106 protein-coding genes and 3 tRNA genes (1 of these 109 running past the window's edge) are annotated in these 115343 nt (G+C 36.5%); 57 read left to right on the top strand and 52 right to left on the bottom strand.

All coding sequences use genetic code 11. The annotated features are described in order from the left end of the window. The first annotated feature begins 201 nt into the window (after positions 1-201). From RNZ47_RS14175 to RNZ47_RS14235, 13 genes are all read left to right on the top strand, one after another. Positions 202-274, top strand: a tRNA-Gly gene (locus RNZ47_RS14175). A 93-nt stretch (positions 275-367) separates the two neighbouring features. Continuing rightward, a tRNA-Thr gene (locus RNZ47_RS14180) sits at positions 368-439 on the top strand. A 74-nt stretch (positions 440-513) separates the two neighbouring features. After that, positions 514-1701 (top strand): elongation factor Tu, encoded by a 1188-nt coding sequence (gene tuf / locus RNZ47_RS14185; protein ID WP_311941558.1) that lies wholly within the window; start codon positions 514-516, stop codon positions 1699-1701. A gap of 66 nt (positions 1702-1767) precedes the next feature. Beyond that, positions 1768-1840, top strand: a tRNA-Trp gene (locus tag RNZ47_RS14190). An 89-nt stretch (positions 1841-1929) separates the two neighbouring features. Next, positions 1930-2124 (top strand): preprotein translocase subunit SecE, encoded by a 195-nt coding sequence (secE, locus tag RNZ47_RS14195; protein ID WP_311941562.1) that lies wholly within the window; start codon positions 1930-1932, stop codon positions 2122-2124. Positions 2125-2146: 22 nt separating this feature from the next. Next, positions 2147-2701: a transcription termination/antitermination protein NusG gene (gene nusG, locus RNZ47_RS14200; RefSeq protein WP_311941566.1), complete on the top strand. Its 555-nt coding sequence runs from the start codon at positions 2147-2149 to the stop codon at positions 2699-2701. 72 nt (positions 2702-2773) lie between these two features. Beyond that, positions 2774-3211, top strand: a complete 438-nt coding sequence (rplK, locus tag RNZ47_RS14205; protein WP_034040671.1) for a 50S ribosomal protein L11 — start codon at positions 2774-2776, stop codon at positions 3209-3211. Between the two features lie 20 nt (positions 3212-3231). Continuing rightward, the gene (rplA, locus tag RNZ47_RS14210) at positions 3232-3921 is read left to right on the top strand and encodes a 50S ribosomal protein L1 (protein WP_311941569.1); all 690 of its coding nucleotides are present in this window, start codon (positions 3232-3234) and stop codon (positions 3919-3921) included. Positions 3922-3941: 20 nt separating this feature from the next. Beyond that, positions 3942-4463: a 50S ribosomal protein L10 gene (gene rplJ, locus RNZ47_RS14215; RefSeq protein WP_311941573.1), complete on the top strand. Its 522-nt coding sequence runs from the start codon at positions 3942-3944 to the stop codon at positions 4461-4463. Between the two features lie 64 nt (positions 4464-4527). Further along, positions 4528-4902, top strand: coding sequence for a 50S ribosomal protein L7/L12 (gene rplL / locus RNZ47_RS14220; protein ID WP_311941576.1), 375 nt, complete (start codon positions 4528-4530; stop codon positions 4900-4902). Between the two features lie 191 nt (positions 4903-5093). Beyond that, on the top strand, positions 5094-8906 hold the full coding sequence (gene rpoB / locus RNZ47_RS14225; protein ID WP_311941580.1) for a DNA-directed RNA polymerase subunit beta: 3813 nt from the start codon (positions 5094-5096) through the stop codon (positions 8904-8906). Positions 8907-8938: 32 nt separating this feature from the next. Beyond that, a complete protein-coding gene (rpoC, locus tag RNZ47_RS14230; protein ID WP_311941585.1) occupies positions 8939-13240 on the top strand; it encodes a DNA-directed RNA polymerase subunit beta' in 4302 nt (1433 codons plus the stop codon). Between the two features lie 121 nt (positions 13241-13361). Then, on the top strand, positions 13362-13679 hold the full coding sequence (locus RNZ47_RS14235) for a DUF3467 domain-containing protein (RefSeq protein ID WP_311941588.1): 318 nt from the start codon (positions 13362-13364) through the stop codon (positions 13677-13679). Positions 13680-13751: 72 nt separating this feature from the next. On the opposite strand, the gene RNZ47_RS14240 is transcribed toward RNZ47_RS14235, so the two are convergent. The 9 genes from RNZ47_RS14240 to RNZ47_RS14280 form a co-directional block, all read right to left on the bottom strand. Further along, entirely contained in the window at positions 13752-15206 is a 1455-nt protein-coding gene (locus tag RNZ47_RS14240; RefSeq protein WP_311941592.1) for a geranylgeranyl reductase family protein, read from the bottom strand. Between the two features lie 2 nt (positions 15207-15208). Next, positions 15209-16237 carry a polyprenyl synthetase family protein gene (locus RNZ47_RS14245; RefSeq protein ID WP_311941596.1) on the bottom strand — a complete coding sequence of 343 codons (1029 nt, stop codon included), beginning with the start codon at positions 16235-16237 and terminating at the stop codon, positions 15209-15211. Between the two features lie 41 nt (positions 16238-16278). Further along, the gene (locus tag RNZ47_RS14250; protein WP_311941600.1) at positions 16279-17004 is read right to left on the bottom strand and encodes a hypothetical protein; all 726 of its coding nucleotides are present in this window, start codon (positions 17002-17004) and stop codon (positions 16279-16281) included. Then, on the bottom strand, positions 16973-17623 hold the full coding sequence (locus RNZ47_RS14255) for a COG1470 family protein (protein ID WP_311941604.1): 651 nt from the start codon (positions 17621-17623) through the stop codon (positions 16973-16975). The genes RNZ47_RS14250 and RNZ47_RS14255 overlap by 32 nt, the downstream gene beginning before the upstream one ends. Before the next feature lie 13 nt (positions 17624-17636). Further along, positions 17637-18296, bottom strand: a complete 660-nt coding sequence (locus tag RNZ47_RS14260; protein ID WP_311941606.1) for a hypothetical protein — start codon at positions 18294-18296, stop codon at positions 17637-17639. 5 nt (positions 18297-18301) lie between these two features. Further along, the gene (locus RNZ47_RS14265) at positions 18302-19084 is read right to left on the bottom strand and encodes a COG1470 family protein (protein WP_311941610.1); all 783 of its coding nucleotides are present in this window, start codon (positions 19082-19084) and stop codon (positions 18302-18304) included. A 3-nt stretch (positions 19085-19087) separates the two neighbouring features. After that, on the bottom strand, positions 19088-19582 hold the full coding sequence (locus RNZ47_RS14270; protein ID WP_311941615.1) for a hypothetical protein: 495 nt from the start codon (positions 19580-19582) through the stop codon (positions 19088-19090). A gap of 285 nt (positions 19583-19867) precedes the next feature. After that, entirely contained in the window at positions 19868-20095 is a 228-nt protein-coding gene (locus RNZ47_RS14275) for a (4Fe-4S)-binding protein (RefSeq protein ID WP_311941617.1), read from the bottom strand. Positions 20096-20230: 135 nt separating this feature from the next. Next, the gene (locus RNZ47_RS14280; RefSeq protein ID WP_311941621.1) at positions 20231-21817 is read right to left on the bottom strand and encodes a peptide chain release factor 3; all 1587 of its coding nucleotides are present in this window, start codon (positions 21815-21817) and stop codon (positions 20231-20233) included. Positions 21818-22039: 222 nt separating this feature from the next. Between RNZ47_RS14280 and idi the strand changes: the two genes are divergently transcribed. From idi to RNZ47_RS14295, 3 genes are all read left to right on the top strand, one after another. Then, on the top strand, positions 22040-22579 hold the full coding sequence (gene idi, locus RNZ47_RS14285) for an isopentenyl-diphosphate Delta-isomerase (RefSeq protein WP_311941926.1): 540 nt from the start codon (positions 22040-22042) through the stop codon (positions 22577-22579). Further along, the gene (locus tag RNZ47_RS14290; RefSeq protein ID WP_311941624.1) at positions 22563-22973 is read left to right on the top strand and encodes a 6-pyruvoyl trahydropterin synthase family protein; all 411 of its coding nucleotides are present in this window, start codon (positions 22563-22565) and stop codon (positions 22971-22973) included. Before idi ends, RNZ47_RS14290 begins: the two co-directional genes overlap by 17 nt. 133 nt (positions 22974-23106) lie before the next feature. Beyond that, positions 23107-23376 (top strand): hypothetical protein, encoded by a 270-nt coding sequence (locus tag RNZ47_RS14295; protein WP_311941627.1) that lies wholly within the window; start codon positions 23107-23109, stop codon positions 23374-23376. Between the two features lie 154 nt (positions 23377-23530). Here RNZ47_RS14295 and RNZ47_RS14300 read toward each other — a convergent pair whose 3' ends face one another. Beyond that, entirely contained in the window at positions 23531-24232 is a 702-nt protein-coding gene (locus RNZ47_RS14300) for a DUF4369 domain-containing protein (protein WP_311941630.1), read from the bottom strand. Positions 24233-24828: 596 nt separating this feature from the next. Between RNZ47_RS14300 and RNZ47_RS14305 the strand changes: the two genes are divergently transcribed. Then, positions 24829-25494 (top strand): M15 family metallopeptidase, encoded by a 666-nt coding sequence (locus RNZ47_RS14305; protein ID WP_311941633.1) that lies wholly within the window; start codon positions 24829-24831, stop codon positions 25492-25494. Positions 25495-25550: 56 nt separating this feature from the next. Here the strand turns inward: RNZ47_RS14305 and RNZ47_RS14310 are convergent, their stop codons facing one another. Next, positions 25551-25895, bottom strand: coding sequence for a DUF6249 domain-containing protein (locus RNZ47_RS14310; RefSeq protein WP_311941636.1), 345 nt, complete (start codon positions 25893-25895; stop codon positions 25551-25553). A 139-nt stretch (positions 25896-26034) separates the two neighbouring features. Here RNZ47_RS14310 and RNZ47_RS14315 point away from each other — a divergent pair, with 139 nt between their 5' ends. Together RNZ47_RS14315 and RNZ47_RS14320 are read left to right on the top strand one after the other, a co-directional pair. Next, complete coding sequence (locus RNZ47_RS14315; RefSeq protein WP_311941639.1) at positions 26035-26622, top strand: RNA polymerase sigma factor; 588 nt, start codon at positions 26035-26037, stop codon at positions 26620-26622. Beyond that, a complete protein-coding gene (locus RNZ47_RS14320) occupies positions 26603-27016 on the top strand; it encodes a hypothetical protein (protein ID WP_311941641.1) in 414 nt (137 codons plus the stop codon). Before RNZ47_RS14315 ends, RNZ47_RS14320 begins: the two co-directional genes overlap by 20 nt. A gap of 32 nt (positions 27017-27048) precedes the next feature. Here the strand turns inward: RNZ47_RS14320 and RNZ47_RS14325 are convergent, their stop codons facing one another. The 7 genes from RNZ47_RS14325 to RNZ47_RS14355 all read right to left on the bottom strand — a co-directional run bounded on the left by RNZ47_RS14325 (position 27049) and on the right by RNZ47_RS14355 (position 32447). Continuing rightward, positions 27049-28290, bottom strand: coding sequence for a DEAD/DEAH box helicase (locus tag RNZ47_RS14325; RefSeq protein WP_311941644.1), 1242 nt, complete (start codon positions 28288-28290; stop codon positions 27049-27051). Positions 28291-28322: 32 nt separating this feature from the next. Then, on the bottom strand, positions 28323-28703 hold the full coding sequence (locus RNZ47_RS14330; RefSeq protein WP_311941647.1) for a hypothetical protein: 381 nt from the start codon (positions 28701-28703) through the stop codon (positions 28323-28325). A gap of 94 nt (positions 28704-28797) precedes the next feature. Further along, on the bottom strand, positions 28798-29451 hold the full coding sequence (locus tag RNZ47_RS14335) for an MOSC domain-containing protein (RefSeq protein ID WP_311941650.1): 654 nt from the start codon (positions 29449-29451) through the stop codon (positions 28798-28800). A gap of 94 nt (positions 29452-29545) precedes the next feature. After that, positions 29546-30127, bottom strand: coding sequence for a phosphatase PAP2 family protein (locus tag RNZ47_RS14340; RefSeq protein ID WP_311941653.1), 582 nt, complete (start codon positions 30125-30127; stop codon positions 29546-29548). 99 nt (positions 30128-30226) lie between these two features. Beyond that, on the bottom strand, positions 30227-31378 hold the full coding sequence (locus RNZ47_RS14345) for an NAD-dependent epimerase/dehydratase family protein (RefSeq protein WP_311941656.1): 1152 nt from the start codon (positions 31376-31378) through the stop codon (positions 30227-30229). Between the two features lie 39 nt (positions 31379-31417). Further along, positions 31418-32206: a class I SAM-dependent methyltransferase gene (locus RNZ47_RS14350; protein WP_311941659.1), complete on the bottom strand. Its 789-nt coding sequence runs from the start codon at positions 32204-32206 to the stop codon at positions 31418-31420. A 1-nt stretch (position 32207) separates the two neighbouring features. Beyond that, positions 32208-32447 carry a hypothetical protein gene (locus RNZ47_RS14355; RefSeq protein ID WP_311941662.1) on the bottom strand — a complete coding sequence of 80 codons (240 nt, stop codon included), beginning with the start codon at positions 32445-32447 and terminating at the stop codon, positions 32208-32210. A 145-nt stretch (positions 32448-32592) separates the two neighbouring features. On the opposite strand from RNZ47_RS14355, the gene RNZ47_RS14360 reads away from it, so the two are divergent. The 4 genes from RNZ47_RS14360 to RNZ47_RS14375 are packed head-to-tail and all read left to right on the top strand — an operon-like array spanning position 32593 to position 37777. Next, positions 32593-34545 (top strand): peptidylprolyl isomerase, encoded by a 1953-nt coding sequence (locus tag RNZ47_RS14360; protein ID WP_311941666.1) that lies wholly within the window; start codon positions 32593-32595, stop codon positions 34543-34545. Positions 34546-34548: 3 nt separating this feature from the next. Then, complete coding sequence (locus RNZ47_RS14365) at positions 34549-35403, top strand: peptidyl-prolyl cis-trans isomerase (protein ID WP_311941669.1); 855 nt, start codon at positions 34549-34551, stop codon at positions 35401-35403. Next, entirely contained in the window at positions 35366-36820 is a 1455-nt protein-coding gene (locus tag RNZ47_RS14370) for a peptidylprolyl isomerase (protein WP_311941672.1), read from the top strand. Before RNZ47_RS14365 ends, RNZ47_RS14370 begins: the two co-directional genes overlap by 38 nt. A gap of 3 nt (positions 36821-36823) precedes the next feature. After that, entirely contained in the window at positions 36824-37777 is a 954-nt protein-coding gene (locus tag RNZ47_RS14375; RefSeq protein WP_311941675.1) for an AAA family ATPase, read from the top strand. A gap of 81 nt (positions 37778-37858) precedes the next feature. Here RNZ47_RS14375 and RNZ47_RS14380 read toward each other — a convergent pair whose 3' ends face one another. Further along, positions 37859-39553 (bottom strand): DUF8201 family protein, encoded by a 1695-nt coding sequence (locus tag RNZ47_RS14380; protein ID WP_311941677.1) that lies wholly within the window; start codon positions 39551-39553, stop codon positions 37859-37861. 292 nt (positions 39554-39845) lie between these two features. On the opposite strand from RNZ47_RS14380, the gene RNZ47_RS14385 reads away from it, so the two are divergent. Continuing rightward, the gene (locus RNZ47_RS14385; RefSeq protein WP_311941680.1) at positions 39846-42113 is read left to right on the top strand and encodes an aconitate hydratase; all 2268 of its coding nucleotides are present in this window, start codon (positions 39846-39848) and stop codon (positions 42111-42113) included. 427 nt (positions 42114-42540) lie between these two features. Here RNZ47_RS14385 and RNZ47_RS14390 read toward each other — a convergent pair whose 3' ends face one another. The 6 genes from RNZ47_RS14390 to rsfS form a co-directional block, all read right to left on the bottom strand. After that, positions 42541-42807 (bottom strand): acyl-CoA-binding protein, encoded by a 267-nt coding sequence (locus RNZ47_RS14390; RefSeq protein WP_311941683.1) that lies wholly within the window; start codon positions 42805-42807, stop codon positions 42541-42543. Beyond that, positions 42800-43456: a phosphatidylserine decarboxylase family protein gene (locus RNZ47_RS14395; RefSeq protein WP_311941686.1), complete on the bottom strand. Its 657-nt coding sequence runs from the start codon at positions 43454-43456 to the stop codon at positions 42800-42802. Before RNZ47_RS14395 ends, RNZ47_RS14390 begins: the two co-directional genes overlap by 8 nt. Further along, positions 43446-44267 carry a phosphatidate cytidylyltransferase gene (locus RNZ47_RS14400; RefSeq protein ID WP_311941688.1) on the bottom strand — a complete coding sequence of 274 codons (822 nt, stop codon included), beginning with the start codon at positions 44265-44267 and terminating at the stop codon, positions 43446-43448. Before RNZ47_RS14400 ends, RNZ47_RS14395 begins: the two co-directional genes overlap by 11 nt. A gap of 4 nt (positions 44268-44271) precedes the next feature. Next, positions 44272-44880, bottom strand: a complete 609-nt coding sequence (locus RNZ47_RS14405; RefSeq protein WP_311941691.1) for an LUD domain-containing protein — start codon at positions 44878-44880, stop codon at positions 44272-44274. Between the two features lie 117 nt (positions 44881-44997). Further along, on the bottom strand, positions 44998-46965 hold the full coding sequence (ftsH, locus tag RNZ47_RS14410) for an ATP-dependent zinc metalloprotease FtsH (protein ID WP_311941694.1): 1968 nt from the start codon (positions 46963-46965) through the stop codon (positions 44998-45000). Between the two features lie 8 nt (positions 46966-46973). Beyond that, positions 46974-47345, bottom strand: a complete 372-nt coding sequence (gene rsfS / locus RNZ47_RS14415) for a ribosome silencing factor (RefSeq protein ID WP_311941697.1) — start codon at positions 47343-47345, stop codon at positions 46974-46976. Positions 47346-47438: 93 nt separating this feature from the next. Between rsfS and RNZ47_RS14420 the strand changes: the two genes are divergently transcribed. Further along, on the top strand, positions 47439-48167 hold the full coding sequence (locus RNZ47_RS14420) for a biotin--[acetyl-CoA-carboxylase] ligase (protein ID WP_311941701.1): 729 nt from the start codon (positions 47439-47441) through the stop codon (positions 48165-48167). Here RNZ47_RS14420 and RNZ47_RS14425 read toward each other — a convergent pair. Both RNZ47_RS14425 and pyrE read right to left on the bottom strand, forming a co-directional pair. Next, positions 48164-48559, bottom strand: a complete 396-nt coding sequence (locus tag RNZ47_RS14425; protein ID WP_311941706.1) for an SRPBCC family protein — start codon at positions 48557-48559, stop codon at positions 48164-48166. The genes RNZ47_RS14420 and RNZ47_RS14425 overlap by 4 nt on opposite strands. Positions 48560-48654: 95 nt before the next feature. Next, entirely contained in the window at positions 48655-49299 is a 645-nt protein-coding gene (gene pyrE, locus RNZ47_RS14430) for an orotate phosphoribosyltransferase (protein ID WP_311941709.1), read from the bottom strand. A gap of 130 nt (positions 49300-49429) precedes the next feature. Between pyrE and RNZ47_RS14435 the strand changes: the two genes are divergently transcribed. After that, entirely contained in the window at positions 49430-50011 is a 582-nt protein-coding gene (locus RNZ47_RS14435; RefSeq protein WP_311941713.1) for an NUDIX hydrolase, read from the top strand. Here RNZ47_RS14435 and RNZ47_RS14440 read toward each other — a convergent pair whose 3' ends face one another. Next, positions 50012-50443: a hypothetical protein gene (locus RNZ47_RS14440; protein WP_311941716.1), complete on the bottom strand. Its 432-nt coding sequence runs from the start codon at positions 50441-50443 to the stop codon at positions 50012-50014. It lies immediately after the preceding gene. Between the two features lie 26 nt (positions 50444-50469). After that, positions 50470-52200, bottom strand: a complete 1731-nt coding sequence (locus RNZ47_RS14445) for a M14 family metallopeptidase (protein WP_311941720.1) — start codon at positions 52198-52200, stop codon at positions 50470-50472. Between the two features lie 289 nt (positions 52201-52489). Here RNZ47_RS14445 and RNZ47_RS14450 point away from each other — a divergent pair, with 289 nt between their 5' ends. Both RNZ47_RS14450 and RNZ47_RS14455 read left to right on the top strand, forming a co-directional pair. Continuing rightward, complete coding sequence (locus RNZ47_RS14450) at positions 52490-52768, top strand: hypothetical protein (protein ID WP_311941723.1); 279 nt, start codon at positions 52490-52492, stop codon at positions 52766-52768. Between the two features lie 99 nt (positions 52769-52867). Beyond that, a complete protein-coding gene (locus RNZ47_RS14455; RefSeq protein ID WP_311941727.1) occupies positions 52868-54481 on the top strand; it encodes a SulP family inorganic anion transporter in 1614 nt (537 codons plus the stop codon). A 79-nt stretch (positions 54482-54560) separates the two neighbouring features. Here RNZ47_RS14455 and RNZ47_RS14460 read toward each other — a convergent pair whose 3' ends face one another. The 4 genes from RNZ47_RS14460 to RNZ47_RS14475 form a co-directional block, all read right to left on the bottom strand. Next, entirely contained in the window at positions 54561-54986 is a 426-nt protein-coding gene (locus tag RNZ47_RS14460; protein ID WP_311941731.1) for a HEAT repeat domain-containing protein, read from the bottom strand. A gap of 92 nt (positions 54987-55078) precedes the next feature. Further along, complete coding sequence (locus RNZ47_RS14465; RefSeq protein ID WP_311941733.1) at positions 55079-55483, bottom strand: VOC family protein; 405 nt, start codon at positions 55481-55483, stop codon at positions 55079-55081. Then, complete coding sequence (gene coaD / locus RNZ47_RS14470; RefSeq protein WP_311941737.1) at positions 55483-55938, bottom strand: pantetheine-phosphate adenylyltransferase; 456 nt, start codon at positions 55936-55938, stop codon at positions 55483-55485. The genes RNZ47_RS14465 and coaD overlap by 1 nt, the downstream gene beginning before the upstream one ends. Positions 55939-56036: 98 nt before the next feature. Beyond that, positions 56037-57017: a D-alanine--D-alanine ligase gene (locus RNZ47_RS14475; RefSeq protein ID WP_311941740.1), complete on the bottom strand. Its 981-nt coding sequence runs from the start codon at positions 57015-57017 to the stop codon at positions 56037-56039. A 426-nt stretch (positions 57018-57443) separates the two neighbouring features. On the opposite strand from RNZ47_RS14475, the gene RNZ47_RS14480 reads away from it, so the two are divergent. The 4 genes from RNZ47_RS14480 to RNZ47_RS14495 all read left to right on the top strand — a co-directional run bounded on the left by RNZ47_RS14480 (position 57444) and on the right by RNZ47_RS14495 (position 61289). Continuing rightward, on the top strand, positions 57444-58004 hold the full coding sequence (locus tag RNZ47_RS14480; protein WP_311941743.1) for a PASTA domain-containing protein: 561 nt from the start codon (positions 57444-57446) through the stop codon (positions 58002-58004). A gap of 38 nt (positions 58005-58042) precedes the next feature. Beyond that, positions 58043-59080: an RluA family pseudouridine synthase gene (locus RNZ47_RS14485; RefSeq protein WP_311941747.1), complete on the top strand. Its 1038-nt coding sequence runs from the start codon at positions 58043-58045 to the stop codon at positions 59078-59080. 580 nt (positions 59081-59660) lie between these two features. Next, on the top strand, positions 59661-60419 hold the full coding sequence (gene yaaA / locus RNZ47_RS14490; protein WP_311941750.1) for a peroxide stress protein YaaA: 759 nt from the start codon (positions 59661-59663) through the stop codon (positions 60417-60419). A gap of 138 nt (positions 60420-60557) precedes the next feature. Next, entirely contained in the window at positions 60558-61289 is a 732-nt protein-coding gene (locus RNZ47_RS14495; protein ID WP_311941753.1) for a hypothetical protein, read from the top strand. Here RNZ47_RS14495 and RNZ47_RS14500 read toward each other — a convergent pair whose 3' ends face one another. Continuing rightward, the gene (locus RNZ47_RS14500; RefSeq protein WP_311941756.1) at positions 61290-61427 is read right to left on the bottom strand and encodes a 30S ribosomal protein THX; all 138 of its coding nucleotides are present in this window, start codon (positions 61425-61427) and stop codon (positions 61290-61292) included. Between the two features lie 96 nt (positions 61428-61523). Between RNZ47_RS14500 and RNZ47_RS14505 the strand changes: the two genes are divergently transcribed. From RNZ47_RS14505 to RNZ47_RS14560, 12 genes are all read left to right on the top strand, one after another. Further along, positions 61524-62207 carry a uracil-DNA glycosylase family protein gene (locus RNZ47_RS14505; protein WP_311941759.1) on the top strand — a complete coding sequence of 228 codons (684 nt, stop codon included), beginning with the start codon at positions 61524-61526 and terminating at the stop codon, positions 62205-62207. A gap of 352 nt (positions 62208-62559) precedes the next feature. Beyond that, positions 62560-62835, top strand: coding sequence for a hypothetical protein (locus tag RNZ47_RS14510; RefSeq protein ID WP_311941762.1), 276 nt, complete (start codon positions 62560-62562; stop codon positions 62833-62835). Positions 62836-62859: 24 nt separating this feature from the next. After that, complete coding sequence (locus RNZ47_RS14515) at positions 62860-63546, top strand: hypothetical protein (RefSeq protein ID WP_311941765.1); 687 nt, start codon at positions 62860-62862, stop codon at positions 63544-63546. Positions 63547-63981: 435 nt separating this feature from the next. Further along, positions 63982-65268: a DEAD/DEAH box helicase gene (locus RNZ47_RS14520; protein ID WP_311941767.1), complete on the top strand. Its 1287-nt coding sequence runs from the start codon at positions 63982-63984 to the stop codon at positions 65266-65268. Positions 65269-65273: 5 nt separating this feature from the next. Further along, the gene (locus RNZ47_RS14525; RefSeq protein ID WP_311941770.1) at positions 65274-65489 is read left to right on the top strand and encodes a DUF6500 family protein; all 216 of its coding nucleotides are present in this window, start codon (positions 65274-65276) and stop codon (positions 65487-65489) included. Position 65490: 1 nt separating this feature from the next. Beyond that, positions 65491-65715 carry a VF530 family protein gene (locus tag RNZ47_RS14530; RefSeq protein ID WP_311941775.1) on the top strand — a complete coding sequence of 75 codons (225 nt, stop codon included), beginning with the start codon at positions 65491-65493 and terminating at the stop codon, positions 65713-65715. An 81-nt stretch (positions 65716-65796) separates the two neighbouring features. Next, on the top strand, positions 65797-66570 hold the full coding sequence (gene mazG, locus RNZ47_RS14535; RefSeq protein WP_311941777.1) for a nucleoside triphosphate pyrophosphohydrolase: 774 nt from the start codon (positions 65797-65799) through the stop codon (positions 66568-66570). 333 nt (positions 66571-66903) lie between these two features. Beyond that, complete coding sequence (locus RNZ47_RS14540) at positions 66904-67341, top strand: GNAT family N-acetyltransferase (protein ID WP_311941781.1); 438 nt, start codon at positions 66904-66906, stop codon at positions 67339-67341. Positions 67342-67377: 36 nt separating this feature from the next. After that, positions 67378-67569: a hypothetical protein gene (locus tag RNZ47_RS14545; protein WP_311941784.1), complete on the top strand. Its 192-nt coding sequence runs from the start codon at positions 67378-67380 to the stop codon at positions 67567-67569. Between the two features lie 37 nt (positions 67570-67606). Then, complete coding sequence (gene proC / locus RNZ47_RS14550) at positions 67607-68413, top strand: pyrroline-5-carboxylate reductase (protein WP_311941787.1); 807 nt, start codon at positions 67607-67609, stop codon at positions 68411-68413. A 1-nt stretch (position 68414) separates the two neighbouring features. Further along, positions 68415-69185: a glutamate 5-kinase gene (gene proB / locus RNZ47_RS14555; protein WP_311941792.1), complete on the top strand. Its 771-nt coding sequence runs from the start codon at positions 68415-68417 to the stop codon at positions 69183-69185. Positions 69186-69198: 13 nt separating this feature from the next. Further along, the gene (locus RNZ47_RS14560) at positions 69199-70398 is read left to right on the top strand and encodes a glutamate-5-semialdehyde dehydrogenase (protein WP_376717827.1); all 1200 of its coding nucleotides are present in this window, start codon (positions 69199-69201) and stop codon (positions 70396-70398) included. 101 nt (positions 70399-70499) lie between these two features. On the opposite strand, the gene RNZ47_RS14565 is transcribed toward RNZ47_RS14560, so the two are convergent. The 11 genes from RNZ47_RS14565 to RNZ47_RS14615 all read right to left on the bottom strand — a co-directional run bounded on the left by RNZ47_RS14565 (position 70500) and on the right by RNZ47_RS14615 (position 84693). Beyond that, complete coding sequence (locus tag RNZ47_RS14565) at positions 70500-72542, bottom strand: DUF349 domain-containing protein (protein WP_311941798.1); 2043 nt, start codon at positions 72540-72542, stop codon at positions 70500-70502. 108 nt (positions 72543-72650) lie between these two features. Then, the gene (locus RNZ47_RS14570) at positions 72651-73388 is read right to left on the bottom strand and encodes a shikimate dehydrogenase family protein (protein ID WP_311941801.1); all 738 of its coding nucleotides are present in this window, start codon (positions 73386-73388) and stop codon (positions 72651-72653) included. Continuing rightward, positions 73385-74401 (bottom strand): DUF368 domain-containing protein, encoded by a 1017-nt coding sequence (locus RNZ47_RS14575; protein ID WP_311941804.1) that lies wholly within the window; start codon positions 74399-74401, stop codon positions 73385-73387. The genes RNZ47_RS14570 and RNZ47_RS14575 overlap by 4 nt, the downstream gene beginning before the upstream one ends. Continuing rightward, a complete protein-coding gene (locus RNZ47_RS14580) occupies positions 74401-75321 on the bottom strand; it encodes a polyprenyl-phosphate transporter (RefSeq protein WP_311941807.1) in 921 nt (306 codons plus the stop codon). Before RNZ47_RS14580 ends, RNZ47_RS14575 begins: the two co-directional genes overlap by 1 nt. Before the next feature lie 52 nt (positions 75322-75373). After that, positions 75374-76762, bottom strand: a complete 1389-nt coding sequence (locus RNZ47_RS14585; RefSeq protein ID WP_311941810.1) for a tetratricopeptide repeat protein — start codon at positions 76760-76762, stop codon at positions 75374-75376. Between the two features lie 151 nt (positions 76763-76913). Continuing rightward, positions 76914-78101 carry an aspartate aminotransferase family protein gene (locus tag RNZ47_RS14590; RefSeq protein WP_311941813.1) on the bottom strand — a complete coding sequence of 396 codons (1188 nt, stop codon included), beginning with the start codon at positions 78099-78101 and terminating at the stop codon, positions 76914-76916. A gap of 3 nt (positions 78102-78104) precedes the next feature. Further along, the gene (locus RNZ47_RS14595) at positions 78105-79889 is read right to left on the bottom strand and encodes an OstA-like protein (protein WP_311941816.1); all 1785 of its coding nucleotides are present in this window, start codon (positions 79887-79889) and stop codon (positions 78105-78107) included. Between the two features lie 145 nt (positions 79890-80034). Then, entirely contained in the window at positions 80035-81321 is a 1287-nt protein-coding gene (locus RNZ47_RS14600) for an adenylosuccinate synthase (RefSeq protein WP_311941819.1), read from the bottom strand. Positions 81322-81341: 20 nt separating this feature from the next. Further along, positions 81342-81809 carry a Fur family transcriptional regulator gene (locus RNZ47_RS14605; protein WP_311941822.1) on the bottom strand — a complete coding sequence of 156 codons (468 nt, stop codon included), beginning with the start codon at positions 81807-81809 and terminating at the stop codon, positions 81342-81344. A gap of 26 nt (positions 81810-81835) precedes the next feature. Continuing rightward, the gene (locus RNZ47_RS14610; protein ID WP_311941825.1) at positions 81836-84049 is read right to left on the bottom strand and encodes a RelA/SpoT family protein; all 2214 of its coding nucleotides are present in this window, start codon (positions 84047-84049) and stop codon (positions 81836-81838) included. Between the two features lie 71 nt (positions 84050-84120). Next, positions 84121-84693: a non-canonical purine NTP diphosphatase gene (locus RNZ47_RS14615; RefSeq protein ID WP_311941828.1), complete on the bottom strand. Its 573-nt coding sequence runs from the start codon at positions 84691-84693 to the stop codon at positions 84121-84123. A gap of 96 nt (positions 84694-84789) precedes the next feature. Between RNZ47_RS14615 and RNZ47_RS14620 the strand changes: the two genes are divergently transcribed. From RNZ47_RS14620 to hpf, 4 genes are all read left to right on the top strand, one after another. Next, positions 84790-85326, top strand: a complete 537-nt coding sequence (locus RNZ47_RS14620; RefSeq protein ID WP_311941832.1) for an acyl-CoA thioesterase — start codon at positions 84790-84792, stop codon at positions 85324-85326. A gap of 62 nt (positions 85327-85388) precedes the next feature. Beyond that, a complete protein-coding gene (locus tag RNZ47_RS14625; RefSeq protein ID WP_311941837.1) occupies positions 85389-87035 on the top strand; it encodes an AMP-binding protein in 1647 nt (548 codons plus the stop codon). Continuing rightward, the gene (locus RNZ47_RS14630) at positions 87035-87877 is read left to right on the top strand and encodes an alpha/beta fold hydrolase (protein ID WP_311941840.1); all 843 of its coding nucleotides are present in this window, start codon (positions 87035-87037) and stop codon (positions 87875-87877) included. Before RNZ47_RS14625 ends, RNZ47_RS14630 begins: the two co-directional genes overlap by 1 nt. An 85-nt stretch (positions 87878-87962) precedes the next feature. Beyond that, the gene (gene hpf / locus RNZ47_RS14635) at positions 87963-88262 is read left to right on the top strand and encodes a ribosome hibernation-promoting factor, HPF/YfiA family (protein WP_311941843.1); all 300 of its coding nucleotides are present in this window, start codon (positions 87963-87965) and stop codon (positions 88260-88262) included. A gap of 24 nt (positions 88263-88286) precedes the next feature. On the opposite strand, the gene RNZ47_RS14640 is transcribed toward hpf, so the two are convergent. Beyond that, positions 88287-89243, bottom strand: a complete 957-nt coding sequence (locus RNZ47_RS14640; RefSeq protein ID WP_311941846.1) for a hypothetical protein — start codon at positions 89241-89243, stop codon at positions 88287-88289. 19 nt (positions 89244-89262) lie between these two features. Next, entirely contained in the window at positions 89263-89547 is a 285-nt protein-coding gene (locus RNZ47_RS14645; protein ID WP_311941849.1) for a hypothetical protein, read from the bottom strand. A 115-nt stretch (positions 89548-89662) separates the two neighbouring features. Here RNZ47_RS14645 and RNZ47_RS14650 point away from each other — a divergent pair, with 115 nt between their 5' ends. Then, a complete protein-coding gene (locus RNZ47_RS14650) occupies positions 89663-90763 on the top strand; it encodes a hypothetical protein (protein ID WP_311941853.1) in 1101 nt (366 codons plus the stop codon). Between the two features lie 9 nt (positions 90764-90772). Here the strand turns inward: RNZ47_RS14650 and rlmH are convergent, their stop codons facing one another. After that, positions 90773-91246 (bottom strand): 23S rRNA (pseudouridine(1915)-N(3))-methyltransferase RlmH, encoded by a 474-nt coding sequence (gene rlmH, locus RNZ47_RS14655; protein WP_311941856.1) that lies wholly within the window; start codon positions 91244-91246, stop codon positions 90773-90775. Positions 91247-91377: 131 nt separating this feature from the next. Between rlmH and nadC the strand changes: the two genes are divergently transcribed. The 3 genes from nadC to priA are packed head-to-tail and all read left to right on the top strand — an operon-like array spanning position 91378 to position 95673. Continuing rightward, positions 91378-92238, top strand: a complete 861-nt coding sequence (gene nadC / locus RNZ47_RS14660; protein ID WP_311941860.1) for a carboxylating nicotinate-nucleotide diphosphorylase — start codon at positions 91378-91380, stop codon at positions 92236-92238. A gap of 39 nt (positions 92239-92277) precedes the next feature. Further along, positions 92278-93219: a YihY/virulence factor BrkB family protein gene (locus RNZ47_RS14665; RefSeq protein WP_311941864.1), complete on the top strand. Its 942-nt coding sequence runs from the start codon at positions 92278-92280 to the stop codon at positions 93217-93219. A gap of 3 nt (positions 93220-93222) precedes the next feature. After that, positions 93223-95673: a replication restart helicase PriA gene (priA, locus tag RNZ47_RS14670; RefSeq protein ID WP_311941869.1), complete on the top strand. Its 2451-nt coding sequence runs from the start codon at positions 93223-93225 to the stop codon at positions 95671-95673. Between the two features lie 128 nt (positions 95674-95801). On the opposite strand, the gene RNZ47_RS14675 is transcribed toward priA, so the two are convergent. Continuing rightward, a complete protein-coding gene (locus tag RNZ47_RS14675) occupies positions 95802-96497 on the bottom strand; it encodes a LytR/AlgR family response regulator transcription factor (protein ID WP_034040566.1) in 696 nt (231 codons plus the stop codon). A 211-nt stretch (positions 96498-96708) separates the two neighbouring features. Between RNZ47_RS14675 and rpsF the strand changes: the two genes are divergently transcribed. The 5 genes from rpsF to hisS all read left to right on the top strand — a co-directional run bounded on the left by rpsF (position 96709) and on the right by hisS (position 100298). Beyond that, a complete protein-coding gene (gene rpsF, locus RNZ47_RS14680) occupies positions 96709-97047 on the top strand; it encodes a 30S ribosomal protein S6 (protein ID WP_311941876.1) in 339 nt (112 codons plus the stop codon). Continuing rightward, positions 97047-97346, top strand: a complete 300-nt coding sequence (rpsR, locus tag RNZ47_RS14685) for a 30S ribosomal protein S18 (RefSeq protein WP_181364065.1) — start codon at positions 97047-97049, stop codon at positions 97344-97346. The genes rpsF and rpsR overlap by 1 nt, the downstream gene beginning before the upstream one ends. Before the next feature lie 13 nt (positions 97347-97359). Further along, positions 97360-97803: a 50S ribosomal protein L9 gene (gene rplI, locus RNZ47_RS14690; protein WP_311941880.1), complete on the top strand. Its 444-nt coding sequence runs from the start codon at positions 97360-97362 to the stop codon at positions 97801-97803. Positions 97804-97895: 92 nt separating this feature from the next. After that, positions 97896-98363: a DUF6495 family protein gene (locus RNZ47_RS14695; protein WP_311941883.1), complete on the top strand. Its 468-nt coding sequence runs from the start codon at positions 97896-97898 to the stop codon at positions 98361-98363. 273 nt (positions 98364-98636) lie between these two features. After that, a complete protein-coding gene (gene hisS, locus RNZ47_RS14700) occupies positions 98637-100298 on the top strand; it encodes a histidine--tRNA ligase (RefSeq protein ID WP_311941886.1) in 1662 nt (553 codons plus the stop codon). A 251-nt stretch (positions 100299-100549) separates the two neighbouring features. On the opposite strand, the gene RNZ47_RS14705 is transcribed toward hisS, so the two are convergent. The 3 genes from RNZ47_RS14705 to RNZ47_RS14715 form a co-directional block, all read right to left on the bottom strand. Continuing rightward, a complete protein-coding gene (locus RNZ47_RS14705; protein ID WP_311941889.1) occupies positions 100550-105175 on the bottom strand; it encodes a RemA C-terminal-like gliding motility protein in 4626 nt (1541 codons plus the stop codon). Between the two features lie 454 nt (positions 105176-105629). After that, positions 105630-109832 carry a RemA C-terminal-like gliding motility protein gene (locus RNZ47_RS14710; protein ID WP_311941893.1) on the bottom strand — a complete coding sequence of 1401 codons (4203 nt, stop codon included), beginning with the start codon at positions 109830-109832 and terminating at the stop codon, positions 105630-105632. A 503-nt stretch (positions 109833-110335) separates the two neighbouring features. Beyond that, on the bottom strand, positions 110336-115343 hold the 3' portion of the coding sequence (locus RNZ47_RS14715; protein WP_311941897.1) for a RemA C-terminal-like gliding motility protein. The gene runs 440 nt beyond the window's last position; the window shows 5008 of its 5448 coding nt (coding positions 441-5448); its start codon lies off the right edge, out of view; it ends in the stop codon at positions 110336-110338.

The raw sequence follows: 115343 nt of genomic DNA on the forward strand, positions 1-115343 counted from the left end.
GCTCTCCCCACAAAAATTTTTGCTTCGGCAGAAATTGAAAATTCCAATAGCAAAAAACAAACTTCAAAAAAAAGTTTTGTTTCAAGCTTTGGAATCGTTCATATAGGTATTGAACACCAGTTGACTGAATTCTTCAATCAATTTCGGCTTCTTCCGGGGGTTGTAATTTGATTTTTTTTATTGGAACTCATTCAAAAAAATGCGGGAGTAGCTCAGTTGGTAGAGCGTCAGCCTTCCAAGCTGAATGTCGCCAGTTCGAACCTGGTCTCCCGCTCAAAAATTCCTGCGAAGGCAGGAATCTCTTCTTTCATTATAATACAATCAAAAAAAGATTGTTTTTGAGAGAATAGGAAATTAAAAACTTTACGCCGGTGTAGCTCAGGGGTAGAGCGTTTCCTTGGTAAGGAAGAGGTCACGAGTTCAAATCTCGTCATTGGCTCTATATTTTAAAGAGTATAAAAACAGAATACACTAATATTATTATATAACTAAGATTAAAATTATTTAAAAAACATGGCAAAGGCAACTTTCGATCGTTCAAAACCACACTTAAATATTGGTACAATTGGACACGTAGATCACGGTAAAACAACTTTAACTGCTGCTATTACTAAAGTATTAGCTGATGCAGGTTTCTCAGAAGCGAGATCATTTGACCAAATTGATAACGCACCAGAAGAAAAAGAAAGAGGTATTACAATTAATACTTCACACGTAGAATATCAAACAGCAAATCGTCACTATGCACACGTTGACTGTCCAGGTCACGCGGATTACGTAAAAAACATGGTAACTGGTGCTGCACAAATGGATGGCGCTATTTTAGTAGTTGCTGCTACTGATGGACCTATGCCACAAACTCGTGAGCATATCTTATTGGGCCGTCAGGTAGGAATTCCTCGTATTGTTGTATTCATGAACAAAGTGGATATGGTTGATGACGAAGAATTACTTGAATTGGTAGATATGGAAATCAGAGACTTATTATCTTTCTATGAGTACGATGGAGATAATGGTCCGGTAATTTCTGGTTCTGCTTTAGGTGCACTTAACGGTGAGCAAAAATGGGTAGATACGGTATTGGAATTAATGAAAGCTTGTGATGAGTGGATTGAAGAGCCTGTGCGTGATATGGACAAGCCTTTCTTAATGCCTATTGAAGATGTATTCTCAATTACAGGTCGTGGTACTGTTGCAACAGGTCGTATTGAGACTGGTGTAGCTAACACAGGAGATCCAGTAGAGATTATTGGTATGGGTGCTGAGAAATTAACTTCTACCATTACAGGTATCGAAATGTTCCGTCAAATATTAGATAGAGGTGAAGCAGGAGATAACGCTGGTATCTTATTAAGAGGTATTGAGAAAACTCAAATCTCAAGAGGTATGGTAATTACTAAACCTGGTTCGGTAACTCCTCACGCTAAATTTAAAGCTGAGGTTTATATCCTTAAAAAAGAAGAGGGTGGACGTCACACACCATTCCACAACAACTACCGTCCACAGTTCTACGTACGTACAACTGACGTAACAGGAAACATTGCGCTTCCTGATGGAGTTGAAATGGTTATGCCTGGAGATAACTTAACTATTACTGTTGAATTAATTCAGCCTATCGCAATGAACGTAGGTTTGCGTTTCGCAATCCGTGAAGGTGGTAGAACAGTAGGTGCAGGTCAAGTAACTGAAATTTTAGACTAAATTAAAGTTTAATAAATATAGAGTCAAGGTATCACGCGTTAGCGTGATGCCTTTTGACTTATATTTACGGGTTTAGCTCAGTTGGTAGAGCACTGGTCTCCAAAACCAGGTGTCGGGAGTTCGAGTCTCTCAACCCGTGCAAAAGTAAACAAGACATGAGACGAGAAGTTTATCCTGAGCACAGTCGAAGGAAGTCTCTCAACCCGTGCAAATAAAGAATAAAAATAAATGGCTGGAATTGTAAATTATATAAAGGAATCATTTGGAGAGCTAAAAAACAATGTGACATGGCCTACTTGGGCAGAAGCACAGAGTTTAACCGTTTTGGTTGCTGTATTTTCAATTATATTCTCTCTTGCAATATGGGGGGTTGATACAGTTTTCAGCAAAGTCATAACATTTTACTTTGATTGGATTAAATAACGTAACGTTAAAAGAAAAATTTATGTCTGAAGTAAGTGAGAAAAAATGGTACGTTGTTAGGGCTGTAAGTGGTCAGGAAAACAAAATCAAAACCTATATCGAAAACGAAATTGCTCGATTGGGGTTACAAGATTATGTGGATCAAGTATTGGTGCCTACCGAAAGAGTTGTTCAAATACGGAACGGAAAGAAAATTCATAAAGAAAAAGTTTTTTTTCCAGGATATATTATGATTCAAGCAAATTTAACGGGAGAAGTACCACATATAATTAGATCGGTTACTAACGTAATTGGTTTTTTAGGTGAAACCAAAGGAGGAGACCCTGTGCCGTTAAGACAATCTGAAGTAAACAGGATGTTGGGTAGAGTTGATGAATTGGCCGTAGAAGAAAGCGCCAATGTAGCCATACCTTTTACAAAAGGGGAAACGGTTAAAGTTATCGACGGACCTTTCAATGGATTTGATGGAACGATTGAGAAGATAAATGAAGAAAAGCGCAAACTTGAAGTTATGGTTAAAATTTTCGGAAGAAAAACGCCATTGGAGTTAAGTTATATGCAAGTTGAAAAAGTATAATTAGTGTTACATTAAGATAGATGGGTCTTTCGCTTCCAAAAGAGAGATAACATCAAAATTAAATTATTAAAAATGGCAAAAGAATTAGGTAAAGTAGTTAAGTTACAAGTTCGGGGAGGTGCTGCGAATCCATCGCCACCGGTTGGACCCGCTTTAGGAGCTGCAGGTGTTAACATCATGGAGTTCTGTAAGCAATTCAATGCCAGAACCCAAGATAAGCCAGGTAAAGTATTACCGGTGGTTATATCTGTTTACAAAGACAAATCATTCGACTTTGTAATTAAAACTCCACCAGCAGCCGTCCAGTTAATGGAAGCGGCAAAGGTGAAGAAGGGGTCTGGAGAGCCAAACCGAAAAAAAGTAGCTAAAGTATCTTGGGATCAGGTTAAAACCATCGCAGAAGACAAAATGGTAGATTTAAACGCATTTACAACAGAGTCGGCTATGAAAATGGTTGCTGGAACAGCAAGATCGATGGGAATAACCGTAACAGGAAAATTTCCTTCTTAATCTATTAAAGACATTAGAAAATGGCAAGATTAACAAAAAAGCAAAAAGAGGCTTTAGCAAAAATTGAAAAAGGAAAACTTTATTCTGTTGATGAAGCATCAGCATTGATTAAAGATATTACCAATACAAAATTTGACGCATCAGTTGATTTGGCAGTACGTTTAGGAGTAGATCCTCGTAAAGCCAACCAAATGGTTCGTGGTGTGGTTTCGTTACCGCACGGTACTGGTAAAGACATGAAAGTATTAGCATTAGTAACACCAGACAAAGAAGCCGAAGCTAAAGAAGCTGGAGCAGATTACGTAGGTTTAGACGAGTATCTTGATAAAATCAAGAGCGGTTGGACAGACGTTGATGTTATTATAACTATGCCAAGTGTTATGGGTAAATTGGGTCCTTTAGGACGTGTATTAGGTCCTCGTGGTTTAATGCCCAACCCAAAAACAGGTACGGTAACCATGGATGTTGCAAAGGCAGTTAGCGAAGTAAAAGCTGGTAAAATTGACTTTAAAGTTGATAAAACCGGTATTGTACACGCCGCTATTGGCAAAGCATCATTTAGTGCTGATAAAATTGCGGGTAACGCAAATGAATTATTAACAACATTAATAAAACTAAAACCGACAACCGCTAAAGGCGTTTACGTAAAAAGCATATTTATGTCTTCTACAATGAGCCCAAGTTTAGCGATTGATCCTAAAATTGGTTAATTAAGTTAAAACTTTAAATTATGACAAGAGAAGAAAAATCACAAGTAATTGAGGAATTAACTGCAGAATTAGCTAACAATACAAATATCTATTTAACAGATATTTCAGGATTAAATGCTGGGGCTACCTCAAATTTGCGTCGTGCTGCTTATAAGGCAAACGTGCAAATGGCAGTTGTTAAAAATACATTACTTGAAAAAGCAATGCAAGCTTCAGAAAAAGACTTTGGAGACCTTGCAACGGTTTTAAAAGGAAATACATCGGTGATGTATTCTGAAACAGGTAATGCACCAGCTAAGTTAATTAAAAACTTCCGTAAAAAATCAGAAAAACCTTTATTAAAAGGCGCATTTATTGAAGAAGCAGTTTATTTGGGTGACGATCAACTGGATATGTTGGTTGATATTAAATCTAAAGAAGAATTAATTGGAGAAATTGTAGGTTTATTACAATCTCCTGCTAAAAATGTTATTTCTGCACTTAAATCGGGTGGAGGAACCATTGCTGGTATTATTAAAACACTATCTGAAAAAGAAGGATAGTATTAACAAGTACGCACTTATTACAAATATATTATTATCACAAAATTATTAAAACGATAGAAAAATGGCAGATTTAAAAGAATTCGCAGAACAATTAGTTAACCTTACTGTAAAAGAAGTAAACGAGTTAGCAACTATATTAAAAGATGAGTATGGTATCGAGCCTGCTGCTGCTGCTGCAGTTGCTGTTGCCGGTCCTGCTGCAGGTGGTGAAGCTGAAGAAGCTCAAACTGAATTTGATGTAATCCTTAAAGCCGCTGGTGGTTCTAAATTAGCAGTTGTAAAATTAGTTAAAGAATTAACTGGTTTAGGATTAAAAGAAGCTAAAGGTTTAGTTGACGATGCTCCATCTCCAATTAAAGAGGCAGTTACCAAAGACGAAGCTGAAGCATTAAAAGCACAGTTAGAAGAAGCAGGAGCTGAGGTTGAGCTTAAGTAAGCCTACCATCCCAAAAACACAAAGGTTTAGGTCTGAAGCATGCGCTATCAGACCTAGACCATTTTGCGTATAATGGCATTATACCAAATAAAACTCAAAACAACATACAAATAATCGAATTGTTTATTGTTGTTTAATCAGCGTTTTAACACGCTTTCACTATTTATTTTTAATCATAATTCCGTCCATTGATGTTATCAACACAAGCTGAAAGATTAAATTTCTCGTCTATTGTAAATAGAACAGAATACCCAGATTTCTTGGATATTCAGATAAAATCCTTCCAGGATTTTTTCCAATTAGAAACTAAATCAGAAGAAAGAGGTGATGAAGGTCTTTACAACACCTTTATGGAAAACTTTCCAATCACAGATTCACGTAATCAATTTGTTTTAGAGTTTTTAGATTACTTTGTAGATCCACCAAGATATGCTATAGAAGAGTGTATTGAAAGAGGTCTTACATACAGCGTTCCACTAAAGGCAAGGTTAAAATTATATTGTACAGATCCTGAACATGAGGATTTCGAGACCATTGTTCAAGATGTGTATTTAGGAACCATACCTTACATGACACCTTCCGGTACGTTTTGTATTAATGGTGCCGAACGTGTGGTAGTATCTCAACTGCATAGATCTCCGGGGGTATTCTTTGGACAATCATTCCATGCCAATGGAACAAAATTATATTCTGCAAGGGTTATTCCTTTTAAAGGCTCTTGGATAGAATTTGCTACAGATATCAATCAAGTGATGTACGCTTACATTGATAGAAAGAAAAAATTACCGGTAACAACGCTTTTTAGAGCTATTGGCTTTGAGCGCGATAAAGACATTTTAGAGATTTTCGATCTTGCTGAAGAAGTTAAAGTATCAAAATCCGGATTAAAAAAATATTTAGGACGAAAGCTTGCGGCACGTGTTCTTAACACATGGCATGAGGATTTTGTTGATGAAGACACAGGAGAAGTAGTATCTATCGAGCGTAACGAAATTGTGCTAGATCGTGATACGGTACTTGATAAAGAAAATATTGAAGAAATTCTTGAAGCTGAAGTAAAAACGATTCTTTTACACAAAGAAACTTCAGAGCAAGGTGATTATGCCATTATTCATAACACGCTTCAAAAAGATCCAACAAACTCTGAGAAGGAGGCTGTTGAGCATATCTATAGACAATTGCGTAATGCGGAGCCGCCAGATGAGGAAACCGCAAGAGGCATTATTGATAAATTATTCTTCTCAGACCAACGTTACTCTTTAGGTGAGGTTGGCCGTTACAGAATGAACAAAAAATTAGGTCTTGATATTGGCATGGATAAGCAAGTGCTTACCAAAGAAGATATCATCACCATTATAAAATATTTAATCGAGCTTATCAACTCTAAAGCAGAGATTGATGATATTGATCACTTATCAAACCGTCGTGTACGTACGGTTGGTGAGCAATTATCTCAACAATTTGGTGTTGGTTTAGCACGTATGGCACGTACTATTCGTGAGCGAATGAACGTTCGTGATAACGAGGTGTTTACACCAATAGATTTGATTAATGCCAAGACTTTATCGTCTGTAATTAACTCTTTCTTTGGTACCAATCAGCTTTCGCAATTCATGGACCAAACCAATCCTCTTGCAGAAATTACGCATAAGCGTCGTTTATCTGCCTTAGGACCTGGAGGTTTATCTCGTGAAAGAGCAGGATTCGAGGTTCGTGATGTACACTATACACACTACGGAAGACTTTGTCCGATTGAAACACCAGAGGGACCAAACATTGGTTTAATCTCTTCACTTTCAGTGTATGCTAAAGTGAATTCTATGGGGTTCATTGAAACGCCTTACAGAAAAGTTACAGATGGTGTTGTAGATATCAAAAACGAGCCAAGGTATTTAAGTGCTGAAGAAGAAGAAGAAAAATTAATCGCTCAGGCAACTGTTGAAGTTGATGATAACGGTAAAATTTTACACGAGAAGGTTATTGCCAGAATGGAAGGCGATTTCCCAGTAATTGATCCGGCAGCTTTACATTATACCGATGTAGCACCAAATCAAATATCCTCTATTTCGGCGTCTTTGATTCCGTTCTTAGAGCATGATGATGCGAACAGAGCCTTGATGGGATCAAACATGATGCGTCAAGCAGTGCCACTTTTACGAGTAGATGCACCAATTGTAGGTACCGGTTTAGAGCGTCAAGTTGCTTCAGATTCTCGTGTATTAATTAATGCAGAAGGCAATGGCGTAGTACTTTATGTTGATGCCAACGAGATTAAAATTCAGTACGAGCGTACCGAAGATGAGGCTAAAGTAAGTTTTGATAGCGATATTAAAACCTACGAATTGGTAAAATTCAGAAAAACAAACCAAGGAACGTCTATCAACTTAAAACCAATCGTGGTTAAGGGCGATAAAGTTACCAAAGGTCAGGTTTTATGTGAAGGTTATGCGACTCAAAAAGGAGAATTAGCTTTAGGTAGAAATATGAAAGTGGCCTTTATGCCATGGAAAGGATACAACTTTGAGGATGCGATTGTAATTTCTGAAAAAGTGGTTCGTGAAGATATTTTCACATCTATTCATATCGATGAGTATTCATTAGAGGTTAGAGATACCAAATTAGGTAACGAAGAATTGACTAACGATATTCCTAACGTTTCGGAAGAAGCGACAAAAGATTTGGATGAACACGGAATGATTCGCGTTGGCGCCGAGGTTAAACCTGGCGATATCCTTATTGGTAAAATTACACCAAAAGGAGAATCAGACCCAACACCTGAAGAAAAATTATTACGTGCCATTTTTGGAGATAAAGCCGGGGATGTTAAAGATGCTTCTTTAAAAGCTTCACCATCATTAAACGGTGTTGTTATTGAAAAGAAATTGTTTGCAAGAGCCGTAAAAGATAAGCGTAAAAGAGCGCAGGATAAAGATGATATCTTACAATTGGAAGGTATTTACGATGCAAAATTCGATGCTTTAAAAGATGTATTGGTCGAAAAACTTTTCTCTATTGTAAATGGTAAAACGGCTCAAGGTATTTTTAACGATTTAGGTGAAGAGGTATTGCCAAAAGGTAAAAAATTCACACTTAAAATGTTAAATGCTGTTGATGATTATGCGCATTTAGTGTCAGGTAAATGGACCACGGATGAGCATACAAACAAACTTGTAGCAGATTTAATCCATAATTACAAAATAAAGGAAAACGATTTACAAGGTGCATTACGCCGCGAGAAGTTTACAATCTCTGTTGGTGATGAGTTACCTGCGGGAATCATTAAACTTGCTAAGGTTTATATTGCCAAAAAACGTAAGCTTAAAGTAGGTGATAAAATGGCGGGACGTCACGGTAACAAAGGTATCGTTGCACGTATCGTTCGTCAGGAAGATATGCCATTCTTAGAAGATGGAACGCCGGTTGATATTGTATTAAATCCACTTGGTGTACCGTCTCGTATGAATATCGGTCAGATTTATGAAACCGTTCTCGGATGGGCTGGCCAAAAACTAGGGCGTACTTTCGCAACACCAATTTTTGATGGAGCAACTATAGATCAAATTAACGAATTCACAGATGAAGCTGGAATTCCAAGATACGGGCATACCTATTTATACGATGGTGGAACAGGACAACGTTTCGATCAGCCAGCAACGGTTGGGGTGATTTATATGTTGAAACTTGGCCATATGGTTGACGATAAAATGCACGCGCGTTCTATCGGGCCTTACTCATTAATTACGCAACAGCCGCTTGGTGGTAAAGCACAATTTGGTGGTCAGCGTTTTGGTGAGATGGAAGTTTGGGCACTTGAAGCTTATGGCGCATCAAGTACCTTACGTGAAATTTTAACTGTAAAATCTGATGATGTTATTGGAAGAGCCAAAACTTACGAAGCTATTGTAAAAGGCGAACCCATGCCAGATCCAGGGTTACCGGAATCCTTCAACGTGCTTATGCATGAGCTGAAAGGTCTAGGTTTGGATATCAGATTAGAGGAGTAGTTAATTAATTAAAATCATTTCAACCATATATTATGGCAAGAAAACAAGATAAACATACAGTAAAGAGATTTAATAAAATCTCCATTGGTTTAGCATCACCAGAATCTATTTTAGCAGAATCTAGAGGTGAGGTTTTAAAACCAGAAACTATCAATTATCGAACTCACAAACCAGAACGTGATGGTTTGTTCTGTGAGCGTATTTTTGGCCCTGTAAAGGATTACGAATGTGCTTGTGGTAAATATAAAAGAATCCGTTATAAAGGTATTGTTTGCGACCGTTGTGGTGTAGAAGTTACAGAAAAGAAAGTGCGTAGAGATCGCGTAGGACACATCAACCTTGTTGTGCCTGTTGCCCATATCTGGTACTTCCGTTCGTTACCAAACAAAATAGGTTACTTACTTGGTTTGCCGTCTAAGAAATTAGATATGATTATTTACTACGAACGTTATGTAGTAATTCAACCAGGTAATGCTAAAAATGAAGAAGGTGAGCCATTGCAAAAATTGGATTTCCTTACTGAAGAAGAATACCTAAACATTTTAGAAACACTTCCTCAAGATAATCAATATTTAGATGACGACGACCCAAATAAGTTTTTGGCTAAAATGGGAGCGGAGTGTTTAATTGAATTATTAGCAAGAATCGATTTACAAGCGCTGTCTTACGAATTGCGTCATAAAGCCAATACAGAAACGTCTAAACAACGTAAAACTGAAGCTTTAAAACGTTTACAAGTGGTTGAAGCCTTACGTGAATCTAACAATAACAGGGAAAATCGTCCGGAGTGGATGATTATGAAGGTTGTGCCAATCATACCGCCAGAATTACGTCCTTTAGTGCCGTTAGATGGTGGTCGTTTCGCAACGTCCGATTTAAATGATTTATACCGTCGTGTGATTATCCGTAACAACCGTCTTAAAAGATTGGTTGAGATAAAAGCACCAGAGGTGATTTTACGTAACGAAAAACGTATGTTACAAGAATCTGTCGATTCATTGTTTGATAACACACGTAAATCGTCTGCAGTAAAAACGGATTCCAACAGACCATTAAAATCGTTATCCGATTCACTTAAAGGTAAGCAAGGGCGTTTCCGTCAAAACTTACTTGGTAAGCGTGTTGATTATTCGGCGCGTTCGGTAATTGTTGTTGGACCGGAATTGAGGTTGTTCGAATGTGGTATTCCAAAAAATATGGCAGCCGAATTATACAAACCTTTCGTAATTAGAAAATTAATTGAAAGAGGTATTGTAAAAACCGTAAAATCTGCAAAGAAAATTATAGATAAAAGAGAGCCTGTGGTTTGGGATATTTTAGAGAATGTTTTAAAAGGACATCCAGTACTTTTAAATCGTGCTCCTACCTTACACAGACTTGGTATACAAGCATTTCAACCTAAGCTTATTGAAGGTAAAGCGATTCAGTTACACCCATTAGTGTGTACGGCGTTTAATGCCGATTTTGATGGTGACCAGATGGCGGTGCATTTACCACTTGGGCCAGAAGCTATTTTAGAGTGCCAGTTATTAATGTTGGCATCTCACAATATCTTAAACCCAGCAAATGGTTCGCCAGTAACGGTACCTTCTCAAGATATGGTACTTGGTCTTTATTATATGACCAAGTTGCGTGAGTCTACGCCAGAAATGCCAGTAAAAGGTGAAGGATTGACTTTTTATTCTCCAGAAGAAGTGGTAATAGCTTTTAACGAGAAAAGAGTGGATTTAAATGCAGGTATTAAAGTAAGAACAATCGATCTTAATGAAGACGGCAAACTTGATAAAATGATTGTTGAAACCACGGTGGGTCGTGTGTTGTTTAATCAACACGTACCACAAGCGGCTGGATACATCAATCAGGTATTGACTAAAAAATCGTTAAGGGATATAATTGGAAAAATTCTTAAAGTAACCTCCGTTCCTGAAACGGCTGATTTCTTAGATGCAATTAGAACTTTAGGATTCAAATTTGCATTCCAAGGTGGATTATCATTCAGTTTAGGTGATATTATCATTCCGCCGGAAAAGCAAGGTATGATTGATAAAGCCAATGGTTTAGTTGATGGTATTACGGGTAACTATAACATGGGGCTTATTACCAATAACGAACGTTACAACCAAGTTATTGATATTTGGACGTCAACAAATGCGGAATTGACCGAGTTGTCGATGAAGCGTATCCGAGAAGACCAACAAGGGTTTAACTCGGTATTTATGATGCTTGATTCTGGAGCTCGTGGATCTAAAGAACAGATTCGTCAGCTTACCGGTATGCGTGGATTAATGGCGAAACCTAAAAAATCGAATGCTGGTGGAGGTGAAATTATCGAAAACCCGATTCTTTCTAACTTTAAAGAAGGACTTTCAATTTTAGAATACTTTATCTCAACCCACGGTGCACGTAAAGGTCTTGCAGATACGGCTCTTAAAACGGCCGATGCTGGATACTTAACACGTCGTTTGGTAGATGTTTCACAAGATGTGATTATCAATACTGAAGATTGTGGTACGTTAAGAGGTGTTGAAGTTGAGCCATTAAAGAAGAATGATGAGGTTGTTGAAACTTTAGAAGAAAGAATTGTTGGCCGTGTATCTTTAAACGATGTATATAATCCTTTAACAGATGAGTTGTTGGTTGCTGCCGGCGAACTTATTGATGACGATATCGCAAAAGCTATTGAAGCCTCACCAATTGATGCTGTCGAAGTACGTTCGGCATTAAGCTGTGAAGCCTTAAAAGGAATTTGTGCCAAATGTTACGGTCGTAATTTAGCGACAGGTAAAATGGTACAACGTGGCGAAGCTGTTGGTGTTGTTGCTGCACAATCTATTGGAGAACCTGGAACCCAGTTAACATTGCGTACGTTCCACGTGGGTGGTATTGCCGGTAACATTTCAGAGGATAATAAATTGGCTGTTAAGTTTAACGGTATTGCCGAAATAGAAGATTTAAAAACCGTAAAAGGTAAAGATAGCGAAGGTAATGATGTAGATATTGTAATCTCGCGTACATCCGAACTTAAATTAACAGATAAGAAAACGGGTATTGTTTTAAGTACCAACAACATCCCTTATGGTTCTACCATTTATGTTAAAAATGGTCAAGAGCTAAGTAAAGGCGATGTGGTTTGTCAATGGGATCCATACAACGGTGTTATTATTTCAGAATTTGCTGGTAAAGTAAAATATGAAAACATCGAGCAAGGGGTAACCTATCAGGTAGAAATTGATGAACAAACCGGTTTCCAAGAAAAAGTAATTTCAGAATCTAGAAACAAAAAACTAATACCAACGCTTCATATTGAAGATGGTAAAGGTGAAATTATTCGTTCTTATAACTTACCTGTTGGAGCGCATTTAATGATTGACGACGGAGAAAAGATTATTATCGGTAAGGTATTGGTTAAAATTCCTCGTAAATCTGCAAAAGCGGGTGATATTACAGGAGGTTTACCACGTGTAACCGAGTTGTTCGAAGCACGTAACCCTTCAAATCCAGCAGTAGTTAGTGCTATTGATGGTGTGGTATCTTTCGGAAAAATTAAGCGTGGTAATCGTGAGATTATTGTAGAATCGAAATCGGGCGATATTAAGAAATACTTAGTAAAATTATCTAATCAAATCCTTGTACAGGAAAACGATTATGTAAAAGCGGGTATGCCTTTATCTGATGGTTCTATTACACCAAACGATATTTTAAATATCAAAGGACCATCGGCCGTACAACAATACTTAGTAAACGAAGTACAGGAAGTATATCGTTTGCAAGGTGTGAAAATTAACGATAAGCACTTCGAGGTTGTTGTTCGTCAAATGATGCGTAAAGTACGTATTATTGATTCTGGAGATACTATTTTCTTAGAAGATCAATTGGCTCATAAAGCAGATTTCATTCAAGAAAACGATGAAATTTTCGGAATGAAAGTGATTGAAGACGCAGGTGATTCAACAAACTTAAAAGCGGGACAAATTATTTCGCCTCGCGAATTAAGAGATGAAAACTCCATTTTACGTCGAGAAGATAAAAATCTTGTAGTTGCAAGAGATGCGCAGCCAGCAACGGCTACGCCAATATTGCAAGGTATTACAAGAGCATCGCTTCAAACAAAATCATTTATTTCTGCGGCATCCTTCCAAGAAACCACAAAGGTTCTTAACGAAGCAGCCGTAGCAGGTAAAGTTGATACTTTAGAAGGACTTAAAGAAAATGTAATTGTTGGACATAGAATTCCAGCAGGTACAGGTATGCGTAACTATACGGATATTATTGTAGGTTCTAAAGAAGAATTTGATGAAATGATGCAAGTAAAAAAAGAATTGAATTACAACTAATATTTGTCATTCCCGCGAAGGCGGGAATCTCATAAATAAGAGTTCTATGATAAATAGAAACTAACAAAAAGCCTTCATGTAAATAAACTTGGAGGCTTTTTATATTCTAAATACTAATATTATGGCAGAAGAAAAAGATAAACAAAAACAGGGGCAGATAAATATTGAATTGGATGAAACGGTTGCCGAAGGGATTTATTCCAACTTGGCAATCATCAATCACTCCGTATCAGAGTTTGTAATAGACTTTGTAAAAATCATGCCCGGGGTGCCTAAAAGTAAGGTGAAATCCAGAATTATTTTAACGCCTCAGCACGCCAAACGTCTGCTAAAAGCTTTAAATGATAATGTTTCTAGGTTTGAAAATGCACACGGCGAAATTAAAGATTATGAGCAACCACCCATACCATTAAATTTTGGGCCTACGGGTCAAGCGTAAACAAGAAGAGCCTTTGTTCCATTGATGGAGTTCAAAGGCTTTTTTTATAGCATATAACTTTAATGATTTCTTTCATTTACCATTTAGGGTATGCTTAGCCACTTTAAAGGTTTTTCCAGCAACATCTGCCAACCAGCCCAAATGGGCTTTGGGGTCCTTGCTCAATTCTATTAAAATATCTTTCGATGTTTTGGCAAATTGGCTTCCGTCTTTAACAAACTGTGCGGGCTGGTTAGCCCTATTTAAAATGTATGAATTGGCATCGATACCAGCTTGCATGGCAATTTTTAATATAAATTCGGCACGTAAAGCTTTGTACGATGGGTAGGTGCCTTCAAAAATACCGGCAATGGTACCCGCAAATTTAGGGTCTTCTTTACACCGTGCTATAAGAATTTTTAGAAAAGACATCCACAAAGGGCTCAAGGTTTTGTTTCTTCCAAATTGCACCAGTAAATTAGACAAGGCAAAATCGTATTCCAATTCACTTTCAATTTTTGTTTGATAACCCGCCATCGCAGCATAAGAAAAGTCGTTTTGTTCTGAGCATTTTTTAATTTCTACTGAGGCCCATCGAGCACTTAAAACCGCATATTGAATACCATCGCCACTAAGCGGATTAATTAATCCGGCAGCCTCACCGATAAGCATCGCTCTATGTGAAATAATTGGGTTTTGCGAGTTGTAAAAAGTAATGGGCCACCCCTGGATTTTTTCAATGGCTTTTCCTTTTCCTAAGCGTTTTTTTAAGTCTGGATTACTTTCAATGAAGTTTGAAAAACACTTTCGAACTTCCGAAGCTTGTTGCGGGCATGTTTTAAAAACCATGGCCATTCCAACATTGGCGCCATTCTCTCCCTTTGGGAAAAGCCAATAAATCCCTGGGAAATTTTCTTTGCTAAAGTAAACGTCTACGCGGTTTTTTGGGCCGTTTACATTTTTGAAATACGAGCGTAATCCCAATAATTGATAAGCCGGGTCTGGCATGTTGCCTCGCAGTTTTCGTCCGACTAACGATCGACTCCCATCGGCACCGACAATTAGTTTTGATATGATTTCCTTTTCAGAAGCTCCTTTTTTATAGGTGGTAACCACTTTGTGGGCACTAACCTTGAAATCGACAACACGGGCGTTTTCTATAAATTGGGCACCAGCAGATTTTGCCGCTTTATAAACCATATAATCCAGTTCAATTCGAGGGATAATACGCGCATGAAAGGGCAATGTTTCGGGTTTTTCCAACTGAATAAAGGTTTGGTCTTTATTCAAAAAGAGACCCACTTTTTCAATAGAATTGGCCTTTTTGAAAGCCTCGGTTTGGGTAATTCCAATATCATGAAGCTCTTTTAACGCAATAGGGCTTACGCCATCACCACAAACCTTGTCTCTTGGAAAACGCTCAGCTTCAACCACAATGGTTTTAATATTCATTTTTGATAAGTGATGTGCTAAAGCACTTCCGGCAGGTCCACCGCCTACAATAAGCACGTCACAATCAAAATCTATTTTTGGTCGAATTTGTATCATCCTTAATAATCTCTATTTATCATATACATAATGATGGTTTCTAAAAAAGCTTTATCCTCTGAATCTTTCAAGTGCGAAAAATGGGTGTAAAACTCCTTTAGAGCCGCTCCTGCCAAATATTGACTGGTTTTTTTTGCATGGTCAATGGATTTATATTGATGCATGAGATCAAGAATTTGTTTAGCATCGGCCAGATCTCTGCCCAACATAGGCGTACCCAAATAACCTTTGATAAAATGGCGTTCTTCGGAAGTACATTCCGAAAGTAAATGTATCAGCATCAAGGTGCGTTTTCCTTCAATAATATCCCCGCCAATTTCTTTACCATAAGCGCTTTCTTCCCCGATCAAGTTGAGAATATCGTCTTGGATTTGAAATGCAGCGCCCATAAAATATCCCAATCTATTAAAGGAATCGGGGTTTAATACACCATTACTGCCAATTAGCGCACCAATGCGAATGGGTTGAATACAAGTGTACCAACAAGTTTTTTTAAGTATCATACGCAGATAATCCTTCTCGGTGAGATCGCAGCGATTGTCTTGTCGCCAACCGAGTTCCAAGGCTTGACCTTCAGCCGATTCAGTAATGAGATGATACACCTCTAAAAAAATGCGTTGCGCAAGTTTATCACCCAAAAGTTCTTTGTTTCGCCAAAGCGGATAAAGGCTCAACGCATTCATCATGTCGCCAACGTTAATGGCTATTGCCCGACTATGAGCGCTGTGCATGGTGGGTTTATTGCGCCGATAGGCACTTTCATCTTCCACATCGTCATGGATAAGAAAAGCGTTGTGAAGCATTTCTAAAGTCACTGCTGTAAATTTTGCTTGGTGTAATTGACCACCATGAGCCTTACAGCTTGCAATGCACAACCCGGGTCTGAACCCTTTGCCTCCTCGGTTGGGATAGTCTAAAATAAGGTTGTATAAATAATACTTGGGTTCTTTTTCGGGCACAAATGCATGAATACCACGAAGCGTTTCAGCGCCGTAGTATTTCAATTTTGATTTCATTTGTGGCACATCCATACGGTGATATTTTAGCGGTTAGTTGGTTATGTTTTAATACGTCATTCGATGACTTTTATAGCAATAAGAACACGAATTTGCGGGTTGTTAATGCAGGTAATAAAAGCATTGTAATCACCCGGAACGGCATTTTTAGGAAGTTTTATGGTTATACTTATATCCTTTTCCTCTTTGGGTTTGAGTTGTGTTTTTTTAGGTTGTATGATTATAGAACGAAGACTGATTTTTTGATTTCCGCTACCAATAAAATCGGATTTTCTAAATGCGATGGTCTTGGGGTCACTAGCGGTATCTTCATACATAATTAGGTTGAGAGTAACGGATTCTCCCGGTTTCATCGGGTTTTCAGGTTCTAGTACGATAACGTCTGGACTTGGTTTTTTTGATGCTGCTTTTGGTTTTGTTTTTTGCTTGCTTTGATTTTCCTTTTCGTTCTTCAGCGTTTCAATAACCTCATTCATTTGGGCGGTAATGGCGGCAAATCCGTCTATGACCAAATCCAGCACTTCATGGGAATCACGCCGGATTCGATTCATTAAGGCATCAGGGTCGCTCCTAATTTCATCTACGTCAATGAGTTTTTTTTCAATTTTTTTAGCCGCTAAAATACCCGCAGCTATTTCTTCTTCTAAAACATTTACTGCGGAATTCACAATACTTTGTGCTTTGTTCATCACGCGGTCAGAATCAATCCAAGGTTCACCTTCGCGATTTTTACCTTTGCTGGAACCTTGCTTATTTTTTGGATTGTCTTTTTGTTTTGGCATGGGCTGATTTTGTTAAAAAAGGTTCTACGGTAAGCTGGATTCTAAAAAAAGAAGGTTCAAATCCTATTACGGTTACATCACTAAAATAGGTATCGGGAGGCGTGTTTTTAGGAACTTGAACACTAATTTTAACCGTGCTTGATTCATCGGGCTCCTGGGTAAATTTTTGTGGTTTGAACGTGGTTTTTATCGAAGGGAATTCGGCATCATTTTCATTGACGAAGTTAGAGTTTACCAATTCGCAATGGGCCACTTCGGTTTTCGTATTTTCTAAAATAAACTCCAACGCAGCTTTAGAACCGGCATTCACATGGGCCGTGAGCACAAACGCAGGTTCGGCTTCGGGTGTCGTTTCTGGTGCTGTTTTTTTCAACATCGTGTCCAGCATTCCAAATCCAAGTGCCATGGCGTTGTTGTAGTATTCTAAATTTAGTTTTGCAAATGCATTAAAAGCTTTGCTGTACTGCTCGGGTTTAAAAACAAAAAGATTATTGGGCTTGTTTGGTTGTTTGCTCCACTCGTTAAATACCCTGAACCCTTGTTCGATATACTTTTTATTGAGCTCCAGAGTATGTTTGAACAATTTCTCTAAAAGTTGCTTGTCATTTGTTTCAGCCATGCCTTTTTAGATTTTAACTTCGGGTCGTTGCGCGTTCTTTTGGTTCGCAGTAGAAATGCGATTTCCAACTCTGCCATTTTAATTTGAATTTTTTCTCTTCGTATGGCGTAACAATAGGCGCGCTGTGGTCTCCAACGGAAACGGTTAAACAAATATTTTGATTGTACTCCTTTTCACGAAGTACGATTTCTGCCGTATAAACACCGTCTTTAAAATTTACTAGGTCGAGACTTATAAGTACGCGTTCAGATGTGTTTGGTTGCAGCGACACACTATTTTTATTGAGCAGAGGTTGTGCTGTTGCAAGTTTACCGTCTTGATCTTTTAATTCGCGAGCCCCAATTTTATAGGTTTTGGGCTTTTGGCAATTGTTTTTTACAACAAAAGGTATGATTATGCGCTCTCCAGCCATGGCTTTTCTGTTAATAGAGGCAATACAATGCGGCGGGCATTTTTCTTTTGGGGCACAGCAATCGTCAGAATTTAAAATAGCTTTGATGGGGTCGAGGGCATTTTTCCCAAGTTGCCCTATTTGCTTGTTGACTTGTGTGTTGTTGCCCAACACATTTTCCAACATGGTACCATAAAATTGCATGGACATATCGGACAGTGTTTGTATGTTTTCCATAACAGAATCGCTGAACACATTGGAGTTGAGTTTCTTGTTTTCCATGTTTTCTAAGTATTTTTAGTTTGTTGATGCGACTTAATAGCAAAAGAGAGCTCTTTATCCCAAAACCTAACGTTTAAATCGTAATCATTCTCAGCATTGGTCTCTTTTGGCATAACAAATGAAAAGTTAACGAGCCGCTGTTTTCCGGGTTTGATAATATCGCCTGCTTCGGTAATTTTGGAATTCGCCCAATTGGGTAACTGCTCTTTTATGTGTTCGGTAACTTTGTCCATTGTATCATTAAAACCCTTGACTTTATCATCTCTAAATCCTTTTCCGAAAGCGCGACATAGCATGTCCATATCCAAAGCGGCCGCATGTTTGGCATTGGGAATTTGAAAATCGAGATTACCTAAATTGGTTACCGTAAAACTTACACTGTGTTTGGTACCCGGACTAGTGTTTTGAAGGGTAAATTCACTAGGTTGAACGGATATGTTTATCGAAGGCTGTACGACCAGCTGTATGTTTCGTTTTTTATTGCCTATTTCAATATAATGGTGGTAGGTTCCCGGTGGTGTTTCAGGTGGAAGGGCAAGCGACAACGATTGCAACCGGCTTTCTCCCGCCCGTAGTTTGGTGTTGACAAGAAGCGGAATGGTGTTGAGGTTTTTAGTGTTTTTAACCTTTGCGGGTTTTAGGTTTAAATGCCGCACCCGAGCCTTGGTTTCATTTTGATTATGTAACCGCACGGTTCCACTTAATCTTTTAGGAGTGCCATTTAAAACAATGGTATCGTCTCCAAAATCTATTTTTTCCATTAAGGAATTTGGCACTTTAGTTTCCATGTTTTATGTTTTTATGTTATCCCCAGTGTAGTCTTGTCTTGGTTTTGGAAAAGGGCGCACGTCGGGCTCGCAACAATCATCCTCACACAATTCGGCAGATGTTGGCACATAAGGCTCCGTAATAATCTGGCCTTCTCCACTGGTACAAATACTAAAAAACTCGACCCCAAGCATTTTAAAGCATATATTGGAATAGTTTGGGATGCGCACCCGATGTTTCATAAGGTCTTTAATATCTTGAAGGGTAAAACGTGGTAAGTTGAGAATTTCAACCTTATTGTCGGTAGCAACGGGTTCCGAGCTGTCGCCGGTAAGTTTTAAGGTGTTTGTGGTGTTTAAGCTTCCGCTGATTTTATTTTCAACACTTCCGGAAAGCTGCGTTTCTATTTTTCCGGAATGTTTGGCATCCATACCGCCAGATAATTCGGTATCAACATCAAAAGTGCGATCGGGGTGTAATACGTGATGATAATCGGTGGGTATTTTGGGCGTGCTCATGTGTTAGGAAATTTAAGATTAGCCCATTAAAGGTAATAAAAAAACTTGAAAGCCCAAGACGTAAATGTCTAAAATTTAGAACGTTGGGTCTTAAAAGTGGTGTAATAAAAGTGTGTAAAACAGATAAATTACACACATTAATCCTTAAAAACCAACCAAAAAAACAGAATCGTGCCTTTAAGAGATATAAAAGACCGTCCTTTTTTAAATCTGAATTGGCTTTTACGTTAACCGAACTTCCACCTTTGTTTTATGGCAAAAAAGAATTCGAAGAAACAGGTACCCTTAAGCAACCTCTTTCTTTAAATGAAATTGTAAAGCACCAGAAGGGCAGCGCTTTATTTGGTTTATGATTCGTTCGGTTTCTGAGCCTTCTAAATTAATCCAAGGGATAACTGAAGTTCTAAACACATCGGATAATCCTTTTGCACATTTTTCGGCATGAATGCAAACACATGGTTCGTAGGTTACCATAATGTCATTATTACTGTATTCGTTTTTGTAAGATTCCATAGATTTTCACGTTTTGGGTTATGAATTTCTAATAATTATTTTCTGAAGAGGGAATCGCTAAAATATTAAATTCTCGGAATGGATACGCTAATTTTATCAATATAAGAATAAAATCAAAAAATATTCGTTGATTTGTTAAAATTCAGAGGTAAAATGAAATTTTATATTTGGATATTTTTGTTGTGTCATCTGTAATGAAAAAGCCGAATCTGCTAAAAACACCAATTGATTTTGCTTGTCTTTAGCCAAAAAACGCTGTTTTATACGAACAAATTCTTTGTATTCGTCGCTATTCGAATTTTTGGGATCTACCCAACAGGCTTTAAAAACGTTTAAGTTTTCGTAGGTACATTTTGCCCCGTATTCGTGTTCTAATCTGTATTGTATCACCTCGTATTGCAGGGCGCCTACGGTACCAATTACCTTTCGTCCGTTAAGTTCCAAAGTAAATAATTGCGCTACACCTTCGTCCATTAATTGATCAATACCTTTATAAAGCTGTTTTGATTTTAAGGGGTCGGCGTTGTTGATGTACCTAAAATGCTCGGGCGAAAAACTTGGAACACCTTTGTAATTAATGCTTTCGCCTTCGGTTAAAGTGTCTCCAATTTTAAAATTTCCTGTGTCGTGCAAGCCAACAATATCACCGGGATAAGAGACATCGACAATTTCTTTTTTCTCAGCGAAAAAGGCATTCGGACTGGAAAACTTCATTTTTTTGTTATTCCTAACGTGCAAATAAGGTTTGTTTCGTTCAAATTTACCCGATACAATTTTAATAAAGGCCAAACGGTCGCGATGGTTGGGATCCATGTTGGCGTGAATTTTAAAAACAAAACCAGAAAACTGCTTTTCGTCAGGTTTTACTAAGCGTTCTTCACTTTGTTTGGGTCTTGGTTTTGGCGCTATTTCAACAAAACAATCCAATAGTTCGCGTACTCCAAAATTATTTAAAGCCGAACCAAAGAATACGGGTTGAAGGCTTCCTTGTAAATATTCGTCTTTATCAAAATCAGGGTAAATGCCTTCAACCAATTCAATTTCTTCACGCAACGTATTGGCGGCTTTTTCGCCTACCAAAGTATCTAATTCAGCAGAGGACAAATCTGAAATCTCTACCGTTTCTTCAATATCTTTTCTGCTATCGCCGCTAAACAAATTAACGTTTTTCTCCCAAATATTGTATATGCCTTTAAAATCGTATCCCATTCCAATTGGAAAACTTAAAGGCACTACCCGTAATCCCAGTTTTTGTTCAATTTCATCTAAAAGGTCAAACGCATCTTTTCCTTCTCTATCCATTTTATTGATAAACACAATCATGGGGATGTTGCGCATGCGGCAGACTTCAACCAGTTTTTCGGTTTGCTCTTCAACACCCTTAGCCACATCAATAACCACAATTACACTATCAACGGCGGTAAGTGTTCTAAAAGTATCTTCGGCAAAATCCTTGTGCCCAGGCGTATCAAGAATATTGATTTTAATCCCATTATATTCAAACGCTAAAACCGAGGTAGCCACAGAAATCCCACGCTGGCGTTCAATCTCCATGAAATCACTCGTGGCGCCTTTTTTGATTTTGTTGCTTTTTACGGCGCCTGCTTCTTGAATGGCACCACCAAAAAGCAGTAATTTTTCTGTTAGTGTGGTTTTACCCGCATCAGGATGCGAAATAATTCCAAAGGTGCGTCTGCGCTGTATTTCTTTTAAAAAACTCATAGAATATATAAATGGGTGCAAATATACTATGAGTTCTATTAATAGTAACAATAAAAATAATCGAAATACGGCTCTTTTTATTTTTATGATAAGATTAATGTCTTTTAAAAAATTACTTGGTATTTTTGTAAAACAATGAAATGAGCGATAGCAAATTGTTGGTGTAACCGATGTTTTTATTGCAAATTACATCTGACCCAAATAAAAAATAAACAAATGAAGATGAAAGAAGAACAGGTAATTCTCGTTAACGAAAAAGACGAACAAATTGGTTTGATGCCTAAAATGGAAGCCCATGAAAAGGCGGTGCTGCACCGTGCGTTTTCGGTGTTTATTTTTAATGACAACAATGAACTGATGCTACAGCAACGTGCCTTACATAAGTACCATACACCCGGACTTTGGACCAACACCTGCTGTAGTCACCAACGTGATGGGGAAAGTAATATTGAAGCTGGTAAACGCCGTTTAATGGAAGAAATGGGCTTTGTAACAGAGCTTAAGGAAACTACGTCTTTTATTTATAAAGCGCCCTTTGATAATGGGTTGACCGAACACGAATTGGACCATATTATGGTAGGGCATTACAATGATGAACCACATATTAACCCAGATGAAGTGGCCTCGTGGAAATGGATGGCATTGGAAGATGTAAAAGTAGATATAGCTTTACATCCAGAACTTTATACCGCTTGGTTTAAAATTATTTTCAGTAAATTTTACGAACATATAAATTTAGTTGATCATGAAGGTAACGGTTAGTAGAAAAGCACATTTTAACGCAGCGCACAGGCTGTACAATGCCGATTGGACTGATGCCCGTAACGCCACCGTTTTTGGTAAATGTGCCAACCCTAATTACCACGGGCATAATTATGAGCTCATTGTTTCGGTGAAGGGCGACATCCATCCGGAAACGGGGTTTGTAATGGATATGAAAATTTTAAAACATTTGATTGAAACTGAAATTGAGGAGCAGTTTGATCATAAAAATTTAAATGAAGAGGTTAAGGAGTTTAAAACACTAAACCCAACAGCAGAAAATATAGCAGTGGTTATTTACAATAAAATAAAACCAAAGATTGAATCTCATTTAGATTTAGAAATCACCCTGTACGAAACGCCACGTAATTTTGTGAGTTACTCGGGGGAATAGTCGATGTTATAATCTCGGTTTTTTAAAATTCACGGTGTATTGGAATTGTAATACACCTTTGATATATACTGAATTATTGAACGCTATTGTTTAATAATTTGCTTATTTTTGCACCTAAATAAAATTAGAAATTATGGCAAATGTTAGAAACCTAAAGAAAGATATAAACTATGTTTTAGGCGATATTATTGAAGCAGTTTATGTTTGGGAATACGAAAACACAGATAAAGACACCAAAAAAAGCGAAGCAATTATTGATGAAGCAATTGAAACGTTTGACGCTTTAATAGCTAAAGTAAATGCTAAAGATGTTGAAAGTCCAAAAGCCCACTTTAAGGCCATTAATACGGAATTGGAAGAAAAAGGTCGTGCGTTAATTGAAAAAATCAATAAACTCGGATAATTTTTATCGATGGAATTACACGTTTTCTGCGATTGTTAAAAATGCCGAAATGCTGTTCAGCTCATTTGTAATTTGAAAATGAATTCCAGTTAAGTTAGCTTTAAAACAAAAGCCTTTCGATTTTTCGAAAGGCTTTTGTTTTTTAATATCGTGTTTAGTTGTTTTTATCGGCTTCCTTTATTTCGTCAATAAAATCCTGTAATTGTTTGCCGTATTTTGAAGCTTTCACTTTCGGGGTTAAGGAATTATTAATGGTATCTAAAAAGTTAATTCGCGCATTGTAAATCTCAGTTAAGGCAAGATACGGAGATACCTCACTATCTTTATTGTTTATAGCAAAATTAACCGTAAATAAGTACTTTCGTTTTAACAGCCCATTGTATTCATTATCAATAGCGCTAATTTTTGACGTATCGCTTTCCATTTGAGCTTCAAATTTTTCTTTTATCAAATCTAAATTTCTACTATTTAGTTTAGAAATCATCTTTTGATATTCTTCCCACTTAGCCTGTTGTACAGAGCCTTTAATTTTGGCATCAAAAACAAAATTTTTAAGCGTGGTGTTAATTTCGGTAATGCCTTTATCGGCGAAAAAAGCTATCGCGTCATCTTCATTCGTGTTTTTGTTTAGGAACAGATAAAATACTTCCGGTGATTCTAAATCGCTGTGCAATTCAAATTCGGCGTTTCCATTAATTTGTATAGAATCTACAGTTATAAGTGCGGTGTCTTTTACTTTTTTAAGATATACAGTTCCTTTTTTTAGACCTTTAATATTAGTTTTAACTGTTAACGCAGGTTGTTTGGCACAGGAAACGGTTAAAATAAGTAAGGTTAAAAGCGACAGTCTTTTCATAGTTTATTTTTGAATTTTTAGAAAAAGCAAATATCTTAATAATTATAGATTAAATACTAGCAGCAGCACATAAATTATAAAACTTTATCTGTATTAAAATTATGTTAATATAGGCAACTTTAAAAAAGTTTGGCACGGATATTGTTCATTGGTATGTGATTGCATTCTAATAAAAAGTTTATTGAGTGGTTACTTTAAACTTAAAAAATGTAATTCATATTTTTGGTTGGTTAGTTAGTAAAAAAGCATCTTATTTAAGATGCTTTTTTTATGCGCATACATGTATTTCATCGATGAAATACATGTTTTAATCTTTAAATGTTAAAGTTTAGTGTATTTCGTCGATTTATTATGTTTTTTATCGTGGTTGTATGTTTATTAATTATATATTTGGTGTGTACTAAATAACATACTTTTTAGTTCAATGGATTAATTAATTAATATTTGCATTATGTTGTTGAGATAGAGACCCTAAATCTACTACGTAATTAAAAAAGCAAATTGAAAAGAAACCGAGTTTGAGGGAACTCGGTTTTTTTGTGCTTCAATTTTAGGTATAAGTTTATTTTGTATAAATTCGCTTATAATCCTTATTTATGAAACTTTATTCAAGCCTCTTTTTACTGCTGTTTAGCTTTTTTTCTTTTGCACAATTGCCCGATGGATTTACTTATGTAAAAGATGTGATTACCGATTTGGATGTAGAGTTAAGGTATAACACATCGAATAATTTTTTGGGTAAACCTGTTGATGGTTATCATTCAAACAAACTTATTTTAACCAAGCAAACGGCGCAGGCTTTAAAGTTGGTTCAAGAGGAGTTACAGAATAAAAATTTATGCTTAAAGGTTTACGATGGCTACAGGCCACAACGAGCTGTAAATCATTTTGTGCGTTGGGCAAAAGTTTTGAATGACACCATTAATAAATCACGCTTTTATCCGAATGTAAAAAAAAGACATCTATTCAAAAAGGGATACATCGCCAGTAAATCGGGGCATAGTAGAGGTAGTACTGTTGATTTAACAATTGTTGATGGCAACACGGGAAAGCCATTGGATATGGGAAGCCCGTACGATTTTTTCGGAAAAGAATCCTGGGTTGATTATTCCGGCATTACCAAAAAGCAAAAAGAAAACCGGCAGCTTTTACAAGCCGTTATGCTAAAACACGGGTTTAGAAACTACCCCAAAGAATGGTGGCATTTTACCTTGCGACACGAACCGTTTCCTAAAACTTTTTTTGATTTTCCTATTGAATAGAAAAGCGGTTCCCTTAAAAGGAAAACCGCTTTAACTCTATTTGATTGCTGTTGGTTTTATTCTTTATCCAAGTTTTTGGTCATATTAAAACCTATAAATAATGAGGCCCCCGCTGTTAAGAAAATTGTTGCAGGATATACTTCTTCCCCCAAGTTCGTATTGTTATATAATGCTGTAGCTAAAAATATGCCGATACCAATACCCATTAATAACAATGCCAAATTTAAAATGAGCACTTTCCAAATGGGAGCGGTTTGGGTTCTGCCTTTCACAAAAATACTGGCGTCTGCACCTTTTTCAATGAGTGCTAAACGTTCTTTATTACGTGTTGAAAAGTATAAATAAAATACTCCGAAGATTGCACCAAATATAATTGGTATGATAATTAATTCTGATCCCATAATGTTTCGTTTTTAATTGATTAATTTTAATGTGTTCATAGCTTATGACGATACGTTTTTAATTTTGGTTACGGTTTTTACTAATTTTTTTTTTCAGGGATGTGTAACCTAAAATACAATAGAGTCGTCTTACTTAAAAATGACCACCAACGACCAAGATTATATCAACAAAATTATAAATGGCGACGCTAATGCATTTTCTGTTTTGGTTGATCGTTACAAAGACTTGGTATTTACTTTGGCGTTGCGCATGCTAAAAAATAGGGAAGAAGCCGAAGAGGTATCGCAAGACACCTTTATTAAAACCTATAAATCGTTGCATAAGTTTAAAGGCGATTCTAAATTTTCAACGTGGATATATAAAGTCGCTTATAATACGAGTTTAGATAGAATTAAGAAGAACAAAAAGCATTTTAATGATGTTGCCATTGATGAGTTTACCGAGCATCAAATAAAAACCATAGATCATGCTTTAGATAAAATGGAACAAAAAGAGTATCAAAAAACCATACAAGATTGCTTAACTTTATTGCCAAATGATGATGGCTTTTTACTGACACTGTATTATTTTGAAGCCCATTCTTTAGAAGAGATTTCTAAAATTGTCGGTATTACGGCTAATCATGTGAAAGTGAAGATTTTTAGAAGCCGCAAAAAATTAGCGACTATTTTAAAGCAAAAATTAGAACCTGAAATAATTGAGTATTATGAAAGAGAACGACGATAAACATTTAGATAATTTTACCAAAAAGATTGTAGAAAAAGCTGCTTTAGAGCGTCCTTCTATTCATTTTACTTCAGAAATAATGTCTCAAGTTGCAGCGTTAAATAAAGGTGGTGTTACAACGTACAAGCCTTTAATCTCCAAAAAAGTTTGGACATTAATCGCTTTAAGTTTTATGGCGCTTTGTGTGTATTTAATTTTAGGATCGGAAACACAACAAGAAGGTTGGTTTGGCACGTTAGATTTTAGCATTTTATCAAACAACAAATTTACCCATGCTTTATCCGGTTTTACAATGTCTAAAACCTTAATGTATGCAGTTGCGCTTTTTGGATTAATGCTTTGTATTCAAATCCCGTTTCTTAAAAATCATTTTGATAAACGATTGGAAATGTAATCTTCCAACTTCGGTCTTCTAGCTCCAGACTTTTAATACCAACGTTTCTTTTTCTTTTTGGAAGCTTCACTTTTGCGCCCTTTTTTGTGTTTACTTCCTGTTTTTTTTGATTTGTGGATAATAGGTTTCGCCTTTGGGTCTAACGGATACGGATGATTTTCTTCAATAGGAATTTGAACATTTATTAACTGCTGAATTTTTTGCACATAACTTTTTTCATCGGCAGAACACAACGAATACGACATACCTGTTTGTCCGGCACGACCCGTGCGCCCTATTCTGTGCACATAGGTTTCCGGTACGTTTGGCATATCAAAATTTACCACGGCATCCAATTCATTGATATCAATACCGCGTGCCGCGACATCGGTAGCTATTAAAATATTTACATACCCATTTTTGAATTTTTTTAAAGCCTCTTGTCTTAAATTTTGCGCTTTATCGCCATGAATGGTTTCAACTTTATACCCATTTTTTATAAGCGTTTGCTCTAGTTTATCAACGCCAAATTTGGTGCGTCTAAAAATTAGAATATTGCCTTTTATGGTGTTTCGCAATAAATGTAAACACAGCTCAATCTTATTGCGCTTTGGCACGTAATACAATACCTGACTCACATTTATAGCGGCCGATGATGTTGGAGACACTTCAACGCGCTCGGGCGATTTTAAAATGGTATTGGCAAGCTGTTCTACTTTATAGGGCATTGTTGCCGAGAAAAGAAGAATCTGTTTCTCCTCCGGACATAAACGCTCAATCTTTTTAACGTCATCAATAAAACCCATGTCGAGCATTAAGTCGGCTTCATCCAAAACCAAGGTTTCAACATAATCTAAATTAATCGTATCCTGTTTGTGCAAATCCAGCAATCGCCCAGGTGTGGCAATAAGAATGTCAACACCTTTGTTTAATACATCTTTTTGAGGCTCGATAGACGTGCCGCCATAAATTACGGTAGAGCGTAAATTGGTGTTTTTGCCATAAACCTTAAAATTTTCATTAATTTGAATGGCCAATTCCCGTGTGGGACTTACAATAAGCGCTTTTATCTTTTTTCCTTTTTTGGGCGCATCTTGTTTATCAAACAACAATTGTAAAATGGGTAGGGCAAAGGCGGCCGTTTTTCCTGTGCCGGTTTGTGCCGAAGTAATCACATCTTTTTTATCTAAAACAAGCGGAATGGTGCGTTCTTGTACTAAGGTTGGGTTGTCGTAACCGGCTTCGGCAATGGCTCTTAAAAGTGGTTTGTTAAGTTGTAAATCTTTAAATGACATTTATAATAATTTGCAGCAAAGATAGATGAAATTTAAGCGATGGCTTTTTTTATTTTCATGGCATTCCACGCGCTATTTACCGCAATTAATTTGGTTGGTTTTAAGCGGTAATCGCCTAAAAAATCCCAATCAAATTCTTTATGCAACTCTGAAATCTCTTTTTTGGTAGTGCCATTGGGGTAAAACACCCAGATAATAGAAGTGTCCAAAATTCTTGGAAACAGCGTCAACATTTCATTGATAAACTGTTCCTTTGTTTGGGTAAATACCAAAGCGCATTCCACATAAGATGTAATGACTATAGATTCGGAGTAATTAATGTCGTTAAAAGTATTGACAAATGATTCGGGTTTGTTTAAAATATAAACATCCTTAAACTTATAGAGCTTTAATTTATTTACCAAATTGTGCATAGCTTAAAGATACAAAAAAACGGAATAATTAAGTTTTTATAAACTTAACTTTTTTTTGAATGGCCAAAATAAAAAACGAAGCAGCCATTGTTTTTTATTCGTGTTGTTTATGGTTTTTAGCAAACCCTAAAAGCAGTGCTCTTTTCTTTTGTGGTAAGGCCTTATGGTTTAATACGGCGTTTATATGTTGCGGGTTTTTGTTTTTTGAATATAGCAGTTGAAAAAAATCGCAAATACTAATACTGCTTTTATCGTGCTCGATACATTTAAGTTTGTTGCCTGTTTGCACCAAGCCTTCGCGCAAAACGCGAACATAAGTTCCGGGAAAACCGTAGTTTATAAATTGTTGTATCACCCGTTGCGAGCCGAACTTTACGCCAAATTTAAAACAGGGTTCCCTGGGTTGGGTAACTTGTACCAAAGCGTCTCCAATTTCAAAAACATCGCCAATAAAAAGCTTGGTTTCGTCTAGGTTTTTTACGGTTAAATTTTCACCAAACATACCATAGTTCCAATCTAAATTCGGATATAGGTTTTTCCAATAATCATAATGGTTTTCCGAAAATAAATAGCAAGCTTTATAAATGCCACCGTGTACTTTTCTATCTGAAACTTCATCATTTTTTACAGTTTCTTTTCCCAAATAAATGGGTATATTGGTTGGCGTTTTGTAAATACCGGTTTTGATTTTTTTACCGTTCCAAATAATGGTTGTTGGTTTTGCTATGTTTGTTGAGTTGATTTTCAAAAGGGTTAGTTTATTCGACTTGTTATATAATCGTTTGAATATTTTATGTCTAATGAAAAACCAATTTCGACATTTTTTCCGATAAAGTCAAATCTCAAAACCTATACCTTAAACCAAACACATAACTTTTGTTACTTGCTGAAAACGCAATGTCAACATGCTTTTGCATATAAGGCGAGGTAAATAAATAGGTGCTGCCAATACCAACGGCGGCTCCGGCCAAAACATCCCATTTGTCGTGCCAGCCATCGGGCCCTTCCATACGGCTAACCCCAACAATGGCGGCTCCCAAATAGGCCCATTTGCCGTATTTCCAACCATAGCGACGTTGGATAAAAGAGGCGCCAGAAAAGGCAGATGTGGTATGTCCGGATGGAAAAGCATCAAATAAATTACGCTCTTCAGGACGTTCTTTTCGTATTATTTTTTTGAGTGAATGTGTCACAATAAAACCTGTGCCGTAGGAGAGGGCAAACTGCTTTGTGCCTTCCCAATCTTTTTTGATTATGGTGGTTAAGCCCGCTATAACGGGCAATCCTATTTGTAAAACATCGCCGGAACCTTCTAAAACGTATTCCCATTTTTCGTGGGTTGAATTGGGCTCTGGAGCCTGTGAATAGCTAGAAATTACAATAAAAAAGAAGCCGATAAAATAAACATATAAAGCTTTATACATTTAAGGATTTTGGATTGGTCAATTAATAATATAACTAAAAAAATAATGAGTTATTGTACGTGTCGGACAATGCAATTATGCCGTTAATACCTTATGGGGCTACATTTTTAAAGTGTTCCATGCTTTTAAAATATCCTGCTCTGTATTGAGTAAGGTTTTAGGGTTTTTTTCATATTCAACTCTTTGCTCATTCGTTAAAGCATCAGAATACCACCAATCGTACATATCTTTAATAGATGTTTTTAAATTTCTAAAAGTTAAACCAGCCGCCCGTGACTTTGTGTTGGAAATTCTTGCTGAACCATAGTTTTTCCCAACTGATGGAATCCAAGGAACTAAATAGTTAATCCCGTTTTCTTCAAGAAAGGTGTAATCGTCAATATTGGTAATAGTAGCGTTTTTAGGGAAAGTTTCTTTGGCTTCGTTTACAAATTCAACCATAGTTTGTTTTTCCTTTGGGCCAACGGCATTGTAAATTCCTGTATGTTTTTGTTCTGCTAAACGAATCATGAATTCTGCAACATCTCGCACATCTATATATTGTACGGGATCTTCTTTTTTTCCGGGAACCAAAATTTCGCCACCTTTTGCCAAACGAATGGGCCAGTGTATAAAACGATTGGTTTTATCTCCAGGTCCAAACATATAAGTCGGCCGTACAATAATGGAGCGTTCCTTTCCGAAAGCTTTAATGGTTTCATTTTCCGAATTGGTTTTCATTACGCCATAATCGTACTCTAATTTTTCATATTTATGCCCAAAGGTTTCAGGTGCTTCGGTAAGTGTTGTGGTGTTCTCGGTTATATGGTCTCCCAAATAGGGATAATAAACACCGGTTGATGATGTGTATAAATAAAGTTTGGCTCTGTCTTTTAATAAGTTTGCGGTGTCTTTTGTCCATTTTACCTGTCTTCCGGAATTGTCAATTACTAAATCCCATGCACCTTGTTCCAAAGCTTTTAAATTATCATTTCTATCACCAATTAAATGTTCAACTTGATTAAACAATTCTTTATGAACAGTCGATTTTGTTTTTCCTCTGGTAAAAATAGAAACCGAATGCCCGCGTTTTAAAGCATAAGTAATTTGATGCGGCCCTAAAAAACTGGTGCCTCCTAATATTAATATTTTTAATTTTTTTGAACTTACATTCGAATTGCATGCCAACAAGTTTGAAGCCAATAACGGAATGGCTATTCCGGCAGCAGTGCTTTTTTTGATGAAATCCCTTCTGCTTTTTGAGTTTTCCATGGATAAAAGATGATTTAATTAGTGCTCAATATATATTTTTTATTGCGAATTGCTGCCAATAATAAAGAGGTAATCGCCCAAATCGTTTTCATAGGATTTTATGATATCGTCAATTTTCTGGGTTTTAATATCGGCTTCTAATTGTTGTAAACCCATTTCAACTTCGTCCGCATGGGCAAGTGATGAAAAAGACGAAATACCCTGTCTTACATGTGGGTTTAAATACAGTTTGGGGTGGTGTTTACCGCTGTATAAAAACAAATCCTTTAAGTCTGGTTTTATGCTGTACAATTCAGTCTTAATTGTAGCAAATCCAACCTGCGTCATAATGCCTTTAACGGTTTCCAATGCAGGCATTTGCAACATGGAATCCTTCATCATTTTAGGAAAATAATGATTTAACCAGTAGCCTGCCATTTGTTTTGGTGTGGAGGTGAAAATCACCAAATTACCAGTTGTTTTTAACACGCGGTGCAGTTGGGTAAATCCTTTTTCTAAATAGGCCCAATGGTGAATGGTTAAACTGCCCATAATTCCATCGATACTTTTGGAATCAAGGCTTAAAGTTTCGGCTTGCCCAAGTTTCCATTCAACATTTGGGTTTTGTAGTTTCGCTTTTTCAAGCATTTCTTTTGACGGATCGACGCCAATAAAACGGTAACCTTTTCGCTGTAATTTATTTGTGTAGTTACCGGTGCCGCAACCAATATCTAAATACAAACCGTTTGGTTTCGGGTTTAAATGATGCCACAAACGCTCCACAAGATAGTTGTCCGCTTTTCTTGTGGCGTTGTAATGTGTGCTAATGTCATCATATTTGGCTCGCATGTTATTCGGTATAAACCTGTCCACGATGCGGTTTTAAAGCATCTCTAATAGGTTTCATTTGGTCTTCTGCAACAACCATAAAAGCTATGGCGTGCACATCTGAAATGGTCTCAAAACCAGTGATGTTTAAATTCAGTTTTTCCAATTTAATATACTCTTTTAAATGAACTTCGTGATGTTCGGCAATTTTTAAAGCATCCGGACCACGAAAATCCCAAATAAGTTTTAGTTTACGCATCATTTGTAAAAATTAAAAAACAGATGTTAAAAGTAAGGTTATATAATGAAAAAGCGTAATATTTCAACTTTTTAAACGTTTGTTAAAGCAACTTGTATTATAGGTTTATATTAGTATTTTTGTAACCACTTGAATTATTTTTTTGTCCATGAAATTAAAACTTTTTTTTACTTTACTGTTAACGGCAATGGCGTTAAACCTAAATGCACAAGCTGATGCGGAAGAGGTGCTTTTTACTGTTGATGACGACCCTGTTTATGTGTCGGAATTTTTAAGGGTGTATAATAAAAACCTCGATTTGGTGCAAGATGAATCTCAAAAAGATGTCGACGAATATTTAGCACTGTTCACCAATTATAAACTCAAGTTAAAAGAAGCCAAAACCTTAGAGCTCCATGAAAAGCCATCGTATTTAAGAGAGCTAAACACCTATAAAAAACAATTGGCTAAAAATTTTATTTACGATAATAAAGTAACCGATGCCTTGGTTGAAGAAGCTTACGACAGAATATCTTACGAAGTAAAAGCCAATCATATTTTAATTAAAATACCCGAAAACGCAAATCCTCAAGATACTTTGGTAGCGTTTAATGCCATAGGTAAATTAAGGGACAGGGCTTTAAGCGAAGGTTTTGAAACCGTTAGAAAAGAAGTGCACAATGGTACATCTGTTTTTGGTGAGGAATTGGGTTATTTCACTGGATTTAGAATGGTTTATAAATTTGAAAATGCGGCGTTTAATACCGAGATTGACGATATTTCGCAACCTTTTAGAACCCGTTTTGGATATCATATTGTAAAGGTTCTGGATAAGCGCAAATCCAGAGGTGAGCGTACCGTAGCGCACATTATGGTTGGTATTAAGCCAAACGATACTTTAAGCGAAAACCCGGAAAGCAGAATACGGGATATTTATAAAAAGTTAAATCAAGGTGAAGATTTTGAAGCTTTGGCAAAACAGTTTTCTGAGGATAAAAACTCGGCAGCAAAAGGGGGCTTGTTAGCGGCTTTTTCAAGCGGACAATTAAGTTCTCCAGAATTTGAAGATGTCGCTTTTAATTTGAATGAAGTTGGCGATGTTTCTGAACCTTTTAAAACAAAATACGGCTGGCATATTGTTAAACTGCACGCTAAAAAATTAACGCCACCGTTTGATGAGATGAAGTCGGAGTTGGAAGCCAAAGTAAAGCGCGATGAGCGGTCTAAATTAATTGATGATGCTTTATACGCCAAGTTAAAAGCAAAGTACCATATTGATGATGGGCAGCCTGCTTTAGATTATTTTACTTCGATTATAACTGATGATTATTTTAAAAACACATGGAAACTTCCATCGGATTTTAAAGGCGATTCACCTTTGGTAAACATAGGTAATCAGCAATTCACCTTTAAGGATTTTGGCGATTATTTAGAAAAAACACAACGCGGAACCAACCCGAAATCGACAATTAAAACTATTGTTTCAGAAAAACTCGATGCCTTTATAAATACCCGATTGGTGCTCTATCAAGAAAACCATTTGGAAGAAGAAAACGAGGAATTTGCACATATTGTTAACGAGTACCGAGATGGTTTGTTGCTATTCGATTTAATGGAAAGTACCATTTGGAATACCGCTAATTCCGATTCATTGGAAACCCAGAATTACTATAACGCCAATAGAGAAAAATACGTGTTTCCAAAACGCGTTGATGCTATTGTGGCTTCATCCACCAATCAAAGAGTCTTAAAAAAGGTAGCGAAGTTATTAAAGCGAAATATGGATTTAGAGGTTATAAAAAACCTTGTAAATAATAACGGCGAAGTACATGTGGTTTTTACATCTGGAATTATGGATGCCAACCATCAAGCGCTTCCGGATGATTTTGAATTTTCAAAAGGCATTTCCAAAATCTACAAACACAACCAAGCTTATATAGTGGCCAAGGTAAACGCCGTTTTGCCAAAACAGTTAAAAACTTTCGAAGAGGCAAAGGGGTTAATTATCAGCGATTATCAGACTTATAAAGAAGAGAATTGGGTAAACGACCTCAAAGCAAAATATAAAGTGGTGGTTAATCAAAACGCCCTAGATAAAGTAAGAAATCAAATTAAAAATTAATCCTTGAAATTTAAAACCCTCATATTTATAACAGCGGTACTATTGGCTACGTCTTGCGATTTTTTCAAAAAAACCGAAGAAGGCGATCCCGTTGCCAGAGTTAACGAAAGCTATTTGTATTACGACGATATTAAAGATTTAACCACCGAAGCCACGACAAAAGAAGATAGCACATTAATGGTTCAGAACTTTATCAATCGATGGGCAACCCAGCAATTGTTTATTGATGGCGCCATGCTTAATTTAAGCGAGGAACAACAAAAAACATACAATAAATTAGTAGAGCAATATAAAAACGATTTATACACAAAAGCCTATATTGAAGGTTTGGTAAAAAAGAATCTGGACACCACACTTAACAACGATGCGGCCGAAACGTATTACGAAAAAAACAAAGAGGCTTTTAAATTAAACGAAGAGTTGATAAAGCTACGTTATGTGCATGTAGACGAGAATATAATCAACTTTAAAACCATTAAGGAAAGATTTGAACGCTTTAATTTAGAAGATAAAAAAGCGCTGGATTCCATGTCTATTCAATTTAAATCTTTTTCGCTAAACGATTCCATTTGGGTAAGAGTCAATCAGGTTGTGGGTAAAATTGCTGTTATAAACCCGGAAAATAAAAATGAACTGTTAAAAAAATCTAATTTATTACAACTCAAAGATTCATTAGGAGTATATTTGATGCAAATTAATGACGTTTTGCTGCGTAACGATACAGCGCCGCTGGAATATGTTAAGCCAACCATCAAGCAAATAGTTATTAATAAAAGGAAGTTGGAACTTATTAGAGAATTAAAAAAAGATATTACAAAAGATGCTATTAAAAATAAACAATTTGAAATTTACAATTAATTTGAAGCATATATTTATTTTAAGCATAACCTTACTTGCTGTAAATGTTATGGCTGCCCAAGAGATTATTGAAGATGAAGTTAAGGAAACCGCCAAAGAAACAGATACGGTAAAAAGCAATTTTAAAGCGCTAAAGGTTGATGGTGTTGCAGCCGTTGTGGGCGATTATATTGTTTTGGAATCTGATTTAGATAAAGAATACAAGCAGCTGGAAGCCCAAGGTGTAGACATTAAAGTTATAAAACCTTGCGAATTGTTCGGAAAGCTTTTAGAGAATAAATTGTATGCGCACCACGCCGTTCAAGACAGTGTTCAGGTGTCCGATGCCGAAATTCGCCAACAGGTAGATTACACCATACAACAGTTTTTGCAACAAACAGGCGGCTCTATGGAAAAGCTTTTGGAAATTCATAAAAAAGAAGATGAAAAAAGCTATAGAGATGAAATATTCGAGATTATAAAAAACAATCAATTAGCGGCAAGAATGCAAGCTAAAATTGTTGAAGATGTTGATATTACTCCCGATGAGGTTCGTATATTTTTCAACAATATCCCAAAAGACGAAAGACCCATTTTCGGTACGGAATTAAAAGTGGCGCAAATTGTTGCAGAACCAAAAGTATCTGAAGACGAAAAACAAAAGATAATCGACCGATTAAAAGGGTTTAAAGCCGATGTTGTAGAAAACGGAGCTAGTTTCAGGTCTAAAGTGGTGCTTTACGGTCAAGATCCAGGGATGAAAGAATCGGGTTATATCTATACCTTAGATAGAAAAAAACCCAGAATGGTTAAAGAGTTTAGAGATGTTGCCTTTTCATTACAAGAGGGTGAAGTTTCAGATCCTTTTGAAACAGAATTTGGTTTCCATATTATTAAACTTGAAAAAATCAGAGGGCAGCAATACGATATAAGCCATATTTTATTAATTCCTAAAGTTTCCAATGACGCGATTAAAGAAGCCAAAGAACGTCTAGAAAAAGTAAGGGAAAAAATTGTTGCAGGAGATATTACTTTTGCCGATGCAGCACGGGAATCGAGTGACGAAAAAGAAACTAAATTTGATGGTGGCCAATTGATTAATCCGCAAACACAAGACTACAATTTCGAGTTGACCAGAATGGACCCTGAATTATACGCTCAAATACAAAACTTAAAGGATAATGAGATTAGTTTGGTGTTGAGAGAAGAGGACAGGAGAGGCAAAATTAAATTTAAAATTTTAACCGTTACGGATAGAATAGATGAGCACGAAGCAGATTACGCACGCGATTATCTAAAAATAAAGGAACAAGCCTTAAACGAAAAGCGAGTTATTGCGATTGAAAAGTGGCAGCAGGAAAAAATATTGGATACGTATATTAAAATTAGCGGAAAACATAGAGATTGCGATTTTTCTAGTAACTGGTTAAAACAATAAAATATGTCGGATGTAGCTGCCGTAGAACAATTTGTAAAGCGATATAAAGATTTAAAAACCGAAATAGCCAAAGTCATTGTTGGGCAAGATGAGGTAGTAAATCAAATTTTAATTTCAATATTCTCTGGTGGTCACTCTTTGCTTATCGGGGTTCCGGGTTTAGCAAAAACCTTAATGGTAAATACCATTGCACAAGCTTTGGGGCTGGATTTTAAACGCATTCAATTCACACCGGATTTAATGCCCAGTGATATTTTAGGCAGTGAAATTTTGGACGAAGACCGTCATTTTAAATTCATAAAAGGGCCCATTTTCGCCAATATTATTTTAGCCGACGAGATTAACCGTACACCACCAAAAACCCAAGCCGCTTTATTAGAAGCCATGCAAGAACGCGCTGTTACCGTTGCGGGGCATCATTATAAATTAAGTTTACCCTATTTTGTATTGGCCACCCAAAACCCTATTGAACAAGAAGGCACCTATCCGTTACCGGAAGCGCAATTAGACCGTTTTATGTTTGCAATTAATTTGGACTACCCATCTTTTAAAGAAGAAGTTGAGGTTGTAAAAGCAACCACAACAGATAAGCAAATACAGGTAAACGCTTTGTTTTCGGCACAGGAAATTATCGATTTTCAACAGCTTATTCGCCGTATGCCGGTAGCCGATAACGTTGTTGAGTACGCCGTAACCATGGTTGGAAAAACAAGACCAAATACCGATGTTGCAAACGATTTGGTTAAAAATTACATCGATTGGGGCGCGGGCCCACGAGCGTCTCAAAATTTAATTTTGGCCGCTAAAACACATGCCGCGATTCTCGGCAAGTTTTCTCCCGATATTGAGAATGTTCAAGCCGTAGCCCATAGTATTCTAAGACACCGTATTATTAAAAACTACAAGGCCGAAGCTGAAGGTATCACTGAAGATGAGGTTATTAAAAGTTTGTTTTAGTTTTCTTCGATCTCTGATTTTTTGAGTTCTATTGTCAGGTTGAGCGTGTCACACTGAGCGCAGTCGAAATCTCATTATCATCTAAGGTATTTTTTCAACCAAAATAGATTTGAAACCATCTTTTAAATTATCCGTTCGCTTTTGCGGAACATAATTGTAATAATACTTTATATAATCTATCTGCTTTTTGTTTACACAAGGCAAATCACCGTTACCGGTCACCCAAAAAAATGCATCTTCGCTTGGTGAATAAAACTCAAAATCATCAATAATATGTTTGGTATATGTGGTTTCTGTTTTTGTGTTTTTTTCTGGAATAATGATGTTTTTCAATTGAAATGTATTTAATGCCATAGCGAAATTGTTGTTTGTAAAAGCATTCAAATTAATCGTTATAAAAACCGGAATGGCACTTAAAACGATTGCCATAGACACCAAATACAATCCTACTTTTTTGTTTTTTATAAACGTTACAATCACTTGAATGGCTAAAAAGGCAACAAATACGAAAAAGAATCGATATTGAGGCGAAGTAAACCACAATAAAACCAGTTGTAAAATGGCCAAAATATAGATGATAAATAAGCTCGATTTATCTTTGTTTTTATAGGCGATCCAAGGAAAAATAATTAATAAAACTACAAAGACCTTGTTAAACAAACCGTCTAATTTTGGTAAGGTTAGCCAAACCTTTACTTTTTCAAAAAAATCCAATTGCGACACATCCATATTGCTCATGCCTTCTAAGTAAGTGCCAAGTTTGTAAAATTCTAACAGTTCTTTGGGGGCTTTCCAATCAAAATCAACCATATCTATTTGCGAAATCGGGTACAATACATAACCGGAAATAATAGTGTTTTTAGCAATGAATAGTCCTAAAACAGTTATGCTCAAAAACGAATATGGCCACATATCTTTTTTTAAAATGGTATAATTCTTTATAAAAAGTATTAAAACTAAAACCGATAAAAGCACCATAGTCACTTTAACTAAACACAAAAAAAGCATTAAACTTAAAATGATTTTAAAATCGTTTGCGCTGATGTTTTTATACTTTGTAATGAACAGATAAAATATATAGGGCGTTATTAAAAAGACAATTAAATCGGGTGACGGCGCATTGATAAACTGCATGAAAAATAGCGAAAACAAGAGTATCAATCCCAAACCAAAATCTTGAATGTTTTCCCGGTTGCTGTAATGGCTCAATTTTTCAATGGCCAAAAAGCTAAAGATGACAAACAAAAAACCATTCAAATCATTATAAAAATCGGATAAAAAAGGAAAATTAAATCCAGCTTGCAGCATGTGCCACGACGAATTCTGACCCAAAAACATATGCACATTTGCCAATCCTTTTACATAGCCAAACTCGTTAATCCATTTTATGGTTTGAATGTAATAAGTCTCATTATCAATTAAATAGGGCATGGTGCTGCTTTGTGCTAAAATGATAACAAATAAAAACAAATAAAGAATTTTATAGGGAATTTTTAAGTGTTTAAAGGCGTGTAAAACGATGTACCAATAAGTTTTAATCGTTTCTCTGTAACTATAGGTAAGCAAAATATTCAAGCATAAAATGAAGACGTAATATTCAATATGTATTCTAATAAAAAAAGCAAAGAAACTCGAAATTACCGCATAGAAAAACAGCCCTAAAACCTGAAGAATAACAGGGTTACAGCGATTAATTTTAAGAATTTTTGTAAATAGGATGCCAAGGTTTTTAGCGGTAATAAAAATGTAAATCCAACTTAAAAAAATGAGAAGCATGCCGTTGTTGTTTGTTACAAACTTAAGATTATTAAGTATATAAATAGACTGTTATTATTCCGATATTGTTTTTTTCAATGTGGGAATACGAGGATTAAAATCTTGATTTATTGTTAATTTGAAAATTATAAAGTATATATTTTACAGATTCATTATATTATAAGTCGGATTATCTATAGTTATTAAGAATTATTCAAAATTATAATAGATTTGGTTAGAATTTTTTAAAACATCCTATTATTTGTATTTTTGCAAGACTTTCAAAACAGAACAAATTTAAAACATATAAAATATGGCATTTGACATCGACATGATAAAAGGTGTATACACCAAAATGGCAGAACGTGTGAATAAAGCTCGCGAGGTTGTGGGTAAACCATTAACGCTTTCTGAAAAGATATTGTATTCTCATTTGTGGGACGGAAACCCTACAAAAGCGTTTACAAGAGGAAAGGATTATGTGGATTTTGCACCAGATAGAATCGCATGTCAAGATGCAACGGCTCAAATGGCGCTTTTGCAGTTTATGCAAGCTGGAAAAACCAAGGTGGCTGTACCTACAACGGTGCATTGCGACCATTTAATTCAGGCCAAGGAAGGCGCTGCACCCGATTTAAAACATGCCAATAACGTAAGTAGCGAGGTTTTTAATTTTTTGGAATCCGTTTCAAATAAATACGGCATTGGTTTCTGGAAACCTGGTGCTGGAATTATTCACCAAGTAGTATTGGAAAACTACGCATTCCCAGGAGGTATGATGATTGGTACCGATTCGCACACCGTAAATGCCGGTGGATTGGGAATGGTAGCCATTGGTGTTGGTGGGGCAGATGCTGTGGATGTTATGGCTGGTATGGCTTGGGAACTTAAATTCCCGAAACTGATAGGTGTAAGATTAACCGGAAAATTATCTGGTTGGACGGCGCCAAAAGATGTGATTTTAAAAGTAGCAGAAATTCTTACCGTAAAAGGAGGAACTGGCGCTATTGTTGAATACTTCGGACCCGGAGCTACTGCAATGTCATGTACAGGAAAAGGCACCATTTGTAACATGGGTGCTGAAATAGGCGCAACTACGTCTACATTTGGATACGACGATTCGATGGAGCGTTATTTGCGTGCCACCGATAGAGCCGATGTTGCCGATGCTGCAAACGCTGTAAGAGAGCATTTAACGGCCGATGCTGAAGTATATGCAAACCCAGAAAACTATTTTGATCAAGTTATCGATATTAATTTATCTGAATTGGGGCCTTTATTGAACGGTCCTTTTACGCCGGATTTATCAACAACCGTAGGCAGTGAAATGACCGAAAAGGCGAAAGCCAACGATTGGCCAATTGCTGTTGAATGGGGATTGATTGGGTCTTGTACCAACTCGTCATACGAAGATTTATCGCGAGCCTCATCCATTGCGCAACAAGCTTTGGACAAAGGCTTGAAAATGAAATCGGAATTGGGAATCAACCCAGGTTCTGAGCAAGTACGTTACACCGCAGAACGCGACGGTATTTTGGCGGTGTTCGAAAATCTCGACGCTAAAATTTTTACCAATGCATGTGGGCCATGTATTGGGCAATGGGCAAGATATTCAGATCCTAAAAACGCACCAAAAAACAGTATCGTGCATTCGTTTAATAGAAACTTCGCAAAACGTGCCGATGGGAATCCAAACACACACGCTTTTGTAGCTTCACCTGAAATTACAGCTGCTATCGCTATTGCGGGTCGATTGGATTTTAATCCGCTAACCGACAAGTTGATTAACGAAAACGGCGAAGAGGTTATGTTCGAAGAGCCGACAGGATGGGAATTACCACCAAAAGGTTTCGATGTTAAAGACAATGGCTATTTAGCTCCAGAAGCAGACGGAAGCCACGTACAGGTTTCGGTTAAAGACGACTCAGAGCGCTTACAATTGTTAACGCCTTTTGAGCCTATCGGAAACACCATCACAGGTGCCAAATTATTAATTAAAGCCTTTGGTAAATGTACCACCGACCACATTTCTATGGCAGGACCATGGTTGCGTTTCAGAGGGCATTTAGATAATATTGCAAACAACACATTAATAGGAGCCGTAAATGCTTTCAACAAAAAAACAAACTTTGTTAAAAACCAATTAACGGGCGATTATGGTGGCGTACCAGATGTACAGCGCGAGTACAAAAAAGCAGGTATCAAAACCATTGTAGTTGGCGACCATAACTATGGCGAAGGATCGTCCAGAGAGCACGCTGCCATGCAACCAAGACATTTAGGCGTTGCTGCCGTAATTGTAAAATCGTTTGCCCGTATACACGAAACAAACCTTAAAAAACAAGGTATGTTGGGCTTAACTTTTGCCAACGAAAGCGATTACGATTTAATTAAAGAAGATGATACATTCAACTTCACCGATTTAAACGAATTTGCTCCGGGAAAACAATTAACATTGGAAGCCGTTCATGCCGATGGTTCTAAAGATAGCATCAAATTGAACCACACTTATAACGATGCTCAAATCGAGTGGTACAATCACGGTTCGGCACTTAATTTGATTAAGAAGCAAAACGCATAATTTTTTAAAACCTGCAAGGTTATTTATAAAAAAAATCCAGTTTTATAGCTGGATTTTTTTTTGTTTTATAATTTATGGTTTTGGGCGTTACCACAACCCTTAGACTGCGCCCAAGGCAAGTGGTCGGGCTTTCCGCTGTATCTTTTATTTAGCGTCATTGCGAGGAGTGAGCTAACCTGTGCTGAGCATAGTCGAAGTATGGCAATCTGTTAAATTTTAACTCTAAACCAAAGAGCGTTTTCTTGTTTCCAAAAAAAGGATGAGTTTATCCTGAGCTTGTCGAAGGGCATCAATCCCTAACGCACATACTTGCGGGATTGGGTTTATTAAATCAATCGTTAGTTATTTTTTGTAGAGGTTCATCAACAGAAAGGCAGTGTAATGTTGTGAAGTGTGTTGTTTTTTTTTTGGGGACAGCGTGCAAAAACTATTTGCGATACAAAAAGTAATTGTTAACCAAATTTATATATTCCTGTTTGGCTTCGTCTTCCGAAATGTTTTCCGTCTGAAACAATGCATTGGTCTTAAAAGCATTAATGATCGGTTTTTTGCTTCGAGGCTTCCCATAGTCGTTCGTCGCTCTTTTGTAGTAAGCATATAGCTTCAAAAGCGTATCGGCAGGAAAGGGTTCTGCATGCGCATTTACTCGTTTAACCGCGTCTTTAAATTCTATGTCTAATTCATCATTACTCATTAACTTCTGCAATAATACTTTCGCCACCGCGTACTTTTTGGTTAAGCTGTACTTTTATATTGGTATTTAAAGGTAAAAATAAATCAACCCTAGATCCAAATTTTATAAATCCGGAATCCGCACCTTGAATAACCTTATCGTTTTGTTTTGCATAATTAACAATACGTTTTGCCAAAGCACCGGCAATTTGTCTGTAAAGCACTTTTCCGTAAGTTTCGTTTTCTACTACAACCGTTGTGCGTTCGTTCTCTTCGCTCGCTTTTGGGTGCCATGCCACTAAATATTTGCCTTTGTGGTATTTGCTAAAAATAACATGCCCACCAATAGGATAACGTGTTACGTGTACATTTATTGGCGACATAAACACACTTACTTGCAAGCGCTTTTCTTTAAAGTATTCGTTTTCAAAAACCTCTTCGATAACCACCACTTTGCCATCAACGGGAGAGACCACCTGCTTATCGTTAATACCGGTATGTCGTTTAGGGTTTCTAAAAAACTGTAGAATCAATATAAAGAAAGCCAGCAGTACAATTAAAACAAGTGTACGTAACCATGTTATCTGTATTAAGCTATCAACTAATAAAAACGCTGCAACAATAATAACAAGCGTAACAAATATAATTTTATGGCCTTCTTTATGAAACATATTGTAAAATTCTTAAAAATAAATATATAAATGGCGCTGCAAAAATAATACTATCCAATCTATCTAGCAATCCGCCATGTCCGGGCATAATAATGCCACTATCTTTAACGTTGGCTTGTCGTTTAAACTTCGATTCAATTAAATCGCCTAAAGTTCCAAAAACACTAATAATAATACTTAAAATTAGCCAATGTGTAAAGTTTAACGTTTCTGTAAAGGTAGCAATAAAATAGCTTGCAATACAGGAAAAAAACAAACCGCCCATGAAGCCTTCAACGGTTTTTTTGGGTGAAATTTTTTCGAATAGCTTTTGTTTTCCAAAATTTTTACCAACCAGATAGGCAAACGAGTCGTTAACCCAAACTAAAATAAAAGCCCCTAGTAATATGTTGGGATTGTACGTGTAATGGTAATTTGCAATTAAAATCAAGAACACAAAAGCACTTGAAATATAAAACGTGGTAAGAAGATATCGTTTGGAACTAAACAACGGAATAGTTTTTTCGGAAAACAAATCCTTTATTAAAAACAATTGTACAAAAATGGTAATTACCATTAATATTTGAGTGGCCTCGTCTAAACCTGTATTGGTGTTTAAAACGAGTTGCCAATAGCCAAAAACCAGATAAAGCGCTGTAAATATAAAGTAAGGAACGATGCTTTTTAGCTGAATAAGTTTTTTAAACTCACCCATACATATTAAACCAAAAACAAAAAAGAGAATAATTAACGCATGCTCATTAAATAAACAGCCTATTAACAATAAAACGTAAATCAAACCGGATAAGGCTCGTATTAAAGTTTCTTTCATCTGTTTATAAATCTTCTAAAAGGAGTAGATATAGGTTTTTAGCACTGCTACCATAACTTAAAAAATCTTTGTCGTCGTTCGATTTAAAATGCTTTATGGTGGTGATGTTTGTTGGAATTTTTTGTCGGTTTTTAGATTTTATCCCGCGCAAACCTTCGCCTATATTTTCAACAATTTGGCTTGTGGTTGCAAAAACAACAAAGTTGATAGGGAGTTCGGGCAGTTTTTTTTCGAAAATCTGTTTTGAAGAAATCAATAAAGACCCATCGTTTGCTATTAGGTTTTCGCAAGTGGTTAGAAAAAAGGTAGCGTCGCTAATTAATGCCGTGGTTTGTAAATTGCAATTTTTGAACTTGTCTTTTAGGTTTTTGTCTAACACAAGTGTTTTTTTTGTGTTCCACTCGTTTTCATCAATGATGCTTTCTAAGTTTTGAAAGACTTCATTTAAATCTTCACAATACAAAAACTTGCCACCATTAGCTTTAAAGTTTATGGTAAACCTTTCGTCTATTGGTAGTTTTACTTCGGGCATATATTTGCCTCTATCATTGGATTTTAGCTCTTCTGGTGAACTGTCAGATTTTGAACCAAAAATTTTTCTAAAAAGACTCATTTAGGCTGTTGCTATTAACTCCATTTTTCAGGGGTTTATCAAATATAAAAAATCTTAAATTAACCATAGGCTTAATTTAAGATTTTTACTAAAAGCTTAACATAATTTGTTACAAAATTATTCTTTATCTTCCATGGTTTCTTCTTTTTTAGCTTCAATTGGACTTTCTTTTTCAAAAGGACGCTTACCGAATATTTTCTCTAAATTGTCTTTAAAAATAACTTCTTTTTCTAAAAGTACTTCTGCAAGTTCTGTTAATTTATCTTTGTTTTCTTCAAGCAATTTTACAGCTCTTTGGTACTGTTCTTCAATAATTGCAGAGATTTCTTGGTCAATTAATTCAGCGGTTTGTTCACTGTAAGGTTTTGTAAAACCGTACTCGTTTTGCCCCGAGGAATCATAATATGTTAAATTGCCAACTTTTTCGCTAAGCCCGTAAACGGTTACCATGGCTCTGGCTTGTTTGGTCACTTTTTCCAAATCGCTTAATGCGCCCGTAGAAATTTTATTGAAAATAACTTTTTCTGCAGCACGACCACCAAGGGCAGCACACATTTCGTCTAGCATTTGCTCTGGGTGAACAATTAAGCGCTCTTCGGGTAAATACCACGCGGCGCCTAATGAACGACCACGAGGCACAATGGTTACTTTAACCAAAGGCGAGGCGTGCTCAAGCATCCAGCTTACCACAGCGTGACCAGCTTCGTGATATGCCACGGCTTTTTTCTCGCTAGGGGTAATGATTTTATTTTTCTTTTCCAAACCGCCAATAATTCTGTCGACAGCATCTAAGAAATCTTGTTTGTCAACTGCTTTTTTACCGTTTCTGGCAGCAATTAATGCAGCTTCATTACAAACGTTGGCAATATCGGCCCCTGAAAAACCAGGTGTTTGTTTTGATAGAAAATCGATATCTAAATCTTTGGCTTTTTTAAGCGGACGTAAATGCACCTCGAAAATTTCCTTGCGTTCGCGAACATCTGGTAAATCGACAAAAATCTGTCTATCAAATCGTCCGGCACGCATAAGGGCTTTATCTAAAATATCAGCTCTGTTGGTAGCGGCTAGCACAATAACGTTTGTGTTTGTGCCAAAACCATCCATTTCGGTTAGTAATTGGTTTAAGGTGTTTTCGCGCTCGTCGTTACTGCCCGACATGGCGTTTTTACCTCTAGCTCGACCAATGGCATCAATTTCGTCAATAAATATAATGGAAGGTGATTTTTCCTTGGCTTGTTTAAACAAATCGCGCACACGCGATGCACCAACACCAACAAACATCTCCACGAAATCTGAACCAGATAATGAGAAGAATGGCACCTTAGCCTCACCGGCCACAGCTTTTGCCAAAAGGGTCTTTCCTGTTCCTGGAGGGCCAACAAGCAATGCGCCTTTGGGTATTTTACCTCCTAAGGTGGTATACTTTTCAGGGAATTTAAGGAAGTCTACTATTTCCTGTACTTCTTCTTTGGCACCTTCTAATCCCGCTACATCTTTAAAGCTGGTTTTAACCTCGGTGTTTTGATCGAATAGTTTTGCTTTCGACTTTCCGATGTTAAAAATCTGTCCGCCAGCACCACCGCCAGCACCACCAGACATACGGCGCATAATAAATATCCAAACACCAATTAGTAAAACAAATGGTAGGATGCCTATTAAAAAATCGCTTAAATTACTGGTTTCGGTATCAAACTTAATAACCGGCTTGTTTGGTAAATCTTGAGTGATATCATTTAACCTGTTTTCAAAATTCTGAAGATCGCCAAATTCAAATTTATAGTTTGGCAATTTTGTTGCCGAAGGGATAAACGTTTGGGGTTTCGAGTTTTTATGAACTTCTTTAGCCATTGCCTCGGCTGTTAAATACACTTTGGCAACCCGGGTGTTTTTTATAATGTCTACTTTTTCAACATCACCATCTTCCAAGTACTTAAAAAACTCTGATGGTGTGGTTGAATTACCATCTTGATAACTGCCACTACTAAATAATTGAAATCCTAAAAAAATCGCTAGTACAATGCCGTAAATCCAATACGGGCTAAACTTAGGTTTTTTCTCTTTTATGTTTTTTTTATCGTTTGCCATGTGTGTGTTTAGTAACTAGTTTCTATTACTGTTGTTTTTGCATCTCCCCAAAGACTCTCAATATCATAATATTCTCGAATATGTTTTTGAAACACGTGTACAACAATATTAACATAGTCTATTAACACCCATTCGGCATTATCTAAACCTTCAGTATGCCAAGGGTTATCTTTAAGTTCTTTACTTACCTTTTTTTGTATTGAATTGACTATGGCGTTTACTTGTGTGTTTGAAGAACCTTCACAAATTATAAAGTAGTCGCAAACCGTATTTTCAATAGCTCTTAAATCTAAAATGTTTATCTCTTTACCTTTAACATCTTCAATGCCACTTATTATTACAGATATTAACTGATCTGGGCTTATATTTTCTTTCGCCATTAATTTTATTTAATTTATGCAAAGTTATTATTTTTTTAGTTCTTTATACTTTAAAATAATCATAAGATTTTAAAGGTTTAAAACAACTTGTAAATGCGTATAATCAAACTTGATGCCATCGACTCGACAAATTCATTTTTAAAGGAAATGATTTATAGTGAAGCCATTACCGATTATACTATTGTGGTTACCGAACACCAAACCAACGGGCGCGGGCAAATGGGTACAACTTGGGATTCTAAAAGGGGCAAGAACCTTATGTTTAGTATGTTTAAGGACTTAAGCATCCATGTGGTCGAGTTCCCTTTTTATATTAGTATGGCTGTTTCGTTGGCTATTTTAAAAGCTTTAAAAGCCTTAAATATACCCCAAGTGAGTATTAAATGGCCTAACGACATTTTGTCAGCAGATAAGAAAATATGTGGGATTTTAATCGAAAATGTCATAAAAAACAAACTCAACTCCACCATCATTGGAATTGGGATTAATGTAAACCAAACCGAGTTTGACAATCTTCCCCAAGCCTCGTCGTTAAAAAACATTACTGGTGTGCATTATAATTTAGATGAAATTTTGCATCGCATTGTAAAGCATACCAAAGCCTATTCCAAACTTTTGCAAGACGGTAAATACAATGCAGTTAAAAATGAATATGAAGCCAATTTGTTTAGAAAAAACAAACCTTCAACATTTAGAAATGCTGAAGGTGATTTGTTTTCGGGTTTTATAATAGGCGTTACCAAATACGGCAAGCTACAAGTGCTTTTAGAAGACGAAATTGTTAAAAAGTTCGATTTAAAAGAAATTACTTTAATGTACTAAATGGCTTTAGGAATGCTGGTTGCCAAGGTTTCAATAAATTTGCTTATTGGGCCTTTAATCATCATCGCCATCATGGGGTTAAAATCGCCTGTAAATTGCAATTGTACGTCGCTCGTGTCATTTCCTGTTTCAACAATATTGCCAATTAGCGAAAAATCCAATTTACCGCCCGCGGCGCCCAAAACAATTTTGTTTGGCGCTATGGCTTCTTTCTTTTTAAGTATTATTTCGGGCATACCTTTTAATGCAAAAAGGAACTTGTCGTTATCCAAAACTTCAAATTTGCTTATGTTTTCTGGCATTAAAGCTTCAAAATTTTTAACATCCGATAAAAAATCAAAAACTTCCTGAGGTGATTTGCTAACGCTAATTTTTGGTGATTCTAAATTCATTTTGTTGTAATTTGTTTGTCGTTAAGTTGTTAAGCTGATTGAAATCGTTTTTTCGACTAAATGCCTTAACGACCCAAACAACTGACGTTGGTATATCAATTAGCGTTCCATTCGCTCGGGTTGCTGTTCCATTCAGACAAGGTTTCCAATTCTTTTTGAGATATGTAATTGGTTTCCAAAGCCTGTTCAAGTAAACTTTCGTAATTACTTAAGGTGTGCAGGTTTATATTTTCTTTTTTAAAGTTTTCGACCGCCACATCAAAGCCATAAGTAAAAATGGCAACCATACCTTTTACGTTAATATTGGCTTCCTTTAAAGCTTTTACGGCATTTAAGCTGCTTTTGCCTGTGCTAATTAAATCTTCAACCACCACCACATTCTGACCGCTTTCCACAAAACCTTCAATTTGGTTTTTTCGTCCGTGGCCTTTGGCGTCTGGCCTCACATAAATAAAAGGTAATCCCAAATACTCTGCAACCAAAACCCCAATGCCAATGGCGCCTGTTGCAACACCGGCAATAACGTCGGGTTTGCCGTAATGCTTTTCAATTTGTTTGCCCATTATTTCGCGAATGTAGTTGCGAATTGGAGGGAAAGACAAAATAATTCTGTTGTCGCAATAAATTGGCGATTTCCACCCAGAAGCCCAAGTAAACGGTTCTTGCGGGCTAAGTTTTATCGCATTGACTTGTAATAAAACTTCGGCGGTTTTTTTAGCGGTGTTCTTGTTAAAAATCATAAACGCAAAATTACACATAAATTTATTTTTATTTGGCCGAACATTGATGAATAAAATTATTTTTTTTAACATTTGTTAAAATGGCCTTAAAAATGATATTTTTACCAAAACGAAATCAAGCACAACCTGTATGCACAAAATTTTTGTTAACGATAAACCTATAGTTTTAACAACTAAAGTTGAAAAAGAAGACGGCTTTAAAAATTATTTGCTTAAAACGGTAAATATGGGTAAGGTTATTAGAAAGCTTAACAGAACGAAACTTAAAGAGGTGCGGCTTATAGGGAAAAAAGAAAAAAACCTACTTAAAAAATTTCTTAAAAAGTTACCCAATGTAATTGCCGGCGGCGGAAAGGTGTACAATGATAACGGTGAAATTTTGTTTATTTATAGAAATGATAAATGGGATTTGCCTAAAGGAAAAACCGAAGGAAAGGAAACAATCGAGAAAACTGCCATTAGAGAAGTTACCGAAGAAACGGGTGTAAACGGACTTGAAATTACAAAACCTTTAGAAACCACCTACCATATTTTTAAGCGCAACGGACGGTATAAAATTAAAATTACGTATTGGTTTGAAATGAAAACCAGTTTTTCCGGGAATCTTTACCCTCAGGAAAATGAAGGGATTACCAAAGTAGAATGGCTTAACAAAACGCAAACAAAAGAAGCGTTGGAGAATAGCTATGCCAATATTAAGTTGTTGGTTTAATTATTTAATTTCTTTTTCAATAATAACCCAAGTATCCCAAATGTTTTTAAGTAAATGTTTAAAAGCAGCAGAGTCTTTGCCTGTTTCTATCGTATCGAATAAATCGTGCATTTCACCACGAAGTTCAGGGTAATTATTTGTTAATGCCATTATGTTTCGCCACGCTTGTTCATGATTTTTAAATGCCGTTTTAAATTGCTCGGGACAACCCGTAAAATCGAGATTGTTTAATGAATTCGCATAATTGGAAATGGTTTGGCTCAGTGAAATCTTTTCGCATTCATGGTTGCGTATTGTCCCTAAAGAATCATCGGTTTTAATAATTTTTTCAATACAGTCTTTGTTTGCTACCGCATGGTTTTTTCCTTTTTGTTTACAACCAATCAAAACAAAAATTAACACCAGAACGTTTATGTAATTCTTAAACTTCATTTTTAAAATGTTATGATTAAAGTTAATCAATTTATTCGATAAACAGGATACTGCAAGTGCGCTTTTTCGTAGTTTTCGCTTTGTTTGTGCAACCAATCCAATTGGGCGTACCAATTATTTGCAAAGGCTTTATCGTTTTGTTTTTTAGTTTCAAAAGCCATTTTTAATGGTTCATTATTACTTAGTAATTCTTTTGCTTTGTCTTCCCAAACATAGGGCGAAAAACCTTCTTTCTGTTGTAAAATAGTGTCGAAAAAATTCCAGATAAAAAACGAATCTGGTGCTTGTGGCTCTAAGGTTTCAATAATATACCTAAACGAAGGTTGATTGGTTTTTATGAGATAATCACCTTTTCTAAACCTTATGTTTTCTGTTTTTAAAGCTACTGAAACATTGTAGTGCGGATAATGCCCTTCGTAAGCCTGTTGCCGTGTTTTGTAATCTTCAATTTTATAGCTTTCAACGGTAAGTGTCGTATCATTTTTTAAAGTTTGCATTTCAACAGCATTTAATTTTAATAACTCAATAACCCGATGCCAACCTTGTGGAATAATATAAGCTGTCGGTATGTCAATCTCTAAATTCGGTTTAAAATAATTTTGATAAATAACGTTTTTGGTAAACGGTTTGGTTCTGTCGTATTTTAAACGGTCAAACCCTGTAATATCACTTTTTATGGTTTCAGCTTCAAACCCTTTAAAATTTAAAGTTGTGCTTTTTGTGGTATCAATTTCCCAGTTGAGCGTATATGTTTTTTTAGACTGAGTATGATTTGCATTTTTGCGCAATGTTGAAATTTTATCGCCTTGTTCTTCGGTGATTTCAATCATGCTTTTCATCAGTTCGTAAGTACCCTCAACCCTTTGTTTGTAGGGTTTTAACATGTGCGTTTCAACCATCATGCCTAAGGTGTTAAATAGTGCCGTATAACCCGTTGAATAACGCGGGTAATCCATGAATTGAGAAAATCCTTTTTCGGGAACACTATTAAAAACATTAACGTACGGGGTAATATCCCAATTTTTTGCTTTTAGCTTTTCTTCTAATTTAGGTCTCATTTCGGTATGAATATAGTGGCCTAAATCGCCACCAAGTTTGTTGTGCTGCGTAAACAAATGGGTAAGCGTGTATTGGTAATCGGCTCCGTTGCTAACGTGGTTATCTATAAAAACATCGGGTTTTACCAAATGAAAAATCTTAGCAAAGGCCTCAGCGTTTTTAGTATCGCATTTAATAAAATCGCGGTTTAAATCGTAGTTTCTGGCATTGCCTCTAAAACCGTAATCCTTTGGTCCGTTTTGGTTGGTACGTGTGGTTGAGTTTCGGTTTAAACTCCCGCCAACATTGTAAATCGGGATGGTAACGATTACCGTGTTTTTAGCTGCTTTAATCTTGCCATTCACCAAATCCCGAAACAGCATCATGGTAGCATCGACCCCATCGGATTCCCCGGGATGGATGCCATTATTTATTAAAAGAATTCGCTTGCTTTTTCGAATTTTGGAAAAGTCAAATTGCGAATCAACATTTAAAGTAACGATGTGTAAGGGTTTGCCGGAATCGGTGTCACCAATCTCCTGAATTGAAATTTCAGGATACACTTCAGATAACTCAATGTAAAAAGCGATAGTCTGCTCGTATGTGGCTGTTTCAAAACCTTTTGATGTTTCAAAATGGGTTTTAAAATCATACTTTTTTTGTGCATGTGTATTAAAAAAACACACGGTTAAAAATAATGCAGTTATAATGATTCTCATTGTTTTTGGTTTTTTGTTTTAAATATGACAAAAAATAATCATTTTATATAAAAATGTTTTAATTATAATATTTAATTTTTCTACACAAATTGTACTTGAAAAAAATAAGTTAACTTACAGTACTTGTATTTTGTTTAAAAGTTTAACAGCAATAAGCTAATTTAAAATTTATAGGCTCTCGTTTAAAAATGTATATGAAGATTTGTAAGCTATCTTTTGGTGAAATAGTCATTTTAAGTAAAAATATGCCGAAGTTATCGTTGATGAAGGTATTCTTTTTGATGAAATTATGGTTGACGAGTACCACGATTTTTTATTGAACAGTTTAGACGCTCCATTTGGCGTATTAATTAATAAAAAGAATGCGTATACCTATACTTTTGGTGCTCAAAAAAAAATTCTTTTACTAGATAAAATAAAGGCCAGAGCTGTTGTAACCCAAACAAGTGCTGCGCTAATGGCTTCTAAAACGTTAATTGCCATTAGTGGAAGTACACAGCATAATATTAAATTTTTTATGGACAGAGAGACGGCATTAATTTGGTTAAATAAAGAATTATCGCTGTAGTTTTCTCAAACGTTTTAGGGTCTTCAAAAGCAAAATATAGTACTTCTAACTTGCATGCCAGCATATTAAATGTAAATTTGCAACCTCAAAAAAACACCCATGACAGAGTTTATTAGAAAGCGTACCGCAAATGCCAAGAATGATATTTTAAGCGGTATTACCGTGGCATTGGCATTAGTGCCCGAAGCCGTAGCCTTTGCATTTGTTGCTGGCGTAGACCCGCTAGTTGGCTTGTATGCCGCTTTTATGATTGGTTTGATAACTTCTGTTTTTGGAGGTCGCCCGGGCATGATAAGTGGTGCAACCGGGGCATTGGCGGTGGTTATGGTAAGTTTGGTTGCCGAAGGAAACGCCATGGGAGCAGAAGGCGAAGACTTAGGCCTGTACTATTTATTTGCAACCGTTATTTTAATGGGAGCCATACAAATGTTGGCCGGCATTCTTAAATTGGGGAAGTTTGTAAGATTGATACCGCACCCTGTAATGATGGGCTTTGTAAATGGATTGGCCATTGTGATTTTCTTATCGCAATTAGGCATGTTTAAAGATGCAAACGGTGATTGGTTTTCAGGAAATAGTATGTGGATTATGGTTGGTCTTGTAGCCTTAACTATGGGTATTATGTTTGGTTTGCCAAAACTCACCAAAAAACTTCCCGAAGCCTTAATTGCTATTTTAGTGGTTTCAGCGATAGTGATTTTCGGAAACTTAGATGTGGCAACCGTTGGCAGTTTTATTCGCGATGGCGGCGGCGAAGGCCTAAAAGGGGGATTGCCACAGTTTCAAACCGATATATTTAGCAAAGTACCGTTCAATTTAGAAACCATAAAATTTATTTTTCCTTACGCTTTAATTCTTGCTGCCATTGGTTTAATAGAATCTTTAATGACACTAAATTTAATTGACGAATTAACCGAAACCAGAGGAAACACCAACAAAGAATGTTTAGCCCAAGGTGGCGCCAATATTGTCACCGGATTTTTTGGTGGTATGGGCGGTTGTGCCATGATTGGGCAATCGTTAATTAACATAAAAGGTGGCGGTCGTGGTAGATTGTCGGGTATTGTTGCCGCATTAATGTTATTGGTATTTATCCTTTTTGCATCCGGACTTATCGAGCAAGTGCCCATCGCAGCCTTAGTGGGCGTTATGTTTATGGTGGTTATAGGCACATTTGCGTGGAGTAGTTTCAGGATTTTAAACAAAATCCCGCTAAGCGACGTTATTGTTTTGGTCGCGGTATCGGCCTTAACCGTTATTTTCGATTTGGCCATTGCCGTAATTGCCGGTGTGATTATTAGTGCTTTGGTGTTTTCGTGGGAAAACGCAAAACGCATTCGCGCCCGTAAACGTATGAAGGAAGATGGTACTAAGATTTACGAAATATGGGGCCCATTATTCTTCGGATCCATTATAGCGTTTAACGAAAAATTTGACGTAAAAAACGACCCTGAAAATGTGGAAGTCGATTTTGTAGAATCCCGTATTAGCGACCATTCGGCTATCGAAGCCATCTTTAATTTGGTTAATAAATACGAAGCTGCGGGTAAATCGATTAAATTAAAACACTTAAGCGAAGATTGTAAAATTCTGCTATACAAGTCAAGCCCTAAGTTTAGGGAAGTTATCGTTGAGGCTATCGACGACCCACGTTATCATTTAGCCGAAAACCCAGAGGCTTTCACCAAAGGACTTTCGGAGTATAAGTTTTGATATGGTTGGAAGTTGGAAGTTAGAAGTTGGAAGATGGAAGTTAGAAGTGGCTAGTGCCAACTGAAACTGCAAACTAAATTCACCTTATAGGTCTTTTAAGTTGTTCTTTTACACGGTCAAACGATTTTTTACTAGCGCGTTCCCATCGGTAAATTTTATGCTTTTTACCTTTATTAGCTTCACGTTTTTTGTCGTTTTCGCGTTTTTCTTTGACCCAATTAAAACGCTTTTGAATAATGGTAGAAACTAACTCATCATCGCAACCAATAAGTTCAAGTGCATTTAAAGCAGCAATCGAGACGCTTTGAATTTTATCATTCATAGCTTCAAAAAGCACCGGAATAGAAGACGTATATCCCGTTTTTCCAAGCGCATCAGCAGCCAATACTCTTGTTTTATAGTTCCCATGTTTTAAAGCATATTCTAATTTTTCAACGTCGTCGGTATACATCCATAAACGTATGGTTCTTGCTGATGGCTGAACAAAATTGAGTCTAAAAAGCAAATATATAATTTGATGGAACATAAGTTCTTAAATAAATCATTTACTTATTAGTATGAAATAAGTAGGAATTGTTACATAAAATTAGTTTGATGTTATGTGTAAAATAAGTCATCATCAACTACAAGCGTAGTAAGTTCGACGGTATGATTATCGGGGTCTTTCAGATAAATAGAACGAAAATAATGATGATCTTGAAATTGAAAAGGTTCATTAATGCTATTAAAATATTCTTGCGCTTTTTTAAAATCGATATTTGAAACATTAAAGGCGAAGTGATCAATTTTAATGTTTTTTGATAATTGATTAAGTTTTTCATCATCAAGATTTGCTGGAAAAATAGCGACTCCAATTTTTCCTGAAAGCATAAATACAGGAAATTCACCCCATTTTTCAAGTTGATATTTTTTTAATCCCAAAACGTTTGAATACCATTTAATAGATTCATTCATGTTTTTAACACGAATGGCAACGTGGTCTAAAAAGTTAATGCTAAACATTATTTTATGCGTACACTAATAGGAACCAACTTTGTATAATCGCCATTGTTTCTAATTACATCGCGTACAATGGAAGATGCGATATACGATGTTCTCGCTGAAGTTAGTAGAAATACTGTTTCAATAGGTGCTAAATCCCTATTGGTATGTGCAATGGCTTTTTCAAACTCAAAATCGGCTGGGTTTCGGAGGCCACGTAAAATAAATTCCGCTTCAATTTTTTTGCAAAAATCTACGGTTAAACCTTCGTAAGTCATCACCTTGATTTTGGGTTCGCCGGCAAAAGTATCTTCAATAAATTTTTTGCGTTCTTCTAACGAGAACATGTATTTTTTATCGGCATTTATGCCAATAGCCACAATTATCTCATCAAAAAGCGTGACGCCTCTTTTAATAATATCGTAATGTCCTAACGTAATCGGGTCAAAAGACCCTGGAAATATAGCGCGTTTCATAAGCCCCTCTTAATCTCCCCAAAGGGGAGAAATTAATATATTGTAAATATAAGCTTCTTAAATTTATTATTCACAATTGTTTCCCTCCTTTGGAGGGATTAAGGTAGGCTTTTCAAAGCTTCTTCAATGGCATTATCGAATAAATCTGCTAACGGTATACCGGCAGCGGCGGCTTGTTGTGGCAATATGCTTTCTCTGGTTAAACCAGGAATGGTGTTTACCTCCAGCAAATGCGGCTCACCGTCCTTAAATATATATTCGCTTCGGCTAAAGCCTTTCATTTTTAAAATCTCGTAAACCTTTTTGGCCATTTTAGTTACTTTTTCTTCTTGCTCCGCACTTAATCTGGCCGGTGTAATTTCCTGGGATTTACCTAAATATTTGGCTTCGTAATCAAAAAAATCATTTTCGGTTACTATTTCTGTAATGGGCAGCACTTTGGTTTTATTTTTAAACGAAATAACACCAACCGATACTTCAACACCATCTAAAAACGATTCAATAATAATTTCATCATCTTCTTTAAAAGCTACGTTGATAGCGTTTTTTAAATCTTCCTTTTTATGCACTTTAGTAATGCCAAAACTACTGCCTGCTTTGTTGGCTTTTACAAAACAAGGCAAACCCACTTTGGCAATTATTTCATCGTTATTTATGTCATCTCCAAAATTTATATAAAACGACTCGGCGGTTTTTATGCCGTAAGGTTTTAAAGTGCTTAGGCAATCGCGTTTATTAAAGGTTAAAGCCGCTTGGTACATGCCACAGCTTGTGTGCGGCATATTTATTAATTTAAAATAGCCTTGCATAAAACCATCTTCTCCGGGCGCCCCGTGAATGGCATTAAACACACAATCGAAAGTGATTTTTTCGGCTTTAACGGTAACCGAAAAATCATTTTTATCGATAGGAAATTCCTCATCGTCATCATTAACATAAACCCATTTGTCTTTAAAAATATGAATGCGATAGGCGTTGTATTTAGACTTATCTAAAGTTTCAAAAACCACGTTTCCGCTTTTTAATGAGATTTTGTATTCGCTGGAATAGCCTCCCATAATAATGGCAATATTTTTCATATATAATTTTTTTATCATTCCCTTGAAGAAGGGAATCTCATCCATTTTTCATTCCTCCTTTTGTCTTCGCTCAAGAAAAACTTCGGTGGTAACCTCTTTTTGTTTTTTTAAATTTTACGACATACATTGAAAACTGGTTTTAAAGTTTAAACGGATTTCTACAGCGCGTTAGGGATAGTAGTGGAAAGCCCACAGCCCGAAGGTGCGAGGACTTGCAACGGATAGCCCGACCCCATGCCTGAACGCAGTGGAAGGGTTGGGGAAACGCCCAAAATATTTAAGCCATAAACCAAATTATTGTTTGTTTGCAATCTAAAAACCTACAATAAAACGTAAGTATTAATAGTTAAGCTAAAATATCATATATATTGCAAAAGAAAAAACAGTTACGTTTTTATATATTTGCCGTATCGAAAATTATAATACATGAGCATTATTAAATTTCTTGTAAGTAAAGCGTTTTTAAAACAAATTATACTGGCTGTAGTGGCTTTGGTGGTTTTATCTTTTTTAATGCTATCGTGGTTAAAATCATCGACCAACCATGGCGATTTTGAAACCGTACCGGATTTAAAAGGAAAATCTATAAGTGTTGCCGAAATTGAATTAAAAGAAAATAATTTGGTGATGCAAATACAGGATTCTGCTAATTTCAATCCGGATTACCCAAAATTTTCGGTGATCGAGCAAGATCCGCCCGTTGGAGCAAAAGTTAAGGAGAACAGGAAAATTTACATCACATTAAACCCTTCTGGTTACAGAAAAGTAAGAGTGCCCAATTTATTGGAAAGCACGTTACGACAAGCAAAACCAACCTTGGAAGCTTTGGAGTTTAAAGTGGGCAAACTCACTTATGTGGATAATATTGGTAAAGATATTGTACTAAAAATGCAACATAAAGGCCAAACCATTCAGGCTGGAGATATGTTGCCAAAAACCGAAAAAATTGATTTAGTGCTGGGTAATGGCAATCGGCCATCAAACTAAAATTAATTACAGACTTCAATACGCATTAATTCAATAAAATGGAAGACTATACACCACAATTACCCGACGAGGATAATTTATACGAGCATTATGCTTTTACGGTAGATAAAGGGCAAACGCCTTTGCGTATAGATAAATACTTAATGAATTTTGTTGAAAATGCCACGCGAAATAAAATTCAGGCAGCCGCAAAAAACGGCAGTGTTTTTGTAAATAACGAGCCCGTAAAATCCAATTACAAAGTAAAGCCTTTTGATGCCATTCGCGTGTTGTTTGCGCATCCACCTTTTGAGAATTTGTTGGTTGGTGAAGATATTCCGTTGGATGTGGTTTACGAAGACGACACCCTTTTGGTTGTAAACAAACCCGCAGGTATGGTGGTACATCCCGGTCATGGCAATTACTCGGGCACCTTAATAAATGGCTTGATTTACAGATTTGATAATTTACCGAACAATTCCAGCGAACGACCCGGTTTGGTACACAGAATCGATAAAGATACCAGCGGACTTTTGGTGGTTGCCAAAACCGAAAAAGCCATGGCGCATTTATCCTTGCAATTTGCCGAAAAAACCAGCGAACGCGAATACGTTGCCATAGTTTGGGGCAATATGGAAGCAGACGAAGGCACTATTGAAGGCAACATTGGCAGACACCCCAAAAACCGATTGCAAAACACCGTTTTTTTTGATGATGAAGCCGATAAAGGCAAGCCGGCCATAACGCATTATAAGGTTTTAGAGCGTTTGGGCTACGTAACCTTGGTGTCGTGTAAGTTAGAAACGGGCAGGACGCACCAAATACGTGTGCACATGAAACACATAGGGCATACCTTGTTTAACGATGCCCGCTATGGTGGCGACAAAATATTAAAAGGCACCACGTTTACCAAGTACAAACAGTTTGTCGACAACTGTTTTAAAGTGCTGCCACGGCAAGCTTTACACGCTAAAACACTGGGTTTTAAACACCCAAAAACAGGTAAGTTTATGCGTTTCGACACTCCAGTTCCAGATGATATGCAACAGTGTATTGAAAAATGGAAAACCTACTCCAAACACCAAGAATTGGAATAGCCCTGTCATGCTGAACTGTCACAGGGAGCACAGTCGAAGTGTTATTTCAGTATCTCATAAAATCATAACTATGGGTTTTATTATTTGGGCGTTACCACAACCCTTCGACTGCGCTCAGGGCAAGTGGTCAGGCTTTCCGCTATATCTTTTTTTTACGCCATAGCGAGGAGCGAGCTAGCCTGTGCTGCGCATAGTCGAAGTATGGCTATCTGTTAAATTTTTATTCTAAATAAAGTATGTTTTATTTCTTTCTTAAAAAGGATGAGTTTATCCTGAGCTTGACGAAGGGCCTCAATCCTTAACGCGCTTGTTTGCTAAATTGTGTTTTTAGGCCAATTTGCTTTTATTTTGAAAAGGTTCGTTTAATGTTTTTACATATCTAAGTCGTTTATATTACTTATATCAGCCGTTAAACGAAGTTGTGGTTTTTTCTCACAAAGTCAAAGTCATCAACCGTATTTATAGTGCTATTGCTAATATTTACCAATTAAGATTTTAAATGTAGATTACTAATCGTAAATTTGGTTTTATTAAAAAGCAAGATTTCCGCCTTCGCGGAAATGGAAAAAGTTAACTCTCTATGAAACTCGTTTTATCCCCAGCAAAATCCTTGGATTTTGAAACCAAAATACCAATTCAGCACGCCACCGAAGCTTGTTTTTTAAAACAAGCCGAACGTTTAAATAAATTGCTAAAAAAGAAATCGGCTAAAAGCTTGTCGAAACTCATGAAGATTTCAGATAATTTAGGGCAATTAAACTACGAGCGTAACCAAAATTGGGAACTGCCATTTACTAAAGACAATGCGCGACAAGCAGTGTACGCCTTTAGCGGCGATGTGTACAGAGGTTTGGACGCCTATACTATTCCAAAGGAAAATATTGAAAAACTACAAAACACCGTACGCATTATTTCGGGGTTGTACGGGTTGTTAAAACCAACCGATTTAATTCAGCCATACCGTTTGGAAATGGGCACAAAATTCCCTGTGGGCAAAAATAAAAACCTTTATGAGTTTTGGCGAAAATCCGTTACCAAAGCTTTAAATGACGAATTGGAAGACGACGAACTGTTTTTAAACTTGGCAAGTAACGAGTATTTTAAGGCCATTGATACCAAGGCTTTAAAAGTACCGGTAATTACGGCTAATTTTAAAGATTTTAAAAGTGGCGAGTACAAAACGATTATGACCTTTGCTAAATTGGCACGGGGTTACATGACGCGCTATATTATTGATACCAACGCCAAAACGATTGACGATTTAAAAGCATTTAACTACGAAGGTTATAATTTTAGCGAACCCATGAGTACAGAAACCGATCTTGTTTTTATAAGATAATTAGGTGCGTCAAAACGAAGAGAAAGGCGAGGTGGTTATCGTATTAAAATAAACAGATGGCCACATCACATTGAAAATAAGATTCTTAATGACGGAAAAATAATCTCTATTTGAATAATTCAACGACTACTTTTTAATATGCTTTACTACGTAACAATTGCGCTCCAAGTTTTTTGTATTTACCATTTGTTAAAAAACAGAAGCCCGTATTATTGGATTTTTTTAATCATCTTTTTACCCATTGTAGGCTGTATTATTTATTTAATAACACAGGTTTACAACAAACGGGATGCCGAAAAAATAACAGAAGAAATTACACATATTGTAAATCCAACTAAAAAGATAAAGGATTTGGAAAAACAACTTCAGTTTTCCGAAACCTACCAAAACCGAGTGAATTTAGCCGATGCGCTGTTGGAAAATAATGATTACAACAACGCCATTCCTCATTATTTAGAAGCTTTGGACGAACATTTGCAAAATGATTATTATGTAATAAAGCAATTAATTAAAGCTTATTATAATGTTGAGGATTTTGAGCAGGTTGTATTATATGCTGAAAAAATAAAAGAACATCCAGAATTTAAAAAATCGAAGTCTCAGTTTTTATACGGTTTAGCCCTTGAAAAATTGGGTAATTTTGAAGCAGCCGAAGCAAATTTAAGGGCCATCGATATCCGTTATTCTTTTTATAACGAACGCTTGGTGTTGGCTAAATTTTTAATAAGCAGAAAAAAAGAAGCCGAAGCCAAGGCTATTTTACAAGACATACAAACCGAATCGCAGCACTTAACAAAACCAAACAAAAAAATATTTCGAGCTACCATACTGGATGTTGATAGTTTGTTAACCCATTTACAAACCAATTGATTACAGCTTTGGTTGTGCTTTGTTACCTATATTGATTTTGGTTTCAATAGATGGTTTCTTTTTAATTCTAGGGCGTCTAACCCCAAAAGTACCTCGGTTTATTTTACCGCGTTTCGTTTTTTTATCGCCTTTTCCCATTAATTTATAGTATTTTTCATTCCCGTGAAAACGGGAATCTTTTTATCTTTAACTAAAAATAATATAAGGATTTTAAACACGCAAACCAAGTAAAACTTGTTTAAACACAAACACCCATACAAACCTTTCATCCAAAAAGACACGACTAAATTAATAGTGGGCACCTTGCCACCTCCACGGTTTTCTACCGGAGAACTTTTAGAAAAAGACGTCGATTTTTGCTACGGAAGTTATTACAATTCGCTGTGGTTGTTTATAGATGAAATCCATAATTTAAAACTGCGTTACGATAACTCCAAAGAAGCTATTGAAGAGCGCAAACAGTTTTTAATACAACATAAAATAGGTGTTTGCGATATTGTTGAAAGTGCCGAACGCAAAAAAGTTGACGCCTCCGATTTGGGCATGCAAAACATAAAACTCCGCGATTTAATTGGTTATTTAAAGCAATATCCAAATATCGACACCTTGTTGTTTACAGGCGGAAACAGTAAAAACGGTCCCGAATATTTCTTTAGAAAACATATAAAAGATTACAGTATTACATTAGAATTGGTGAATAATGAAGTGCCTCGAATTCATCAATTCGTTGTTCCCAACAAAACTCGGGAATCTGTTCAATCAAAACGAATCATTAAAACCGTGTCGCTCACCTCGGGTTCTGGCGCAGCCAATATTTCTATAAGCAGATTGCCTTTGTACAAACAATTAAAAGCCAAAAACCCCAAATTTAATACCTTCGATTTCAGGGTGATGCAGTATCGGGAGTTTTTTTTATAATTTGGTTTATTGGAAAATTCTATTTATATTTGATGTAAAGTATTACATATTATGCTAAAACAGAACAGAACAGAACAGAACAGAACAGAACAGAACTTTATTTGTTCATATTTTAGTTTGGATGCCAATAATTTTCTGCCTTTTCATATTTAAAGGTTTTTCACAAACTTACAACCCAACCCCTTATTATTTTAGTGGTAGTGAAACCCTATTTACAACTGTAGACTATCACCCTTTTACAGATGATTATTCAATAGGGGTTAATTATTACGTTTCAGGACCTCTTTCATCGATTCATTGTTATTTATATGAAAGTGGTCAGGCAGTTCCAGGAATGGCTTATTCTTATGAATTGAAACGTGAAATAAAATCAAGCACGGATACACCTTTAGTTATATATTATGATGATGTAAGAACAGATTGCCCAAACTATATGATGCCGTGTGATATTCCTAGTCATGGAGGATTAAAACCAGATTGGGCAAGTAGGGCAGACTATTCTGCACGTTATTGGCTTACGGTAAAAGTAACCTTAACCATTTACGGAGTGCCTCAAACAAAATATTACCATATTGAAAACGTAGGTGTGTCGGGGGCAAAAAGATTCTATAAAGGTTTAGAGTATTAATGTGAAAAAATAAAATTTACAAAAATGAAAAATTATAAATTATTGATTACGTGTTTGGGATTGGTTTCATTAGTCATCGTTGCTTGTTCTGATACAGTTGAAAAAAATAATGATGAAAAAAATCAAAGAGAATTTTATATTAATCATTTAGAAAAAGAATTGGCTTCAAATGGTGTAAAGAACACTAGCTATTTTACAGTTGATTACGATAACATTAATTTTGAAGGCAAAACCCATAGTGAAGTTATGGCGAATATAGATAAGGTTGTCCACATTTTTAAAGAAAACTTTGAAACGGATAATTTGTACAGGCTAAACAGGGTGAATTTGCTTATAAACATTATAAACCAAAATAAATTAATAGACAAAGAAATATTTTATAAAAAGCTGGTTAATGCTCCAACGGATGATGAAAAAATTGAGATTTATTATAATGAGCAAACAAAATATTTCAAGGAACTTGGTAGGGCTAAAGAAAATGGAGATTACAAGCTTTCCAACAAAATAGCAAATAAATATGCTTACCTAACAATATTGGCTAGAGATAGTCATGGAAATCTAATTTTGTACAAAGATGATATTCCTAAAACAAAGGAAAACCTTAGTTATAGTATAAAAAAATATGATGTAAGTATAGATAAAAACACAAAGAGTCCGGAAAGCAAAAATTCAACTAGCGTAATGTACGTAAACGGTATAAAGGTTAAATAAAATACGGCTGTATAAAACGTTTTTTCAAATCCTTGAGAAATTTAATTATATCGTATTTCAAACGAGCTATTAATAAAAAAGAAGCTGTCTTATAAAATAAAGATAGCTTTTTTGTTAAGCTTAAATATTAAACAACATCTATCAGACACTACTCAACATATCATTAGTAATTACTATTACACTAGCAAAATGATAAAACTTTAAAATATAATTTTTGTCAGTCTTTTTTACTCAATTAATTAACGCTTTAAAATCCTTCAATTTACGGTATGTTCAAACATTTTTTTGGACTAAGAAAGTACCAGTTTTTTATAACGGCCAAAAGTATTTAGGCTTAAGCAGAAAATTAACTGTACCTTTGCGCCTTAATTAGAAGGAGATGAAATATAATTTGTCATCTCACAGACCCAAAAATTGGGATACCAAAAAATTTATATGTCATTTAACTCTTTAGGCTTATCCGAAGCCTTGCTAAAAGCGATTAGCAAAAAAGGATACACAACGCCAAGTCCCATTCAACAAAAAGCAATCCCACCTATTTTAGAAGGAAAAGATGTTTTAGCTTCGGCACAAACCGGAACCGGAAAAACAGCAGGTTTTACATTACCGCTTTTACAAGTACTTTCTGCGAATCCACGAGGAAAACACAGGCCCATTCGTGCTTTAATATTAACACCAACGCGCGAATTAGCGGCACAGGTGTACGCTAATGTTAAAGAATATAGCGAGTTTTTAAATTTAAGAAGCGCTGTTATTTTTGGTGGTGTAAACCAAAAACCACAAGTGGCAACCATCCGTCAAGGTATTGATGTTTTAGTGGCCACTCCGGGACGATTGATAGATTTGGAAAACCAAGGTTTGTTATCGCTAAAGCGCATAGAGGTTTTGGTTTTAGATGAAGCCGACCGCATGCTCGATATGGGGTTTTTAAGAGATATTGAACGCATTATGAAACTCATGCCTGCAAAACGTCAAAACCTGATGTTTTCGGCAACCTTTTCAAAGGATATTAGAAAATTGGCAAACGGTATTTTAAACCATCCGGTGCAAGTTGAAGCAACTCCGGAAAATACAACCGTAGAAGCTATTAACCAAAAGGTTTATCGCGTTGCCAAAGGCTTAAAAACAGGTTTGATTATCAAGCTGATCTCAGACGATAATTGGAAACAGGTATTGGTTTTTACCCGCACCAAACACGGTGCCAATAAACTTTGTAAGAAAATGGTTAGCGCAGGTATAACGGCTGCAGCTATTCATGGTAATAAAAGTCAAGGTGCACGAACCAAAGCCTTGGCAGGTTTCAAAAGCGGACGGATTCGCGTTTTAGTGGCCACCGATATTGCGGCACGTGGTTTAGATATCCCGTTGCTGCCACATGTTATTAATTTTGAATTGCCTAATATCTCTGAAGATTACGTGCACCGTATTGGAAGAACGGGTAGAGCAGGGGCAAGTGGCGAAGCCATTTCTTTAGTAAGTGCGGACGAAACCACATATTTACGCGATATTGAAAAATTGATTGATATAAAGTTACCCGTTGAAATTGTTGAAGGTTTTGAACCCGACCCGAATGCTTCAACCGTACCCATAAAACCAGGTCAAAATCGTTCTCATAACTCTCGGAACAACAGTAGAAATTCAAACTCTAATAAAAACAGGAGCAGTTCAAAAAGAAGACCAAGCAGAAATAATAATAGAAAATCTACCGACCGAAGACATTAACCGCAATGAGAAAAGCGTTAAAAGAAAAAATCATAGAAGTTTGTCACCGGAAAATAGAACAAAAGGGAACTAACGTCGGTCTGTCATTTTATGCGTTTTTTGCCAATAAAAATGATGATCCGGAATTGCTTATGGAAGCGGCAACATGGTGGATTTTAACTGAAAAATTGGATCATTTTGAAAAAGCCGAAAAAATCAAAAAATTAGTTTCAAAATTATAAAATGGAAACCCAACCCAACAACCCTTTGCACGGTATAAAGTTAGAGCAAATTGTTAACGATTTAGTGTCACACTACGGATGGGAATATATGGGTTATACTATAAAAATAAAGTGTTTTACCGATAACCCTTCGGTAAAATCCAGTTTAAAATTTTTACGGCGCACGCCTTGGGCGCGGACAAAAGTTGAAAACATGTATTTGAAGATGTTGAAGAATAAAAAATAATGATTTCACATTGTAATCTTTAAAATATGTTTTTTTCAGTTCAAAATAATCAAAATCGTATTTTTACAAAAACTTCAAAAAATGAACTCCAGAGCAGATCAGCTAAAAGCCTTTGATAGATTGTTAACCATAATGGATGAATTGCGAGCGCAATGCCCCTGGGATAAAAAACAAACTATGGAAAGTTTGCGCCATTTAACCATTGAAGAAACTTACGAATTGGGTGATGCTATTTTAGACAACGATTTAAACGAAGTTAAAAAAGAACTGGGCGATGTGCTTTTGCATATTGTGTTTTATGCTAAAATAGGAAGCGAAACCAATACTTTTGATATTGCCGATGTTTGCCATAGTATTTGCGAAAAACTAATTAGTAGGCATCCACATATTTACAGCGATGTTAAGGTTGAAAACGAGGATGATGTAAAACGAAACTGGGAAAACCTTAAGCTAAAAGAAGGAAAAACAAGTGTTTTGGAAGGCGTACCCAAGAGCTTACCGGCTTTGGTAAAAGCCAATAGAATTCAGGAAAAAGTGGCCAGCGTTGGTTTTGACTGGGAAGCACCAAATCAAGTTTGGGAAAAGGTTGAAGAGGAGCTAAGCGAATTTAAAACCGAAGTAAGTTTAGGAAATCAAGATAAAATGGAAAGCGAGTTTGGCGATGTATTGTTCTCTATGGTAAACTACGCACGTTTTTTAAATATTAACCCCGAAAATGCTTTAGAGCGTACCAATAAAAAATTCTCAAAACGATTTCAATACCTTGAAGCGAAGGCAAAAAGTTTAAACAAACCTTTAAAGGATATGACATTGGCCGAAATGGATATCTTTTGGGAGGAAGCTAAAAGTCTGTAGTTTTTCATATCGCACAAATCTAAATTTGTATTTATCTTAACACTGTTAATTTGCTAAAAGGGCTTCATTTTCGTACATTTGCTGCATGGGAAAAGGAATTCATGAAAAGCGAAATAACAGAATCTTCAACTTTAACTTTCTGGTTTTTAGAAACCAATCGGATAAATTTATCCCACCTTCTACATAATTCCATAAATATTCACTTTACACCTTAGTGTCTTATTTATATTATTTACTTGAGTTTTTAAGTAGATAATGCATAATGCATAACTGATTTTTTTTCAGTTTTATTTCTATCTATTTTATAGATAAAAATCACCATAACCCTATTTAATGACTATTAAAACATTTGATGCTTTTTCAAGGCTATCTATGATTGATATTAACCGTATCACCAATTTTTTATACGAACATTCCGGAGTTTTTAAAGACACAAAGAGCGCTATTCAAAAATCTATTTTGTATGCAGCCAAAGAGCTTCCCGGATTAGGTGGTTACGTGTTTGTTATGGAAAATAGAAATGAAATTTTGGGAGCCGTTGTGGTAAATAGAACAGGTATGAATGAGTATTTATCTGAAAACATATTGGTTTATGTGGCGGTTAAAAAAAGTTTCAGAAGAAAAGGAATTGCCAAAGCATTAATAAAACACACTATAAAATACTGTAAGGGCGATATTGCAGTACACATAAACATAGATAACCCGGTTATAAAAATATTTGAAAAACAAGGCTTTAAAGCAAGAAATATAGAAATGCGATTAGAGCGATAATCAATTTAAATAATCAATTTAATAAAACAAGAACATATGAAAATTTTACAAGTAAAAAGAAAAACAACTTACGAAAAACGACATACAGTAAAAATGGGAGAGCTAACCACAAAGGTTACTTATATAAAGAAATACTTATTTGGCTTACCTATAAAAACGCTTCATAAGTACCGCGAAACCTATTATGGCGAGGTAAAAGACTGTAAAGACTGTATGCTATTCGTTTAATTATCTTTTTCAAAAAATTATCAACAAAAACAACTAAATGAAAGTACTAGTAATTGGAGCGGGAAATATGGGGCTTACCTATGCCGAAGGGATGTCTAAATCAAAACTCTTAAAAAAGAGGAATATCATGGTTTTAGATAAGTCTGAAGAGAAATTGGAAGCACTTAATCAAATATCGCATTTTGATGCTTTTAAAGAGTTGGATGAATGTGTACCACAAGCAGACATTATTTTTATTGCAGTAAAACCATATCATGCTGAAGGTCTTTTTAAAGCCATAAAATCACTGGTAAAACCACAACAAATTATTATCTCTATTATGGCAGGCGTTACCATTGCTACCATAAAAGAGATAACCGGATTAGAAAAAATAGTTAGGGCGATGCCTAATTTACCAGCCCAAATAGGGAAGGGGTTAACATCGTATGTCACGTCAGATGAAGTGTCGAGAATTGAAAGGTTAACCATTGAAAGCTTATTGGATACAACAGGAAAATCCATTCGTGTGTCCAACGAAAAACTGATTGATGCATCCACAGGAATTTCCGGTAGCGGACCTGCTTATGTGTTTTACTTTATGCAAAGTATGATGGAAGCAGCACTGCAAATGGGTTTTTCAAAAAACGATTCCACCGTTTTGGTGAGCCAAACCTTTACGGGTGCGATTGAGTTGTTTAATCAATCAAACTTATCACCAAATTCTTGGATGGACAAGGTCGCATCAAAAGGAGGCACCACTCGTGCCGCTTTGGATTCAATGGAAGATAACAATGTAAACGAGTTAATAAAAGAAGCCGCTTTTTCTGCATTTAACCGTGCAGTGGAATTAGGTAAAGAACACTAATATGTGTAAAGAAAGAATAGTAATAAAAGTTGGTACGAATGTAATGACCAACAAAGACAATAGAATAGTAAGACCAGTTTTAAGACGATTGGTAAAACAAATAGCAGAGCTTTACGAGCGTGGTATTATGACCATTTTGGTCTCTTCGGGTTCTGTAATTGCAGGAAAAGAAGTGCTGGGGAAATCTAAAATAGAAGACACAACCCAAAGACGTCAGGTGTATTCTGCCATTGGGCAACCTAGAATGATGCGCCTCTATTATAATATTTTTCACGATTATGGGATGAAGTGCGCCCAAGTATTGCCCACAAAGCGCGATTTTAGCCCAGGCGTACACAGGCAGAATATGATTAATTGTTGCGAAGGGTTACTGGCTGAGGGTGTCATCCCTATTGCCAATGAAGATGACGCCGTATCGGTGACCATGTCTATGTTTTCGGATAACGACGAATTGGCAAGCTTAATTGCACAATTATTAAACGCCGATAAACTTATCATTTTAACAGATATTGATGGGCTTTTTACGGGACATCCTGAAGAAGCCAGTAGCGATTTAATAAAGAACGTATGTCCAGAAGAAGATTTGGAAAAATATATAAAAGATAGTAATAAAGCCGAAGAAGAAGGCAGAGGCGGTATGGGCTCAAAATTGGATTATGCCCAACAAGCCGCGGCCAATAATGTACCAACCTTTATTGCAAACGGAAAAAAAGATAATACCATTATTGATATTATTAATGGAAAATCAGTTGGTACAAAAGTATCACTATAAAAAAAGAATGAAGATGGAATTATTATCAGAGAATATAAAAAACAATGTTTTAAAAAGTATGGTCAACCTATTGCGGGAAAACCAAGACGATTTATTACAGGCAAACAAAAAGGATATTGAGGCTTTTAATAAAGAGGATCAAGCCATGTACGATCGCTTAATTTTAAATAAAAAGAAAGTAGATGGCATGATTACGGCCATTAAAGAAGTGCAAGCACAGCAAGATCCCGTAAATCAAATAATAAGTAAAAACACTTTAAACAGCGGGTTGGAAGTTGTAAACAAAACAGCGCCTTTTGGAACCATCATGATTATTTACGAATCTCGACCAGATGTAACTGTTGAGGCTACGGTACTCGCTTTTAAAGCCAATAACAAAATATTGCTTAAAGGCGGAAAAGAAGCATTGCACAGCAATACGGCCATTGTAAAATTATGGCATAAAGCCCTTGAAGAAAATAATTTAAGCACAGATTTTATTAAAATGCTAAACATGAATAGGCAAGAAACCCAAGCCTTTTTAAAAAACCCGACCGAGCCATTGGATTTAATTGTTCCAAGGGGTGGCGAGCAACTTATAAAGTTTGTAAAAGAGCATGCTAAATGTGCGGTTTTGGTTAGCGGTCGCGGAAATAACTTTTTATATATTGATGAATATGCCGATTGGAAACAAACCATTGCAGTTATTTTAAATGCAAAAACCCATAAAATATCAGCTTGTAACGCACTCGATAAAATATTGGTGAACAAAAACATTCCAGGTTATCAAAATAAAATCAAAGAACTAAATGCTATTTTGAAGGAAAGTGAGGTTACGGTTTTGGTAGATGATAAAGCCAAAGAAGTTCTAAAAGATGAAAAATTAATCGACGACCATTCCATATGGTTTGAAGAGTTTTTAGAAATGAAATGTTGCATCGGAACAGTTGATTCTGTTTTTGAAGCTATCGAAAAAATAAATGAATATTCCGGCGGCCATTCAACAAGCATTATGACTACCAGTAACGACATAGCAAAAACCTTTATGGAACAAGTAGATTGTGCTGTGGTATATCAAAATGCATCAACTAGATTTACTGATGGTGGACAAATAGGTGTGGGCGCAGAACTCGCCATTAGTACCGATAAACTGCACCACCGCGGCCCATTAGGGCTTAAAGAACTTGTTACCAACAAGTATTATGTTTATGGCGATGGACACGTTAGGGTTTAAAAATAAGGTTTTGTAAAAACACTTATTAGATAACTGATAAAAGCAAAAAATCCCGTAATTCAATTACGGGATTTTTTGCTTTTAACAAGATACGTTAACTTTTAATACAGCGATTTAACTTTACTAAGCTTGGTTTTTAAGAGCTTTAAAGTTTGCTTGTGCGCTTTAATATTGTTGTGAACTTCCTTTACCAACGGATTATCGTCATCAACATTAGTAAAGAACTGTAAATTATTCTCCAATTGATTGATTTGGCTCTTAACCTCGTCTATTTTCTTTTTGATAAAAGAACGTTCGTTATCAAGGTTTCTGGTATTGTTGTCTCCACTGTTTAAATTATCTAATTTGTTTTCATATTTAATCATTTCAATTTCATTCTTTTCCATTTTCAAACTAGAAAACAAATTATCTAAAACCTTATTAAACTTACCTTCAATATAACGCTTGTCGTTTGGTACCCTGCCTATATTTTTCCAAGTGTTGATTTGGTCTTTTATGGTGGTTAAATCTTTGTCTTTATCTCCGGTTAAACTTAACTCTTTTAATGTGTTTAACAAATCTTGTTTTTGGTTGAAAGCATCAACTTGCTCTTGGCTGGCAGCATTTCTTTTAGCATGCAGCCTATCAAAATAGTAGTTACATGCATTTTTAAATTGTTTCCAAATTTTATCGCTGTCTTTACGCGGAACATGGCCGATTTTTTTCCAATCGCTCTGGATTTTTTTCATCAATGCCGTGGTAACTTCAGTATCTTCACTGTCTTTGTTGTCTTCGGCAATTTTAATGAGCTCTAATTTTTTCTGGAGATTGTCATACTGCTCCATTTTTAAGCCTTTATAAAAGGCATTTTTCTTTTTGTTAAACGCCCTAACCGAATCCTTAAATTTCGCCCAAGTAGCTTCGTTAACTTTTATGGGAACTTTTCCGGCGTTAAAAAAGTCGTTTCGCAGTGCTTCAACTTCTTTTATCTTTTTCTGCCACGAGCTATGTGATTTGCTTTCTTGCTCGCCTATAGCTTCTATTTTAGCAATAATTTCGAGCTTGTTTTCAAGGTTTTTTTCATAAACCTTATCAATTTCTTTGTAGTAATCTTGCCGTTTGTCGTTTATTATTTTTGTGGCCGCCTTAAAACGATCCCAGATTTCTTCTCGGTGCTCCCTGGCCACAGGTCCAAGTTCTTCTTTCCACATTTTGTGAAGTTCTTGCAGCTCTCTAAACGATCGCATCACATTATCGTCTTTGGCCAACTCTTCGGCACGCTCAATAATTTTTAATTTCTTGTCTAAATTGTGTTTAAAATCTAAATCGCGTAAATCTCTGTTTAAATGTAAAAAATCATAAAAACGCTCAACGTGGTGGTGGTAAGAGTTCCAGGCATTGTTGTATTTGTCTCTGGGAATTGGCCCGGTGTTTCTCCAGCGCTCCTGTAATTCCTTAAAATGTTTGTAAGTGGTATTTATGTTTTCTTCAACGTTAAGCAGGCCTTTTAATTCTTCAATAATTTCCAGCTTGTCGGCTAAATTTTGTTTCAGGTTTTTTTCCAAACCTTTATAATGTTCGTTTAGTTTGGTTCTGTATGCTTTATAAGCCGTTTTAAATCGTTTTTGTATGGGCGAGGAGTAATAAAAATCTATTTCGTTGCCTCCGTCGTTTAAAAACTCTGTTTTTTTCTCGTCTAATAAAGCTTGGAATTTAGTTTTAAACTCGTTGTTTATATCGTTGACATGCGATTTTATGGCTTGAATTTTCTCGTTTTTCAATAGCTTTTCCAACTCGATGGCTAAAGATTCCAACGACATTTTATCGTATTCTTTTACGGCAATGGTATGGCGCTCTTTGTTGCCCTCATCTTCCGCGTCCTCAGCATTGGACTCTTCAATCTCATTGATAACATCTTCATCTTTAGATGTGTCGACCGCTTCATCTTTAGGTGTTTCAGCCACTTCTTCTTTTTCGTTGGAAGGCTCTTCTTTTTCAGCTTCAACGGTTTGAGAAGTAGCTTCTTTTTCATCTATTTCAGGAGTTTCTTCTACGGATTGGGCATTATTATCTAATGATGTGTTTTCAGTGTTATCATCATTTTTAACGGGTAATTTGTTTTCTTCTTTTCCGTCTGCTTTTTGCAGGTTATCTATCTCAGACATTTTAAAAAATGTTTAGGTTCGTAATATACTTTAAGGTTTAAAGATAGTAACAACTCAAGTATTTACAAAGTGTAAGTGGTGCTTTTAATAGCTTGAGTAGTTATTTTATTACAAATCCCAAATAGACCACGATTTTTCTGCTTGAAATTTCAGCATATTTAATCCGTTAATCGTTTTGGCACCATGTAGTTTACCTTGATTGAGGAACTTGGTTTCCTCGGGATTGTATATTAAATCGAACAAAACGTGGTTTTTGGTAATGCCGTGATATGGTATGTTTGGGCAATCATTTACATTGGGAAACGTGCCCAACGGTGTACAGTTTATTATAATTTGATGCTGATTAATGATAGCTTCGGTAAGTGAATCGTATGTGAAATCGATACCTTCTGAAGCTTTTCTGGACACATAACTGTATGCAATATTTAGCTCTTTTAAACTGTAGGCAATGGCTTTACTGGCGCCGCCTGTACCTAAAATCAATGCTTTTTTATGCTGCGATTTTAAAGCGGGTTTTATGGTTTTTTTAAAACCGTAGCAATCTGTATTATAGCCAACAAGTTTTCCTTTTTTCGTGATTTTTATGGTGTTTACCGCGCCAATGGATTTGGCTTTTTTGTTTATTTTATCAAGAAAAGGAATCACTTGTTCTTTGTACGGAATGGTAACATTTAAACCTTTTAGGTCTTTTGTGTTTTTTATTATTGACGGAAATAAATCGATTGATTCAATATCGAAATTCTCATAAGTTGTATTGTTGATGTTTTCATTTTCAAACTTATTTTTAAAATAGTTTCTTGAAAATGAATACGATATGTTTTTGCCTAAAAGTCCTAATTTGTTCATTTGGTTTTTCTGGTTTTTTGGCCGTAAAATTCAAGTGCTAAAACAATACCGATGCCCAAAACAATAAATGCAATGGCATAAAGGGTTTCTGTAGTTACATCGGGCATAAAGCGTTTGTAATTGGCAATTATTTTTTCTCCTGTAGAATCTAGTATAAAACTACCGTTATCGTTTATTTTGTAAATGGTTTTTTTCCAAGGCCAAACCACACCCAACGACCCCACAATAAACCCAATAATGGCGGAAAGGGTGATGCTTTTATAGTGTTTTAATATATAGCTTAACAGATGCGAAAAGGTAACCAAACCCGTTACAGAGCCCAATGTAAAAACACCAAGCACCTTAAGCATTCGTAGGCGTACCGGGTTTTGGAAAAAACTAAAATCGCCACTAAATACATCTGAAACCGTATCGTACAAAGCGTTTACCGAATCTACCAAAAGCAATACATAATTGCCCAAAAGAATAAGAATGAAGGAGCCGGAAAACCCGGGTAGTGTCATTCCCGAAACGCTTATTATGCCACAGAAAAACACAAACCAAAGATTGTCATTTTCTTTTGCCGGATTTAAAAAACTAATGCTTAAACCTATTATTATGCCAATAAATAGCGAGAAGTAGGTTGTAAAATTCCAATCCTTAAAATCTTTGTAGATGTAATAAATAGAGCCGATTATCATTCCAAAAAAAACACTCCAAACAAACAGCTCGTAATGTTTTATTAAATAATCCAAAATTTTTGAAACACTAAAATAACTAACTACCATCCCAAAGAAAAGCAGGCCTAAAAAACGCCCGTTTATATATTGGAAAAAACTCTTAAACCGCCCATTAATAAGGAGTTTAAAAGCTTTACTGTTTACTTTTTGAAGCGAGTAAATAAACTCCTCGTAAAAACCGGCTACAAAAGCAACCACGCCACCAGAAACGCCAGGAACCTTGTTGGCAGCACCCATACCTAAGCCCTTAAGAATAAGGAATAGCTTGTCTGTAAAAGTTCTGGTGCTTTGCATTATAGTTTTTTCGTGCCTAGTTTTTCAAGAATAAAAATAGTTAAAAAACCAAGAATCATTAAGCCAATGGCTATTGTGATTTGGTTTGCGCCCTCAAAGGCAAACGGTGAAACGCTTTCTTCCAACAATGGCATTTTAATTCCTTTTGAATTGGTATGCCATGTAAGCGTCCTTTTCCAAGGCCAAACTTTGTTTAGGGATCCAAATATAAAACCAGTAAGTATGGCCAGCGTAATGTTGTGGTAATGTTTAAACAACCATTTTAAAACCCGACTAAAGCTTAGCAAGCCCATTAGGGCGCCAACGGCAAAAATGACTATTTTTTTTACATCAAAATCATGCAAAGCGTCGCTTAATGTTTTGTAGGCGCCTAGAATTATTAAAATGAAGGAACCCGAAATACCCGGAAGAATCATAGCGCAAATGGCAATGGCGCCCGCCAAAAACAAAAACCAGGGATTAGCGTTGGTCGCCAATGCCGGTAGTGTGGTAATATAAAAAGCAATGGCGGCTCCAAAAATAAGACATACGATTACGGCCAAATTCCATTTGGTGATTTGCTTGCCAACAAAATAAATACTGGCCACAATCAAACCGAAAAAAAACGACCAAATAAGTACAGGATGATGCTCTAACAAATATTTTGCTAGCCGCATAAACGACACAAAACTTACAATAATACCTAGCAAGAGCGCAGTTAAAAAGTTACCATTGGCTTGTTGCCAAAACGCTTTTAAACCTTTGGAAAAAAGGGTTTTAAACAGAGAAAGATTAACATTGCTAATGGTAGAAATCAACTCTTCGTAAATACCGGAAATAAAAGCAATAGTACCACCTGAAACACCAGGAACAGCATCGGCTGCACCCATGGCAATACCTTTAAGCGAAATGACTAAATAATCTATAAAACGTCTTTGCATATGTTGATTTTTAAGCAGAAACCAAAGATATACATTTTAATGTAACCGTTAATTACAGATTGGTTTTTAGTAAGTTTTTTACAAGGATTTTATTAGATACTTCCGGGAAGAGTTCTTCAATTATAAAGTTGAATGCTTCGTTGTGTTTTAAACCGTTTTTTAAATAAAAAGTGCCTTTTTCATTTTCGTTTAAAGAAAAATGAAGTCCAGCTAATCGGTATTCCAATTCGGCATTGTCGGGATAAAACTCCACCGCTTGTTCAAAATTAAATATGGCAGCTTCTGGCTCGCCCAATTTAATGAGCAAGTCGCCACGCGATAACCACGTGTTTAATTCGTAATTGCCTAACTCCAAGGTTTTTTTGAAACCGCGCTCGGCTTCTTCATATAAATTTAACCGCTGGTTAATTAATGAATATGCCTTCCAGTAATGTACATTTTCCGAATCAATGTTAATCGCTTTGTTTATATAGTACAAGGCTTTGTGGTAATCTTTCTTTTTAATATGAAATTTGGTGATGGCTATCCAACCTTTGTCCAATAACGGGTCTTCGTGTACCGTTTTGTAATAATATTGAACGGCTAAGTCGTCGTTTTTCAGTTTTTCGTGGCAATTTCCAATGCGCAGCAAAGCAAACGATGTGGGGTCGTCTAATTGAAGCGACATGTTGTAGTTTTCAATGGCGTCTTCGTAGCGTTTTAGCTTTTCCAGTACCTTTCCGCGTTCTAAATACGCGCCCACAAAAGTATCGTCAGAAATAATGGCGAAATCGTAAGCAGCCAAAGCTTTTTTATATTTTTTTAGAACAACATATTGTTTGCCCAATTGATGCCATGCAACTTCGCAGTACGGATTTTTATCTAAAAACACGTTTAAGTACAAAATGGCATCTTCATTTTGGTTGAGGAATTCAAAGCAATAAATAACATTGTACAACGCTGAGTAATCATCTACATCTTGCTCTAAACATTTCATAAAATATGTTTTGGCGTTTTCAAACTGGTCTAAAAAAAGATACTCCATACCAATTAAAGCATACAAATCTATAACGTCATCAGTAAGTTTTAAGGCTTTTTTTAAAACATCAATGGCCTTTAAGTGCTCGTCTTTTTTAGATAAAATATTTGCTTTTTGAATGAATATTTCTTCATTCAGTGGGTCTAAACTATACAAATCGTTCAATAAGGCATCGGCCTCTGGCAGCTTGTCTTCAAACACATAAATTTCAACTTTAAAAAGTTTTAAACTAATGGACGTAGGGTGCTGGTCCAAACCTAATTTAATCGCCTTTTTTGCTAAAGCTATTTTGCCTTGGTTGAGATAGTGGTGAATGATGTTTTCAAATTCTTCTGAATCGAAGAACAAAACATGATTTGTTTTTAACATCGATTCAAACTTTGTAAGAGGCAAATTGTTGTTGTCGTTATGACTAAACTCCATAAGCACGTTGTAAGTTTCTTCGTTAATAAAATTAAGGTTCTATTCTAATTTATAAGACTTATGTCTTAAATGTTTTTAACAAAGTAATCAACAGTTGTGCCGCAAATGCAGATTTTCTCTTGTTTTGTTGTGGTTTTCAATGGGTTGAAAATTATTTAGAGGGTTGTAAAGTGTTTAAAATATCAATAATAATAGCACATCCTTTGATGATTTCCTCGTTTGAAATGGTTAATGGCGGCGTAATTCTTACTGCTTTGGGCTCAAAAAGCAACCAAAAAAGTATTAAACCGGCGTCTTGCGATTTAAGAATCAGGTCATTTGCCACGGCATCTGAAGGTGTAATAAGGGCAAGCATCAATCCTTTTCCACGGATGTCTTTAATTAATGGATGTACCAAAAGTTTTCTGAAAAGCTGTTCTTTTTCCAAAGCCTGTTCCATTAATGTGCTTTGGGTAACTTCCTGCAATGTTGCCAACGCCGAAGCTGCAATAACCGGATGGCCACCAAAGGTTGTAATATGACCTAATTTGGGGTTATCGGACAGCAAATCCATAAGCTTGCTTGAGGCCGTAAACGCACCAATGGGCATACCGCCTCCCAAGCCTTTGCCGGTAACTAAAATATCTGGAATGCAATTGTAATGCTGAAACCCGAAAAGCTTACCGGTTCTGCCTATTCCGGGTTGGATTTCGTCTAAAATGAGTAGGGCGCCAACCTCGTTACAACGGTGTCTTACTTTTTCCAAATAGTTGTTTTTGGGCTCGATAAAACCTGCGCCACCTTGAATGGTTTCTAAAATCACGCATGCTGTTTTAACTGTGATGTGTTTTAAATCTGCTGCCTTGTTAAACTCAATAAATTTAACATTTGGTAATAACGGGCGAAAAGCCTGCTTGCGTTCTTCAAAGCCCATCACACTCAGAGAGCCCATAGTGTTGCCATGGTACGCTTTGTTAGCGGCAATTATTTCGCTTCGTCCTGTGGCGCGTTTTGCTAATTTTAATGCACCTTCAATAGCTTCGGTACCAGAATTGGTTAAATAGGTTTTTTCTAAAGAAGCGGGAAGGTGTTTTGCTAAAAGCTTCGTGAGCTCAACCGCTGGTTTTTGTATGTACTCACCATAAACCATAACATGCATATACTTATCCAATTGCGATTTTATGGCGTTAACCACTTTGGAGTGATTGTGCCCTAAAGTGCTCGCCGAAACGCCAGCAACAAAATCGAGATAGGCTTTGTTGTTGGTATCGTAAATATACGAGCCGTTAGCATGGGAAATTTCCATGGCTAAGGGGTGCGGCGAAGTTTGCGCTTGGTATTTAAAGAAATCTAACCTCATTGTTTATTCCTGGTTATCTAATACGCTTTTTGGGTAAACCTTCTCCTTTTCACCTTTTTTCTTTACGTTTTTTGGTAAATTCCTCGACGCTTTGGAGTTTTCTTTTGAATTGGCGGCGCTGTCCGCTTTTTTGATACGTTCCAATAAATCTTCATCTACAAAATCCTCTTGTGGCACATAATCTTCCAATCCTTTTATAACGGGCAAAACCAATGGCGGATCATCTTTAAATAAATCTTCAACGCTACGCGGACGCTCGTCGTCGCGCCAATCGAAGCCTTTTAAAAGTTTTTCGTTTTTCGGGTATTTGGATTCTGGATAAATATCACCATCTATTTGGTTGATTTTCCTCACTTCTTCAATTTCTCTATCAGTTATAAAAATAATAATGCTACCGGATTTCGATTTGTCAATCCCCACCAGCTCATTTTCATCATTTCTAAAATAGTAAATGGATTGAGCGTTTCTCAAAACATCGACTTGGTACAGCTCATTGTCCTCATCAAACAATCCAATCAGTTTTTTGCCGTTTATTTGATTATAGCCTGCATCTAAGGTGTCTTTGCTTATAATGAACGCATTGTCGAACACAATAAGCGAGTCCAGTTTTTCGGTTTTCGGATTCGATTTTAAGTGAATGGTATCCCCGGTCATTTGGTTTTCAATATTCCAAAGAATGGGTTTTCGTTTTACCGAAAAGGCATCATTGCTATCAAATTTCGAGATGTTTATAAGCTGTGTTAAGCCAGTTTCTTGGTTGGAGTGAATAGAATCTGCCTTGGCACTCATATCACTTTTAAAAAGACGCGCATTTCTAAAGGCCCTAGTGATTCTTTTTTCGGGTTTGCCCGTAACCATAAGCGTATCGGCGTGTATGTAAATCGAGTCTTTTTGTTGTACTGTAATCGCCAAGGCCCGTTTTGTAATAAACATGGAGTCTTTTTCCTTGAAAACCTCGGCATAATGCCCTCTTACAATGCTTTTGTTTAAGGTGTCGGTTACCGTAATATTGTTGGTTGCCGATGCAAAACTGGTATTGTTGTCAAAGTATAAACTGTCGCCTTCAACAGTTCTGTTTTCGTAATCTATTTTTGCTTTTTTAAGGGCATACCCTATTTTAGTTTCGGTGTCGTAAAAACCTTTTTCGCAATAGGTGACACTTTCGGGCGTGGTTATGGTTGAAGGCCCAAATAAATAGGCGTGTTTGGTTTCGTCATAAAAATCGAAATAGTTGGAATTAACCACGGTGCTATCGCTTTTTAAGACCACATCTTCAACAAACTGATATTTTTTAGTATCCATGTAGTAACGCCCAATTTTACTGGTAATGGTGCCAGAGGAATCGATTTGTACATGACCGCCATTTCTGTAAAAAGCCTGTTGTTTTAATCGGTCAAAATATAGGGTGTCTGATGAAATTTTAGAATCCGGGTTTTCCAAAACCACATCGCCACTGGCAAAGGCCAACTGTGAAATACCGCTGTATTCTACGTATTTAGACGTCATATTAATCGTGTCGCCTTGTTTAATAATAACGTTTCCGTAGGCTTCAACAAAATCTTCGTTGCCATAATGAATGGCTTGATCGCACCACATGTTTATACCGCCGTGTATAATATGTACTTGCTGCGAATCGTCTCGCGTTAAAATTTTAGCACCAGGATATTTTTCTTCGTCAAAAGTTAAAAATCCAGTATATTCTATTTTGATTTTTTTTTGAGCATGACAAAACTGTGATTGCCCAAAGCCAACAAAAAGTAGGATATATAAAAGATGTGATGGTTTCAAAGTAACATTTGTTTGTAGCAAAAATAACGATAATAATAAAGTTAAATTATCTGTTATGTTTTTTTTATGATTTTGGTATGAAACAAAAAACGCTTCAATCCCAATAGTTATCGGGAGAAGCGTTTTTAAATTTGTGTTTTGTTTTTTATGAAACAAATTGCTTCCTGAAAATAGTCTGTTTTCTATCAGGGCCAACGGAGACAATGGTAATAGGGATTTCAAGTTCCTTTTCTAAAAATTCTATGTATTCGTTTAAAGCTTTTGGTAACTGTGAAGCTTCAGACATTTCAGTTAGATCTTCACTCCATCCGTTTAATTCTGTATATATAGGTTCTACATTTTCAGGTTCGATATTATAAGGGAAGTGATGAATAATATCGCCTTTGTATTTATATGCCGTACACACTTTTAAGGTTTTAAAACCGGAAAGTACATCGCCTTTCATCATCATTAATTGGGTTACTCCATTAACTTGACAAGCATATTTTAAAGCTATTAGGTCGAGCCAACCGCAGCGTCTTGCGCGTCCGGTTGTTGCACCGAATTCGTTGCCCACTTTGGCCATGGTTTCTCCGTCTTTATCGAACAATTCGGTAGGGAACGGGCCAGAACCCACACGGGTTGTATAGGCTTTAAAAATACCGAAAACCTCACCGATTTGATTTGGCGAAACGCCTAAGCCGGTACAAGCTCCTGCGGCCGTAGTATTGCTGGATGTTACAAACGGATAGGTGCCAAAGTCGATATCCAACAACGAGCCTTGGGCACCTTCGGCTAAAATGGTTTGTCCGGATTTTTGTGCTTGGTAAATATATTCTTCGGAATCGATAAATTTTAATGATTTTAAAACTTCGATGGCTTCAAAAAATTCTTTTTCCAATTCCGCTAAATCGTATTGAACGTCTACATTGTAAAAAGCAATCATCGATTCGTGCTTATTGGCTAAAGCTCTGTAACGTGTTTTCCAATCGCTCAACTCCAAATCGCCCACACGAATGCCGTTTCTGCCGGTTTTGTCCATATAGGTTGGGCCAATACCTTTAAGGGTCGAGCCTATTTTAGCTTTCCCTTTTGAGGCTTCGCTGGCAGCATCCAACAACCGATGTGTTGGTAAAATAATATGTGCTTTACGGGAAATTAGAAGCGATTTTCTGTAATCAACGTTTTGTTCTTCTAATTTATCCAGTTCTTTTTTAAAGATAACAGGATCGATAACCACGCCGTTTCCGACTAAATTAGTGGCATCGTCATGGAAAATCCCCGACGGAATGGTGTGTAATACATGTTTTCTTCCGTTAAATACCAAAGTGTGTCCTGCATTTGGACCACCTTGAAAACGTGCAATAATGTTGTAGTTGGAAGTTAGAACGTCAACAATTTTTCCTTTGCCTTCGTCTCCCCATTGTAACCCTAGTAGTAAATCTACTGCCATTTTGATGTTATATTTGTTGTTTATTTATCCTGATTTTGATCAGGTTTTTTTCTGTTTCCGTAAAAATAGAGTGAGTGGTTGTTTATTTCGATATCGAAAACTTCTTCGATGGTTTTTTTTATGGTTTGAATACGCGGGTCACAAAACTCAATAACTTCGCCCGTATCGGTTAAAATAACATGATCGTGCTGTCTGTCAAAATACGATTTTTCGTAGTGTGCTTGATTGTGCCCAAACTGATGTTTTCTAACCAAACCACAGTCTAAAAGCAATTCTATGGTGTTGTAAAGTGTGGCACGAGACACCCGGTATTTTTTGTTTTTCATGCTGAGGTACAACGACTCAATATCGAAGTGCTCGTTGCTGTTGTAAATTTCTTGCAGAATAGCGTATCTTTCGGGCGTTTTTCTGTGTCCGTTATTCTCTAAAAAGCTTGTAAAGACGCTTTTAACTATTTCCTGATTTTTGGTATCTGCTTTTGCATTCATAATTTCATCGCAAATTTACACTTTTTTTATACTCTAGTAACCTTATCTATGCCATTAATTTTTTTAAGTTTTTCCAATAGCTTTTTTATGATGGTATTGTTTTTTACAACCACATTGATTTTACCTGAAAACAGCCCGTCGTTACTCTCAAAACTAATGCTTTTCATGTCTACGTGCATGTTTTCCGAAACAATGCTGGTAATATCGTTTACCAAACCAATATGGTCAATTCCGGTAAGCGTAATTTTAACTAAAAATTCTTGCTGTGAAGAATCTATCCATTTGGCTTGCATGATTCGGTAAGCGTAATTAGACTGTAAACTTACGGCATTCGGACAGTTTTTTTTATGCACTTTAATGCCTTCATTAACGGTTAAGAATCCAAACACATCATCACCGGGAATAGGGTTGCAGCAGTTTGATAATTTATAATCCAATTTTTCTTCTTCTTTACCAAAAACAAGCGAATCGTATTTTGCGGTAACCTCGTCTTTCTCTAAATCCTCTTTTTTTACCGTTTGCTTTCTCGTTATTTTATTTTTGATAAAGCTCATTAAAGCATTGCTTCTTGACGACGCATATTCTTTGAGCATGGTATTATCGATGGTGCCAAGACCCACCCTGTAAAACAAATCGAGACTGGTTTTAAGTTTAAAATAGTTCACCAATTCGTTTACCGAAGCTTCATTAAGCGTAATTTTCAACTGCTTTAATTTCCTTCTGAGAATTTCTTTTCCTTCCTCTCCAATACGTTTTTTATCTTCTTTTAAAGCCGATTTAATCTTGCTTCTGGCTCGGGCCGTAGTTGCATAATCCAACCAGTTGGCATTGGGTTTTGCCGATTCCGATGTTAAAATATCAACCTGATCGCCACTCTGTAATTCGTGACTTAAAGGCACTAGTTTCCCGTTTACTTTGGCACCACGTGTTTTCATGCCCACCTCAGTATGTATGCTAAAAGCAAAATCTAAAGAGGTTGCTCCTTTGGGCAATGATTTTAATTCTCCCGTGGGAGTAAATACAAATATTTCTTTTGAATACAGGTTAAGTTTGAATTGCTCAACAAAATCCACCGCATTGGTGTCTGGGTTTTCCAAGGCCTCTTGAAGCCTGTTTATCCAAGTTTCTAAACTGTCTTCTTTTTCGCTATTCTGTTTGTATTTATAATGTGCGGCATAGCCTTTTTCGGCAATTTCGTTCATACGCTCACTACGTATTTGCACTTCAACCCAACGTCCTTTTGGCCCCATTACGGTTATGTGCAACGCTTCGTAGCCTGTAGATTTTGGTGAAGAAATCCAATCGCGGAGGCGAATCGGGTTTGGTCTAAAATGGTCGGTAACGATGGAGTAGATTTTCCAAGCTAGAAATTTCTCGTTGGCTTCGTCGCTTTTGTAAATAATCCTAACGGCAAACTTATCGTAAACTTCATCAAACGAAACACCTTGAACCTGCATCTTTCTCCGAATGGAAAAAATGGATTTTGGTCGACCTTTTATGGTGTAATCCATTAATTCCTTGTCTAAAGAATTTTTTATAACCTCGCTAAAAGCTGCAATATATTTGTCTTGCTCTTCCTTGCTTTCCTTTATTTTATTTAAAATATCGTTGTAAACTTCGGGTTCGGTATACTTTAAACCCAAATCTTCAAGTTCGGTTTTAATATTATACAAACCAATTCGGTGCGCCAAAGGCGCGTAAATGTATAGGGTTTCCGATGCTATTTTGACTTGCTTGTCGTCGCGCATCGAATCCATGGTTTGCATATTGTGGAGTCTGTCGGCAATTTTTATGATGATAACACGCACGTCGTCATTTAAGGTAAGCAGCATTTTTCGAAAATTCTCTGCTTGCATCGACACATCCATATCTTTTTTAAGCGATGAAATTTTGGTGAGCCCGTTAACAATTTTGGCAACGGTTTCCCCAAACATGCCTTCAATATCCGATATGGAATAATCTTCGCTGTCTTCAACAACATCGTGCAATAAAGCCGCGGCAATAGAGGTGGCATCCAATCCAATTTCCTGTGCCACGATTTTGGCAACCGCCAAGGGGTGGAAAATGTAAGCTTCACCAGATTTTCTGCGCTGATCTTTGTGGGCATCAATAGCCACGTCAAAAGCACTGCGAATTAGTTTTTTATCATCAGCTGAAAGTGTTCTGTAACTAACCTTTAGTAGTTCTTTATAGGCTTTGGCAATGGCAATATTTTCTTTTTCAAGTGCTTCCTCTGTCATAAATTAAAAGTAACATAAAGAAAATTAACAGCCAACAAGATTTTAGTTTTTTGTGTTTAAAATTTTGAGGCTTACGAATTTAAAAAGGCTACAAGTAATTTTATGGCTTTTCCGCGATGGCCGATGCTGTTTTTTAGGTTCAAATCCATTTCGGCAAAAGTTTGGTTGTAACCATGGGGTTTAAAAACAGGGTCGTAGCCAAAACCTTTTTCGCCCTGTTTGGCAGTTGTTATTTCGCCTTTGCAAATCCCTGTGAACGTGTGTTGTTTTCCGTTTAATTGTAAAGCGACTACGGTCTTAAAATGGGCGCTTCTGTTTTCTTTATCACGTAATTCGGCAAGTAGCTTGTTGGTATTATCATCCGCATTTCGTTGCTCGCCGGCATAACGTGCCGAATAAACTCCCGGGGCGCCATGTAAAGCATCAACCTCTAAACCTGTATCGTCGGCAAAACAATCGTAGCCATAATGTTGTTTTACGTATGCTGCTTTTTGGATGGCGTTGGCTTCAATCGTGTTTTGGGTTTCGGGAACATCTTCAAAACAGCCAATATCCTTTAGGCTTAAAAGCTTAATGTGCGCCGGTATTAAAGCTTGTACTTCTTTAAGTTTATTAAGGTTGTTGGTGGCGAAAACGAGTTGCATAAATAGATTGTTTATTACCCAAAGGTATAAGAATATTAAATAATTAGAAAGAATAAAGTAACTTAGGTTTTTTTAAACATTTAAGACCGCATAACAATGAGATGGATTCGATTATTGGCCGCTTTAATTAGAGCAAAATTTAAAGAAAAAGTGCAGGCGACGGATACGGTACGGCTGTCCGTTAATGTTTGGATAACCGATATTGATGTATCGATAATGAATCATGCTGCCATTATGACCCTTTTTGAAATAGGAAGATTGGATTTTATGGTACGCACCAATTTTTTTAAAGTAGCTAATAAAAACAAATGGTATTTCCCAACGCAAGCCATTAGTGTTCAGTATTACAGACCGCTTAAAATGTTTCAAAAAGCGCAGTTGTTTACTAGAATATCTTATGTGGATGAAAAATGGATTTATGTGGAACAAAAATTAATGCGGAAGGATAAAGTAATTGCCGCATGTTTGGTTAAAAACACGATTAAAAAGGGCAGGGAAACGGTATCTACCTTTGAAATCATGGAAGCGTTGAATATTACGGAAGTGCCAAATAAAAAGTATGATTTAATTGAAACCCATGAATTGGAAACAACCCAAATGAACACGCGTTTAATTGAAGATTGGGGCGTGTAAATAATCATCAAAAAGCGTTTTATCAGCATATTGCTTATCTTTAAAACCTAACCAAAACCAGTATGACTTCATTCAACTCACCTCTCGAAGCCTTTATGCATTGGGAAAACGAAACGCCCAATCGTATTTTTTTAAAGCAGCCCATTGCCGGAAACCTTGTTACCTATACCTTTAAGGAAGCAAAAGATGAGGTTTGTAAAATCGCTTCAAAATTAAAATCGTACAATTTACCAGAGGGCAGTCATGTAGCTTTGCTCTCAAAAAATTGTGCCCATTGGTTGCTTTCGGATTTGGCAATTATGATGGCGGGCTACGTGTCCATTCCTATTTACCCAACCTTAAACGCCTCTGCGATTCAACAGATTTTAGAACACAGCGAATCCAAAGCCATTATTATTGGAAAGTTAGAAGATTTTGAATCTCAAAAATCTGGAATCCCAGATATTCACAAAATTAGCGTTGGCGCTTTTGGGGAAAATGAAGGCGATTTATGGGAAGATATAATTCAAAATCAAAAGCCTTTGGAAACATTGCCAACTATTGATGCCAGCCAAGTGCACACCATTATTTATACCTCCGGAACTACGGGAATACCAAAGGGCGTTATGCATACGGTGGGCAACATTATGGAAAGCATGCGGGTAATTAAATCGATAATTAAATTGTCTCCCACACCGCGATTGTTTTCGTATTTGCCTTTAGCGCACGTTGCCGAACGTGTTGGTATTGGTACGCACGGTATTGTAATTGGCGCTGAATTTTCGTTTCCGGAATCGTTGGAAACCTTTGCTTCGGATTTGGAGAAATGCCAACCGCATTTGTTTTTGGCGGTGCCCCGGATTTGGGCCAAGTTTCAGGAAAAAATCTTGGAAAATATTCCACAGAAAAAGTTAAATATATTAATAAATATACCTTTTGTAAATCGTTTGGTTAAAAATAAATTGAAGCAAAAATTAGGTTTGAAGGACGCTTCGTTTATTGTTTCGGGAGCGGCACCTTTATCGGCCAGTTTAATGCGTTGGTTTAAAAAGATCGACGTGACCATTTATCAGGTTTACGGGATGACCGAAGATTGTATTATTTCGCATGCTACAAGACCGGGTTTCAATAAAATAGGAACGGTTGGAAAGGCTTTAGAGCCCGTGCAAATTAAGTTTTCGCTCGAAGGTGAAATTTTAATAAAAAACAACTGCTTAATGACCGGGTATTTCAAAGCGCCAGACCTTACGGCTCGTGTTTTTGACGATGCCGGGTATTTTAAAACCGGTGACAAAGACGAGTACGACCACGACGGATATTTAACCATTACAGGTCGTGCAAAAGATGAATTTAAAACCGATAAAGGCAAGTATATTTCGCCATCGCATATAGAGTTGCTGTTGTCTAAAAACACCGATATTGAGCAAATTTGTGTGGTTGGCACGGGTATTCCGCAGCCTATTGCGCTAATAACCTTATCTGAACTTGGTATGGCAAAACAAAAATCCATTTTAACCAACGGATTGATTGAAACCCTAAACGCCGTAAACCCCAGTTTGGGAAAACATGAAAAAGTTGCAAAAGTGATTATTATGAAAGAAGATTGGACCGTTGATAATAATCTAATTACGCCCTCATTTAAGGTAAAGCGAAATAGTATTGAAAAAATACATCAGCCATTTTATAAATCTTGGTTTGAAATGCGTGATAAAGTAATTTTTGAATCGTGATGACTCATAAAGAACATATAAGGGTAGGCCACTTAACATTCGATTGTAGAATATCGGGCAATAAAGAGAATCAATTGGTAATTCTGCTTCATGGCTGGCCAGAGACCGCTTTTATGTGGGTAAATATTATGCACGACTTGGCTAAACTGGGGTTTTACTGTGTTGCTCCAAACTTGAGAGGTTATAGCAGTGGCGCTATATTAAAAGGAAAAAAGAACTATACCATCGATAAATTGAGTCAGGATGTTTTGGATATTGCCAAGGCCGTAGGAAAGCAGAAATTTCACCTCGTTGGGCATGATTGGGGAGCTGTAATTGGATGGAAGGTGGTACACGACCACTCTGAGTCTATTTTAAGCTGGACTGCCTTATCCGTGCCTCACATACAAGCGTTTGGATATGCCATTAAAAACGACCCGATTCAAAAAAAGAAAAGTCGGTACATAAGGCATTTTCAAACGCCGTTTTTGCCGGAAATGAAAATTAGGAAAAACGATTTCGAATTACTTAGGAAATTATGGAAGCACAGCAGTAAAGAAGAGGTTGAAGACTATTTATCAGTCTTCAGACGTAAGGGTGTGCTTACGGCCAGCTTGAACTATTACAGAGCCAATGCAAAGATGTTTACAGACGGCGTGATTGGTGACATCGATGTGCCCACATTATTTATTTGGGGCGAGCACGATGTGGCTATAGGCGCCGTAGGCGTAGAGCAAGGTCACCAATATATGAAAGGCTATTATAGGTTTGTAAAATTAGATGCGGGGCATTGGCTTATGCAAACAAAATATAACAGTGTTAAAGAAGACATATGTAGTCATCTTTTAAAATTCAAAGTATAGTTGTTTTAGTATTTAATTATGACAAATATCACCTTTAAAAACAGAAATCTTTATTAAATTTGAGAGAACAATAAAACCAAGTATTATGATAGTAAACTTTCAGTATGTAGATGTCGATATAAGCGAAACACTTTCAGCTTTCACAGAAGAAAAATTACAAAAAATATTTAGCAGATACGATTTTTTAATTAGTGCAAAAGTATACTTTAAGCTAGATGAAAAAGAACACGATTTAGGTAAAATTTGCAACATAGAATTAAGTTTACCGGGGCCGCGAATTTTTGCTACTTCCAACACACATAATTTTGAGGTATCGGTTAGGGAAACCATAAAGGATTTAGAACGCCAACTTAAAAAACGCAAAGAGGTTTATAAAACACATTGAATTTAAAACTAATTGAAGAGTTAATCAGGGTAAGTTTGTAAGTAAAAAATTATCATTTAAAACCGCTTTTCCGTAGACATTTAAAAGCTTTACATGTTTAATTTCGCCTGCGCCTAAAAATTTGTAACGAATACCAACTAGTTTGCCTAAGCTTTCATTGTAAGAGGCAGAAAAAACGTTTTGGTTATCTATAAAAAAATCTAATTTTTTATTTAGAACTTTAATCTTAATATCTCTAAACGTTGAAATATCAACACCGAAAGATGACAGGTTTTGCTTTTTACCATTAAAGTAAACATCATTTAGCATGACATTGATATCTGAAATGCAACCGGGAATTGTAATAGGAAGGACCATTGCTCCTTTGCTTCCTATTATGTAAATATGAGCTGTTTGGCAAACCGCCCATTTTTCGTTGTACGTGTTTTTTAATGTTGTTTCCAAAGTGAAATTATCACCAGATATGGCGCCTAAATCTTCAATAAAATGAAATGTAGAAATTAGTGGTGTTTCACTCGATTTTATTTCGGAAATCAAATCATTATTAAGAGATAAACCGTCATTAATAAAATCTTTAGATGCTATATATTTCGGAATGGGTTTATAATCAATAGAAGCACTCCAACCATCAGATTTTATAAACAAATCATGTTCATTAATAATATCGCCATCTATTACAAGTTTTGCCCTAAAATAGCCCGGGAAATAGTAAATCCCAGTGGCTTGACTTTGTTTGTTGTTTATTTTGATGGTTTTAGTTGCATCCCAATATTGTTGGATATAAATACTATCTGATTTTATAGCCGATAAATCGAAATCAAAAACCACCGAATTGGGCATGCTGTTGCTAATTGTTTTGCTTGAAAATTTAATTTTAGAAATAGCATCAGCAGTTAACTCGTTTTTATGGTCGCTAATGGTAGAAAATAATGTTATAAAAAGCAAAGCCAAAAGCGCTGCCAATGGAAAAATTATCGACATGTTTACTGCCGATTTCTTTTTAGTTTTTATTTTGATTGTTTTTAAAATCTCTCCAATTTTCAAAACCTATAAATTGAGATAATGCATTTAGCGTACTAATACTAGGCGAACTTTTGTAGGTTACTTTACCCCAAACACGTTTTAATGTGGTCGGACTTAATAATACTTTTGTTTGGTGTTGAATGGTTTCGCTCAATTCTATAAAAACCTCGCTATGCCAGTTTGAGGAATCTCCCCATCCTAGTTTTTCTTCAATCTGAAGAATACATTCAGCAATTAGCTCTAGTTCGTTTTGAGTTTTCATGGATTAATACAAAAATCGCTTTTTTTTTAATGCTGTACAATATTGAATGTATTTGAACCAATTTGTTTAAGTGTATACCACTATTAATGTTCAACTTTAGAGAAAATTTTTAATCATGAAGAAACTTATAATGCTATTTTCGTTTTTTGTTATTGCGAGCAGTTTTTCTCAAAATATAATTCCTTTAGATACCGTACATTGGAATATTAAAGCACAATCTTATGTTGTTGAAACATATAAAGGTAAAAAATCTATTTATGTTCAACGTGGATCAATTATACTTAAAGATGCTCAATTTATTAATGGCACGATAGAGTTTGATGTTTATCTTAAAGAAGAGCAAGCATTTCCTGGAGTTGGATTTAGAGTAGTTGGTGCAAATGCTGAACTATTCTTTTTGAGGTCTCACCTTTCTGGAAAAGCTGATGCGAATCAAGCCGCACCTAAAGTTAATGGCATTACACCGTTTCAACTTAATTTTGGTCCAAAATACTCATTTCCGTATAGTTATAAATATGACGATTGGACACATGTAAAAGTAGTTGTAAATAATAATAAAGCGCAAGTGTTTTTAGATTATGCAGATAAACCCAATTTGTCTTGGTATCTCACTCATACACCTGTTAAAGGAGGTATTGTTATAAGGGGCGGAAGGTTTTCTGGGATACATTTAGCAGATGTAAAAGTTGATAAAGAAGCTACAACATTAGTCGATTTTAATCCCATTGAAAGAGAGCCAATTGAAGGACTTATTCCTCAGTGGGAAATCTCAGATAAGTTTGAAGAAAAACTGTTAAGCAACCCAAATAACTTGAATGAGTTAATTAAAAACAGAAATTGGCAAGGTAAAGTTAAGGTAGAAGAAGGAACTGCGGCAAACATATCCAGAATCCAGTTGCTAAGAAATGGAAAGCCTGGAAATACGGTATTTGCAAAAATTGTTATTAACTCTAATAAAGATCAATTAAAATTCTTTGAGTTTGGTTACAGTGATCGCGTTGTTGCTATTTTAAATGGAAATCCAATTTATAGTGGCACAAATAAATGGCGTTCTAGAGATTATCGTTATTTAGGAACTGTTGGATTATTTGATGGCATTTACCTTAATTTAAAAAAAGGAAAGAATGAGTTGTTAATGGCAGTTTCAGAAGATTTTGGTGGTTGGTTGATTACTGGAAAATTCAAAAATGACGAAGGAATAAAAATTAGTTATTGATAAAACGAATTACCTATGATGGTAAGGCTCATTCCGTAAAATAGTAAAGCCTCTATAAAGTTGCTCAATAACAAATAAGCGAATCATTTGATGGGAAAATGTCATTTTCGATAAGGACACTTTCCCATTCGCTTTTTTATACACATCTTCAGAAAACCCGTAAGGTCCGCCAATAACAAAAACCAATTGTTTAATACCGGAATTCATGTGCTTTTGCAAATAATTTGAAAAACCAACCGAATCAAATTGTTTGCCGTTCTCATCCAATAAAATCAAGACATCGGTAGCCTTTAATTTGCCTAAAATAAGTTCGCCTTCCTTTAGTTTTTGTTGGGTTTCACTAAGGTTTTTCGAGTTTTTAATGTCGGGGATAATCTCTAGTTTAAACTTTACATAAAAGCCCAAACGCTTCGTGTATTCGTCAATTAAGGCATGTAGTTCTTTATGGTCGGTTTTGCCAATGGCAAGTAGTTTTATAGTCATGCGGCAAAATTACATTTTTTAGTTTGAAATGATAAAACCTAAGATTGAAGTTTCGTTTTTTAGAATTTGAAATTTAATTTTTGAAATTTTTGTTGTTCATTTTCTTATTTTAGCACAAACAATTCAAAAACATGATTACACAAGAACAATTTGACTACGAATTAAAACATATAATTTCTAATGCCATAAGGGAAGATGTTGGAGACGGAGACCATAGTTCTTTGGCGTGCATTCCAGAAAATGCCAAGGGAAAAGCAAAACTCTTGGTGAAAGATAAAGGTGTTATTGGCGGGGTTAATTTTGCAAAAAAAGTATTTGCATACGTCGATAAAAACCTAAAAATAGATGTGCGTATTGAAGACGGCTCCGAAGTGACTTTTGGCGATATTGTTATGTTTGTTGAAGGGTCTTCGCAATCCATTTTAAAAGCGGAACGCACCGTTTTAAACGCCATGCAGCGCATGAGTGCCATTGCCACCAAAACAAAAGTATTTGTAGATTTGTTAAAAGGCACCAACACTAAAATTCTCGATACCCGCAAAACCACACCCGGTATTCGGGTGCTCGAAAAATGGGCCGTTAAATTAGGCGGAGGAGAAAACCACAGATTCGCTTTGTACGACATGATTATGCTTAAAGACAACCATATCGATTTTGCCGGCGGCATTACTAAAGCCATTGAAATGACCAAGGAATACTTAAACGAAACGGGTAAAAACTTGGACATTATGGTGGAAGCGCGAAACTTGTTTGAGGTTGAAGAAATTCTGAAAAACGACGGTATTTACAGAATTCTGCTTGATAATTTTGATTATGAAGACACGCGAAAAGCCGTAAAAATAATTGGTAATAAATGCTTAACAGAATCTTCTGGAAACATTAACGAAGCTACGGTAAGGCATTATGCCGAATGTGGTGTAAATTATATTTCCTGCGGCGCGTTAACGCATTCGGTGCATAATATGGATTTAAGTTTGAAAGCTGTAAATTAGTGTTCAGTTTGTAATAAACAACAAAACACAAATACTTTGATGAATGAATCTATTGAAGACAAGCTAGATAAAATCCCTGTAATTAATGTACTGGTTCGTTTTTTTAAGCAAATTAAGTTGCCCGGGCTTGAAGGCTTGTCGTTTTACAATTTATTGGAACTGTATATTACAGGCATTGTAAGAGGCGCATTAACTACGCGCGCAAGTGCGATTGCATTTAGTTTTTTTACAGCTATTTTTCCGTTTTTGTTGTTCGTTTTAATTGTCATTCCTTATATTCCTATTGAAGGTTTTAGATTAGAGTTTTTAGCGTTTTTAGAATCGTTTTTACCACCAAACACCTCCGATTTTTTCTTTCATAATATTTTTGAAAATATTGATAAAACACAACGCGGAGGGTTGCTGTCATCCGTTTTTGTGCTGTCCATTGCTTTAATGGCGAATGGTGTAAACGCTGTGTTTTCGGGGTTCGAAAATTCGTACCACGAACAGCTCACACGAAATGTGTTCAGACAATATATATATGCTTTGGGCATTGCATTAATATTGGCTTTTTTATTAATTATTACCATTGTGGTTTTAGGGTATTTTCAAATTTATGTGGTTCAAGAATTGTTTGATACCTTAAAAGGCAGAGGTTATCAAGTTGATTCGCAAGCATTCTTGTGGACCAGTATTGTTAAGTATGTATTTTTTATAATCATGGTGTATTTGGCAACGGCCACCTTGTATTATTTTGGGACAAAAGAAGGGAAAGAGTCAAAATTTTTCTCCATTGGTGCCCTTTTCACGACGTTCCTCATTATACTAACGTCTTATTTGTTTGGTATTTATATCGAAAATTTTAGTCAGTACAACAAATTATATGGCTCTATTGGAGCGCTTTTAATTTTACTGCTTTATTTGTGGTTAAATTCAAATATTTTATTGCTGGGTTACGAATTAAATGCATCTTTGAATAAACTACGAAAACAATGTTAGTTTATGCAGTATTTTATTGATGTTATTATTCCCATTCCGTTAAAAAAGCTATTCACTTATAGCATCACACCTTCCGAATCTCAATTTTTAAGTGAAGGCATGCGTGTTGCGGTACCTTTCGGAAAATCGAAAATATACACGGGCATTGTTTTTAAAATCCATAACGAAGCACCAACGGCCTATGAGGCAAAAGACATCCATCAAATTTTAGACGAAACACCCATTGTAAACCAAAAGCAATTGCAACTGTGGCAATGGATTTCAAATTATTATATGTGCACCTTGGGCGATGTGATGCGCGCCGCTTTACCAAGTGCTTTTATTTTGGAAAGCGAAACCGTAATCACCAAAAACAAAAAAGCTATTGATGAATCTGATTTAAAAGATGATGAGTTTTTGGTTTACGAAGCACTGCACCATCAATCGTCGTTAAAAATCCATGATATTTCCAATATTTTAGATAAAAAGAATGTACTTCCCATAATTAAACGCTTAATTGAAAAGGAAGCGATTACGGTAGAAGAGGAGGTTTACGAGAAGTACAAACCTAAATTGGTGCGCTATGTGAAATTGCATGCGAACTTTTCTTCTGAAACCGCGCTGCAAAAATTATTGGACGATTTAAGTCGTGCGCCAAAACAGCGCGATGTTGTAATGACACTGTTTTCGGTTTCGGCAAAAACGAAAAAACCCGTAAAAGTTTCAGATTTATCACAAGAAAGCGAAGCCTCAACCGCTATAATAAAAACGTTGATTGATAAAGGTATTCTTGAAGAATATCATATTCAAACCGACAGAGTTCAATATTCCGGCGATGATAACGAAGCCACAAAAAATCTTAATACCTATCAAAAATCCGCTTTAAGCGAGATAAAAAAGTCTTTTGAAAATCATGCAGTCACGTTATTGCACGGTGTTACGTCGTCCGGAAAAACAGAGGTGTACGTAAAACTTATTGAAGAAGCGTTGAATAACGGAAAACAAGCGTTGTATTTGTTGCCCGAAATTGCTTTAACCACACAATTGGTAACGCGATTGCAAAATTATTTTGGTGAGCAGGTGGCTGTTTTTCATTCCAAGTATTCTTCGCAGGAGCGCGTTGAGGTTTGGAACCATGTTCTGCAAAATTCCGCGAAAGCGAAAATTGTATTGGGCGCACGCTCATCGGTATTTTTACCCTTTGATAATTTAGGGTTGATTGTGGTTGACGAAGAGCACGAACAGTCGTTTAAGCAATTTGATCCGGCACCGCGTTACCATGCGCGCGATACGGCCGTTGTTTTGGGGCACATGCACGGTGCCCAAGTACTATTGGGTTCTGCCACGCCCAGTTTGGAAAGTTATTTTAATGCCCAACAGGATAAGTATGGTTTTGTGGAATTGATGCAACGTTACAACGATGTGTTGATGCCCGATATTGAATTGGTGGATATTAAAGATAAGCTGAAAAAGAAAAGGATGAAAGGGCATTTTAGCGACCGGTTGCTTGAGGAAATGACCGAAACCTTGAAAGCGGGACACCAAATTATTTTGTTTCAAAACCGACGCGGATTTTCGCCCATTATAGAATGTAAAACCTGTGGGCACTCACCACAATGTCCGAATTGCGATGTGAGTTTAACGTACCATCAATACCGCAATCAGTTGCGTTGCCATTATTGTGGATACCATGCGGCAATGCTGCAGGATTGTATGGCCTGCGGCAGTCAAGATTTAGACAATAAAGGTTTTGGTACCGAGCAAATCGAAGAAGAGGTAAAACTGTTGTTTCCCGATAATAAAGTAGCCCGTATGGATTTAGATACCACGCGCGGCAAATACGGTTACGAAAAAATCATTACGGCTTTAGAGCAACAGGAAATCGATATTTTGGTAGGTACGCAAATGCTAACGAAAGGGTTGGATTTTAGAAATGTAAAATTGGTTGGGATAATGAATGCCGATAACATGCTGAACTTCCCGGATTTTAGGGCCCACGAACGCAGTTTTCAATTGATGCTGCAAGTGGCGGGTAGAGCCGGCAGGACGGAGGAGCGGGGTAAAGTACTGATTCAGACTTACAATCCGCATCACAATATTTTACAGCAAGTCTCTACAAATAATTATGTTGAGATGTTTAAGGAGCAAATGAACGACCGGTACAATTATAAATATCCGCCGGTTTTCAAGCAGATAAAAATCACCTTAAAACACAAAGATTACAATAGGGTAGATGCCGCTTCCATTTGGTTTGCAAAATCGTTAAGACAGGTATTTACCGAGCATGTTCTTGGGCCGGAATCGCCACCAATTGCCAGAATTAGAAACCAGTTTCATAAAAATATTTTGGTAAAAATCCCTAAGCAGCAAAGTTTGGCAAAAACAAAAGAAGCTATTATTAAAATTAATAACAGCTTCTTTAGTATAAAAGATTTTCGGTCGGTTAAAGTTATTTTAAATGTAGATAACTTTTAGTGAAATATAATTTTACGTCATTCTGAACTTGTTTCAGAATCTCATCATATTAATCATTAACAATTATGTGAAACTTAAAGCGACACTTCGACTGCGCTCAGTGTGACATTTCAGTTTGACCTAATGCATTAAATATTATTTAAAGCGTCAACAAGTTGCGTCTTTTTATTTCTACTTAATGGAATTTCGTAAGCGCCAACCTCCACGTTCTTACTGTTAAATCTATCAATTTTATCAAGATTAACAATATAGGATTTGTGAATTCTTAGAAATTTATTCTCTGGTAATTCTTTTTCAAAAGATTTCATAGTAGATAATACTACTAGGCTCGTTTCTTCTGTAACTAATTTCACATAATCACCAAGGGCTTCAATCCATTTAATATCCTTAATGTAAACTTTACGTTTTTTAAGGTTGCTTTTTACAAATATATGCTCACCTTCTTCTTCGTTAAAGTCCAAAGTCAATTTATGTTGCTCTAGGGCTTTGTCAACAGAGGTGTTAAAGCGTTCTCTGGTAATGGGTTTATGTAAGTAATCGGTGGCATCGTAATTAAATGCTTTAAAAGCATATTCGGTTTTCCCGGTTACAAAAATAATTTGAGGTTTGTTGTTTAATACGTCTAAAAGTTCAAATCCATTCAACACTGGCATTTCAATGTCGAGGAAAATTAAATCTACTTGATGCGTATTTAAACCATTTTTAGTTTCTAAAGCACTACTGTACTCTGCAATTAAGTTTAGCGAAGGGTGATTTTCGACTAACTTAACAATAGAGAGACGTTGTATTGCTGAATCGTCTACTACTACACAGTTTAAAGTCATAACATTTTATATTATTTCGGTTAAGATATCGACAATAGTACAAAAATTTCGGTTAAAAACCAAAAATCATCGTTAAAACGCTTGCTTTAACATAATTTTAACACTTTAAAAGTATTGATTTTTTTAATAAAAATTAGGAAGGATTATAGTTGTGTAATATAAGTAATTTATTTATTTTTGCACCCAATTTTTAACAATAAAAACGATTTTTATGAATCATTATGAAACTGTTTTCATCTTAAATCCCGTTTTATCTGAAGATCAGATAAAGGAAACAGTACAGAAATACGAAGATTTTCTTGTTTCTAACGGCGCTAAGATGATAGCTAAAGAAGATTGGGGGCTAAAAAAATTAGCTTACCCAATTCAAAACAAGAAAAGTGGCTTTTATCACTTATTTGAGTACACCGTAGATGGTGAGGTAATTAACCCATTGGAAGTAGAGTTTAGACGTGACGAGCGTTTTATGCGTTATTTAACCGTAGCGTTAGATAAACATGCCATTTCTTGGGCAGAGAGAAGACGAGATAAACTTAAACAAAAAGCTTAATTATGTCATCAATAGAACAACAATCTAAAGGAAAAAAAGACGGCGAAATCAGATATTTAACGCCGCTTAATATCGATACAAACAAGGCAAAGAAATATTGCATGTTTCAAAAGACCGGAATCAAGTATGTTGATTACAAAGACCCGGATTTTTTAATGCGATTTATAAACGAACAAGGTAAAATTTTACCACGTCGTTTAACAGGAACATCGTTAAAGTATCAAAGAAAAGTTGCCGTAGCTGTAAAAAGAGCGCGCCACTTGGCTTTAATGCCTTACGTAGGAGATTTATTAAAATAAAATACACATAACAATGGAACTTATATTAAAACAAGACGTTGAGAATTTAGGATTTAAAGACGATATTGTAACAGTTAAGAACGGTTATGGTAGAAATTTTTTAATTCCACAAAAGCAAGCTGTTTTAGCAACGGTTTCTGCTAAAAAAGTATTGGCGGAAAACTTAAAGCAACGTGCATTTAAAGAAAAGAAAATAGTTGACGATGCTAACAAAATTGCAGAAGCAATAAAAGTATTGGAAATTAAAATACCTGCTAAAGTAGGTTCTGGCGATAAGTTATTCGGATCTGTGAATAACATTGATGTAGCTGCCGCTTTAGAAAAAGAAGGACAATCAATCGATAAAAAATTCATTACGGTTACAACTGTAAAGAGATTGGGTAAATATACTGCTGTAGTACGTTTGCACAGAGAAGTATCTGTTGATTTAGAGTTTGAGGTTATTGCACAAGCATAAACTTTAAAATAAAATTTATAAAGCCTCAACCTAGTTGGGGCTTTTTTATTTAGACCTGTCAGGTTTGGGACATATAAAATCAAGAGGAGATTATGAAATATAGCAGACTTACAAAAGAACAATTTGAAGAATTGCACCAAGAATTCATTAATTTTTTGGCAACACAATCGGTTACGGCAGATGAGTGGGCTAATTTAAAGGAAAACAAGCCGGAACTCGCTGAAATGGAACTGGATGTTTTTAGCGATTTAATTTGGGAAGGCGCTTTAAACAAAGCCCAGTATTTAGAGCACATTTCGGCACAGCACATGTATTTGTTTCATTTAGCTGAAGATAAAATGCATGCCATTGTGATTAACTTAAAAAACGATGTCGATATAACAACCAAGGAAGGCTACAATTGGTTGCGCGAAAATTTAATGGATGAAAATGTTGAGTTTTTGCAAGCCGATAAAGAGTATACCGATGATAAAAATTTAGATAAGTTTAAAATGATCGAACAAGGCGCCGTTATTACCAAAGGCGATTTGTACAGGTATTTTGATAAGCTTATAAATTAACCGTCATTACGAGGACGAAGGACGTGGTAATCTGTCATTTTGATGAGGTAAGAGGTAACAATCTGTATGTTGTTTTGTCCACTTTTTCAAATTCAGCTTCAATTTATGGGATTACCACGCTTTTTTTATAAAAAAGCTCATAATAACGATTGCATTAATTATTTTTGTTTAGACAATGCTTTAATCGTTGTTTTGTCATTCCGCACTTGATGCGGAATCAACATAAAAAGTGTTTAGTAATTTTAAAGAGATACCCGTTTTCACGGGCATATTATGGCTCAAAAACCAAGCATTCCAAAAGGCACAAGGGATTTTAATCCGGAGCAAGTTGCCAAACGAAACTATATTTTTAATACCATACGCGGTGCTTTTGAAACCTACGGATTTCAACCCATTGAAACCCCAAGTTTTGAAAACTCTGAAACCTTAATGGGGAAATATGGTGAAGAAGGGGACCGCTTGATTTTTAAGATTTTAGATAGTGGTGAGTATTTTGATAAAGTTAAAGATGATGTAGTTGAATTATCAAATTATAAAGAAGCTCTAGAAATATTATTTCAAACTATTGGTGAAATAGTAGTTAAACATAATGATTTAAAAGATTCATATTATAAAGATTATGAATCTCTGTTTACTAAGATAAAAAGTAATATTAAGGAAAAAAGGTTATATAACAATGATATAGTTGATTCAGTAGAAGATTTTGATTCAATTATAAAAATGTTTATTGAAGTAAATGTTTTAGCTCAATATAAGTTAATTCCGAATTTAAGGCATAAGGAAATTTCAACTTTATTAAATAAAATTTATAACAAAAGAATAAATAAACGATTAACGAATCAAATATCAAGCAAAGCCCTTCGCTACGACCTCACCGTCCCATTCGCACGTTACGTCGTACAACACCAAAACGAGATAGAATTCCCATTTAAGCGCTATCAAATCCAACCGGTTTGGCGCGCAGACAGACCACAAAAAGGACGCTTTAGAGAGTTTTACCAATGCGATGCCGATGTGGTTGGCAGTAAAAGTTTGTGGCAAGAAGTGGAGTTTATTCAACTTTACGACACCGTTTTTTCGGCTTTAAAACTGGAAGGTGTGACTATTAAAATAAATAACAGAAAAATACTGTCGGGCATCGCCGAAGTTATCGGCGCAAGCGATAAACTAATCGATTTTACTGTGGCACTCGATAAACTGGATAAAATAGGCGAAGCGAAGGTAAAAGAAGAAATGCTTTCCAAAGGGATTTCAGAAGATGGGATTTCTAAATTACAGCCTTTGTTTAATTTGTCGGGAACTTTTGAATCGCAAATAACCGGTTTAAAGGGTATTTTAAACACTTCCGAAGCAGGCCAAAAAGGGATTGAAGAATTGGCGTTTATCAACAATGCGATTTCAGAATTAGGTTTATCGACAGCAAGCTTGCAACTCGACGTTACTTTAGCACGCGGATTGAATTATTACACAGGTGCTATTTTTGAAGTTTCAGCTCCCGAAAACGTAAAAATGGGTTCCATTGGCGGTGGCGGACGTTACGACGATTTAACGGGCATTTTCGGAATGAAAGATGTTAGTGGCGTTGGTATTAGTTTTGGTTTGGATAGAATTTATTTGGTGCTCGAAGAACTCGGTTTATTCCCCGAAACGGTTACTAAAAATGTTGCCGTATTGTTCATTAACTTTGGTGAAAAAGAAGCGCTATTCAGCTTAAAAGCCATTAAACAACTGCGCTTGCAAGGTATTAATGCCGAATTGTATCCCGATGCTGCTAAAATGAAAAAGCAAATGAACCATGCTAATAAACGTGCCATTCCGTTTGTGGTTTTGGTAGGTGAGGAGGAAATAAGTTCGAATACGTATACCTTAAAAGACATGGTTTCTGGTGAGCAATTTAAGCTATCACTTCAACAATTAATTGACCATATTAAATAAAAGAGTTTGTCTGAAAAGTATATCTAGTTGTCATATTGAGCTTGTCGAAATATATGAACTTATTAATAATCAATAAGAGGTTTCGACAAGCTCAACCTGACAAAAAAACAAAATGACTTTTCAGACAGACTTTTAATAAAAAATCGTTGAATCGTTAATTTTTAAAACAAAAAAGTCCTGAAGGTCAGTTCAGGACTTGAAGTATAGTTGAGTTAAAAGGTAGATTTGGGATAACCAATGCATTCAACTCACTATTTTATCAATACTTTTTTGGAAAGTTTTCCATGTTCGGTTTCTATTTTTAAAATATAGGTGCCTGCCTTTATTTGCGACGCTTTGTACTTTAAATAATCGTCGTTTGAGCTTATTTTAAATTTGAAAAGCGATTGCCCAAGAATATTTATCATTTCAACCGATTCAATAAGTTGTGCGTTCGGGTTGTGCACAATAACTTGGTCTTCTTCATTTGAAAAATAAACTTCAATAGATTTTTTATTGGCGTCGTTTGTGCTTAGTGATTGCGACCCTTTTGAGAACCTTATCTCAAAACGGTTTAAATATTCGCCAACCGGTAAATGCACGTCGTAAGGCTTTTGGTTTAAATCGTGATACACATCTAATTCTTTATCGTGCAAATAAATGGCTTTATTATTATCCATGTTTTCAAGCTCATCAATTTTAATCGTGGCCAAACCTTCTTGGTTGATTTTAAGGCCCAATGGTAATATTTGATTATTATCAAAATTGTTCACCGCTTGAATAACGAAGTTTTTATTCGAAAAAATCCAAAATATATCTTCAACATTATCCTCAATTAAAGGGGCGTCGTAACCTTTGTCAATACCACTTGTGGCATTTTCATCAGCGCCAACCAATAGTTGACGGTGGTAACCTTTTGGTGAGTCGAGCATCAGTCTGATTTTTTGTCTATCGTCCAAATCGGTTTCAGCGGTACTCGATTTTCCTTTTGATTTCGTGCCTTTTAAAAACAATGAAGGATTGGAGGCTTCGGTTTTAAAAATACGTTGGCTATTCTTAAAAGTAACGGTTCCGCCAGCATCGGCCGTTACAAAAAATCCTTGGCTAACCGGAATGTACTGCTTGGGCACTTTTGTCCCTATTTTTCCTGAGGCATTGATTCTGGTATCCGTTGCAACGGCTTTAATACCACCCATAAGTGTATAGGTTGCATAGCCACCTTGGTATTCGCGCAACACGTGGGTATTGCCGGCAAAATGGTCCCAGAAATAAAGGGTGCCGTCTATAATATTGCTTGTTGCCCTACCGGCTCCATCGCTAATATTGTCTAATATAAACTCGTCGGCATCTATGGCCGAGGCGTAGGGGTTGCCCACCAAATAATCGTTTCCGGCGGATAGGGTTAAGGTAATATCGCCATTATGTGGCTTCCCGTTAAAGACATAATTTTGTTTTTCGGTAAATGATAATGCGCTGTTATCGACGCCTTTCATGGTATAGCCCTCTCCGGCCAATATGGTCCCGGTGTTTTTAACATGTTGCCAGGAGGCATAATTATCGGTTAATTTATTGGCATATTTCCAAATCCAAGTAGATGCAATTCCAACTGGCGTTATACCCGGAGAGCCCGGTGTTCCATTGTGCCCAGAAACAAACGTGATGGGCAGCGGAGCTGTTGGAATGGTTCCGTCGTTTAGCACATTGGCAAGTGTGTAGCTGTTATTGTTGCTTGTTGTGTTACTTATGCCAACGGGCGACGACCAGTAATTATAGGTGTAAAAATCCTTGGTGCCTTGTTGGTCGCGTTCTAAGGTACCTGAGCTTGTAACGTCCAGTGAGCTATCTTCGCTTTGAATGAGTTGCGATTCGCCTTGCAGATCGAGTTTACCATCTAATTTTAAGTACTTCGATACTAATAATCCATGGCCCGTGCCGAGACCGGTAGACACATTGGTAGTACCATTTACTTGAATTTTGTTTGAAGCAACAATTAAGCCTAAAACGGTTGTATTTTTATTTATTTCTATATTATGATTTGTAACAACTATATTCCAATCTATTTGTGTGCCATAAAGTATTGAATTAGGAATGTATTGTACCGAATTATCTAACCATGTGCTGCTGCTGTCCCAATCTCCGTTGGCTGCTGTTGTATATGGCAGAGGTGCTGTTTGAAGTTGCATGGAACCTGTATTGTTTTTTGAAATCCCGTGTATCTTCTGGCTTGAATGGTCGACAGCCGTATTATCAGTCATCGGATAATAACCTCTTAAATTAGTCCACAACAGATTATTAGAAATACTCGAAGGCATTACTTTGCCTTTAACAGCTGTTTCGTTTTGAAGAATTTCCTGATTCATCATTTCGCGCAATTGCTGCTCAGTTAATGCAACATTCCATAGTCGAACTTCATCGATATATCCGTTAAAATAATGTTTTGGTGTGGTCGGTGTACTACTATCATAAGTTGCACCCAACATAAAATTTTTGTTATTGTTTAAAGGTGGCGATGAATTACCGCTGGCAACTAAAACACCGTCTAAATACAAAGAGGCTGTGGTGCCATTATAAGAAGATGCTACATGATGCCATATATTATTAGTTATTTGATAGGGTGAGGTGATATTTAATATTTCAGCTCCGGAATTGTTGTACCATGATAAATTGGGAAATCCATTTTTAATAGATAAATGATACCCTCTAAGGGCACCTGCTTTTGCATCTCCTTTCGATATTACAGTGGCTGTTGAAGCATTTGATTTTTGAAATACCCAAGCTTCCAATGAAAACGATCCATTAAAATTATGATTGTTTCCAAAGTCCACGTAACTACTAACTCCATCAAAATCAACAAATGTATTTTCTATACAAAGTGTAAATGTTCCTTCATGGCCAGCATAAACATCAACAGAAATATAATAAGTATTCCCTGAAGTTAAACCATTTGCAGATAAAATAACATCATCGTTAGTAGAAGCATATCGACTGCTAGTTACCTCGGTTAGGCCGTCTGCCTCCCATAAGGCAATTTGAGTGGCTCTTTGCGTACCCTTTGATCCGCCGATGTCAACTGTAATATTTATTTGTCCCGTTGTGGGTGCTGTAAATTTAAACCATCTGTTCTTTTTAGGTCCATTATTGTTCCAGTTCGTTCCTTTATTTCGGTCTGGAGAGGCATTAATGGTGGTGTATTGCGCATCTGCTGAGCAAGAATTTATCAAACTTGTAACATCGATAGCGGCTTCATAAAAATCATAATCTACCTTATCATCAACACATAGGCTAAAACTGCCTTGGTAATTGGCCCCAGCATGGTTGTCGACAGAGATATAATACCAGTCTCCAACGGTTAAACTATTTGATTGCACGTTTATGGAGCTTTTGGAGCTGTAATAGGTCGTACTCGTAATTTCGGTTCCCGAGCTGTCCCAGAGTGCTAAAAACGGATAGCGCATGGTTCCCAATGTTCCGCCCATGCTTATCTGTGCATTGACTTCGGTAGTGGTGGCCTGAAATTTGTACCACACATTATAGTTCGGTCCGTTTTTCCAAGCCGATCCTTTAATGCCATCTGGAGAGGCATTGAGGGTGGTGTACTCAGCATCTGCCGAACACCAATTGGATGTATGCGGAACGACCACGGCTTTGTCCTTAAAATCGTTGTTGACCACATTATCGATACATAAACTAAAGGAGCCTCGGTAATTGGCCCCAACATGATTGTCGACAGAAATATAATACCAGTCTCCAACGGATAAACTATTTGATTGCACGTTAATGGAGCTTTTGGAGCTGTAATAGGTTGCGCTCGTAATTTCGGATCCCGAGCTGTCCCAGAGTGCCAAAAACGGATAGCGCATGGTTCCCAATGTTCCGCCCATGCTAATCTGTGCATTGACTTCGGTAGTGGTGGCCTGAAATTTGTACCACACATTGTAATTCGGTCCGTTTTTCCAGGACGATCCTTTAACGCCATCTGGAGAGGCATTAAGGGTGGTGTACTCAGCATCTGCCGAACACCAATTGGATGTATGCGGAACGACCACGGCTTTGTCCTTAAAATCGTTGTTGACTACATTATCGATACATAAACTAAAGCTGCCTCGGTAACCAGCGCCGACATGATTGTCGACAGAAATATAATACCAGTCTCCTATGGTTAAACTATTTGATTGCACGTTAATGGAGCCTTTGGAACTGTGATAGGTCGCGCTCGTAATTTCGGTTCCTGAGCTGTCCCAGAGTGCTAAAAACGGATAGCGCATGGTTCCCAATGTTCCGCCCATGCTAATCTGTGCATTGACTTCGGTTGTGGTGGCCAGAAATTTGTACCACACATTGTAATTCGGTCCGTTTTTCCAAGCCGCTCCTTTAATGCCATCTGGAGAGGCATTAAGGGTGGTGTACTCAGCATCTGCCGAACACCAGTTGGATGTATGCGGAACGACCATTGCTTTGTCTTTAAAATCGTTGTTGACCACATTATCGATACATAAACTAAAGCTGCCTCTGTAACCGAACCCAACATGATTGTCGACAGAGATATAATACCAGTCTCCTATGGTTAAACTATTTGATTGCACGTTAATGGAGCCTTTGGAACTATGATAGGTCGCACTTGTAATTTCGGTTCCTGAGCTGTCCCAGAGTGCCAAAAACGGATAGCGCATGGTTCCCAATGTACCGCCCATGCTAATCTGTGCATTAACTTCGGTAGTGGTGGCCTGAAACTTGAACCACACATTATAATTCGGTCCGTTTTTCCAAGACGATCCTTTAACGTCATCTGGAGAAGCGTTAAGGGTGGTGTACTCGGCATCTGCCGAACACCAATTCGACGTATGCGGGACTAAAGAAGCATTCGCAAAATCGTCATTCGCCGGTGCTTGTGAAAACATACCAATTGAATTAAAGACTGTAATTGCAAATAACAGGGGAAGAGCCCGCTTTGGATGACATTTGTTTAAAAACTTAAATATTTCGCAAATAAATGCGCTAAGCAATTTAATATTGTTCATAATAAGGGCAAATAATGATTTGAGAGAAATCAATAATTAAACCCAATAGTACAAATTAAATCCATGAAATGCAAAAAAAATCGATAAAATGAATTAATTTGTAATAATTACCATCTAATTTATCAATTTGTGAATTACAATAAAAAGTAAATGCCAGAAGAAATTGGAGTTGTTTAGTTTTAGTAAATGAACTAATAAATAGGGGTTTATGCGAACATTTAGAGTGTTGTCTGAAGTGTTAATTTATAAAACAAAGAAAGTCCTGAAGGTCAGTTCAGGACTTGAGTATAGTTAAGTTAAAAATAGATTTGGGATAGCCAATTCGATCAACTCACTATTTTATCAATACTTTTTTGGAAAGCTTTCCGTATTCGGTTTCTATTTTTAAAACATAGGTGCCCGCTTTTATTTGTGACGCCTTGTATTTTAAATAATCGTCGTTTGAGCTTATTTTAAATTTGAAAAGAGATTGCCCAAGAATATTTATCATTTCAACCGATTCTATAAGTTGTGCGCTCGGGTTGTGTACAATAACTTGGTCTTCTTCATTTGAAAAATAAACCTCAATAGATTTTTTATTGGTTTCGTTTGTGCTTAGTGTTTGCGACGATTTTGAGAACCTTATCTCAAAACGGTTTAAGTATTCGCCAACCGCTAAATGCACATCGTAATCCTTTTTCTTTAAATCCTGATATACATCTAGCTCTTTATCGTGCAGGTATATTTTTGTAGAATTAGGAATATTTTCCAATGCGTCAATTTTAATTGTAGCCAAACCTTCTTGGTTAATTTTGATACCTAGAGGCAATACTTGGGTCCTATCAAAATTATCTACCGCTTGAATAACAAAGTTTTTATTCGAAAAAATCCAAAATAAATCTTCAACATTATCCTCAATTAAAGGAGCGTCGTAACCTTTATCAATACCGCTTGTGGCATTTTCGTCTACACCAACCAACAGTTGACGGTGGTAACCTTTTGGCGAATCCAGCATCAGTCTTATTTTCTGTCTATCGTCCAAATCGGTTTCAGCGGTACTCGATTTTCCTTTTGATTTCGTGCCTTTTAAGAACAATGAAGGGTCGGAGGCCTCGGTTTTAAAAATACGTTGGCTGTTTTTAAAGGTAATAGTTCCACCGGTATCGGCCGTTACAAAAAAGCCTTGGCTAACCGGAATGTATTGCTGCGGCACTTTTGTCCCAACTTGCCCTGAGGCATTAATTCTGGTATCCGTTGAAACCGCTTTGATACCGCCCATTAACGTGTAGGTAGCATAGCCACCTTGGTATTCGCGCAACACGTGGGTGTTGCCTGCAAAATGATCCCAAAAATAAAGGGTGCCGTCAATAATATTGCTTGTTGCCCTACCGGCTCCAGCACTGATGTTGTCGAGTATAAACTCGTCGGCATCTATGGCCGAGGCATAGGGGTTGCCAATTAAATAATCGTTTCCGGAAGATAGGGTTAAGGTAATATCGCCATTGTGGGGTTTTCCGTTAAAAACATAGTTTTGTTCTTCGGTGAACGATGTCGCGCTGTTATCGACGCCTTTCATGGTATAGCCTTCTCCCGCCAATATAGTTCCGGTGTTTTTTACGTGTTGCCACGAAGCGTAATCATCGGTTAATTTGTTGGCATATTTCCAAATCCAAGTGGATGCAATGCCAACAGGCGTTATTCCCGGAGAACCCGGTGTTCCATTGTGCCCAGATACAAAAGTAATGGGTAAAGGTGTGGTTGCAACCGAGCCATCATTTAGTACATCGGCAAGTGTGTAACTGTTATTATTGCTTGTTGTGTTGCTTACACCAACGGGCGACGACCAGTAATTATAGGTGTAAAAGTCCTTGGTGCCTTGTTGGTCGCGTTCTAAGGTTCCTGTACTTGTTACCTCCAATGAGCTATCTTCGCTTTGAATGAGCTGCGATTCACCTTGTAAATCAAGTTTACCGTCTATTTTTAAGTACCAACTATTGTTTAATAGTTTATCGTTGTTAATAGCAAGTGTGGCACCGGAATCTATTAATAAGCCAAGAGTGTTGTGATTATTTGAGGTGTTTACATTGTTTTTTATCGAAACGATAGACCAATCCTTGTTAGTCGTCTCATTTTCTATATCCCATACATTACCGTGAAGCCAAGTCCCTTCGGTAGACCAATCCCCATCATTGGACGTTGTATAGGGCATTGGTGCGGTTTGTTCTTGAACAGTGGTTATGTAGTTTATATATAATAAATTATTATAGCTGGAATAATCAGACGTTGTGCCCATTTGAATATTGGTCATTGGATAATAGGCCAATAAATTATTCCAAGGGATGGTAGTACACCCTGATATATCTCCAATATGTTTTGGAACCATGCTTCCGGTTACGTTTCCAGCGTTGTTTACAATTTCTTGATAAACCATTTGTTGAATTTGCTCAGAATTAAGGGCTGTGTTAAATACCCTAACTTCATCAATACCTCCTTTAAAGTATTCTTTATTAAAAGCTTCGCTTGAAAGTCTACCGACTTCAAAGTTTCCGTTTGAATTTCCTGTAACCTCTATTGCGGCTCCAGAGCTTCCTACGTTTTTCGAGCTCACTAAAGTGCCGTCTACATATAAGGCCATAACACCAGTTGCGCTAGTGTACGTTCCTGTTAAATGATGCCATTCATCATAATTTATATTGGCGCAGCTACAGCCTAAAATTGATTCGGCATTGCCTGAAGTTTTTACGGTAAGCATAGGTTTATTGCCACTTTGCAACCACAATTTAAAGCCTGTGTCTTCTCCGGCGACAACCATATCAGTTGAGTTTCCAGAATCTGTTTTAACCCACGCCATTACAGTGACATCGTTTAATCCGTCTATAAAGCCCGTTCTCGATAGGTAATCATCAACCCCATCAAAATCTATGGAAGCGTAAATAGGTAGACTAATATCAAATAAATCTCTATAATCTAAATCGCCGCCTAATGTTAAATCGGAGTCCGTGTCTGGTAAAATAGATAAATCCGTAGGGTCTTCAATATCTTCATTCACATCCCAAACAACGTCCATTACACCATTTGTTTCAAAAGCATTATTAAGTCCGTCATTGTCAACATCGGCTGCAGTAGCAGTATTTGCCATTCCGTTTTCTTCAATATCTAAATACCCGTCATTATCAGAATCCGTATCCAAAAAATCGGGAATTTTATCCCCATCGGTATCAACAACCAACAATCCGGTACCGTAATTTATATCTATCCCATTGGTTGAGATGGTTCCTGTAGGCACTAAATAGCCTATGGTTGGTTGTGCTTCAACGTTATCCGGAATACCATCGGCATCACTGTCAATATCCAAATGATTGTATCTGCCGTCGCCATCATCATCTTCACCGGTAACAATAATGAGTGAATTGGCGTTAAAATCCAAGAACTCACATTGTGTAAACGACATACCAAACTGACGTGTTGATGTACCGGTACTTGTTTTTAAGGCCTGCATTCTCATGGTAAAGGAATTACCAATAAATTGATAATATGCACGCAGTACTTTTAAATTTGAAAAACCTGGTCCTTCTTGAAGTCCTGAGGCACTTATTTGGATGTTGTTTGACCCAAGATCTAAAATTTCTAAATTTGAAGGGTTTTCAACGCCGTATGCTGCCGGGTTTTGGTAAACCACCGATTCTTTTAAGCTACCACTTCCATCGCAATCCCACGTAATGCCATTGACTCTAAAAATTTGAGTTGAAGGGGAAGTGGTACCTGCATCTACAATGGTAAACTTAAAGGTGGCTCCCGGAGTGCCGACACCGGAAAAAGTGAGTTCGGTTTGTAAGTATGTTGGATTATCGACCAAATCGTTATCGATATTGGCAATGGTTGTATTGTTCAATTCCGTTATTTCCATTAAGACATCATACCCTTGAATAGCATTTCCAAATCTATAAATAGAGCCAACCGTACCAGCCGACCCAGAACTTGCTGAGGCATCATAAGTACCATTAATAAAATCCAAGGCGGGTAGTGTACACTCAAACCTGTTTTTTCCCAGGTTTTCAATGGCATCGGTAATACCGTCGGCATCGTCGTCATAATCTAAATAATCAGCAATACCATCGCCATCGGTATCTGTTAAGGCGTTACATACGGCATCGCCACCAGACACGTTAAAATATAATGTATCGCCTGAGGCACTAGCGCTGCTCCCGTTGTTGTTTAAAATCTCAATACCTGCCACTTCAACCGAGACAAAGCTTCCGCCAGACCATCCATTATCGGCTATATCGTATAGTTTTATGTAGTAATTATTTCCATTGGTCACGCAACCTAAATCGTACCGGCCTCCATAGGCTTGAAGTGGACCCGTTTGTGTAGCGGAATAACATTGCGAATCATCGCAAATAGTTAGGAGTAAATCATTTGTGGTATTATATACCTCAATTTTGTTTTCGTAAGAATTGCTTGGCCATTTAACTTTTATTTTAACTCCTGAATTTTGAGCAAAAGAAAGTGTAACAGCAAACAATAGGCCAAGAGCCACAAGTAGTTTTGTTTTCATTTTGTTAGATTTTGGGGTAAATCGAAATTAACTGTTTTTCAATATGTTAAAAATTTAAACATATTAAAACTTTAATCGATAAAAACCATAAAACACTTGTTAAACATATCGATTTATTGCTACAATACTAATTAAAAGTTAGCAGACTATCAAATAAAATGATTATTATTTATCGATTAAGTGGTTATTTTATACGATAAAATACATTTTTATGTAAGACAAACATTAATTGAGATAGGTTTTATAAAATTATAATAGGTTTGAAAAATCTACATTTTCGTTTGATAACACCTTTAGTAAACCTGCTATTTTTTTCAAATCCATCGAAGAATTTTAATGTGTTGAAAATCAGTATTCTTATGAATGCCAAGTTTCTCTTAAACCGGATGGTTTTGTTTGAGCTGTGAGTTTAACCCTATTCTAAAAAAAAAGTCCTGAATAAATATCCAGGACTTTAACAAAACATAGCTAGGAAAAAATAGATTTGGGGATCTACACTTCAACTATTTGATTAATATTTTTTTAGAAAGTATGCCTTGGTCGGTTTTCATTTTTACAATGTAAACGCCAGTGGTGATACTTTTTGTTTTATGCTCTATATAGTTTTCTTGTGATTTACTGTTAAACTGATAAATAGACTGCCCTAAGATATTGTAAACACTTACAGACTCAATGAGTTTTAAATCTGGGTTGTGTACAATAAAGCTTTCTTTTTCGTTTGAAAAATAAACCTCAAGATTGGCGTTTTCAAAATCGTCGGTTCCCAAGATTTTTGCTGCATTAAAGGTGATTTCAAAACGATCTGAATATTCTCCTTTAGATAAATAAACTTCGTAACTACCTTGGTTTAAGTTGTGGTAAGTACCCGATTCTTTATCATGTACATAAATGTTGGTGGATGCTTTTATGTTTTCCAGAGCATCAATTTTTATGGTTGCCAACCCGTCTTTGTTCGTTTTTATACCTAATGGAAGTATTTGGTCATCATTAAAATTATTTACGGCTTGAATGAGGAGTTTTGTACTATCAAATTGCCAGTACATGTCTTCTTTATTTGACTCAGCAAGTAAGGCATCATACCCTAAATCGAAATTATTTGACGCATTGGGATCGACTCCAACAAGGAGTTGACGGTGGTAGCCATTTGGTGAATTAAACATCAACCTGATTTTTTGTCGTGTGTCTTTATTTTGATTTTTCGCGCTAGATGTTGTTTTATTGCCATTTTTAACAAACAAGGACTGGGCAGCACCTTCTTTCATAAAGGTGCGTTGGCTGTTTTTAAATTGAATATTGCCGCCTACTACAGGTTGGGTGATTCCGGGGTCGTTTGGTGCGCCAACCAATGAGGCATCGGCAATGGCCGATACAAAAAAGCCTTGTCCCACCGGAATGTATCGTTGGGGTGTTATGCTGCCCATTTGCCCAGTGGCATTAATTCTAGCGTCATTTGAAATAGCAACCGATCCACCCATCAATGTATAAATGGCATAACCACCTTCGTATTCTGCCAAGGCATGTGTGTTATTGGCAAAATGATCCCAGAAATATAGGGCGCCATTGATAACGTTGTCTGTGTTGCCCGCTTTTCCGCCATCGGTAGCACTAATGTTGTCTCTAATAAACTCATCCGCATCCATAGCTGATGGGTATGGGTTTCCTACTAAATATTCATTACCAGCGCCTATGGTTAGTGTGAAGTCGCCATTGTTTGGTTTTCCTTGCAATATATAGTTTTGGTCTGGCGTTGCTGTGCCAGGGCCTTTCATGGTAAAACCTTCGCCAGTATCTAAAGTTCCGGTGCTTCTAATATGTTGCCATAGTGAGTATTCATCACCAGTTAAATTGGCGAATTTCCAAATCCAATAATCTGCATTTCTAACAGGAGCAGTAGTGCCATTATAGCCAGAGCTTATAAAACCAACATTTGTAATTACATCTTGTAAAGTGTAGCTATTGTTGTTTGTTGTAGCATTGCTTACACCCACTGGCGAACACCAATAGTTGTATAAATAGGTGTTTGAGTTTCCTTGCTGGTCCCTTTCAAGTGTTCCGGAACTAGTTGGGTCTAAATCACTACCATCGGTTTGGATAAGTTGCGATTCGCCTTCTAAATCTATTGTGCCGTCAAGTTTCAAGTAATGGGATACGGTTAAGGCTATGCCGTCGTTTGTTGCCGTGTCTCCGTTAACTTGTAAACTGCCACTGTTTATTATTAAACCTTCAACCGTACAATCTCTAGACCGCACACCAGTTGGTGATGCGCCTAAATAAACGTCGTTATTAATTTCAACAATATTCCATTCAATGGGTGTTGTACCATCAACAATGGAAAGTGCGTTGGGTAATGTTTGTACGGCGTTGTTTAACCATGTAGCATCGGCATCCCAAGAGCCAGCCGCTTGCGATTCGTATGGGAATGGTGCCGTTTGATGGTCTACGGTGTCTAAATTTCTTAAAGCACCTTGATGATTGTTGCCAGACATATCGTTAGTATTTGTATACGTGTATACAGACATAGGGTAATATCCAGCTAAACTCGCCCAAGCGATAGGAGCCAATTCATAATTGGTAATCGTGGTTGGTACAACATCTCCACCTATTAGAGTTGGAGTTGGTGTTATGCTAGCATCAATTATTTCTTGATTCATGATATAACGCAACTGATCTAGAGTAAGTGCAACATCCCAAACGCGAACTTCATCGATGTTTCCGGCAAAGAAATCTGTAGTGTCTGGATCGTAACCATCTGCTGCTGCAATAATAAATGATTGAGTTGTTGCCACAGGAGCAGGTAATGATGAGGCGGAAGTATCGGCAAAACCATCAATATACAATGTTGCATTTCCGCTATTATAAATAACAGCAACTTGGTGCCATTCGTTTTCTGGAATTGCTACGGAAGATGTTAAAGTTGCCGCGCCACCGTTTAAGGTAAATTCAAATTGACCTGAACTATTGATTCTAAAATCATAACCTTCAGAATTAGCCGCATCTCTTTTTGAAACTATGGAAGCATCCGTTGTTCCTGTATCTCTTTTAATCCATGCCGAAATTGTAAACTCTGTAGTATTCAAATCTAAGTTATCTTCTACATCAATATAGTCTGCAATACCATCAAAATACACAGAGCGCTCAACGATAACCTGCGGTGCATATCCAAAAGTGATGTATTTTATACCATCAAAATCATAATTGGTTTCTAAATTTCCGCTTCCGTCAGGAGTTAAAACTCTATAATCTGCAGTTGGGTCGAAAACGGGTGTATCAGAAATAAACATTAAATAACTTCCTGGTGGGGTAATATTTCTAATAGCATTTTGAGGGATTCTAACCTTACAGGACGGGATATCGCCACCATTTTCAACCACTTTCCAAATGCGTTGCATACCTGTAAAAGTAACGGGAGTACTTAGGCCTCCAATGCCAGCGCTCATTTCTACATTTATAACAGCAGCAGCTAAATTCAAGTCTGTTCCATTATCTCCCCAGATTAAAAATTCTTTATCGTTTGCAAATGTGCTTGTGTTTAAATTGTTTGTGTTAGAAATATCAGATAGGCCTATGGTTAAAATACCTTCAATAGGGCCAGAGCCATCTGTTGCATTGTTAATACTGCTTGATTGTTTTTGATTTAATTCTGATTTATCATCACGACCAATGCCTGCAATATTATAGTTGTAACCAGAGTTTGCTGATTGATCCCAAATTACTGCGCCATCACTATCCACATAATCTTGCGAAGTGCCATTAACACCCAAGGTAATACCATATTTTATGGCTAAATACGATTGTATTCTGTTGCGTTCTTGGGTTAAATCTGCATCATTTTTACGAGATGAATAGGTGATAACTTCTGCAATTCTAGCATCTGTAGTAGCTTCCCAGCCTTCGCTACGTCCAATCCAATATCTTGAATTGTTAACATTGGCAAAATCAGGTACATCATTTTGTACAGTTTCTATGTCAGTCGCATTATAGTATAATTCTTGTTGGGTAGCACCACTATTGTTTCTAACATTAATGATACCAGCATTGCTATACGTATTTCCCGTTCCTGTTTCTGCTACACCGTAGCCATTTCCACTGTTAGTAGTTCCATGTGCGTAAGAAATAATTTCACCCGAGAAGCGAACGGAATATGCCCCTAAACCAACACCAGTAGCATCTGTTTCGTTAGCTCCAATATTTTCATCTCCACAAAACACATCCATACTACCAAATGAATTATTTACCGTAACATTTGGAAGCAATACAATGAATACATCTTGTGAATAGTAGCCACCCGTACCTTGTAAAAACTCTGTGGACGTATCATCAAAAGAAAAATCGCCATCTAAGTTAAAAGATGATGAATTATTATTGAAATCGACTACAGGGTTAAAATTAATGTTGTAAGCTGGGTCGTCTCTATATGTAGGCTCTACACCAACCACTGGGGCAGTGGCGTCATAACCATTACTAGTTTGATCCTGCCACGTTGTAACGGATTGACCAGTAGTGTAACTTAAACCAGCATTACCTTTTAACCATAGCTCTAAATTTGCATCTATACCACCTGGTGCTTGAACAAGCACACCGACTCCTTGAATGTTGAAAGTATAAGGGTTTTCACCATCGGTTGAGTCGTTATTAGCAATAGAAACCCAAGCATTTTTAGTACCTACGGTTGTTGGATCGAAAGTGATTGTAAAAGTTGTACTGCTACTAGTAGCAATCGGAGTGGAAGGCGCAGTTGTTACTGTAAAGTCTGCCGCATCAGCACCTCCAATTTGCACTAAGGGTGCTCCTGTTAAGTTTAAGTTAGAAAGCGTGCCTAAGTTATGAATAGTAAATGTGTTAGCGTTAGTACTACCCGCAATGTTTACATTTCCAAAATCGGTATTATTTGTAGCTGAAGGCGTGTTGGTTAATGGTAAATCATGTGGAACACTATTACCATTACCTATAATATCTATTTCCTGCAAAGTAGTTGTACCCGTGCCTTGTATATTGAAGGTGTATGGGTTTTCGTCTGCATCATCATTTGCTATGCTAACTGTGGCTGTTCGTAAACCTGAAGCACTTGGGTCAAAGGTAATAGTATACGTTGTACTGCCACCAGCTGCTACTGATGCAGACGGATTTGCAGTAACCGAAAAATCACCCGGGTTTGCACCGCCAATTACCACTAAAGGACCACCAGTTAAGTTAAGTGTTCCTGTACCTGTATTTTGAATTGTAAAAGTGTTTGCATTTGTGCCAAATGTAAAATTAACATTTCCAAAATCAGTATCGTTTGTTACAGAAGGCGTGTTCGATAATGTTGGGTCGTTAACAATATTATTACCTGCGCCTTGTATATTTATTTCTGGAAATGAGCCTGAAACAGTAGTCATTCCCACATTATCTATGGCAATATCTCCAGCCCAACTAGAGCCTCTAACACCTCTAAATCTTACTTTTACTGTGCTGCCAACATAAGGTGTTAAATCGAGACTTACTTGTGTCCAAGTATTACCTTGATTTCCA

The organism is Hwangdonia seohaensis (assembly GCF_031932625.1).
In the GTDB taxonomy this organism is placed as follows: domain Bacteria; phylum Bacteroidota; class Bacteroidia; order Flavobacteriales; family Flavobacteriaceae; genus Hwangdonia; species Hwangdonia seohaensis.

Coding starts and splice junctions, on each gene's coding strand:
- rpoC (WP_311941585.1), top strand. CDS start 8,939: ATGGCAAGAAAACAAGATAAACATACAGTAAAGAGATTTAATAAAATC.
- RNZ47_RS14530 (WP_311941775.1), top strand. CDS start 65,491: ATGGAAACCCAACCCAACAACCCTTTGCACGGTATAAAGTTAGAGCAA.
- RNZ47_RS14405 (WP_311941691.1), bottom strand. CDS start 44,880: ATGAGTCTTTTTAGAAAAATTTTTGGTTCAAAATCTGACAGTTCACCA.
- RNZ47_RS14495 (WP_311941753.1), top strand. CDS start 60,558: ATGCTTTACTACGTAACAATTGCGCTCCAAGTTTTTTGTATTTACCAT.
- RNZ47_RS14585 (WP_311941810.1), bottom strand. CDS start 76,762: ATGGAGTTTAGTCATAACGACAACAACAATTTGCCTCTTACAAAGTTT.
- coaD (WP_311941737.1), bottom strand. CDS start 55,938: ATGAAACGCGCTATATTTCCAGGGTCTTTTGACCCGATTACGTTAGGA.
- RNZ47_RS14320 (WP_311941641.1), top strand. CDS start 26,603: ATGAAAGAGAACGACGATAAACATTTAGATAATTTTACCAAAAAGATT.
- rpsF (WP_311941876.1), top strand. CDS start 96,709: ATGAATCATTATGAAACTGTTTTCATCTTAAATCCCGTTTTATCTGAA.
- rpoB (WP_311941580.1), top strand. CDS start 5,094: ATGTTATCAACACAAGCTGAAAGATTAAATTTCTCGTCTATTGTAAAT.
- tuf (WP_311941558.1), top strand. CDS start 514: ATGGCAAAGGCAACTTTCGATCGTTCAAAACCACACTTAAATATTGGT.
- RNZ47_RS14705 (WP_311941889.1), bottom strand. CDS start 105,175: ATGTTTTCACAAGCACCGGCGAATGACGATTTTGCGAATGCTTCTTTA.
- RNZ47_RS14540 (WP_311941781.1), top strand. CDS start 66,904: ATGACTATTAAAACATTTGATGCTTTTTCAAGGCTATCTATGATTGAT.
- RNZ47_RS14665 (WP_311941864.1), top strand. CDS start 92,278: ATGAATGAATCTATTGAAGACAAGCTAGATAAAATCCCTGTAATTAAT.
- RNZ47_RS14485 (WP_311941747.1), top strand. CDS start 58,043: ATGGAAGACTATACACCACAATTACCCGACGAGGATAATTTATACGAG.
- RNZ47_RS14370 (WP_311941672.1), top strand. CDS start 35,366: ATGCTATTAAAAATAAACAATTTGAAATTTACAATTAATTTGAAGCAT.
- RNZ47_RS14255 (WP_311941604.1), bottom strand. CDS start 17,623: ATGGCTGAAACAAATGACAAGCAACTTTTAGAGAAATTGTTCAAACAT.
- rplA (WP_311941569.1), top strand. CDS start 3,232: ATGGCAAGATTAACAAAAAAGCAAAAAGAGGCTTTAGCAAAAATTGAA.
- RNZ47_RS14605 (WP_311941822.1), bottom strand. CDS start 81,809: ATGAATGCAAAAGCAGATACCAAAAATCAGGAAATAGTTAAAAGCGTC.
- RNZ47_RS14580 (WP_311941807.1), bottom strand. CDS start 75,321: ATGCAAAGACGTTTTATAGATTATTTAGTCATTTCGCTTAAAGGTATT.
- RNZ47_RS14250 (WP_311941600.1), bottom strand. CDS start 17,004: ATGCCAAAACAAAAAGACAATCCAAAAAATAAGCAAGGTTCCAGCAAA.
- mazG (WP_311941777.1), top strand. CDS start 65,797: ATGAACTCCAGAGCAGATCAGCTAAAAGCCTTTGATAGATTGTTAACC.
- rplJ (WP_311941573.1), top strand. CDS start 3,942: ATGACAAGAGAAGAAAAATCACAAGTAATTGAGGAATTAACTGCAGAA.
- RNZ47_RS14560 (WP_376717827.1), top strand. CDS start 69,199: ATGGAATTATTATCAGAGAATATAAAAAACAATGTTTTAAAAAGTATG.
- RNZ47_RS14640 (WP_311941846.1), bottom strand. CDS start 89,243: ATGTCGATAATTTTTCCATTGGCAGCGCTTTTGGCTTTGCTTTTTATA.
- RNZ47_RS14575 (WP_311941804.1), bottom strand. CDS start 74,401: ATGCAAAGCACCAGAACTTTTACAGACAAGCTATTCCTTATTCTTAAG.
- RNZ47_RS14710 (WP_311941893.1), bottom strand. CDS start 109,832: ATGAAAACAAAACTACTTGTGGCTCTTGGCCTATTGTTTGCTGTTACA.
- RNZ47_RS14270 (WP_311941615.1), bottom strand. CDS start 19,582: ATGAGCACGCCCAAAATACCCACCGATTATCATCACGTATTACACCCC.
- RNZ47_RS14440 (WP_311941716.1), bottom strand. CDS start 50,443: ATGAAGTTTAAGAATTACATAAACGTTCTGGTGTTAATTTTTGTTTTG.
- RNZ47_RS14565 (WP_311941798.1), bottom strand. CDS start 72,542: ATGTCTGAGATAGATAACCTGCAAAAAGCAGACGGAAAAGAAGAAAAC.
- RNZ47_RS14480 (WP_311941743.1), top strand. CDS start 57,444: ATGAGCATTATTAAATTTCTTGTAAGTAAAGCGTTTTTAAAACAAATT.
- RNZ47_RS14375 (WP_311941675.1), top strand. CDS start 36,824: ATGTCGGATGTAGCTGCCGTAGAACAATTTGTAAAGCGATATAAAGAT.
- RNZ47_RS14395 (WP_311941686.1), bottom strand. CDS start 43,456: ATGTTTCATAAAGAAGGCCATAAAATTATATTTGTTACGCTTGTTATT.
- RNZ47_RS14645 (WP_311941849.1), bottom strand. CDS start 89,547: ATGAAAACTCAAAACGAACTAGAGCTAATTGCTGAATGTATTCTTCAG.
- RNZ47_RS14385 (WP_311941680.1), top strand. CDS start 39,846: ATGGCATTTGACATCGACATGATAAAAGGTGTATACACCAAAATGGCA.
- RNZ47_RS14425 (WP_311941706.1), bottom strand. CDS start 48,559: ATGAATTTAGAATCACCAAAAATTAGCGTTAGCAAATCACCTCAGGAA.
- RNZ47_RS14590 (WP_311941813.1), bottom strand. CDS start 78,101: ATGAGGTTAGATTTCTTTAAATACCAAGCGCAAACTTCGCCGCACCCC.
- RNZ47_RS14340 (WP_311941653.1), bottom strand. CDS start 30,127: ATGTATAAAGCTTTATATGTTTATTTTATCGGCTTCTTTTTTATTGTA.
- ftsH (WP_311941694.1), bottom strand. CDS start 46,965: ATGGCAAACGATAAAAAAAACATAAAAGAGAAAAAACCTAAGTTTAGC.
- RNZ47_RS14610 (WP_311941825.1), bottom strand. CDS start 84,049: ATGACAGAGGAAGCACTTGAAAAAGAAAATATTGCCATTGCCAAAGCC.
- rplL (WP_311941576.1), top strand. CDS start 4,528: ATGGCAGATTTAAAAGAATTCGCAGAACAATTAGTTAACCTTACTGTA.
- RNZ47_RS14600 (WP_311941819.1), bottom strand. CDS start 81,321: ATGGCAGTAGATTTACTACTAGGGTTACAATGGGGAGACGAAGGCAAA.
- rplI (WP_311941880.1), top strand. CDS start 97,360: ATGGAACTTATATTAAAACAAGACGTTGAGAATTTAGGATTTAAAGAC.
- RNZ47_RS14390 (WP_311941683.1), bottom strand. CDS start 42,807: ATGAGTAATGATGAATTAGACATAGAATTTAAAGACGCGGTTAAACGA.
- hpf (WP_311941843.1), top strand. CDS start 87,963: ATGATAGTAAACTTTCAGTATGTAGATGTCGATATAAGCGAAACACTT.
- RNZ47_RS14500 (WP_311941756.1), bottom strand. CDS start 61,427: ATGGGAAAAGGCGATAAAAAAACGAAACGCGGTAAAATAAACCGAGGT.
- RNZ47_RS14475 (WP_311941740.1), bottom strand. CDS start 57,017: ATGAAAAATATTGCCATTATTATGGGAGGCTATTCCAGCGAATACAAA.
- RNZ47_RS14355 (WP_311941662.1), bottom strand. CDS start 32,447: ATGATGCGTAAACTAAAACTTATTTGGGATTTTCGTGGTCCGGATGCT.
- RNZ47_RS14345 (WP_311941656.1), bottom strand. CDS start 31,378: ATGGAAAACTCAAAAAGCAGAAGGGATTTCATCAAAAAAAGCACTGCT.
- RNZ47_RS14275 (WP_311941617.1), bottom strand. CDS start 20,095: ATGGAATCTTACAAAAACGAATACAGTAATAATGACATTATGGTAACC.
- RNZ47_RS14525 (WP_311941770.1), top strand. CDS start 65,274: ATGAGAAAAGCGTTAAAAGAAAAAATCATAGAAGTTTGTCACCGGAAA.
- RNZ47_RS14240 (WP_311941592.1), bottom strand. CDS start 15,206: ATGATACAAATTCGACCAAAAATAGATTTTGATTGTGACGTGCTTATT.
- RNZ47_RS14325 (WP_311941644.1), bottom strand. CDS start 28,290: ATGTCATTTAAAGATTTACAACTTAACAAACCACTTTTAAGAGCCATT.
- RNZ47_RS14545 (WP_311941784.1), top strand. CDS start 67,378: ATGAAAATTTTACAAGTAAAAAGAAAAACAACTTACGAAAAACGACAT.
- RNZ47_RS14420 (WP_311941701.1), top strand. CDS start 47,439: ATGCGTATAATCAAACTTGATGCCATCGACTCGACAAATTCATTTTTA.
- RNZ47_RS14310 (WP_311941636.1), bottom strand. CDS start 25,895: ATGGGATCAGAATTAATTATCATACCAATTATATTTGGTGCAATCTTC.
- RNZ47_RS14350 (WP_311941659.1), bottom strand. CDS start 32,206: ATGCGAGCCAAATATGATGACATTAGCACACATTACAACGCCACAAGA.
- rlmH (WP_311941856.1), bottom strand. CDS start 91,246: ATGACTATAAAACTACTTGCCATTGGCAAAACCGACCATAAAGAACTA.
- RNZ47_RS14260 (WP_311941606.1), bottom strand. CDS start 18,296: ATGGAAAACAAGAAACTCAACTCCAATGTGTTCAGCGATTCTGTTATG.
- RNZ47_RS14675 (WP_034040566.1), bottom strand. CDS start 96,497: ATGACTTTAAACTGTGTAGTAGTAGACGATTCAGCAATACAACGTCTC.
- rplK (WP_034040671.1), top strand. CDS start 2,774: ATGGCAAAAGAATTAGGTAAAGTAGTTAAGTTACAAGTTCGGGGAGGT.
- RNZ47_RS14630 (WP_311941840.1), top strand. CDS start 87,035: ATGACTCATAAAGAACATATAAGGGTAGGCCACTTAACATTCGATTGT.
- nusG (WP_311941566.1), top strand. CDS start 2,147: ATGTCTGAAGTAAGTGAGAAAAAATGGTACGTTGTTAGGGCTGTAAGT.
- RNZ47_RS14400 (WP_311941688.1), bottom strand. CDS start 44,267: ATGAAAGAAACTTTAATACGAGCCTTATCCGGTTTGATTTACGTTTTA.
- RNZ47_RS14380 (WP_311941677.1), bottom strand. CDS start 39,553: ATGCTTCTCATTTTTTTAAGTTGGATTTACATTTTTATTACCGCTAAA.
- RNZ47_RS14625 (WP_311941837.1), top strand. CDS start 85,389: ATGACTTCATTCAACTCACCTCTCGAAGCCTTTATGCATTGGGAAAAC.
- RNZ47_RS14650 (WP_311941853.1), top strand. CDS start 89,663: ATGAAGAAACTTATAATGCTATTTTCGTTTTTTGTTATTGCGAGCAGT.
- secE (WP_311941562.1), top strand. CDS start 1,930: ATGGCTGGAATTGTAAATTATATAAAGGAATCATTTGGAGAGCTAAAA.
- RNZ47_RS14450 (WP_311941723.1), top strand. CDS start 52,490: ATGGTTGACGAGTACCACGATTTTTTATTGAACAGTTTAGACGCTCCA.
- pyrE (WP_311941709.1), bottom strand. CDS start 49,299: ATGATTTTTAACAAGAACACCGCTAAAAAAACCGCCGAAGTTTTATTA.
- RNZ47_RS14570 (WP_311941801.1), bottom strand. CDS start 73,388: ATGAACAAATTAGGACTTTTAGGCAAAAACATATCGTATTCATTTTCA.
- priA (WP_311941869.1), top strand. CDS start 93,223: ATGCAGTATTTTATTGATGTTATTATTCCCATTCCGTTAAAAAAGCTA.
- RNZ47_RS14265 (WP_311941610.1), bottom strand. CDS start 19,084: ATGGAAACTAAAGTGCCAAATTCCTTAATGGAAAAAATAGATTTTGGA.
- RNZ47_RS14360 (WP_311941666.1), top strand. CDS start 32,593: ATGAAATTAAAACTTTTTTTTACTTTACTGTTAACGGCAATGGCGTTA.
- RNZ47_RS14695 (WP_311941883.1), top strand. CDS start 97,896: ATGAAATATAGCAGACTTACAAAAGAACAATTTGAAGAATTGCACCAA.
- yaaA (WP_311941750.1), top strand. CDS start 59,661: ATGAAACTCGTTTTATCCCCAGCAAAATCCTTGGATTTTGAAACCAAA.
- RNZ47_RS14465 (WP_311941733.1), bottom strand. CDS start 55,483: ATGTTTAGCATTAACTTTTTAGACCACGTTGCCATTCGTGTTAAAAAC.
- RNZ47_RS14290 (WP_311941624.1), top strand. CDS start 22,563: ATGAAGGTAACGGTTAGTAGAAAAGCACATTTTAACGCAGCGCACAGG.
- RNZ47_RS14315 (WP_311941639.1), top strand. CDS start 26,035: ATGACCACCAACGACCAAGATTATATCAACAAAATTATAAATGGCGAC.
- RNZ47_RS14620 (WP_311941832.1), top strand. CDS start 84,790: ATGAGATGGATTCGATTATTGGCCGCTTTAATTAGAGCAAAATTTAAA.
- RNZ47_RS14295 (WP_311941627.1), top strand. CDS start 23,107: ATGGCAAATGTTAGAAACCTAAAGAAAGATATAAACTATGTTTTAGGC.
- RNZ47_RS14520 (WP_311941767.1), top strand. CDS start 63,982: ATGTCATTTAACTCTTTAGGCTTATCCGAAGCCTTGCTAAAAGCGATT.
- RNZ47_RS14615 (WP_311941828.1), bottom strand. CDS start 84,693: ATGCAACTCGTTTTCGCCACCAACAACCTTAATAAACTTAAAGAAGTA.
- RNZ47_RS14455 (WP_311941727.1), top strand. CDS start 52,868: ATGACAGAGTTTATTAGAAAGCGTACCGCAAATGCCAAGAATGATATT.
- proB (WP_311941792.1), top strand. CDS start 68,415: ATGTGTAAAGAAAGAATAGTAATAAAAGTTGGTACGAATGTAATGACC.
- RNZ47_RS14515 (WP_311941765.1), top strand. CDS start 62,860: ATGAAAAATTATAAATTATTGATTACGTGTTTGGGATTGGTTTCATTA.
- rsfS (WP_311941697.1), bottom strand. CDS start 47,345: ATGGCGAAAGAAAATATAAGCCCAGATCAGTTAATATCTGTAATAATA.
- RNZ47_RS14300 (WP_311941630.1), bottom strand. CDS start 24,232: ATGAAAAGACTGTCGCTTTTAACCTTACTTATTTTAACCGTTTCCTGT.
- RNZ47_RS14435 (WP_311941713.1), top strand. CDS start 49,430: ATGCACAAAATTTTTGTTAACGATAAACCTATAGTTTTAACAACTAAA.
- idi (WP_311941926.1), top strand. CDS start 22,040: ATGAAAGAAGAACAGGTAATTCTCGTTAACGAAAAAGACGAACAAATT.
- RNZ47_RS14280 (WP_311941621.1), bottom strand. CDS start 21,817: ATGAGTTTTTTAAAAGAAATACAGCGCAGACGCACCTTTGGAATTATT.
- RNZ47_RS14445 (WP_311941720.1), bottom strand. CDS start 52,200: ATGAGAATCATTATAACTGCATTATTTTTAACCGTGTGTTTTTTTAAT.
- RNZ47_RS14245 (WP_311941596.1), bottom strand. CDS start 16,237: ATGGATGTGCCACAAATGAAATCAAAATTGAAATACTACGGCGCTGAA.
- RNZ47_RS14330 (WP_311941647.1), bottom strand. CDS start 28,703: ATGCACAATTTGGTAAATAAATTAAAGCTCTATAAGTTTAAGGATGTT.
- proC (WP_311941787.1), top strand. CDS start 67,607: ATGAAAGTACTAGTAATTGGAGCGGGAAATATGGGGCTTACCTATGCC.
- nadC (WP_311941860.1), top strand. CDS start 91,378: ATGATTACACAAGAACAATTTGACTACGAATTAAAACATATAATTTCT.
- RNZ47_RS14235 (WP_311941588.1), top strand. CDS start 13,362: ATGGCAGAAGAAAAAGATAAACAAAAACAGGGGCAGATAAATATTGAA.
- RNZ47_RS14305 (WP_311941633.1), top strand. CDS start 24,829: ATGAAACTTTATTCAAGCCTCTTTTTACTGCTGTTTAGCTTTTTTTCT.
- hisS (WP_311941886.1), top strand. CDS start 98,637: ATGGCTCAAAAACCAAGCATTCCAAAAGGCACAAGGGATTTTAATCCG.